Genomic DNA, 115,343 nt, shown 5'->3' with positions numbered 1-115,343 from the left:
CGATTCAACATCTACGATATGGTCGCCGCTACGATCTTCGGCATCTTCGGCTTCGTGATGATTATCTACGGGATTTCTCGCATCGCGTTGATTATTGGCCTCGTGTTAGGCCCAATTGCAGAAGAATCGTTTCACCAAGCATTACAGATTGGACGTGGTTCGTACTCGATATTTTACACACGCCCGATAGCAATGGCCATATTTGGACTGGCAATACTAATGTTAGTCTACCCGGTAATCAGGGAGCGGTTCCGTCCCGCATAGCGCCCATGCGACCTACGTTTTCGCTGTATGATAATCCGATACTCATTTGCTGGCTGCATATCACATATCCAGTGCGCCAGCTGAGAACATCCTATCTCTCGAGGTGTATCTCAATTCCGTAAAAACCATGCGCTGTTCGGCATATACGCCAGTAACGAAACACCGCATTCCTCAAGCATGCGTGCCACTGTTAGGTAGTGGCGTCCGCTATTCAAATACGAGTCGACGTCAATCGACTCCAGTGTACTCGATGGGGCATCGGAGCAGCGACGTGGAGTCAATTTGGAGTGAAACGCTCAGCTTGGAATTCTCGTCATTCAGAGTAATAACCAGTAGTCCACCGTTGTTGGCGCGATCAAGTTGCCTACAAATACAAACGAACTGTTGATCCAGAGTACGGCTTGATGGCAACGAGCGCTCATCACGGTGCCAATATCGGCGTTCACATTTGCACCTACATCTCATGATTGCCAGAAACCGCACCTCGAACAATACTGGGTCCAGACTTCCGAGGCCCCTAATCGTTGACTGATTCATCAATTATGTGATTAATACCTACAAGAGCGAGTCGCCACCAGTTGCGAAATATCGCTGGACTGATCGATATCCCCGTCGTGGTACTACGTTGAAAGTGTGGTACTGATCGGCTATCCTGCGATATTCGCCAATTTTGAGATGAGGGGCCAACAATGCTGAAACGTTCCTCAATACGATGGGTGTGATCAGAGCGAATCCAAATTCGGGCGATTTGTTGACACGGTCCCATGTTTAGTGACGATCAAAAACGAAGCTGGCACCACTGAAACAGTGTTGAAATGAGTGGTTATACTTTGTGACTACCGTGGTAGGTGTTCGGCGCGAACAGCTCCTCAACGTCGAGTTTCTCTTCCATCAGTCCTTGCTCGACGGCATACTGGGTCATCGCCTCGAGTTCGTTTCGGTTGTTTTCGACGCCGAACTGCCAGTAATCCCATCCCATCAGCTCACGGGTCTGGTGGAGTTCGGAGTGAACCCATGGCAGTGCAGTTTTCAATACGCCAGTGTCTCCTATCTGCTTTAAACAAATATTCTTCGATTCAGTGAACGCCTCGAGTAGCTCCTGTGCGACCCATGGCACCTCATCGTACACCTCTTTTCGGATAACAATAACATGCATAATTGGGAAGAGTTCGGTGCGCTCGTAGTAGTCCATCTCAACTTCCTTGAAGTTTGGAAAAAGTCGCTCGACGGAGTCCGTTTCGAACGATGACGGCGACCTGGCAGTTACGAGCGCGTCAAGTTCACCCGTCCCAAGCAGGTCACTCAGCGTTTCATCTTCTGGGATAGTATCGAACTGAATATCTTCTGGCAAGTCGAGATCAGCCATCTGTTCTCGACCGCCTTCTTCCAATCCACCCTGGAACCAGTGCATGTCGCTGGCGTGCACGCCGTAATCGTGTTGTAACATGCCACGTATCCAGAGCGCAGCCGTCATCTGGTATTCCGGAATTCCAACTGTTCTTCCCGCCAAATCTTCTGGTTGTTCGATACCGGCGTCGGCGTTGACGAACAGACAAGAGTGTCTAAAGTACCGGGACGGGAACACGGGAATCGCAACGAAATCATCGATACCTTGTCCGCGGTAGGTAAGGTACGTCGACATCGACATCTCGGACACATCGAAGTCTTTATTTTGGGACATCCGCCAGAAGATGTGCTCGATCTGGAGTGGGAGACACGTTAGATCAATCCCTGTCGGAGTTACAGTTTCATCGAAAAGTGCTCGTGTACGATCATTTAGATCACACGCCAATGTCAATGATACGTTTGCCATATGTGATCAAGCATCGCATAGTAGTTAAAACTACTTCATTGGATTTCGGGTATATAGAAATAGTAATATTTGAAGAGAAAAGGATAAAACATTTCGAGAATATCTCTAACGATAGTAGCCGTGAACCGCACCGATTCGATGACGCATCAGAAGCATAGTTCGTGGCTACCCAATTAGGAGAAAGGATGGAAGCGTTAGCAGGTCCTCGAATACAACTCCTTGGTAGACACGCATATTGAGCAGTTCGACGAAGAGAATGTACAGGAGACCGAAAACAAGTGCAGTGATCCCAATGGAGTGAGTGACTGGTGCGTCGTAGTGGATCACCAAAAATACTAGGAGTAAAATCGGAATCGGATAGATAATTCCGAACAGATAGAATACCATGCTGAAAAGTAATACCCAGATGATCGAAACTAGCGCTATACGTATATTTAGAGACTTATTCTCGCTCTCCATGAGATCATTGGCGATGTCAGTATTAGACTTAGCGATTCCGCCAAATGCGTCCGGAATTAAATCATGAATTTGATCGTTTCCGGTGTACGCAGCAATGAGAAAGGCAGCTTTCAACAGTAACAACAGAACGAACGCAACGAGGGTGATAAGTGGAATAATTCTCGCGTTGTGTCTGTACGAGAACGCATCGTTGATCAGGATCGCAGCCCCGAGTAAGAGAAATGCGTACAGCAGTAACTCGTCATACTCTTTGAGGCGATCCCATCCCGTCTTCAGTATGCTCATTCTAGAATGGTTCGCTTACTCAAGCAGTTCTCGGAGCAAGTCTGCTTGTTCTTGCCACGTCTCTAACATTGCTTCAGTGGTCTGCTGTGCTTGCTCCATGTCACCCGGTGCAATCGCCCGCTCGGCCTCTTCTGCACGGCTTGCGAACTCGTCGGAGGTTAATACATCGTAGATTGCGGTGGACAGCACCTCAGCACGATCGTCTGGAAGGTCTGGCGGCGCGCACATAATCCGCGGTCCGCGGAACGCATCGGTTGGGCCTTCTGCGTTCGGTGCGTCCATTTCGATTAATGTCGGCGTGTCTTCCCAGATGTCCTCGTCTTCGTAAGCGAAATTGACAACCGGTTCGGTTACGCCGTCCTCAATGTACGGCCGGTTAGAACCGACGCCGGGGGCGAACAGGTCGATCTCACCGCGGTCCATCGCGGCCATCGCATCGCCGGACCCATCATAGTGAACGTAATCAACATCGTCGGCCGACCATGATCCCGTCATCTCGCCGAGCATCATTGCGAAGATATGGCCCGAAACGCCAGCACCGGGGGTCCCCCACAAATCGTTCGTCGCCGATTCGACAATGTCATCCCAGGTTTCGAGGTTTCGGTCAAGATCCGGTCGCTTTACCAATCCGTACGTAGACGTAGCGATCTCTGCGAGGTTGGTGAACTCGGTAACGTTGAATTCAACGTCGTCTTCAAATCCGATCTGTTGGTGAACCGACGAGAGGCCATGGCGAATTGCAATCGTGTACCCGTCGGGTTCGGCTCCCCAAACTTCATTCGTCCCGACCATTCCACCACCGCCCTCAACATTCTCGGCGACGACCTCCGGGCCGTTTGGGAGATATTCGGGAAGAAGGTCCGCAATCTGCCGCGAAAACCAATCGTACCCACCACCTGGTGAGAATGGAATGATAAGAGAGATCGAATCACCCTCTTCTGGCCATTCACCCTCATTTCCGTTTCCATTTCCGTTGCCGTTGCCGTTGCCGTTGCCGTTTCCATTTCCGTCGCCGTTTCCATTTCCGTCGCCGTTTCCATTTCCGTTGCCGTCATCGTCGTTACCGCCCATACACCCTGCAAGCCCGATGGCACCGAGACTACCACCAGTGACTTGTAGGAATCTACGTCGGCTTGAGTGTGATCTATCTCGCATCATTTCGTTTTGGGTATTCATTCACCCCGTTATAAACTTTTTTATCAAAAAATGACAAAATCAGACTCGTGCTGGTGTAGTCGTGTGATCAACATTTTATCCATGAACGAAGATTTATGAGCCCTGGCGGATAGCGTTCGTTCATGGAGACAAAGCTAATCACGACAGTATCCGGCCGTGAAGTATCACTCCAAATAGAAGACCGAATGTATATCGACGGCTCCTTCGTCACAGCAGACGACACGTTCCTCGCGGAAAATCCATCGACAAACGAGACGCTCGCTGAATTGCCGATTGCATCGCGCGAACAAGTCGACCGTGCGGTCCAATCTGCACAAAGGGCGAGTAAGCAATGGCGGGAACTAGGCGTAATGGAGCGACGTGATCGAGTCGAGCAACTGGCGGATGCGATTGTCGAAGCCAAAGATGAAATCACGAATCTCGATGTCGCCGACAACGGGAGTTGTATCTCCAAAATGCAGGATGACGCCGAGAAAGGGGCGAAGATGCTCGATTACTTCGCTGGCATTGCGACGGAGCTGAAAGGAGAAACAATTCCAACCGAAGGGGAGAATATCGATTTCACGAAACGGGAGCCGTACGGTGTTATCGCCGGAATTATCCCGTTCAACCACCCCGCAGCATTCGTCGTTCGAAAGATCGGGCCAGCAATCGTCGCTGGAAACGGGATCGTCATCAAACCATCGGAGTTTACGTCGCTCTCTGCACTCTACCTTGCCCGCGTAATCGATTCTGTCGATGCGATTCCGGACGGATTGGTCAATATCGTCACCGGGCCGGGCAACGTCGGTGCGGAGCTCGTCGAGCACGGCGACGTCGGTATGGTGACGATGATTGGAAGCGTCGAAACCGGGAAGAAAGTCATGCAGGGGGCGTCGAAACACCTCGCCCCCGTTGTTCTCGAGCTCGGTGGTAAAAACCCGACAGTCGTCTTCCCCGATAAAGATCCGGAAGAGGCCGCTGAGGGGGCCGCCGGTGCTATGAATCTCGCCTGGCAGGGCCAATCCTGCGGCAGCGGTTCGAGACTCCTTGTTCACGAGGATATCTACGACGATGTCGTCTCAAGCGTTGTAGAACGGTTCGAAGCGATTGAGGTCGGTGACCCATTCGACCACGAGTCGTCAATGGGATCGATCGTCTCCGAACCACAGTTCGAAAAAGTTGTCTCCTACGTCGAGACCGCAAAAGAAGAGGGTGCAACCCTTCTTACTGGAGGTGACGTCGTCGAGAAGTACGACACCGGCTACTTCTTCCAACCAACGGTATTCGAAGTGGATCCCAACATGACGATCGCAAACGAGGAGATCTTCGGCCCGGTCCTCTCGGTGATGTCCTGGAACGACTACGACGAAATGATCGAAATCGCCAACGGCGTTGACTACGGACTGACCGCGAGTGTCTGGACCGACGATCTCCGAACTGCCTACCGAACGGTCGACGACCTCGAAGCGGGCTATATCTGGGTCAACCAGCACGGCTCACATTTTATCGGCGCACCCTTTGGCGGATACAAGCAAAGCGGAATCGGAACGAACGAATCGGTCGAAGAACTGCTTGATCACACGCGCATCAAAAACGTCAACGTGAATCTCGAGGGTGAACTGACAGCTCTCAGTACCGACGACTGAACGTTCTCATAACCCACCGAATCGCAATTTTCAGACGATATCTTTGCGAAGCGAGTGACCAATCGTAGTGTAGGGTGTGAAAGTGTTTCGAGCAGAGATCCACGTCGAGCTACACGGACACGGCGTTTTCAGTGACGTCACTCAGTTGACTGACAGTCCGCTCGAAATCTGCGGGAAACACAACCACTCCGACGAGACGGTTACCTTTCACTGGGTCGAAAACGTGACGAGATGGGATTTGCAAACGACTATAAACATTCAGTTAAGTGACTTATATCGAGGAGATCGGGAGTCGAAGCTCTTGATTAAAAGACGCGGTGGGGACACTCTCCATTATTCGAGCGAACCACGGGAAGGATAAACCGCCACGGAAAGCAATACCTGGTTTGGAGCCGATGACCCACAAACTGAAACTTCACACTGTAGTGATGATAAATGCCAATCCATATTCGAGCCGTTCGATTCAGCTCGGTTTTGGTGGTGAGCGTCAATTGCTGTTCGGAGAAGAACGGACAAAATCGGAGCTAGCAAACTTCTGGCTCAGGATGATCTCGATCCAACAGAACTGACTGTGAGCATATTCTCGAGTTGCTCGCGGAACACAGCTACTGTTATTCGATACAAGCAATGTCACTGGCTGAACGCACACTCCAATAACCGAGTATTACTCCTCTTCGCCTAGTCTGTGCACTAGGTACCCCCATGCCCGCCCGATCGTTCTCGGCTTCATTACCGTGTCATTCGCCGTCGCCTCAAGCGTCTCTTTCGGTTCGGTGAAATATCTCGGATCGCCAAGTCCCTCCGCAGCGAGCTGGTGTTCGGCGTTCTGGACGAGATGCATGGCTAGTACGGTCGCCTCGCGCACGTTCTTTCCGACAATGTTGATGCCGTGTCCCTCGAGAAGCTGTGCCTGCTTGTCGCCGAGTACGTCTGCCATTCGAGCGCCTTCTGCTTCGGTGACAACCATCCGTCCCCGTTCGTCATCGTAGTCGTCGAACGTCGGAACGCCTTCGTGGAAGGGTGATGCCTGATGAGTCACTGGTTTGATCTCTGCGTCAGTCACTGTAAATGGGATCAACGGCGGTGCGTGACAGTGGATGACCGCGCCGACGTCATCTCGACTCTGGTAGATCGCTCTGTGAATGACGTTCTCGCTGTAAATTTCGTCGACTCCCTTGGTCAGCACATCACCGTCGAGAGACATCTCGATCAGATCCTCGACCTGGACAAGGCCCGGAGACTGATACGAAGAGACGAGCATCTTGTCGCCGTCCGGATGGCGAGCGGAGACATGACCGAATCCGTCTAAGATTTCTTCGTTTGAGAGGATACGGTTGGCTCTCGCGAGATCTTCTTTCATCTGGTTCACTTCCATGACTTCTACAATGAACCAGTCCATGATAAACATTCTGAATGGTATAGAATGAACCCGAGGCTAATCCGTAGGTTTTTGTCTCCTTATGCGAGTATACCCCTATGGTTTCACAACGATTTGAAGACGCGTACATCCCAGAGCGTATTCCAATTAGCGATCTCGAGTATTTCGACCGAGGTGGTCACGGCGTACGAATCGGCTGGGGAGAGTCTCCTGCCGTCGTAGTCGTAGACATGACCGACGAGTTCACCGGCGAGCGATCGACCGAAGGCGAGCGCTCCGTCGAAGCAACGACAGCACTGCTGAAGGCAGCCAGAGCTGCAGATATTCCAGTCGTCTTCACGAGACCGGATGCGAATCTTCCCGACGGCTACCGCGGAACGACCAAGCCGAAGGCGGAAGATTCACCGGGGCGAACCGGGATCAATGAGGTAGATAAGCGACTCAATCGCAGGGACGATGAGTACCTGCTCGATAAACCGCGGGCAAGTGCCTTCTTCGACACACACCTTGCGTCAATACTGATGGGATGGGGTGTCGATACGATTCTCCTAACGGGGCTTACCACGAGCGGCTGTGTCCGTGCGACTGCTGTTGACGGTCACTCGAGCAACTTTAATGTAATCATTGTTGAAGAGGGTGTCGCCGATCGTTCACAAATTTCTCACGAGATCTCACTGTTCGACATGGATATGAAATACGCTGACGTGACGCCAGTCAAACTGGCTATCGAACGGATCAGACGTTAGTTCAAATAGGGTACATGGGAGAAGTAGTTTCGAAATCGATTCAACATTTGTGTGTAATTGTGTAACCGAGCGATGGCGCTTTAGACATCGACAGAGGGCGTTTGCCACCAGGGGTTGATGCCAGCGTCTTCGACGATTATACCTGCACAATTGTAGCCGGGGCCACAAGTGATGCTCCCACCGGGGTGCGTTGGCGCCCCCGACAAATACAATCCGTCGATTGGACCGCTGTACGATGGCCGGTTTTCCATGAGCTGATGAGGACCGTAGTTGCCGCCGCTCCGACTTCCCTGAATCATATTCCGATGCGTCCGTGAGATATCGAGTGGCGAGAACGCGTACTGATCGATGATAATGTCGTTCGCTCGTACGTTCGGGGCGTATTCAGACAGTTTGTCGATACACGTCTCCATGAACGCGCCCTCTACCTCGTCCCAGTGTTCGGGACCCTCATCCTCAACATCCCACGGCGACGGTGCCCACAGATACGCCGTGTGTTTTCCCGGCGGTGCCTGCGATGGATCGAGTACTGTGAGCGAGCCAGCACTCATGACCGGTTCCTCGGGGAGCGCGTTCGCGTTCGCCGATTCGCCGACTCGTTGAATATCGGAGGGCGATTCGATTCCGAGCGCATATTTCACGACTCGCTGTATATCAGGATTGAATTCGGCCGAAGCGAACTCCAGCGGCTCGTCCAGTGCGAGGTGGACACCGAAAAGCGGCCCTTCCATCAATTCGTAGTCGTTTTCGATTTCCGAGACGAACTGTTCTGGCAGGTGTTCCGCTCCAACAAGGTCAAGGTACGTCTGTGGGAAGTGTACGTTCGAGACGACCCGGTCGGACCTGATAGTGGTTCCGTCAGCGAGAGTAATTCCAGTTGCCGTCGCGTCTTCGATGTTAACAGAATCGACCAGACTGTCCAAGTGGAGCTCCCCGCCAAAGTGCTGGAAGCAGTTGAGAAGCGCTTTCGCATATTCCTTCGAGCCACCGCGGGCTATTTGCAGATTATGCCAACCATCGAAAGCATGGATTAGCGATCCGTCGAGACCCGTCTCAAATGGATGTGGCCCGACGGCCTGATCCATGATCGTCAACAATCCCTGTACGTATTCGTTTTCAAAGTGTTCGGTGATGACATCTACCGGTGAGCGCGTGATGATATCAAGATACTGCTCGCCCTTTTCTGATCCTGAAAACTGTGCTCTGCGCTCCTCGAGTGTTCGTGGTGGATTGTACCACTCGGGCCGCTGGATGTCGTTTGCTAGTTGCATCCACTCGTAGTACAACTGCTCATATGTTTCAGCGTCCTGTTCGGAGAACCTGGAGATCTCCTGTTTCGTCGTTGCAGGATCTGAGTACAGAACTAGCGCTCGACCATCCATCGTTGGGAGGCCCATTTTGGCGACCGGTTCGATGAGTTGGGCACCAAATCTCTCAAGCGTAAGATCGCGATGAACCGGTGATTCCCGAACGTTGAGAAAGTTGATCGCGTGGTTGTTTCGGAGGAATTGCGGGTTGTCCTCAAACGCTTCAGTGAACATTCCTCCACCGGGTTCTGAGCGCTCTTCGAATATGCCGACGTTCAGCCCAGCTTTCGCAAGGTAGCAACCAGCTGTCAGTCCATTATGGCCAGATCCAATAATAACGACATCGTATTCGTTTACCATCTCGCTAGAAGAGTTCTCAGCAGTCTATTTAAATCAACCGGGAATAATACCCATGGTAACGCCATAATAGTTCTCACATGTATTAAAATTTATGGAAGATAATGTTGACAATCGAGTAATCATCTTGGTGGAACCAGCATATGGAACCCGATCGCTATGGGTCGGATAGACGGGTTACAGCAATGGTAAGATTTTCGGCACCGGAAGTCATCTCCCTTTTGTTATTTCCAGTGATTGAGCGACGGAATCGGTACGAAATCGCACCAACCGCTGCATTTTATCTTCCGGTGCACTGATACAGGTGTATGGAACTCGAGCAGTATTATCAGCGAATCGGTTTCAATCCCGATCGAGCACTGGATGCGAATCTCGAGACCATCGCCGGGCTCCAGCAAGCACACGTCACTAGCGTCCCGTTCGACAATCTCTCGATTGTCGGCAGTCCGTTTAATGACTGGGTCGGAGAGGGGCTCTCGATGAGGTTGTCAGATATCTACGATAAGCTTGTCGACCATCGACGCGGAGGGCTTTGTTATGATCACAATGGCCTCTTCGGGTGGGCTCTCTCCGAACTCGGCATGGATGTAACACGCATTGCCGGACGAGTATACGACAGGGATACAGGTGAGCTTTACTCTCGGGAGAGTCACCTCAGCCTACTCGTTGCGCTTGAGCAGCCGTTCGTCGTTGATGTCGGGTTCGGCGATGTCATCCGTCAGCCGCTTCCGATCGATGGCACACCGATCTCGACGGTAGACGGTTCGTGGCGGGTTATCGAAAGCGAACGCGCGGATGCCGACTTCGTCGTGCAGTCTCAAGCACATGCAGAGCCCTCTTGGACCAGCCGGTATCTCTTTCGGACGACTCCACAGTCGATGACGGACTTCGAATTGGACGGTGTATATCACGAAACCCATCCCGACGCTCCGTTCAACGACGATCCGGTCGTTTCAGTTGCAACCGAAGCGGGACGAAAAACGCTCTCGACCGCAACCCTGACCATCGACAAAGGTGGTACAATTGAAAGATTTCCGGTCTCTCGAAAGGAGTGGAGCGATGTGCTCGAACGAGAGTTCGACATTCATCTCGGTAAGACACACCGTACGAGCTCAAGTGACGATCGGTAAAACGAGGAGTTCCCACAACTGAAAATTCGGTCGATGATGCTTGAGTCCCGAGCTAACTGGTGACTACGGCTTCCCGGGAAAATTGACATACCGTTCGATTTGTTCGCTTGCGTTCTCGAGTACCGACGAACCGTGAAAGAGGAGCGCCGCTTCGAATTCGTACTCGAGCAACGTCTCGAGATTTCGCTCTGCGGCGGCGAGATCGTCAGAGTATACTTCGGGGGGTAGAACAAGCGTCCCCTCAGGAAGGCCGCGAAGGTCGCCGCCGACGACGACATCACCGAATACGGCAAATGATGCGTCTTCGTCGACGAGTACGTAAGAGTCGACGGCGTGACCTGGCACGTGAACCGCCTCGAACTGACCGACGGTGTCGCCATTGCTAAAAACGGTGTCGGCGTATAGTTCCGACTGCTCAGGCACAACTGTCTCGAGGTCGTACTCGGCAACAATCTCGTCGTAGGCACCTACGTGATCGGGGTCACCGTGGGTGATAACGAGCCGTTCAGGGGCCACACCAGTTTGGTTGATTTCGTCGACGAGCCTGTCCGCGCTATCAGCCAGGCACGTGTCAATTACCGTCGGTATGTTACCGTCGAGGACGTATGACCGCCATCGTCGACCAGGCGTTTCTTTCCATGTAACGTCGTAGACGCTATCGAGTATTTCGGTTGGCATATGTTCAACGTTCTCTCGGATAGGGTAAATAGATTGTTCTCTGGACTAGGTTCTCAGCACGCTTAGTGCTGTCATCACTCACAGAATTATTGTCATATCCAATTTTTGTGATGGGGTTATAGGTGCGTTCTGGCTGCGGTCTCCCAGGCACATTTGACGATAAAGACAAGGTGTGTGCTGCAGTTCATAAGATTCGGAGTGACCGAACGACCTTGCGAATGTGATTTTTTCCCATGTGTGTGTGAAACATCCTCATTCGGCATCTATAGATCATATTCGTAAGATTGTTACAAGCTTATGTTTGTAACGGTTTCAGTGACATCGCGTTTCGTAATTCCGAATTGTCTACAAGCAGACTTGTATAACAAATGAATTGGGCGGTTTCAGCAGGCGTGACACCGATTACGCCTCCTCGGACGGTATGCTTCCCCGGTCTTTCATTAACGACGTTCCGTACTTGATCCAGTTGCGCCGATAGTAAACATACCCGAGATAGACTGCCCGCCAGCTGTAGTCCAAAACCACCCCGAAATACACCGCAATTAAGCCGTAGCCAAGATACACACCACCGACGTACGACGTTCCGAGCAAGAATACAAACATTCCGACCAGAGTCGCAAAGAACGGATTTCGCGTGTCACTTCCTCCTCGGAGTCCGCCTTCGAATCCTCTGTAACTCACATAAAATACGCCAGCAATCGCAAACGTTCGAACAAAACCAACAGTGAGAGTAGCTGTCTCCGGATCTGACGTAAATAGTGCAGTAAGTGGTGTGGCAGCAATGAATAGCAACGCACTGAGGACAGCCCCAAGGACAATGGCGAGAGCGGTCGTCACTAATCCGGATACGTACGCTGTCTCTGGATCATTCCCTAGCGACTGGCCAGCGAGAATATTTGCTGCGATATTGAAGCCGCTCGCGACAGGGTGGCCGACCTGTCGATATACTCGTCTTCCAATGTGGTACGCTGCGTTTGCTTCTGTTCCGATGAAGAAAAGCACGGCGTTGAAAGGTAGTTCGGCTATCATCACAACCACGCCTTCTGCGAACCGAGGAGCACTGACGGCCACAAGCTGTTTCGTGATTGTTAAATTAGTTGGATATCGAAACTGTAGGTTGCTTGATGGTCGATACATCACCCAGAGGAACAACACCACTGAGACGGTCTCCCCCACGACTGTTGCCAGTGCAATTCCCAAGACCGAGAGGCGGGGAAATGGACCGAGACCAAACGCGAGCACCACTGTGCCAACGAGATTGAGGATGTTGGTCCCACCTCTGATGTACATCGGTGTCTGCGTATCACCGGTTCCCTGCAGTGCTCGCACACAGATGCGTGATAAATGAATGAGCGGTGCGACGATCATAATTATCATCAGATACTGCCCACCCATCTGAACGACCTCGCGTTCTGCGCCGAGGACAGCGATTGCAGTGTAACTGAACGCCAAGCCGAAGAACACAAATGGAATGCCCACTAGAATGCCGAGAATAAGGGCCTGTGATATCGCTTCTCCTCGATTTTCGATCGCATCCGAGCCAGTGTCCTGGCTGGAGAGGGCAATTGTCGCGTCACCAAGCCCGTTTCCGATTCGAGTTATAATTTGACTGAAAGCGTCACCGGTGCCGACAGCAGCCACCGCCACTGGTGAAAGCAGTCCCGCAACCACAACATCGGTCGTCCGCATTGATGTCCGAAACACCTTTTCAACCATCACCGGCGCAGCCAGTAAAGCCGCTTTCTGACAAATCGACCAGATTGAATATCGGGCATTGAACACGTTATCTACAGTCGTCTGTAAAGCAGGTTAACCATTCATATTGAGGCCAGCATCATTGACTGTATTACCCTCTGCGAGCATCAGCTCATTCGCGTTAAAACGTCATCCGACCTACTGAGTCATCAATGTTTTTACCACATCCCACACAATGTGAGTTAATGAAAGAAGTTACCGCGAGAGCTAACGTCGTTTCGTCGCCAGCGGCGGTTTGTGATCGTCTTACGCCGGAAGCGATCATCGACTACATGGATAGCTATAGCGTCGGGTCGTTCGATAAAACGGACCAAGTATTTACCGTGGCAAACGAGAAGATTGAAATGGTGCTCGAGTTTGAGCGGATCGAAGACGGTTATCGATACGAACAACGCAAGGGTCAGGGGCCCTTCGAGGAGATGCTGACGGAGATCACAGTAGATACCGATGAGGAGATGATTGTCACTCGCTCAAGGTTCACGTTCGGCGGCATTTTCTCGTTCATTATCGACTGGTTGGCGATGGGACAACGACAGCACGAACTCGAAAAGATGCTGATAAACCTCGTCACTGACGAAGCGGGAGGTGAAAAGTCCGTGGCTCCCTCGAATAGTTCAGAAACGGACAGCTATAAAGTCTGACGCTCATTTCGTAATTTGCTCTAGGCGATCGCCGAGAACCGTTCTCGTCGCGCTCATTTCGTCTCCGACACGAAGGACCTGGTACCCATCGTTGATCGCCGTGCGAGCGGCATTGGGATCGTTCGCAATCCGACCGATCGGCACCTCATTCTCGAGTGCACGAGTACGGATCGTCTCGATGGCCTCCTGTACCGCCGAATGCTCCTTTTTGAGCGGATGTCCCAGTGAGACTGAGAGGTCGCCCGGGCCGACGAAGATGAATCCGAGTTTGGGAACCGCCAGTATCTCGTCTATGTTATTGAGGGCAGTCTGGTTCTCGATCATGACACCGACACAGACGCTACGATCTTCACGAGCAGGATAGTCGGCCGGTGACCCCCATATCGACGATCTCCCAGATGCAGAGCCTCGTTCACCGCCCCCACCGTTGTAGTAGAAGCGAGATGCTTTAACTGCCCTGCGGACGTCGGTAGCAGTCTCGACGCGAGGGATAAGAAGGGTTCGGATACCAGCATCAAGTGCCTTACGAACAAGATTAGGTTCCCCAGATGGCAGTCGAAGTAGCAAGTCGATGTCGGCGACTTCACCTGCCCGCGAGAGGTTCTCGAGAACTGGACTGTCTGTCGCACTCGGGCCCGAATGTTCGAAATCGAGCCACACGAAGTCGAAGCCGATTGATCCGTACACTTCAATCAGGGGTGGTGAGATTGTGGTGGCTCGAGCACCAAGTACTGCTTCATCCTGCTCTATCGTCTGGCGGAAGTCATTTTGCCACTGCATAGCCTATCTATTTCGGGGGTACTGGCATAGCTTTTTAGGACTGGCTTGATAGAGTGAACCGTACTGACTCATCTCGGATTCATATCACAGTGAAAATATATTCTAACAATATAATGTTTCTCGATTAGTAAATCCGAACGGCACTTCCTTTGATTCGCTGTTCAGAAGTCTCGTACTCTCCAATATGGATGTCCCATTCTCAAAGATGACAGAGACAGGAAACCGTCGCCTTCTCCGAACTGATGCTTCCACGTGTGTCGTTATAATAATCGTCCCGTGTTGCTCTTTTCATTACCTATATTGCTGCAAATGAATAGCAAACGTGTTCGAATGGATTGTTTAATAGGCCCCACATACATTAATTATAAATATAGATATTATAGAACAATTATAAATATTTAGGCGAACGGTTATATATATTGAAGGTATATCTGTATTGACCATGCAAAATAACCGGTCAAACGTACGTAGACGGCAGTTTCTCATAGCGACTGGGTGCACAGCCACGACCGTAGGTATAGCCGGCTGTCTGGGGGGAGATGACAATAATTCAGACGATGATGCTGACGGCAATGCAAATGGCAGCACCGATGACAATCAGGACAGTAACTCCAGCGCAGACTGGCCAGCTGAAGATGACACGCTTAGGATGGTTATCCCGTTCTCACCAGGTGGTGGATACGATTGGTACGGACGCCAAATTGCAGAAATAATGTCAAGTCATCTACCGAATGAGCCGGAAATCGTCGCCGAGAACGTTGAGGGCGCAGGGAGTCTTGTCGGAACGAACGAAGTCTGGAACGCAGAGCCCGATGGGCATACGCTAATGATTCGACACGGTCTTTCAACCGTTCACCAACAAATCGGCCAACCTAACGATGTCGAGTTTCAAGTGTCAGAGTTTACTAACCTGGCTCAAGTGTCAGTCTCAACTTACGGTATCGTCCAACGTGCAGGGATGGATCCGGTCGAAACCTGGGACGATCTTGTCAATTTGGTAACGACCGGCCTTTGGGGTTCGCCGGGTGTCGGCGTTACAGGTCATGTGTTCCCGCTCGTCCTTGGGAATATCACTGGCGGGTGGGAGATAGACGACCTTGACTTCGTCCACTACGATGGCGTCGGCGACGCGATGGCCGCGATGGATAGAGACGAAATTGACCTCTATTGCCCCGGGATTGCTTCTAACCTTCCGTACATCGAAGATGGGGTAAGCGAACCCGTCGTCACGTTTGTCAATGACGACGAACCAGGTTGGGATGATACACCAAGTACGACCGATCTTGATGCGCCAGACGGGCAGGCCGCTATCGATGCGTTCAGAGCCCCACGAATCATCTGTGCACCGCCTGACGTGCCCGAAGACCGCGCTCAGGTTCTCGAGCAAGCGCTGCTCGAGACGTTCGACGATCAACGCTATCTTGATGCGATCGAGGAAGCCGAACGCGATTACCAACCCGGCGGCATGGACCTTGCGACTACTGCTACAAACCAGATGTTCGAAATCTGGGAGAGCGAAGCGGACCTGTTACAAGAACTGATGGAGTAGCTCCTGAATCGAGTTATCACTTGTTTACAGTCGAATCATATGGATTTTGTACTTTAATGGAAGAGAATGTAGCAGACTATCATTCTAAGCGAAAGATTAAGTCGCCAACCTCAGCAGTCCCCCTAATATATCTCGTATCTCATAGTTAATCGACAATTCGTTCCGGCGAATCAGGCAATGTCTACTTTAGCGTTTTTAACGTAGATCAACGTCTCAGCGGCTGTCGTAGCATCTTGATGAAAGATGAGATAATCACTTATTGTGAGAAGTGTTTGAGGTAGTCGAATGCTCTCTGCTCGTCGCTTGAGGCCCATTGTACAGTACTATATAATGGCGTCATAGGGTCCGCAACATATAGAATGGGCCTTGCCTTGTGGTTATTCTCACCTAGACAGTGCTGGACAGTGATCGTAACGAATAGGGACAAACTCACTTTGGACTATGTGATTAGAAAATGTCATAATCTATTTGAGTGGTGGCGATAAGGGTACAGACATGGCTGAAAAAAACGGGTCACCCCCTGCAAGAGAGACTAAAGCAGTAGACGTTTCGGAACAACGATGGGGTTCCGACTTTGTTGCTGATCTCGTGAAAGGATATGGATTCGAGTACGTTACGTACAACCCCGGAGCATCGTTCAGGGGGATCGAAGAATCGCTCATCAACTACAATAACAACGTTCCACAAACAATCGAGACGCCGCACGAGGGCGTATCCGTGTCTATCGCACACGGGTACGCGAAGGCAACTGGCGAGCCCAGCCTTTGTATTCTGCACAACGTCGTCGGGACGTTGAACGCCGCTATGAGTATCTACAATGCGTACATCGACCGGGTACCGATTGTAATGCTTTCCGGAACTGGTCCACTGCGGAAATCTCACCGTCGGCCGTGGATCGACTGGATCCATTCCGCGAACATTCAGGGAAACCTCGTCCGAGATTACGTGAAATGGGATGACCAGCCGCTCCATAGTGACGGTGTTGCAGAGTCGTTTCTTCGAGCAGCCGAAATCTCACAGACGAAGCCGATGGGACCAACATATATCACGATAGATCACAGTTTACAGGAGAACGAACTTGAGGAACCACTCGAGTTGCCTGATTTTTCAAAATTTGATCCACCTTCGCGGATGGCCCCCGACAGCCGCGCAATTGAGGAGGCAGCAGCCCACCTCACAGATGCGGAGATGCCGCTGATCTTGGTTGATACAGTTGGAGATACCCAGGAGGCTGTCGACGGACTTGTTGACCTAGCCGAAACCCTGGCAGCACCAGTAATGGATATTGCATGGCGTCGGTTCAACTTCCCGACGACACATCCGCTATACTTCTCAGGAAGTGACATTTATGAGAAGGCTGATGTCGTCCTCGGGCTTGACGTCTGGGATATTGATCGCGTAACGCCGGATAGTTCCGAGAAGCTGACGGACGCAATCGACAGGGAGTTTACCTACATCGAAATCGGAACGCACGAACTCGAAGCGTCGGGAGTGTTTCCAAACACGTATCCTGCACGCGAGACAGATATCTCGATCCTCGCGGATACCACGCTTGCTAACCCCAAACTCGCAGAAGCTGTTCGAAAAGAACTTGAGGACGACACGCGGGCACAAGAGCGCGTTGCAAATCGATACGATCTCCTCACAGAGGAGAATGAGGCACTTCGAACCGCGTTCCAAGAGGAAGCCGAAGAAGTCTGGGATGATTCACCGATCTCGACAGCACGATTGGCTGGAGAGACATGGAATGTCATTCAAGACGATGACTGGGTCCTCGTCAACAACATGTTTCCCCGATGGGCTGAGAAGCTCTGGGAGTTTACGGAATTCGATCAGTATATCGGCGGATATGGTGGCGGCGCTGGGGTCGGATACGGTATCGGTGCGTCGATTGGGGCTGCACTCGCTTACAAAGGTACAGGGCGTATACCGGTTAGTCTACAACCTGACGGCGACCTCATGCAGTACGTGAACGCGTTGTGGGTGCTTGGGCATTATGACATCCCCCTTATGGCAGTTATGCACAACAATCGGCAGATGTACAACTCGACTAATCACCGGATGAATCTCGCCGAAAGCCGTGGCCGCGATTCAACTCACGAAAGCGCACTTATTGGCACGGGCTACCGCGATCCGTCACCGGACTTCGCCTCGATCGCCGAAGCAATGGGTGTCGTTGGATACGGGCCCGTTAAAGATCCTGCAGAGCTCAATAAGGTACTGACAGCAGCCTGGGAGGACGCGAAGAACGGTTCACCGGTACTCGTTGACGTCGTCTGTCAGTCCGAGTAACATCGTGTTTAGTTTAGCGAATTCCACCAGACGGCGAAGGCTTGCAGCCATGTTTCGGCAGTCGCTAAATCGACGTGGCTAAAATTATTGCTAAACGAAGAAATACGTCGTTTTATCTCTCTAAAGACACGTCCTACAGTGTTCCGATTTCCGTGGCGTTCGGGTCGAAATCGAAGCTCAGCTCGTTGCAATGCAGCCGATAGATGATGTGCTCGATCGACGAGAAACACGGCGTCATCGACGTCGTGTTTCTCACGAAGCTCTCGCAGAAACCGTTGCGTCAATGCCGTCGTGGTCGTTGTAAAGAGGCTTAAATGCAGGAATTCGTTCGTCTCGGGATCGACAGCGGCGTACAGCCAGAACTGGTGACCATTGATTCGGATCACCGTCTCGTCAAGCGCGACTTGACCCGGACTCGCGTTACTGGCGGGCTGTAACTCTGCCTTCTGCACCCAGCCGTGGACGGCTTTCTGCGACCGTTCGACACCGAACTTCTCAAGTTCTGAAATAGTATTCGAAAGCGACAACCCTGCAAGATGGAGCCGAATACCGAGCTTCATCAGCTGACGCAGTGTCCGTTCTCGCTCCACAACGTCTAATTCGATCCAGTCGCTACGACCACTGAGGCAAGCGATTTTCGCCATAGGCCATCTGAAAATCACCTCGCCTCATCCTTCAGCCTTAACTAAACACGACCCTGCTCACGGCAGTGTTTAGTTAGGTCAATTTGAGAAGCGAGCGAATTCTAGCGACAGAATTTGAGGAATCATAGAAGCGTGAACGGACCCGAGTCCGCTCACTCAGCGTATATTTAACGACTTGATTCTTCGCAGGCTGCGATAATTACGTCTGGGTCGTCGACGAGACGGTTTTCCATGTAGTTCCCTTTTCCTTTCCCAGCCCACTTACGTTCCTGTTCGATAATAGAGAGAAACTCGAGTTCCGAGAGGATATCGCGAACACGCCGGAGTTTCAAATGTGAGGAGTCATCGCGTTCACACAGACGTTTGTACAGATCGTAGACTTCCGTCGTCTGCACCGTGTCGCCAGTTCGATCAGGTTGTTTGACGAGCAAAGCCATCGCCTCGAGGACGAGCTTGGCATGACTAGGCGATTTTGAAATCAACTCTGCTAGTCGACTCGTCTCCTCTCGTTCGTGTGCGAGGTTTACACAGGTTTCAGAAACGATTTCGAGGTCCTGTTCCTCAGCTATTTCCCCCGCAAATCGGAGGATGTCGATCGCTTTACGTGCGTCACCATGTTCTCGTGCAGCTAACGCAGCAACTCGAGGAACAACACCCTCTTCCAGGACGCCGTCATGGAACGCATCCGATCGTGAATGGAGGATCTCCTGGATCTGGGTCGCGTCGTATGGAGGGAAGACGTACTCGCGTTCACAGAGACTCGATTTGATGCGTTCATCGAGCGATTCTTTGTATCGGATCTTGTTCGAGATACCGATCGTCCCGATGGTACTGGAGGAGAGCTTTCCGGATTCAACCGCTCGAGAGAGCTGCATGAGAATGTCGTCCGATTCCATTTTGTCGACTTCGTCGAGGATGACGAGTGCGGCATCGAACTGTTGGTCGATTATCTGCCACAGACGGCGGTAGTATTCCGATGTGCTCAAGCCAGAGTGTGGGATCGAGATACCCGTCGTATCTTTGTCGTTGAGCTGATGACCGAGTGATTGGACAGCCTGTGTCTCGGTCGACTCCTGGAGGCAGTCAACGTAGGCTACACCGATTGTAACACCATTGTCCGCTGCTCGAGAGATTGCCTGGTTCGTGATGAACTTCGAACAGAGGGACTTTCCAGTACCTGTTTTTCCGTATACGAGCACGTTATTCGGCGTATTTCCGGTAAGTGCGGGCTGAATTGCGCCGGCAAGATTCGTGAGTTCCTGTTCCCGACCGATGATTCGGTCGCCATCGGGTAGGTGGGACACCTGTAAGAGATCTTTGTTTCGAAAGATCTCGTTTTCTCGAGTGAAGTAGTCGCGGGAATCGGGCATTTTCTTGATGATGTATTCTCAGAAAGAGACTTAACTCTTTCCACCAGATTGCCGCTGTATGGGTGGGATATCGACCACACAGGGGCTCAGAAAGGCGATGCTCACACCAGAATGCCGCTGTAAGCAACGATACGCACCCCTCATTTCCGCTGTATAGCTCAGTAAATTGAATGAGATTGTCATGGCTGGTAGAAGGTAACTCACATACCGATTTAATGAAACACCCCTCATTGCCGCTGTATGCCAGATGTCAGACGACCCCTCTGCGCGCGGTTCTTAGGACCTCATTGCTGCTGTATAGAGGAAAAAGCCCTGAGAGAAAGGGAGAGAAGTAAGATAATGACCCCGGAGTGCCGCTGTAACAGAACACGCAGACCCCACGTTGCCGCTGTATAGACCTCAAAAGGACTCCACGAGAAATGAGAGAAGAACGTTGTTCACAGCAAGCTATCACCACGAAACTCATACCAGGACTATCTGGTAAAGACCTAGCGATGAGAAGGGAAAAGAGATCCAGAGGCTGTTTTCCCCTGGAAAGAAAACCTGTTGTTCAAGACGTCTTGAACGTGTTGTTCAATATACTTAGTGAACTGTACACACCTAGGACACTTATAGTTAACTATGCCAGGGATTGCAGTATTGAATGGATCGGTGATATTATCAACAAAATATCTGGAATCGCTCGCAGCTATTTCCTCAGCTACCTTCTGCATCTTATACAGCGGCAATGAGGGGTGTGTCTCTTAGGAACTTCTCCTGAAAGGTCCCAATTATGAGACTGTTAAATTATCCAATCATTCAATCTCGAGGGTGAACCAATTCCTCTCTTAGCATCCTCAGTAGTGAGCTAAAAGGCCTCAAGAGACTTCGTGGAATTAGCTTGTTACGTTAAACTCAAACAAACCCTCCAGGGGTTTTCATACTGATGATTTATAAAAGTGCAACGTGTTAAACAATGTATTATGAACTCACCACAAATATCTGCGGGACCACGTGTTTCCGTCGAGAATATCGGTGGAATCGATTCCACGTCGATTGAGTTGAATACTGGAGTGAATATCCTTACTGGAGAAAACGCAACAAACCGGACGTCCTTCCTTCGCTCAATCATGGCAGCCCTTGGAAGCGATCACGCCTCGCTGAAAGCCGATGCAGATCATGGATCGGTCACGCTCACTATCGGCGATGAGACATACGAACGGCGGTTCGATCGCCAAAACGGTCATGTTGTGACCAACGGCGATCCCCTTCTCGAGGATGCTACGCTGGCTGATCTCTTTGCGTTCTTACTCGAATCGAATGCCGCTCGCCAGGCTGTCAGCCAGCGACAGGACCTTCGCGATGTTATCATGCGGCCCGTCGATACGGATGAGATTAAAGCTAACATCGAACAGGCCGAGGCCGAAAAACGTCGTCTCGACCAGGAAATCGAATCACTTGCCGAACGCAAGTCAGAGCTTCCTGCTCTCGAGGAACGACGCCAAACCCTTCGTGAAAAACTCCAGAATGCCGAATCTGAGCTTGAGGAACGGCAGGCTGAACTCGAAAAAGCTCGTGAAGCCGAGTCTGACACAACAGATGACGATCTTGATGAACAACTGGATGCTCTCCAAACGGCTCGGAACGACCTCGAGGAGACCACGTTCCAGCAGGAAACGGAAAAGGAGAGTATCGAGCGACTTGAAACCCAGATTGAAGGAATTCGCGAGGAACTCGAATCACTTCCTGACTCACTCGAGCATGATCCAGCGGCAGTCGAAGCCGACCTCGAAACCCTCCGTGAACAAAAATCATCCGTCGACTCGAGTATAACTCAACTCCAGAGCATTATCCAGTTCAACGAGGAGATGCTTGAGGGGACAAATCCTGAGATCACAGCAGCGCTTAATGAGTCAAGCACTGGTTCAGTGACCGACCAGCTTCTTGAGGATGGCAGCTCTGTCGTTTGTTGGACCTGTGGTTCCACAGTCGACAAAACCCAAATTGAGGACACGATTGATCGTCTTCGATCGCTTCGAGAAGCCAAGTCTACAGAGCGAAATGAGCTGCAGAGGAATATCAACGACCGAAAACAGACTCTCAAATCTGCGAAGGAGACAAAACAACGTCGTCAAACGCTCCTTCAGCGTCAGGAACAGAACGAATCTGAACTTGAACAGCGGAAAACACGTCTCGAGAATCTCGAAGAAAAGGAAGTTGAGCTCCGTGACCGTATCGATGATCTCGAGGAAACGGTGAACGAACTCGAGGAAGAAAGCGAGAGTGAAACGTTGGATCGACAGAAAGCCGTCAGTGAGGCTGAGTTCCGTGTTGAGCAGAAACGAACGGAACTCGAAGACGTGGAAGCGAATATCGAAGAATCGGAGTCTGCGATCGACCGTATTGATGATCTCCGGGATGAACGTGAGGCGGTTGCGAATCGATTGACTGATCTCCGGACACGTATTGACCAAATTGAGAACGAATCAGTTGAGGCATTCAACGAACACATGGAGTCCGTTCTGGAGGCACTCGAATACAAGAATATTGAACGTATCTGGATCGAAAAGGCCGAGAAAACGGTGAAAGAAGGCCGGCGAAGCGTTGCACAATCAACGTTCACCCTTCATATTATTCGCCAAAACGAGGCCGGACGAACATACGAGGATACCGTCGATCACCTCAGTGAGAGCGAGCGTGAGGTAACAGGGCTGGTGTTCGCCCTAGCAGGATATCTCGCCCATGACGTTCATAAGGAGGTTCCGTTTATGCTATTAGACTCACTCGAAGCGATTGATTCAGACCGTATTTCGAAATTAGTTGATTACTTTAGTGAGTACGCTGAGACGGTTGTCGTCGCGTTGCTACCTGAAGATGCCGCCGCTCTTAATGACAACTATAGAAGGGTGACATCGATTTAAACAAGGACCTAGTTCCCCGAGTCGACTGGAACCTTGTACCTAGAACGCACCTTTTTTCCATCCCGCCATTGCCAGTAGTAGCGGTTATCGTCGATTTCTTTCACCGTGACGTCGCCTTCGACAGGACGTCACAATAGAACTCTTGACGGAATCTCCGTCGAGGATCTTCAGAGCGCGCTCAGCAACGTCGAAGGAAAGAAGCCGACACAACGGTTGTTAGCCGCAATTGCGTCCAAAAACGGCATTCCGCAGATTGAGCTTCCGAGTGGTACGAGGCTGAACGGAAAACGAACTACAATTGGATCACGTGACTCGATACTGACGAGTCGCTCGAACAGGCCGTGACTGATAGTCATCAATCTGGGAGGAAACGAAAAATCTCAGAAATTGAGTAAGAACGGTTCGAAGAAACTGTCCACGAACCATCCGAGGAAGTTGGGCTCGGCGCGCCGGCGTGGACGCCGGCGCTCGTCCAGCAGTATCTCGACGAGACGTACGATGTCGAGTACTCACTCCCGAGTTGTCGGCGGTTGCTGAAAGAAGCGGGATTGTCCTACCAGAAACCGCGACGTTCGCCGTCAAAGCTGACGAAAACGAGCAAGAAATGTTCCACGAGGAGCTCAAAAAATGCGGCGGGAAGTAGACGCCACCGTGGCCTGTCTCGATCAAACCAAGAAATCCGTACACGTCGAGCCACCTAGCGAGAGAAAACCACGTGGTAAGCGGCCAGTTGACGGACTCTCTGGACAACGCGACTGGACGTGTCTGTTGAGCGCGAACACCGAAAACGGTGATCACTTTTTCTCCCGATTCGAAGCGTCCGTCACCGCTGAACACGCAAAACATTTCATTCTAGAATTATGCAAAGCAATCGAAGATGATTTGCTCGTTATGCTCGATGGAGCGCCGTATTTCCAGGCGTCAACCGTCACGGACCTGGCGGCCCGTGATGACCTCGCCTTCGTCACGTTACCAGCGTATTCGTAGGATCTCAATCCAGTCGAAGCGTGCTGGAGACAGCTGAATCAACGCTGAGCAACCGATTCTTCGACTCACTTGCTGAGTTGACAACAGCGATCGACACCGCCCTCGACCAACTTTCGATTCCAATCGTGAGTAATCATCTCTAATGTCTACTATAGCCAGTTCCATTGGATAGAATCAGCCAATCAGACGGACACTTCAAAATAGAAGTCGCTACAGCATTCGGAGGCTACCATTAAGACTTTTAACTGTTACCGGATTATTGGTAACCATCAGATGTACGAAGTGCTCGACGACACGGCGGCCCAAGTCATCCTCGCCATCGAGAGTGGCGATTCCATCCGTCGTGTCGCACAGCACCTTCACACACCTTACGAAACGGTTAGACAGGCGGCTAACAGACTCGAAGACGCAGGCTATGTCCACTACCACGATGGCCTCTCCGTTGTCGATGATCGTGTACGCGACGCAGCACGTGAACTAGTCGCAGCGAGCGCCGGCGTTAGTCCGCCATCGATCGAGGAGGCGTACGTCATCCCGCAGTTCGGTGACTGGCCGTTCGCGTTTACGCGAATCGACGCCGTTTATGTCTGGACTCAGGGCGGTTACCAAGTCAGCCGTGATCCCGACGACTACCCGCTGTTCATCGCTGTTCGCGAACAGGATGTCGACGCCTGGGAGGCGTTCTTCGAATCGTTCGGGCTGCCAACCGCCCTCGAGCGTCAGCCCAGAGACGAACTGGCTGGTCCACTGCAGGTCGTCCTTGATCCGTACCCGGCACTCGAGATCGAGGATGTGGAAGGCTATCCAGTCATTCCCCGCGAGGACACGATCGAGTATATGTACGAACACTACGTGCAGTTCCAGTCGGCGCTCGCGATGCTCGACCGCATGTACGAGGATCTCGACCTCGGTGTCGCCTACCGAGAGACTGAACGGGTCCAGTCATGAGTTTCGGCAATCGGAGTGATGCACTTATCGAACTTCTCGAGGAACTCACCGAGAGCGGCAATCAGTACGTCCTCGTCGGTGGCTATGCCGTCTCGGTATTCAATGCGCGCTTCTCGACCGATCTCGATATCGTCGTCGCCCCGGACTCCAAAGAGGAGTTCGTCGCGTTTCTCGAAGCGCATGGATTCGAGGAGACGGACAGCCACGCTAAGCAGTGGTTCTACGATACGGAGGTTATCGAGTACGAAAAACGACTCGCTCCCCAGCAACCGATCGGCTTCGATTTGCTGGTGAACGGCCTCGGCTGTCGCCAGACTGAGGCGCAGTGGTCGTTCGACTACCTGTACGATCACAGCCACCAACAGGAGGTGAGCGGTGGGACAGTGACGACGACCGCCCGAGTCATCGATGGAGCGGTACTCGTGGCGGCGAAGCTCCACAGCGGCCGCGAGACGGATCTCCGAGACGTCCTGGCGGTCGCAGAAGAGATCGACCTAGAGACTGTCACACCTCACTTGCATCGGGGAGACGAAGATGACCTGTGTGCGCAACTCGAACGTGGATTAGAGATTTTAGAGACCGAGGATCTCAAGCATGGCTATCGGAGTGATTTCGGAGCATCAGCTGTCTCGACGGAGACAATCACAGCTCTCCAGCAGTATCTATCTGAGGAAGTAGAGCAGCTCCGTTAAAACCAGGTGTAACACACTCACCCTGGAGACGCTCAAATTCTGGGTCCGTCTCATCAGGAATATCTTTTTTTAGCAAGTACGAACTTACTTGTCGGGATTAACTGGTCCTTTGTACTTGGAGCGGATTTTGTCGCCATCCCGCCACTGCCAGTAGTAGTAGCGGTTGTCGTTGATCTCCTTGATCGTGAGCGTCGCTTTCGAGGGGACGCCATCGGGAAGATCGTCGGGACGCTCATCGAGTTCGACTTTCTCGTCCGCTTCGGCAAGGCGGGCCTCGCGCTCACGATACTCGGCGAGTTCCTCGGCATAGCGGGCAACGCACCGGAGTTGCTCGAGGGAGTAGTCGTCGAGTGTGCCGATGACGTCGGTGGGGAGGTCCGCTGGGGGCGTCGGTGGCTCGTAGGACATGAGCTGATCGATGTTAACCAACACAGACGCAAAAAGCATAGTTTTGTTGGTTAATCCACGGAGACGGTGTCTTCAGTCCTCGGCGACCGTCTCAATAATCTCCTGGGCGGTCGAACTGATCCGCCCGAGTCGATCCTGGATTACCTCAGGGTCGTCGCCGAGCCACGCAGCGAGATAGAACGCCGACCCGCTCGTATCCAATCCAAAATACCGACCAACGATGTATGCGACGGCTTCCGCTTCGACCTCGCGTTTCGACCGTTCGTTCTCGTCGTCGACGTCGAAATGGAGCAGTGCGTGAGCGAACTCGTGAATGAGCGTGACCGCGAGGTCGGCCTGGTTCGGACGGGCTTTCGCCTCCACGATCGGCGTGAAATCGTGGATATCCCGCTGTTTGCAGACGCCTTTCGCGTCGCCGTGCGACCACTCGTCAGCGTCGACGATGCGAACCGTCACGCCGAGTTCGTCTGCTGCCTCTCTGAGTACAGGGACGAGGTCCTCGGCGTCGCCCGTCGCCTCTGTTTCTAACTCGGGGAGCGGTTCTCCCTCGGTCTGTGAGATATCGAAGACAGCGGCCGGCTTGAATCCCACGACCCTTTCGACCACTCCTCGGCTGGTCTCTCGTCGTAGTCACAGTCGCTGTCCTCGTGGTAGTTGGGCGAGTTCTCGCATTCTGGGCATTGCTTGGTGATGATCGGCGCCCAGATCCAGATCGCCTGTTCCTCTCCTGGACATGCCGATCGAACTCGTTCCGCCAGGTGGTGAAGCCGGCGACCTTCGTCGCCTCGGGACACTGGAGGTTGATGAGCAGTGTGTTCCAATGGGAGTAGTCGTGGAAACGACTCTGGACCTCGACCACTCCTAGAACTCCGCTCTGGCCTGCACCGCATCAATGTCGTCCTGTGGATCTTGTTCACTCTCTCGACCATCTTTCACTCTATATCAGGGGTGTGTGGGTTCTGTTTTTTCGTCTACCTCCCCGCTCAAAATCCGAACAGACAAACTCTTACTTAACCAACGAACCTTTGGAGTCTTCGGCTATGTTGGTTAATTTTCGACAGTTCGGTTCCCCGGTAGCGAATCACTCAGTGGTCAAAGTTCGAGTGGACAAACTCATGAAAATCGAGAAGGTCGTCGGCCACCAGTTCCGTCAAATTCGGATTGACCAGGCGACCCCGGCCGTATTCGGTGGCGAGTTGTACCCGGTTGAGGTTCGACAGTGTATCATCGGCGGTGAGCAACGATTTCATCTCCGACCCGTCGACAATTCGATCGTCGACGTGGAAATTTCGATCGGTGTAGAGGAGTTGTCGGTCGTTTTCGAGCAGAAATTCAGTGATCGTCCCCGCGTTTTCGATGAGGGCTGCCCGCACCTCCGGATGCCCTTTTGGACTTACCGAGTAGCCAACGCGTATGAGTGGCGTCTCGCCGTCTTCGACACAGAACGCGACGAATAGATAGTGGTGCTCCTTGTTCGTGATCTCGGTACCGGGCTCCCCGTAGGCGACCCACAGGTGTGATGAGACGAACCGCAATTCCGCCGGGAAGCGGTTGAAATCCTGTGAAATGCCGTCACGCCACACGTTTTTCGCTTGCAGACCCTGCTCGACGAGCTTCCCCTCGAGAGCCCGGTACAATCGGGCGACGTGGGCGTAGTACTGGGTCGACAGTTCCCAGATGTCGGGCAGTTCCTCGAGCAACTCTTCCGAGAAACCGGCAAACGGCATGTACCCCTCTTCCTCGAGTTTACGCTGGAGGAGGTCGAGCAGTCGTCGTTGGGAATGCGACAGCGTCGAGCGATCGGTGTTTGAAGTGCGAAGGGCGATGTCTCGCCAGCCAATCCACTCGACGTTATCGAGGTCGAGTTCGTCGACCGCCGTTGGTTTGGACTCGTGACCGGTCACGACCATCAGTTGCTGTCGCTCGTTTCCGTACTGATCGAGATCGGCGTGTTCCTCTCGTAACTGCTCGATGTCGATGGTGGTTCCTCGCTTCGCCTCGATGATCACCGTGGTCGCCCCATCCCTGATCACCACGTCGGGGATCCGGTGGGCTCGAGGGTCGATCCGGGTGTGGAACTTGATTTGAAGCTCTGTCGAGGCCCACTCCTCGGGAAGACCCAGAATCTCGGCTAAGAGCGTCGGACCGAGTACGTCCAACACTCCAAAGACGACCCGGGTCAAATCGTCCTCGCTCTCGATGGTGAGATATCGCGCGAGTGCGTCGGTCATGCCCCACTCTACCACGGCTGGCCACTTGAGCGTATCAACCAGATGAATCAAGGGCGGCCCGAGAACCGGTGTGTGACCGAATTCGATTTCGGCGTTCGGAGTTGCTACTCGAGAATCTCGTCGTTCAAGTACCGGAGTTGCCGCTCCAGTTCTGGTATTTTGGCCACGTTTGCACCGTAATTCGAGTAATGCCAGACGCGGTAGGCAGTAATCTCCACTTCGTTTGCCACTCCAGTGAAGGCGGTAATGTTGTGTTCGAGGTCGATCTCGTCGGCCTCAACGACCTCACGGAGGGCTTCGAACGCCTGTCCAGAGAAGCAAATCACATCGTACGCGCCGTGGCCGAGCGTCGCCAGCAACTCGAGAAAGCGGTCGGTGTCGGCTTCAGCGGGCGCGACGTTACTCGAATTGGGATCGACGACATCAGGAACGATGTCGGTCATGTACGCCCCGATAATATTCTCTAGAGCGTTCTCCTGGATGAACGACTTCAGTCGATCGTCGAAGTGGGTCGACGATGGGGAGTGAAAATTCTGGTAACCCGGCGGAACAACCGCTGAGGGGTTCAGCGACATCAAAATCACGTCACTGGTAAGTCGATCGCTGTTAGTGTGGACGAACGCCTCGAATTGTTCAGGATCCTCCTCGAGGCATCCTTCAGCCGGAAATGTGTCGCTCCAGATGGCCCAGCTGTGCCCGGGAAATCGGGACTGAAGATTCCGAAGTGCTTCCTGATCCATCTGACTCTTCAAACAACTTCGATCCACTTGACTCTCAACGAAACAAGAAAGGTGGAAACTGCATGAATGTGGATTGAAGAGTGCGCTATGATTTTGATGACTGTCGATCACTCCGGGTTGGCTTCGGGATGACTACCCGCAGCGAGTCCTCCTTATCATTTCGTCGCTCAACCACGCCGAGTTCCTTGGCGTGCTTTTCGAGGAACTCGGAGAGAAACGATAGTAGCCCCGATACGTCAACGCTGTCACGCGGTTTTTCTCTTAGCTAAAGACAGATGTGTTGGTTAACTTTCGCCAGACCGGAGAGGGCGGACAAGATCTTCACCGGATCCCAGCAATTATCCCTCGGATATCTCTCCAACACCAACCAAGCAGTGACAGCACGACTCAATGCTGTCGATTCCTTGTGAATCTCAACTCCCGGTCATACTCTGGTCAAAACTCTCGACGATACCCCCGAGGATATCCTCCTGGTCTGACTCACCATTCGGTTGTTCATTCTCAATGAAGGAAACGAGCCCATCTCTAGGAGTACTTGCAGACTCCCCGAACTCTGCCTCGAGTCGCTCGACACCCGCCCGTGCATATCGAGCAAGGACTTCGAGTTGGATCTTCGGGTCGACCAGTGCCTCGGGGTCGCTCGTATGCTGGTAGGCGATTGAGGCTGCAACCGCCCGATAGGTCGTCTTGTCCGAGAGGTGCATCCAGAGCATCTCTCCCTGAGTGTCTCCCTCCCCTGCATACTCGTTCGTGCTGTAGCCCGCCGCAGTCGTCCGGTCGATAGTCGCATACCCTACACATCCTGCGAAGACGAAGAAGTCGACGTAGGTGTTGAAGAGATCCCACTCCTCGACCATTTTGTCGTATAGCGAACTTCGGTAGTAGTTCTGTCGAATAGTTGATTCTGACATGGTTAGGCCTCCGTAACCGCAGTTTCGTCTTCGATCGTCGTCTGAGGGAAAGTCTCTGATCGGTCACCTGGGTCAAACTCGAGGCGATACTGCCGCCCTGCGATTTCGGAGAGTTCGCTCGCGACGGGCCCTCGCCACTGGGAGTCTGTCACGAGGACGACTACCTGCTCGGCCATCTCAGGGATAACCCGACTCACCTGACGGCGGTGGTCGTCGTCAAGTGCGCCGAACGGTGAATCCATCACAATGGGATAGATCCCACCGCTGAAGTACTCCGCGTCGTCGCTCGACTCGTAGCGCTCTCGTGCAATTTGGACGAGACTACTGATGAAGGTGAGACTCGCTATCTGGCGCTCGCCACGCGACTTCTCGACTTCGAGGTACTCGTCCTGGACCTGATCTTTGATACGGAGTTCGAACGCATCTGTGATCTCTGCGCGATACCCTTTGGTTGCGATCTCCTCGAAGGTTTCTTCGACAAGTTTGTTTGACCAATTGCGGACCCGCTTTTGAAGATCTTTGAACGACGCCTCAAGTTGACGGCGAACGTCTTCTGTGGCACGCATTCGCTTTCGCGCGAGTTCGGCCTCCTTTTTATCTTGGCGTGCTTCGTCGATCTCGGTGTTCACTGCCGACAGTTCTTGGTCTAACTCTTCGATCTTGATCTCGTGGCGGACGATGTCGCGTTCCGTCTCTTTGAGTTTGGCAGCCTTCGAATCTCGTGCTGTCTCCAGCTCGGCTGGGGACTCCCCGGTCTTGGGGTCGACGACGTCTATCTTTTCAAGCTGGGCGCTGATCTCACTCAGCTGTTCTGCGATCTCCTGTTCTCGGTCACGGAGTTCCGAGCGACGTTCGAGTAACTCCGATATGCGCTCGAAGTACTCGGTTCGCTCTGAATCCAGCTGGGTTAGGTGTGAGATGATACGTATCGCCGCCTGGTCGAACCCCTCGGTCACATCCTCTGATTTGTACGCTTCGACGTCGGAATACGGGTCAGTCCCTGGTTCGAGAGGGCGGCCACAGAGACACTCCTTGTCGGCTAGCAACCGGTCGATGAACTGGTTCGACACCTCAGAGGGGATTGCTCCCTGATCGCGGAGCTGGTCGAGATCCTTTGCCGTCGCCTCGACCGCCGGCATGGCAAAGGGAAGATGGCCTTTGGTACTGATTGTGTCTTCGATGTCGTCGTTGACGGCTGCGATATCCGATTCGACCTGTTCAAGTTCCGCTTCGAGTTCGGTGCGCTCTTCTTCTATCTCGGACGAATTGTCTATCTGTTCGAGTTTCCGCTTAATCTCGTTGATCTCCCCGTTCAACCGATCTTTCGTGTCCTCAGCTGCGTCCAGTGCCTGCTCGCGATCTGCCTTCTTTTCGCGAAGTGTCGCACGTTGATCCATCAGAGACTTGAGTTCTGTATTTGCGAACTCTTGGAGCTCGTCTTCGAAACGCCCTTCAACCGCTTCGAGGTGGCTGATCGAGCGCTCGATGATCTTTAGCCCCATGATGTTCTGAATAGCGTTTCTGATCTCGTCTTGGCTTCGAGTCTCTGAGAGGCGGGTGATATACTCACCATCAAAGAAAAACAGCGAGCTCAGCCGTGTAGGGAGTATCTGCTCAATGGTGTCTTGAGGATTGTTCCGTGTACCCCTGGTTCCATCGGGATTCGAGAACGTCAGTGAGAGGCCGTCATCAATGATTTCACCTTCATAATCGGTCGCCGACTGTTTCTGGTAGTCGACCCATCGAGTGAGCTCGTACTCGACATCTTTGTCTTCAAATTCGAGAACGGCCTCGACGTGGACGGTATCACCACTGTCGGCCTCGGCGAACGCCCCTTGACTGGCGAGTTTGGTGGGTCGGAGGGTGAAGTCTACCTCGTCGTACAACACCCACGTAAGCGCATTTTTCAGTGTCGTCTTGCCCGCGCCGTTCTGGCCATGGACGACAGTAACGTTCTTCTTGTCGCCCTGTGCGAACGCGATCGTTCCCGTCCGAAACTGCCGGAAGTTGGTGAGGTGGAGTCTGTGTAATCGCATGAGTCTATTACTCCGGGATCTCCTCCTCGACAATCTCCTTAATTTCGGGGATGATGTTGTGTGTCTTGCGCATATGTAGTTGTTTCTTCTCTGCGCGAAGCGTACGCTCACGAATGCGTGCGAGCGTCTCGGAACTGACCTCCTCTGCGGCATCGGGTTCACTCATCTGTTATCACCTGACAGTCTGTGGGCATTAATATGTCTATCACACAGTTCATATCTTCTATAGGGTCTGGTCATGAAGCGGTTCAGGGTAGTTGGGTAGGTACATTGGTTCATGGGTATCACATTTGGCGAAGGTTAAACTCACGTTTGAGTTCGCCAATGGCGCCAGCGTCGGTCGGAATGCCTGCGATCTCTGCGTCCGGGTGGTTTCGTGCCGATTCGGCGAACAGCGTAACCCGTTCAAGTTCACGTCTAACGAGGTTACGCTCGGTCGTAAACAGCGACTCGTCACGGGCGGCATGTTCGCGGATCTCTGGTGGTGGGGCGACGACGAAATCGTGGATCACAGCGTGATGTTTTCCAGGGTGGGTTCGCAGGATCCGCCCTCGTCTTTGGACGAACTGCCGGGGATTCGACGAACTTGCGAGCATGTAGGCCGTTCGCGTCGCCGGAACGTCCACCCCCTCATCAAGACACCGGATGGCGACGAGTGCCTGTATCTCTCCTTCGTCGAAGCGCGTTAGCAGTGTCTGGCGTTCGCTTCGGGACTCGTCAGCCGTAAAACGCTCTGCACGTAGGCCGAGTTGCCCCCGAAGTCTGGAGACGGCCGCGTCGACGTGGCGTCGTGTTCGGGAGGTGATCTCCCCTTCGACGGTTCCGTCTCCGCAGTAGACGAGTGTGTGTTTCGTCTGCTCGTCGTGTTCGAGCAATTCGACGAGGCGATCGAGTTTTCGCTCCGCGGTCCCAATCAGTCGAGCGCGCTTGAACAGTGCGAACTGGAGGTTCTTGTTCTCCTGGATGTCGGCGTCCTCGAGGCCACCACCTGATCGGCTGATGAGACGGGCTATCTTTCGTGACAGTGCGAGATACTTGTCGGCTTCGTCTTCAGTCAACTCGACGACGTGTGGGACGTAATAGTACTCACAGAGTGCGCCGCTTTTGATCGCTTCAGAGAGGCCGTATTCGTAAACAACTCCGCCGAAGTACTCCATGAGATCTTTGGTCCCTTCCTCGTCGTAGAAACGTTCTGGTGTCGCCGAGAGACCGAGTCTGAGGCGGATAGCCGTCGGCAATGACGTCTTGAGATGTGGGGCACCGAAGTGGTGGACCTCGTCGGCGATCAGCATGAAGCGCTCGCGGTTGACACGGCTCAACACCCGCTGAAACGTCTCGGAGGCGAAGGTGACGTGAGTAGTGATGACGACGAGGCTCTCACGCACGCCTAGGTCGAACTCTGCGAGTTCACCTTCGAGGTGCTCTTGCCACTGACGACGACTCTCGTACGCAAGGATCGGGGAGCTACCGAAGTCCCGGACATCCTCTGCCCATTGGTCGACGAGGTGTTGGTACGGGACGGCGATAATCAGCGCTAATCTGCCCTCCATCTGCTCGGCGACGTGTGCAGCCGTCAGTAGGGAAGTAACCGTTTTGCCGGTCCCTGTCGCCATCTGAAGGACGCCACAGCCGCCAGCCTCCGCCCAGGACTCCACCGCCTCATGTTGGTATTCGCGGGGCTCGACCCACTCCGGGCGCTCGAGACTCATGGCGATCCTCTCATCGGTTCTATATGTGCAGGTGGAGACTCTCCCAGAGCACCCTCGGACTCGTTCGTGAACAGGTCCACTCCTCGTACGTGCGGGGTCAAGTGCAAGCCTACCCCCACAGTCGGGGTGACGTTCACACTTGAGATTCGAGTCCCTGTCATTCGTTCTCGCCTCCAGCGTCATCGCTCGACGCCTCGGGATCATGGATCTCGGCCTCGATTTCGTGGAGGACCGACCCGAGAGGGCGGTCAGTGTCGTCGCCCTCCAGATGGGTGTTGAGTCTATCCGGAACTGCATCAACGTTGAGCGCCCGAACCCGTTCTGCGAACTGTTCGATATCGACGTCCAGTATCTCAACGACAGACTCGAAATCGACGTCGTCGCTGGTCGCGACTAGCGCGGCCGTCCGCTCAATATCCGCCATGAAGTACGCCGTAAGGACGCGTCGGATCGCCGCACTTCGACTCGGAAACACCTCGGCAGCGACTGCACCGTCTAACAGTCGTTTCTGGTCGTCAGAGATGGTGAGTGCCTCATGTTCCATCCGTGTTCACCTCTTTCTCGCCCTCGGCGTTACTTCGGAGGACCGCCTGCAGTTCTTCGGAGAACGCAGACGGTGGGTATCCAGTCAAGCGAACGGCATCGCTCAGGGTCAGCGCATGGCTGTCTGTGTCTTGTTCACTCGCGAGCGCACGAACGGCCGCCATCGCGATCTCCGGGTTCTGGTCGAAGTACGTGCGAAGCGCGGTTCGTGTCGTATCACTTTTTCCGCGAAAGAGCCCACCTTCGCCGCTCGCTTCGAGGAGCGTTGCGAGCTCTGTCGGAAGTTTTGCGTCTATTCGTGCCATCGGAAGTTATTTGGTCGTGTTGTCAGATACCGGTGGTCCGGCATTAGTGATGTTGGTTCACCGACCGTACGATCGAGGGCGATCGGGAGATGACGGTGCAATAGAAAGTCCTGATGGTGGGGGACGAGCACCCACAGCGATTGTAGCCGCAAGCGAACACGGTAACCCACTGGTAGACTGACTCATACATTACCGCCTACCTCTTCTAATTCTTCGGTAACGTTCGACGGACTCAGGTACGGAAAGCGCACGCCTGTTTCGTAACGCGGGTCGTCCCTACAGGCACCAGGCGCGCCGTCGATAACGGCAGCCATCGGCAAGGACACTGGCTCCAGTACCTCACGAAGAATTCCCTCGAGGTTAGTACCTGCTCGGACGATGAACGGCACGCTGACCGTGTCTGCACCTCCGAGCAAATTCCAGTCGACCGTCCAGAGAACGATCTCGGTCCGCCCGATCGTCTCGATCCGGGCATCTGAGCCGAACCCAGTTGGCGTTACGTGCTGCCATCGCGACTGTCTGAACGTGCGCTGGAGTGCCTGATAGAGCGCCGCATCGCTGGTAGCTCGCTCTCCCGTCACCGTCGAAGAGGGGAGAGAATACATCTCGTACGTCACTGGAACGGTCATCGGAGCCGGTTCCTCCGTGAAGTGTTCGTCGTCCGTGACCTCCTGTACTAAACCCCGATCTAGTGTCGGGAAGTTGAGGTGGTACTGGAAGTCGTCTCTCTCTGGACGGTCATTGGGATGGTGGCGCTTCGCGAACGCCCGGATGTCCTGCTTGCTCGCGTGGTAGTTGCCTGCCCCTTCCAGTTCGACGAGAAGGGGGACGAGTCGGCCCACGGCTAGCCCGCTCGGACGGAGCCAGAACACAGAGTCGGGTCGTCCCGGCTGCGGGTCGCGGCCGCGGCGCTCTGGCTCGACGACGACTGCCGCCGATTTCAGGCGACCACAAAGGTGCCGCGCGAGCTGGGACGCCATCAGCGCTTAGGCCCCTCTGCCGGGCTATCTGTGAGTTTGAGTACCAATATGTCGCCGAGTAGCTCCTCAAGCGTCTCGAATGCCTCGGGGGTGACATCGACGGCCGAGACATTCTCGCCGCGGACCAGTGCGAGCAAGTGATCGATGTCTGCCCCGCCCTCTCCGAGCGCCGAGCCCCGGAGAGTGTCGACCCACGCTTCGTAGTGTTGGTGGAACACCACAGCTGAAACGGGCCGTTCGGCCACCCGCTCGGCAGTAGGGTCTTCGTTCAACACCCATGTGTAGTCTGGTGTATTTGCTTCTACCGCTTTTGCTGTCTCGTCGTCTCCGTTTTCGACCACTGATGGACTGGTCGACTCCACCGCGTCGAAGGACGGCAGGTCGGTAAGGTACTCTTCGACCGCGTTGATAGCGACCACGTCGCGGGTGAGCTGCCGTGCGTAGATCGCCGCCCACTCACCGTACGCCTCGGCGAGCGAGCGGAGCTTGTTTGCGAGCTTCGTTACCATCTCGTCGCCGCGGTCGTCTTCGCCCACGTTGGTGATCGCTTCGAGTCGCTCGACGACCGCCTCGGCGTTGTGTGCAGCTGGGTTCTCTATGTTTTCCACGAGAGCGCCCGCGTACACGAACGTCTGTTCATGACTGGCACAGTCCGTGACGCCGCGAGAGAGCCGCTTGAAGAGATCGATGAGTTCAGTTGCTTCCGTGACGGGTAGCCCACTCTCCAGGTGGGTGTGGGCGAAATCTGCCAGATCGAGGGTGTTCGTTTCTGCGAGGCGGGCGTCGATCGTGTCGATGTACTCGACAATCCGATCGGCATCGACGCGGGCTTCGTCGGACCCGTAGTAGTCGGCTGTCTCTGCGAGCGCCGTCTCGAGGTCCCAGTCCAACCCGTCGAGAGCGTCGTCGACGGCCTCGAGCGCGTTGACCTGTCCTTCGACGGTCGTGACGAGTGAGTCGAGCTTCGAGTCAGTGTCCAACAGGTGGCCGTGGACATCCGTCGTGATTGCTTGACCCACGGCGGTCTGTGCTGCCGTTGGGCAGGTAGTTAGACGGTCGGTGAGATCGTCGAACGACGTCGCCATCTCCCGAAGCTCGTCCGGATCGCGACGCTGGAGTGCATCGTTCAGTGACTCGAGCGTCTCGTCGGTGATCTTCGTTTTAATGCCGACGGTCTCACACAGCGTCGACCGCGCTCGCTTGACGGCCTGGCGGCACGGCGCCGCGACGACCTCGGCGACGTGGTCTTTCGTCGCTTCGAGTTCCTTGATAGTGCTGACACTGGCGAAGTTGTGTTGGACCTCGCGCATCTCCTGTGCGACTGTCTCTCGACCCTCGGTGTCCAGTTCTGGGGCGTCCGCGTAGAGGCCATCCACTTCGTCAGACAGCTGTTCGAGGCGGCTGAGTTTGTTTTTCTGGCCACCGATCAACGACTCGAGGTCGTCGAGGGCGCTAGGTTCGTCGACACGATACTCCGTCTTATTGGTCGTGCTCATGCTGTTTCCTCCGTCTCCGTGTTTGCATCCGTCTCTGTGTCCTTGTTCGTCTTCGTGTTCGTCTGGTCAGTGTCGATCGCGTCTTGTTTCTCGCCAGTTCCTCCCAGGTTGTCTTGCCCGTCACTGAGCAGTTTCTTGGTCGGCGGTGAGTCGCCCTCAATATCGACGCCGGGCTTAGAGAGGTGTGTCACCAGCGCCTTCAACTCACGACGTGTCGCGGTCGTCTGCCTGTCGACACCCTCCTGCAGCTCGACGAGTTCATCGAGTTCGTCGGTCAGGTCTTCGACCTGCCCTGTCCGAATTCCTGCGGCTCGGTTGACCTCGGATATTGTGTCCATCGACTCGTCGTCTGGGTTGCCAACGGTGATCCGCCTGCCCGCGATAGGCTGGAAGTCGAGGAGGTTCTCGACGAACGCTTCAACGCCAGGACGTTCGTCGACTGACAGATCGATCTCATCCCTGTCGAGGGTTGCCTGTAACTTCCTGACTGCGCTCGAGAGGTTTTTGACCTGGCTCAGATTGCTGTCACTCGGCGTCGCCCGTTCGATCTCGTGGACGGCGTCACGGATGACATCTTCGTACCGTGCGGCGAGCACCGCGAGAGCGTAGCCTGTTGGCCTGAAGTTCGCCGCTGTTGACTTATGTTTGGCGTCACTGACGGCGTCGCGGACGGCGACGAGGTTCTTCCGGTAGGTCTCGATGTGAGTGGTATCGAGGGTGACTCTCAGTGCCAGCCGGTTTTCGACCGAATCGACGTCGGTGTCCGTATTAGCTTCGGTCCCAGCGTCGGCCGACTCGGTTCCCGACTGTCGCTCGAGTTCTTTCGAGAGGGTGTCAAACTCATTCTCGATGGTGGTGAGGGGGACGACTGTTTCATCATTTTCGTCTTCCTCTCCACCGAGCGCTAGGAGGCTCTGGGCCCGGCCGACGTCGTTCAGGTACCCATCGAGGGTCTGGACGTGGTCGTCGTACGTATCTTCGACCTCCGCGAGCATATCCCTGATGTACGTACTGTCTGTGCGGGCCAGACTCGCCGTCACCAACGCCCAGAGGACGTCATCGGTGGTCTCCCCCGTCTCAGTCGGGGAGAGCGATTTGACGAACTGCTGGACTTGGTCTGCATCTGTGTTCTCCCTGGTCGATTCCTGGTCGAACAGCCCCGAAAGGAGCGGCTTATGGTCGGATGTGCTCGCATCGATGACTGCCTCGAAGGCGTTCGTGACTCGCGTCACCTCCGCGATGGGCGTATCATCGCTGTCTCGGCACACCCGACGAATGTCGCGAATGGCCTTGCCGTACTCGCCCTCCGTGGTGAGGCTGTTCAGGAGTTCCTTGTAATCGAATCGACTCGCGGTTACGATGACGTCCTGCTCCATCCCGTCTTTGATGGCTTTCAGTAATCGCCCGTGCGGATCGTTCCAGTCGGGTTCACAACCGAGGGCGAGAAGTCCGAGGATGGAGTGGCGGCCGTTAGTCGGCCCACCACGTGGCGCGAGGAACGACGTGCCTGCGAGCTCTTGGTGTGCCCAGACGTAGTGTCCCCCGACCGTGAACTGCTGTTTGTGGGCCTCGACGGCGGTCGCCGCTGCCTCTCCCGCCACGCGGGTCGTGAGGTGGGTGTACAGCGTCTTAATCGTCGTCCGCTGCTCGCGTCGGAGGTCGGTCTCCAGCAGTGCCTCTATCTGATCTTCAGTCGCTGTGTAGGCGTCGTTCAATTCCTCCTCGAGGAGGGCCGACAGCTGGATGACGAACGTCCACACCCGCGCGGTCGGTACGGGAACGACTGATAGTGCGCTGTGTTCTTCGAGTGCCGCCGCCACTGGCATAGAGTCGACGACGGACTTCGCGTCGACGGTCTCGTCGACGAGCACCACGACTGGGTGAGTTGGATCCGGCGGCAGCCGTTCGAGTTGAGCCTGGAAGGAGATCTCGGTCGGACAGGCGTACACCGTCGCCGCGGCGTCAACCGACAGTTCGAGGCCGCCGGCTTCCCATGTCTCGATCAGTTCATCAGTCTGTTTGCCTGTGAGGCGGGAAGGTTCGGTCGCCAGCGGAGGGTACGTTTCTTCGAGCACCGACGGGAGGAGGGTCCATGCGCGCCCGCTTTCGGCGGCGACTGTGGCCACCCTCGTGTCGTATTGCTGCTTGAACCGCTCTTTAGTCTCCTCGAGTGCGTCGAACGCGATGTTCCGCGCCGGGCGCTCGGCCTCGAACGCCAGCAGGAGATCTTGAACGAGAGATAGAAACGCTCTGCTCTCAGAACGGTCGTCCTGCGGACCGGTCAGCCATCCAGTCGGAACGGCCCCGTCTGCGGGACCCACTCCCTGACCGACGGCGATGCCGTTAACGACGCGTTCGATACTCTCGCGGGCGATCTGCCGTGCCTCGTGAGTGGCGTCGGCTTCTCTATCCTTGGATGTGAACGTGTCTGTCTCGAGGATGATGTCCTCGACGACGTCGACGATTTCATCGTTGGGATACCACGTCTCGCTCTCGACGATCCAGTCGTCGTACCCTTCGGCGCCGAAGGCGACGGACGTAGCCGCAGCTTCCGTGTCGTCGACATCAGGGTGCTCCCATACCCGTCGCACTGTACGGAACTCGGTAGAGCGCTCGTCGGCGAGGCTAGCTAGCCACTGGGTGAGTGTCTCGCGATCCTCTAGGGAGACCTCGTTCCGCTCAGCGTCCCGCACGACCTGGTGGACATGGGCGGCCCGGCCACGCGTGAGCCAGAAAACGACCCGATCGAGTGCCGGATCGAGGCTGCGCTCTTCCAGTAGTGCGCGGATGTGACTGATGGTGACGGGCGGGATCGAGATCGGGTCCGTCCGCTTCATGTCTGCGAACCCGACGAACTGCATCGCCGAGATCTGCCCCATCGAGAGGACCGGGAAGAGCCGACTCTGGTCGAGGAGCTTCCTCAGCGGGTTATTGTCGTCGACTCCGGTCGCGCTAAGGAACTCGGTGTACTTCTGTTCTACCTCATCAACAAGAAGGATCACGCGCTCGGTTGTCGTCGACGCCGGGATGCTCTCGAACCACGCCTTCAGGTTAGTTGGAGTGTCGTTTGGTAGCCACTCGACAGCATCAAGGTCTCCTTCCAGCAGTGCCGCCACCTGTGCCTGTGCTCGCTCGTCGATCCAGTCGCCGAATGACTCGCACTCGGCTTGTTTGAACTGACTCAAGAGCGTGCTTGCCTCGACGTAGAGGGCGGGAACTTCTTGCTCCCACGCGTGAACGAACATGTGATACTGCAGAGCAGTCTTGCCCGAGCGCAGGGGGCCGCGGATTGACGGGGGAGCCGGTTCTCCACCGTTCACGATGGTCTCTACTGCTTTCTCAACAGCCTGCCGTGCGCGCCGGTGGGGCTTTGAGATGTCCTCGAATGGCCTCGTCACCGTCGGCTTCTGGCCGAGTTCCACTGGCGGCTCGTTGTGGTTGGTCACTGGAACCTCCGTTTGGCCCAGATGCGCTGTGCGCACTCGTCGCTGATCGGTCCCCGTGAGGGGGTTGTTAGTTTGTACATAGCGTCTTCTCCGCTCGCCAGAAGCTGCCGGCCGCATTGACACCTTCGGGTATCACACCAGTTGCCTCCCGGGGGATATAACTGCTTTGTATAATTTGTGGGGATATTATACAAGGTAGTGGGTGTGACAAATAATGACATTCTTATCGGAATATCTACCGTCGCTAAAGCCACACCTGATTTCCCAATTCAAATCGGTTTGGTGTGGATTTCGTTCGTACTGTGCAAGTATCGTCACATATTATGTGCCACTTCACGCGAGACCAGGCGTCACATATTATGTGCCAAGAACTCTTCCAGCCCAATTCAAAATACTAGAATTTATATGTAAGATAATGGTGACTGGTCAAAGCCTGCTCATTGGGCTCTATATGGGTAGAATTTGAGTATTTGAAATATGATTTATTTGTGTGGGTTAGTTCCCTCTTGGCGTGACACAGTCAGATTTCGGTAGTGGTCTGAGATTGTTGACGGAGGGGGGGGGGTCTACGATCTCAAGCCGATCATCCGCCAGTACAACACCCGGCCGGCCGTTCGTCGCCGATCGACTTCTCCGCGGTCCCGAAGCATCTCCAGCTTTCTTCGTGCCGAGTCCCGTGAAAGGACTGTCACCGACCCAAATGTACAGAGCCCGATCGGGCGCGCCGGTTGACAAAGTAATCACCGTGTCTAAGGACGTCACCAGGCCCCGGGAGCCGACATACACCCTCTTTGTGATCCAGGGCATCTCCCGCGAGGAGACCGTCGACCGCGTCGTCGAGGAGTTCGACGTCGCCCCGGTGACCGCCGCAGACGACCTCCGGGAGATGGACGACTGGGTCAACGACCTGATCCAGGCGGACTCGACCGGTGAATTCCGTCCGGGAGCTCCGCGAATCCCTGTTAAGCTAAATAGGTTCGATCTCTGTCCCCTCCGTGCCGATATGATACTGTGGATAAGACGACGGCCTACAACTCTTGAAACGCCTCGGTGACCGCGAGATCGCGTTCGATGCGCGGCTTGACGATGGGACTCCTGATATCGATCTCGAGTCGTTCTCGCTGCCACTCCAGGCCAGTCTTCCCCTCCCAGACACCATATAGCGTTACCTTTGGGAGTACGAGCACGCCGAACAAGATTGCCATGATGTATAGTGTGTTCGCGATATTCCTCCAGGAATCGGTCACACGACGTGGAAGGTCAACTGGGAACGCTACGTGTTGGGCCCAGATATCCTGCGATCGAGCGCTGTCGACGAACTCGTAGTCGTTGCTAAACAGGAGCACTCGTTTGCGATTGCCCTTGTCGTATCGCTCGTAGGCATCGACGATGTCAGCATCACCCGTTTCCGACGGAACGATATCGACCGCGCGGTTTGCCATCCGGCTGCGGAACTCGTAGAGTCCGAGAAAACCCATTCGATTCGCCCCCGCGGGCTGATCTTTCAATCGAGCGAACTCTTGACCGAACGCATCCTCGAGGCTCTTTGTCGAAAATCTGTTGTAGTACCAGTCCAGTTCCTCCTTGACGCCGCCTGATAGTGCGTATCCGTTCGTGGGTGGGCGGCCCCGTTCGTCCACTGATCCCGAGATAGGATCGATGTCGAGGATTTCTGGGATTCGGAAGCCAAAGAGGTTCGTATCGTAGGCGATCATGACAGGGTTGTGCCCCGCCGTCAGATCGGGATGGGTATGCCGGTCGAGAAACGTATTGATTTCGTCGACGTTCTCCGGGTCGACGAGTCCACCTGCGGTCGCTGCCTTGATGTAGTCGTTGTGTCCGGGAAGATCCTGATATGGTTCGTCACCGTACCGCTGACGGATCGTATCCCGACACTCACGGTAACTGATCGCTCCCTTTGTGAATCGGACATCGCTCCCTCGATGAGTTCCAAGTTCGATTCGAAACAGTTCGCCGATCTCATCGCATGGATGTTTTACTGGAATGCTTGTCTCATCGATGTCGAAGAGTGTATTGAGCACAATCGTAAGGTTGCGACGTGAAATTTCCATCAGACCACCTCCGTGAAGTCGATCAGGTCGACTGCCGGTCGCGGAATGTCTGGATACACTTGACCGTAGAAGGCACTTGAATCCAGCAGAAGGTAGAAGACGTGATCAGCCCCGTAGTGGATGCCAGCCTGGAACGCGATCGCGGACATGAACTTGCGCCCCGGAGTGATGTCGACGGCAACCAGTTCGTCAGTACTATGCTGGATTCCGTTTCGAAAAAATTCAACGATCTCTGCGAAGGCAGTTTCGTCCGTGAGGGTGTGGACGTCGATCGTCGCGTTGCCATCGTACTCCGTCACAGCTGTTTTCAGAAACGGGACGACGGGTTCGATGGCGTCTTCGACAGTGGGGTTCGAGACGATCTGAATCGAATCGGGGACGTACCCGCCTTCGCATGCGGCCAGAAGCGGATTGACCATTGCCTCAGTCGTAGGGCTAGCGATGGTCAGCCATTGTCGATCCATATGCACATCACGTCTACCGTTCTACAAGTAGCTATGCACCCTCTCTGCACTCGAATCGGAGTAACCGTTCACCACAATAGTTAGCATCCGGACGTGTGAGACTGGAGTATGGAAGATCAAAATCAATCACGGGCTCGCGGAACGCTCCTTGGACTCCGTGTGGTGACGCACTCGGACGGCCGGTCGAGTTCCGTCCACCCTACCAGATCGAACGAACGCACGGTCGGGTAACGGAGATGCTCGCTGACGGAACCCATGGTCAGCCTGCAGGGACGATTACCGACGATACGGAGATGGCACTATGTATCGCACGGAGTCTGGACGAACACGGGACGTTCGAGCCTGCAGATATCGCTGAACGCTTCGTCACGTGGAAAGCGTCGGGCCCGTTTGACATTGGGATGATGACCTCGAGTGCACTCCACCGAATCCAGAATGGTGTGTCGTGGGACGACGCCGGTCATCGTGAGTGGGAGTTATGTCGAGAGGGGAAAAACGCCGGCAACGGAAGTCTAATGCGGTGTGCGCCGTACGTTATCGCCTTCAGGAACGCTCCGGAACAGCTCGTCCGAGTCAGTCGCCGATCGTCGTCGATCACGCACGCCGATTCGCGCTGCCAATGGAGCTGTGCGCTGTTCAACCGAACGCTCGCAAATCTTCTGAACGGCATTGAACGACCGCTCGAGAGAGTGATAGCGGATCTCGAGACCGAACTTCCGGACGACGTTCGTGACGCTGTCGCCCCTGTCGTTGACTATCTCCGTGACGGGCGAACGAACTTTGAACTCGCAAATTCGGGATACGTCGTGACAACGTTACAAGCGGGTCTGTATCACGGGTTGACCGCAGATAGTGCCGAAGAAGCCATCGTTGATGCGGTGATGATGGGCGGCGACGCGGATACGATCGGCGCGGTTGCTGGCGCCATTCCAGGAGCACGATTCGGAGTCGAGGCACTGCCGGACAGATGGACAGAAACGCTGTCAGCCCGTTCCGAACTCGAGTCGCTCGGGTTACAACTCCTCGAAATCGATCCTCATTCGTCGGGTGAGTGAGAACAGTATTAGACAATTTTAGTAATCCTTATGGAACTTCTATGACAGCTAGAGGTATGCCTAAAAGCGTTATCGACGTCCATCGGAAACATCTTGACTCACACCGCTTTGTTCAAAAATACGACTCGGGATACGAATATCTCCACCATGAAATCGATATTCCTGAGTCTGAAATCCCAGACGGATACAGAGACATAGAGATTGAACATATGTACCGGATACATACCGAAAGCTCCCGCCAGTTCATGGTCATACAGAAGAATCCAAATCTAAAATCCAGCTGGGTGTCTGGGAGCGTTCACGGTCCACATACCCACCTTTCTGAATGGAACGGTGATACAGTGCAACGGAATATTAGGCACTCAAGGACAACAGTCTCCACGTATCTAAATAACAGTCGATTGGAAATCATCCTCCAAACCCTCGCCAATAAGCTTGGTGCAGAACACTTCGGCTTCGGATCTTCCATTGAAGAATACGGGCTGGCCAACTATCTTCGGACAGATATTAATGACAAGTACAATAATAGTGAAGACTCTCCTATCATCGGAGCAGACGAGGGGTTCTTCGGCGACTTCGCGTATTCGAATGTAATGAAATTCCAGGGTCCAACAAACAAGGTCAGCCCCCAACCTGAAGACGATGAGTGGCTTAAAAACGAGATCGCCGCAATCAGCCCCCGAATGATCTTATCCCTCGGGGTCCCTGCGAGAAAGTCGCTCCAACGGATCGGGTTTGAGCAAACCAACCACTCCGGTCCATTCAACAGAGACGAGGGGAAAATCTACGCTTATAATGGTTCTGATACACGCCTTCAGGATATTTTAGCTATCAACGTCTATCATCTCGGCGCTCGTGAGTCTCATGATAAATTAAAAGAGGCCCTCACTGAAGCTGTTCAAGCCGCGAAGCCTGCTCTTGATTTTGTGGAGCATAGCATGTAACCCAATACAATAAGCAGTTTTCCCCGTGATTGGAATCTCAACGGTATGTTCGCAGTAGCTTAAGAGAATAAGTGCCTATAGAAGAGGTTTCAACAGACCCGAATCATAGTACGTCGATTTGAATTAATCGCATCCGATCCTTTTACCCCCAGGCGTTCTCATATTCGCAAACTGATTGGAAGTAGCTTGGATCATCAACAACTGGACGAGGGATCGTTCCTTCATCAAAATCGCTCAGATGACCCAGATGAATCGGAAAGTGCCCTGTTGATGGGTCGTCGTCGTGACTGGTCGCGACGAGGCGACGATTGACGAGTCGAAGCGTCGCAGTATCATCCTCGCTCTCCGCGCGTCGTTTCCAAGTCGCAACGGCGTTCCGGACTGACTCCTCCTTACCTGGTGCGATGCCATTGTTAGGAACGTTGATCCAAATATGCTGATTTTCGGTAAGGTAAAACCGTCCAGCAGTCTCGCGGTACTGCTCGTATGTCTTGACAAGTTCTGGGTGGTCGAACGCTGATTTAAAGCGATAGTCGCGCCACGTCCAGATTAGTGAACTATCGTGGCCGACGCTCCAGCGTTCTCCGTGATTAAATGGGAAGCCACGCCAGACACGAATTTCCCCAGTTTCCGGTTGCAGGGGATCTGAATTGATGATCTCGAAATCGATTGTACCGTCGAGTTTCCCGACGTACGCAGGAATCCAACCACTGTTGACGGGGGCTTCGTCGATGTACTTGTAATCGTCGGCGGGAATTTTCGTGAGAACCTCATTTCCAGCTGTAACACGAATGCTACCGTAACCACCGCTTTTGCCCATGAGAACAAGCGCCCGTCGAAGACCATCTGGGACATCAGTATACACACTGAGATCGCGTTGTTCCCACTTGAGAACGACGTCGTCAAAGTCGTCATCTGAAACGAGACTATACTTCGAACCACGGTAGGCTGACGGCCAGGGCTGGCCGGGTTCGATGGTGACGGACGTGTTGTCGTCGAGCGGAACGGTCGTTGAAACTTCCTCGAGTGATGCGGCCATGGTATTAGAATCCCTCCAAATAATCGTCGAATGCCTCGTAGTCTCCGTCTTCGTCGGGGTCTGCATACAATACTCCTCTCTCACCATCGGGCGCTCGACCACCACCGAGAGGGTGATCTTTAGCCACCTTTTGGTTGACATCCCGCGAACTCGAGTCTGTATTATCAGCAGGTATATCGTCTTCATCGAATTCCAGCACAGTGACGTTGAACGCTCGGGCTCGGCTAACTTCGAACGGATCTATCTGCTGGCGCGGCGCAGGAATCGAAGGGATGTCGACGAGGTCGTCAAGCGGGCCGTCGTGGTTCTCTCCCTCCTCGAGAATCGTTCCGACGACGGGTGGTGAGAGTGCGACATGGCGGAACCACGTCTCGACGTGTCCTCCGTCGAACAAGAAGATGTTCTCCTCGGAAGCGAGCTCGGTTGCACGGTCACTGAACGTACCATTCGTGACCACAGCCAGTTCCGATGGTGAACGTGTATCCTCGACTCGTACTGTACCGTCAACGACTGCATTAATCTGTGTGAGACCGATAAGATCACCTGTTGTCGGAGCCATCCGCAGCCCGACTGTCTGTTGCTGGCGATGCCAGTAGAGATCGACTGCTACATCCTGATTCACTGCTGGTCGTACGGTATTCCCCTCAAATTGCTCGAGAGCGAGACCGATAACACGAGCAAATTCGCGACGTGAGAGATACTCGAGATCGTCGGCGCTGAGAACGCGAGCCTCAGGATCTCGTGGCACAGCATCGGTCGAGGGGGCTTGTGAGAGCGGTAAATCACCATTCCCTGTCCTTTGCTCGTTGGGCGTGGCATCGATGATTGACTTGATGCGAGCCTCTGGAACGCCCTCGAGTTCTTTTTGAGCGAGTATACTGACGAGTTTCTGTTGGCTCACTCCAGTCTGTCGTGCGTTTCGAATCAACGCACTAACGTTATTCGTGGCGTGCCAATCCGGTTGAGAGCGATTTCGACTCATCGCCACACCTCCATGATACGGCCGATGAAACCGACACCGTGCCGTTCCACGATGGTTTGGTCATTTTGATCGATCACTATGATCTCGTCGGACCTAAGCAGGCGCTTGCCGTGGATGACGATGAATTGTTTGTTTTTGCTGGTCCGAACGGATCTGAAGTTGGGGATATCCGCCCGGATACCCGATGGTACCTCTGACGTTTCGAGGCTATGGCACGTTTCACACTTGCCGTCCTCGAGCGCAACTGTCGCGACACTCTGTCGACAAAGTTGACATTTCTCAAGGTGATCGTCACAGACCTCTTTTCCCGAAACAGGGTCTATACTGGCATGTTCTGAGCACAGGCGTTTACCCCCAACGTAACACTTTCCGAGGTGTGCACGACAGCGAAGAACCTCCTCATCGGGTCGTTCTGCTGGTTCACAGCGGGAACAAACAGAGAGGTGGCGGGAACAGTGTAATTCCTCATCGTCGACACAGATATCTAGATGCTCTAGACACTGAACCGTGTCACAGGACGCGCATAGCTCGCGATGATCAGGACACAGGGTCTTGTGGCAATTGAGACATTGTTCGAGGTCTCTCTCGCAGATGGTCTCTCCACATAAATCACATGTCCCCATGTGGTCTTGACAAACGGCCGCCTCGCAAGCGGTACACTTCTCGAGGTGTGCGTGACAATGGTCGTGACCGTCGATCTGGCAGCTTGCACGATCGTCAACACATCGAATCGCATCACAGGTTGCACATTGCTCACAATGGTCCAGACAGAACGTGTCGTGACAGGCAGTACACTGTTTATGGTGGGCTCCACAGACAGCCTCGCCACAATCTTCGCATTTCGTCACGTGCTTCTCACAGAATTCCTCTCCACATTCGGTACAGGTCTGCGCATGGTCGAGACAGTGGTCGATGCCACACTCAGCACAGCTGACTGTGTACTCCGGACAGAATGGCTTGTCACAGTGATCACACGTGACGATATCGTCCTCGCAAACGGGTACTTCGTAGTGTGCGCTGATAACCGCGTGTTCCTTGCAGACATTCTCGTCACAGACGGTACATGCCTCGAAATGCGTGTGACAATGGACCTCTCCATCGATGCAACAGGTGGCGTGGTCATCGGCACAAAGGGGTACATCACACGTCCCACAGAACTCCCTATCATCTTTACAGACCGGCTTCCCGCAGCAGTCACAATCGGTGACGTAGCTGGGTGTATAATGGTCCGTACACATCCTACATTGCTCGACATGGTCGAAGCAGCGCGTTTCGTCCGTATCGATTGCCACAGTCCGATGCGACGGACAGAACCCACCGTCGCAGACGACACAGTGTTCGAGGTGATCGGCGCAAACGGTGTCTCCCTGATGATCACAGGTCGTCGCGTGAGAGCGACAGACGAATTCCTCACAGTGAACGCATTCGTCGCCTGCTTCAGTACAATAGACGTTCCCACACTGCGTACACACACGCTGATCCACTGGACAGAGTGTCTCGTCGTGGTCCGTGCAGGTCGATGCGTGTGACGAACACAGCGGATCTCCGCACTGATCACAGATCTTAGTATGTTCGTGACAGAGGTCGTCGCCGCATTCGGCGCACGCGATCGCATCATCCAGACAAACAGTCACTTCACAGACCGTACACGCAACACGGTCGTCTTCACAAACTGAACGACCACACGTCTCACAGGCCAACAGATGATCGTCGCCGAAGTGCGCTGCACAGATCCCACAAGAGGTGGTACTCTCGATACAGTGATATCCATCACAACCGTCGCAAGCGACGGCATCATCGAGACACCGTGTGGCACCACACGTCACACAGTTCACGCGGTCATCCGGACACAACTCGCACTGACATGCCGTACATTCCTCTAAGTGGTCATGGCAGACTTCGTTGAGACACGAATCGCACTGGTCAATGTGATCTTGGCAATACAGCGCTTCGTCGATACAACACTGTCCAAGATGCTCGTCACAGTGAAACGAATTACAGATACCACAGGATTGGCCGCATGCGAGGCAAGTTGCTTCATCGTCTGACGAACACGTTGTTGCGTGATGGCCACAGACCATCCGATCACAGTGGGTACAATCGTCACCACAGTCGTGGCATTCGACGCGGTCACAGAGGTCACAGACGTTTATTGGAGTCTCACAATTCGGGCATCCAGTCGTTCCGCACTCCTCACAAAAGTCAAGACAGCCACCACAGATGACGGTTCCACAGCTACACACCTGTGGTCGCGTTCGTGTAGTAAAACTCGTTCCACAGGTATCGCAATCGAACGCGATAACACCGTCTGTTGCTGGTGCATACTGGACTGTCGTGTCGCCCGTTCGCTCACCATCGCTTAGCTTGAGATGTAGATCGCCGAACTCGTGTGTGACAATCGTCACCCCCGCTATCGAGATATCTACATCAACGGTATGTCGCTCCGTCGTCGCAATGATTTCTTCAAGTTCTTTTTCTCGATAGCGCTCACGTTGCTCCTGAATTGTCTGCTTTATGTGCTTGTATTCGCGCTTGGCGTTCTGAAGATTATTTTGATAGCGGTTTCGTGTCGTATCCTTTCGAGCTTTTTGTTTCTTCGTCTGCCACTTGGAGATCTCTTCTTTCTGTGCCTCGAGTTGCGTACCGAGTTCGTCGCGGCGCTGTTCGTAGAGGTCCCCTATTTCGTCTATTCGTTTGTCGGTAGCCGCTTCCGCTTCGTTGGTCAGTTCTGTGACCTCGTCATCGATACGTTCGCAGACGGTGTCAACGGCGGACTCGTAGTAGCGCTCGACAGCGCTCTCATCGACGGTGAGATTGCTCGTTTCGTGTCTCCGAGCGAGTGGTCCAGTATGTGCGAGTAGACGCTCAGTCAGGCTCGGAAGATGACTGCCGCTCTCGAGGTCGACTGTCACGGTCTCGAACCGCTCACGGTGGAACGTACTTACACTCTCGATTTCAACAACGAAATGAAACGAAACTGCGTTGGCAGTCTGTTGGGGTTTGAAATCCTCGATGGTGACAGAGAGTTCGGAAACATCTAACACTGACGGGAGTTGAACCTGCAGATCGGCTGCAGTGAGAGAGAGGTGACTGATTGAGAGATCTTGTTTTGCGAGGTCGACCAACGCGTTGAACGCTCGAGAGCCTGGTTGAACCAGCAAGTCTTCTCGTCCTGGCTGTCTATCTTTTGGATCGAAGACAATGGTGACATCTTGCTCTTCGGTGAGATCGCTGAGGGAGTTCGGAAGTTCTACCCGCCAGCATTCTGCATTACGTCGATCGACAGTTCCGCCATGAGCCTCGATAGTTGTCGCGGTAAATCGTCTGATACCCAGTCGGTTTAGAACACCCACATTATCGACACTCATTCGTCCCCTCCAAACTCGAACCCATCAAAAACTCCGCGATTGAAATCGTTCATTTGTTCCGCTGCTTCTGTATTCTCTTCGAGGTCGACTGCCATCTCCTCGAAATTATTCTCGAGTTCGATCTTCGAATCGGCATCGCGCAAGCGATCGAATACCTCACGTTCGAAGTCTGTCCCTGACTGTTCCATACGTGAGAGGATGTCCCGCAACCCTCCGATTGACTGATTGAACAGGTCTATCTTCCCGAATAACTTGTCCAAGACGTGCTCCTCGATCGTCCCCTCTAGCGCCATATTGAACACATGGACCACGCGTTCCTGGCCGATGCGGTCAACACGCCCAATACGTTGTTCGACCTTCATCGGATTCCAAGGAAGGTCATAATTGACGAGAACATTACAGAACTGCATGTTTCGACCTTCACTGATAGAATCTGTTGCGACCATGATGCCGCCCTCCACCTCGAAATCGGCGACCTTGCGGTCTTTGGCCTTGCTAGAGAGGTCGCCGTTCACGACGTGAACGGGGAGGTCGAGGTCACGGGCACTACTAGCGATGGCATCTTGCGTTGGCCGAAATTGCGTAAAAACGATAGCTCGTGTCGTTCCGAGCTGGTTGTTGATCGTCTCGATGATGTTCTGAAGACGGCGTTGCTTCGTCGTCTGATCGATATTTTCGATAACCGACTGAATGTCCGACAGAGACTTGCGTTCGTTCGACGTCAGGATCTTGTCCTCGTCCTCGAGCCATTTTCGAATCGTGCCGTCAACAGCATATGGACTTGAGACGACCTCTTTCTGGAGAGTGAATAGGACCAGATGACGTGCTCCGGCACTCGAATAATGTGATCGAACGTGATCGGTTACGGCATTGTATAACTCCATCTCCGCTGAAGAGGGTTTGAAAACGTTCGTGTGGACTTCGCGATTTGTAAAGTCGATTTTAGTCTCCTCTCGCCGGTTCCGGATCATCACGCGATTAAGTTTGTGCTGGAGTTCCTCGCTACGCTTAATCTGAGCATCGTCGCTATCCGCGACGTAACGCTTGTTGAACTGCTTTCTAGTGCCGAGCATTCCTGGTCGGATGAGATTGATAATGTTGTACAGATCTGTGATATCGTTTTGAATTGGCGTTGCCGTCGCGAAAAAGCCCTCTCCGTAATCAATTGCTTCGATCAAATCGTATCGCTTCGTATCCTCGTTCCGAACATAGTGGGCCTCGTCCAAGACTAGAACGTCCCATCGTCGTGAGAGGACATCGTTTCGATGTATCTGCGTCTTCGCTGTATCAACACTCGCGATAATTTTGTCGTGGGCATCAAACCCTTCGAATTCATCGTCATAGTTACAGACGAAATCTAGCCCAAATTTCTCCTGTAATTCAGTCTGCCACTGGAGTGCTAACTGTGCGGGCGTCAATACGAGAAAGCTGTCTCTCGTGTCGCGAAAGTCCATCTCCTTCAGGACCATCCCGATTTCAATCGTCTTCCCCAGACCTACCTCGTCGGCGAACAATGCGCCGCCACTCATTTGGAACAGCGCTCGATGTGCTGCCTGAAGTTGATGATCGAGGAGTTTGATCTTGTCTTTGATCTCCTCAATAGAGAGCAATTCTTGCTGTCCTTGCGCAATTGAAAACTGTCGCGCCTGAAGGTTTAGAAGATGTTCTATCGAATTATTATCATTGTTTCTCTCGAGTATGGATACCACTGGCGAGCTGTCGTCAACAGAATATGACGCACCCGGTGATTTACCGGACTGCGACGCGTCATTGGCCATCTATACCACCTTATTAGCCAATTAGCTAATAAGACTTGTTGCCGTACATCTTGCGCTCATTCTAATTCAGACATCATATAGGATAAATGAATGTATGCACGAGCCAATTTCACTCAAAAGGAAACAGCGAGAGTTCTACGGGTCAGGTGACTCGTGGTACTTTACGATAATTCACCCTCTGATCTGATCATTTCCGAATAGTGGCTTACCGGTTGTCCAAATAGTGTTATTGAAGTCATTTCCCAAAACCGATTGTCTACATTTGTTCCCGTCAGCGGAATGTCTGCTTGGTCACAAGTTACTTTTACTATAACTCCCTAGGTATATCCTACCATATGGGGAATAAATCTTCTCTTGCACTAGGGGATGAGTGGCCCGAACACTACCGGGGTTTTCAACTCCAAATTAGTCCGAACGGTAGTGTCTGGTGGCAACTTTATAATGGGACTGACCGTCTCCAGCTATCTCCAGAGCCTACCGATATTGTGGATAGGTTGCTCGAGCAGAAGCGTCTCGGAGGAAGAATCCATATTACAGAGAATGGGGATGTACTGACACGGTTGGAAGATGCCGATTCAGGAGAATACAAAAACATCTACATTGGTGAGTTCGATCTCGATGGAGAATTAGTTCCTGAAGATGCTCCAGAGTACAGTATTCCTATCCGGCCCACAGATTTAGAAGAAGGAGACCTCTGGCCAAGTGTCTATGATGGTGCTCGATACTCGTTCGTTGGGAATAGGGCTTGGTGGCAAAATGGGGCAACGAACCGTCGCCATCGGGTCGAGGGTGGATTACCACAGCGAATCCTACAACCAATAAAGCAGTACAAACCTGAGGGTGGCTCATTTCGCATTACACCATGGGGTGATGTGATTACCCTGGTTCCGAGCCACCCAGCGCCAGGGACTGTTAGAGAACAGTTCTCCGACATTCCCCGTGTCGTGCAGAATATCATCAAACTACGCAAAGAACGTGGTGTAGAGATGCTGCCGATCTACGTTGGGAATATCGGGGACTATACCATTGAGGTGAATGAGCCACGATCGCTTACCGACGAGCTATCCGCTGAGGAACGTGAATCCCTGTCGTCATGGGCGAGTGGGCTCGGCCAGACTTCGAGTACATCATCTAAGGAGCACAAAACCACTCCTACTGAATCTACTAAACCGAACAGCGATACCAACCAGAAAGACGATAGTAGTGAATCGGATGAATCTGGGTCTGATGCCCCGGAATTTTTCGATGATCCGGTCGATTGGATACGTGAAGATATAGAATCAAAGGAGTAAGGATGTTTGCAACTATAACTAGTGATTCGACTACCGTGCCAATAGCTGGCAACAAGGATGTCACACTTGAGCCAGGGATGCCCTGGCCATCAGCCTATAGGGGATCACAGTATAGTATCGTCGAGTCAAGGCGACATCATCAGACCGTCCTACAGTGGAAGTATAACGATCTCGTTGTTATGGTCGAACCACCAGCGAATCTCACTAAAACCCTCCGAGACCTAGGAAAATCCGATGGAACTGGAAAAGGGAGTATCCGAATTACCGCTGGTGGAGAAGTACTCACTAAAATCTACAGCGATCAGTACGTCTACGCGAATCGGGCACCAGTTGATAGTGGATGGATACCAGTCTATGTAGGAATGTATGACGGTGACAACGGGTTTGACATCGAATTAGATCCTGACCTTCCAACCAGTGAGGTCGACGTCTGGGGCGGGTTCCCGTTCAATCATGGTGAGCGTTGGGCGGTCAGTTACGACGACAAACTCATTTGGAAGTGGCGTGACTATCGATTCGAGTCAGCATTTGATCATCCTGAACTTATCGCCGCCTATCAGGAGTATCGGAGTACTGCAGGCCGACTCTATATCAATGAGTTTGGACACATCTACGCAAACGTTCCTCGTGAAGAAGTTCCGGACGACAAAGCGACCGAATTGGATGATCTCTATACCCAATGGGAGCAGAAAGTTGACGAACAAAATAATATCGCGGCACAACGCTTGGTGAATCGTAGACTCGAAGTTACGGGTGATGGAGAACCTGAGAAGGGGCATTTACCGCTCTATCTTGGCCATCTCTCTCAATTTGACGATGGTGTAATTCCACGACCCGTTATCGATGACGAGACGTACTACGTTAAAACTGCTCGAGGCGAAGAACTGGGCGATTACTAACAGATGGGACGACGCTTTCCAACGCCGATCATTGGCGTTCCAACGGACCCAGACCGCTATCAGACAGTTGTCAAAATTGCTGCTAATTCCGAATTAGGAATGGATTGGAGTGCCTTCCAAGATCGGTGCCATGAAGAGTTGCGAAAGCCAGGGACCAACGAACAATACTCGGAATCGTACATTAGCCGTATCCTCTCTACATACGCAGAGATAGGCGTTGTTGATCGTGATGATGATACTGTCCATCCGTCTCCGTTCGCAACGGACTACCTGACAGGTGATCTAACGTTCTCTGAGTTCCTCTGGAAATCACTGAAGCGTAGCTGGGTTGCTATGGGGACGAAACCTGAAGGTATCGAGGGGTTAGAGCGGATTCTACGTGTCTTGGAGGACAATGCTGAGGGTATATCACAAGGTACGATCCGGTCAATACTTGCAGAGGATTACGGCTATGAATTCAACGATCAGGGGATCCGTGGCTATCTACCTCTCTTGGTATTGCTCAGAGTAGCTGAAAAGAACGGCGAGACGTATACGATAACATCGGAAGAGACAGTAAATCGCTACAAACGACGATTCAGAAACACGGATATCTTCGACACGTTAGAAACGCGTCTCAAGCGTGAGGGATCTACTGTCGAGCCACCAAATCAGGCAGCCAAGCGGGACATGATGAAGTACTATATGTACCGTGAGTCTGGCGGCTGGAACAAACGCCGACAGTGGTACAAGACCTTTTGGTCGGATTATCTTGATCCGGATACGAGAGAGGGGACTACTGGCAGTGAACTTCGGCGAAAGCAAAAGTATCGGGATGCACACAGCCGTCGCAGCGATCTCCGTGATCAAATCATCGAATCCTATCCATCATTTGATTCACAGGCGCTGCGAGGACTCTCAGCGGGTGTCCTGAAGCGAATGTTAAACGCTGACGATGAGCAGGAGGCTCATCGGATACGGATTTCTGCTGGAAGCGGCATGTCACGTGCGGATCTTGAACTATTACAAGATGAAGACCGGGCATCGTACACGTTCCCTTCAGAGTTCGCTCTATACAATTGGCAACATGAGGCGGCCAACCAGTGGTTTGGACAAGATAAGGACCGAAGACCGGAAACCGGCATTGCACAGGTTGTCACGGGTGCTGGAAAGACGGTCATGGCACTAGAGATTATACGACAGTGGATCCAGAAGGATTCAGACGATCGAGTGACTACCATCGTCGTTCCGACGAAGGTGCTGATGCACCAGTGGCTCACCGAGTTAGTCTCAAAACTAAACGTCCCGATAGATGAGCTCGGCTGGGCAGGTGGTGGTCACAAAGACGACTTCGAGGATTGTCGTATTATTGTTAGTATTGTGAATAGTGCAGTTAAAAATGACTATCTGGACCGTGTATTGGATGATGCTGAGAGACCGAACCATCTAATGGTTGCTGACGAGTGCCACCGTTACACAGGCGACAAATTCTCAAATATATTCGACTATCATCGAACAGCATCGCTTGGCCTCTCAGCAACGCCTGTCTCGAGAGAAGACGAATTAACCGAATCGGATAAACTCCTATTAGAACAGCTTGGGGAGATATACTATAAACTCACATATGATGAGGGTATCCAGCAAGGTCTCATTCCAGAGTTCACTATCGAGTACGTCGGTTTCGATCTTGCCCAACCAGAACAACGTGAGTATGACGAACTCTCACGGAAAGTCTCGAATGCCGTCAAAGAGATCCACCAGATGTACGAGCGTCAACTCTACGAGCTATCTGGGAGTTTTTCACAGAAACTCCATGTAATCCGGAATAACGCTGATGGTCCAACTGGTGCAATTGCCGACTACTTCCAGTACACTCAAGAACGACGAGAGCTGGTTGCGAATGCCGTCGCTCGGCAGGCTATTACCCTCCATTTATTACGAGATGCCGTCGATACTGATCAGAAAACGATCGTCTTTCAAGAGAGAATTAGACAGCTTGAACAACTCATTTCACCGTGGGAACATCGGGGAGTAAACGCACGAACGAAGGAAGTATCAGCTGACGATTCGGGATATCGACAACGCCTCTATGAGACATTCGACGGGCTAGAGACAGTCGATAGAAAGATCGAGGAGTTGTTTGAGCGACCGGATTACTGGCCGGTGATGTATCATTCGGGACATTCACGAAACGTCTGGAACGACATTGCGATGGACTGGTTCCGAGAAGACGACATGGCGAACGTGATGTTAAGCGTGAAGGCACTCGTTGAGGGGGTTGACGTCCCGAGCGCGGACGTGGGTATCGTACGGGTCTCGAGTAGTAGCATCCGCCAACGGATTCAGACACTAGGACGGATCTTACGAACTGGAGAAGATGCAACCCAAGAGTCGACGCTCTATGTTCTCTATGCGAGGGATACGGTTGATGAACGCATCTTCGAAGAGTATGACTGGCAAGATGAACTCGCAAGTGCGAAAGTCAACCACAAGGTGTGGGAACGCGATGGGGAGAGCTACGCAACTGGGACGATTCGCCCAGCTACTCCTGAGGAATATCCACCGCGCCCAGAACCGGAGATTGTCCCGGATGCAGACGAACTTGATCTGGGTGATCAATACGAAGGGACTCGCGAACCGGTTAAGCAGGTGAGCGTCGATAGTCAGGGACGATTATTCAGGAAGACACGAGACGGCCGGCAGTACATTTCCACAGATGAATTCAAAGAGGAGATCGCATTTGTCCGTCGAGAGAAGGGTGGTGGGACGATCATTATCAACGAACACGACCATATGTTAACCGTTCTCGAAGATGGGCCAGTCTTTCTCGGAGTAGTAGACGATCCGAACGTCTTCGAACCGGATGCGAGTCCAGATCCGTTGAACGAAACAGAGACTCAGATTGTATCCAACGGAACTGGAAGCCTGACAGAGGACCCAGATGATTTTGACGATATATTTGGGTGAAAGTGAGGGCAGTTACGCTGGAGAGTGGATCATTTATCGGTCCATGCTGAGCAAATGCTCGTAAATGGACAGCTTCCACACCGCGTCTCTAGATCGAGTTCGTCCGCATTGTTGTGAGCTGGATCGGGGTCGGGACGTGTTGGAAGGCCTTCCTCGGACTCCACAAATAGTCGGTCCGGAAGCTCGCGCAGGTGAGCCGAGAATTCACTCCAGTTGGGACTCACCTCATGGGACTTGCCGCTTTGCACGTAGTATATCTCCAACTTGCTCGCTTCAATATCGTATTCTTCGTTCAATAGCCAGGCATACGTTGCCAATTGCCATCGATATTGATTGGCGAGATACGAGCCAGAAGCTGGCGGGGTACCGGTCTTGAAGTCGATAACCTCCCATCCATCGGCAGTCTGTACGAGGAGATCGACGAACCCACTTAGATGAACATGAGGCTTAGCAGGATGTATTGCCGAAAGTTCGTACTCGGGGAGGACCGTCTTTGCATCCCTAACCGTGTCCCAGATGGGGGTTTCCTGATATTGGTCAACGACAGCCTGAAGCTCGTCGGAAATTTCGGGATGTTGATCAAGGAACTTAGTCAGGGCAGTTTCCTCCTCTCCCGATTCGCTGGCTCGCTTGTCGCGGTGGAGTGCTTCCAGCGCGTTGTGAGTCAGAGTGCCCCAATAGCTAGGTGAATATCCAGATGGTGCATTCGAACCGGGCGGGGATTCTCCTCGGGCTTCGCTAATCTCCTCTAACGCTCGGTATTGATACCGGCGCGGACATGCTACGAGGTCATGGAGTGTCGAAGGATTCAGCTCTCGAGGTGTAAACGGCTGTTGCTCCGGCTCATCAGGCGAGTTGTCGGGTTCTGGATCTTCAGCATTTGTTGTAGATGTTAGTGGTGGTAAGCCGATTGGCTCTGTATCGATGGGATCCGCTCTGTCGATCAGTCCGATACCAAGAGGGATTGAATCGGGAGGATCGTCATCCTGCTGCATCGACGAGTGGTCGAGGCTGAACTCCTCTGGTTTTCCGTCATTCGGGATTGTCCATTCGTCTCCCTCTCTGAAGACATTTAGTAGTGGATGGGCCCACGACGACCAATGATGATGGTGTGTAATTGAGTCCCCTAACGGGAGGATCAGATGATCTTCGGCGCGTGTGAAGGCGACATAAAGGAGGCGCCAGAACTCAGCAAAGTCATTCTCGACGGCTGGATTAAATGGGTGCTGATATCTGAATTCGCCTGTGTTAGAATCTCTGTCCGGCGCAAGCCAGAGCGTGCATCGGTAGTCGCTTCGAATCCAGGTCCGTCCCGGCCCATTATCAAACCCTATTGGATCACTAGACGCCCGAGGATGGACTGCGGCTCGATACTCGCCATTGGTGGGATCACGAAAGTAGAGTTGATCTCGGCCCTGAACACGGCCTCCAGGCCCAGCAAGGAGGTCGGGAAGGACGACTACACCAAATTCTAACCCCTTTGCGCTGTGGACCGTTCGTAGCTTTACTGTCTGATCGGCACTTGCGTCAGCGATCTGAGCCACTTCGAAGGTCTCGTCATTTGATCGCGCCATCTGGCGATAGCGTAGAAGCCGGTCAACAAATTCCCGGTAGGGCAGTAGCTCTTCGTCTTCCCAATCCCGAACTTGTTCTACTAGCACCCACAGGTTGCCATATTTCTGCATCGCATCGTTGCCCGTCAATAGAATCGTCTCCAGACCGGTATGTTGGATGATCTTCTGGACGAGTTTGGCCTTCGATCCTTCTCTGTCCCAGCGGAGATCACTCCGGAGGTCGACTAACCCGGTCAACCGGTCAAAGTCACTGGCCGGGAGTTCACTATCTGGCCACTCTTCGAGCGCTTGGGGGAGGTTCCAGTCAAACCGAGCTAGATACCGGAGTGTGCGGTCTGAGAGTGCGGTAACAGGTGAGCGAAGAATGCGCAATAACGAATCCTTCGAATGTGGGTTGGCAAACCAATCAAGGACGTCTACAACGAACCCGACTTCGTCGGATTTGAACAACCCTCGCTCAGCGACAATCGAGTTATCAAGGCCATATTCATCCAGCGCGTCTCTAAACTGACGCATATACGTCCCTCGCCTGAACAGGAGGGTTACGTCGCCGGCTTTGACCGGCCGCTCCTTGTCGCCATCCCCGATAGAGTAGCTATCGTCGTCCACCATCGTTCGAATAGTTCCCGCTGTGCGAATCGGGTCACGCGTCCGCCAACCATCAGCATTCGTGTCCCCAAGTGGTAGGATATGGAGATGGGCGTCATCATCGTTCGTTGGCGGTCGATGGGGGCGAAGCGCCTGCGATGAGATGGGGAAATTGCCAATCCCACCCAACCCACCGTCTCTGAATACCCGATCGAACAAATGGTTCCCTGCTCGGACTAAGTGAGGATGGCTGCGGAAGTTCGTCACCAAGTTTGCTTGCGTCCAACCCGTCACCCCAAGATACTCGTCGGCCTCTTCACTTGCTGTCTCTGCATGCTCTAAGATACGAGCAAATATCTCGGGATCGGCAGACCGCCAACCGTAAATTGACTGCTTGACGTCCCCGATTACCAGAACATCGCCCCCATCGTCATCGTTTGTAATTAGATGGCGTAGGATCCGACACTGGGCATAACTGGTGTCCTGAAATTCATCAATAAAGACCTTCGTGAACCGATTGGAGAGACCACTTCGGAACTCCTGGCTCTCCTCTTGCTCCAAGTATTCCCAAACAATGTAGACAATATCTTGATACGAGAGTTGTCCCGAGTTACGGGTTCGTTGATCATACTCTGCTTCGAAGCCATCGAGGAGGTCGTCTAGGGCCTCAGCGAAGGCGACATTGTGGCGATAATCCTGCTCAATTGCCTCTCTTGTTTCCGCAGTTCCACTATCAATTTCGGTCTGCGGGATGCCAGTCACATGCGAGACAATATCCCGGATATCGGCCTCGTCAAATGGGGGTTCCCGACCGTGATGTAACTCATCGCGCATCTGGTCCGCGAAGAGCGTTGTTCCGGGAGAAGCACTCGGGTCTGGGAATTCATAACAAAACTCGCGAAGCTTCTGCTGGATGTCGAAGAGATACTGTCGTGGAGTCGTGTTTTCTAGGACATCATCCAGAAGCGTCAGTGCCTCGGCGTAGTCTTCGTCGTCTTGAAGTTCGCGAATGACCTCCTGCAGGAGTTCTTCTGTTTCGATTTTGTCTCGCACCTCAAAGTCTGGTGCGACATACACTTCGGTAGCGATTTCACGAAGTAGATCGCCCACGAAGGAGTCAATCGTTGAGATAGTGCTATCCGTCTCGAGCCATCGCCAGAGGTCTGGATCGAACTCTGCCCCACCGTTGGCCTCATGTTCGCGAAGAATTTGCTTGATTTTCGTTTTCAACTGACCGGCTGCGTCTCGAGTAAACGTCGTGACGAGAATTTCGTCGAATGGGTTGGCGTTTAAATTACTGGGCGTTGGTTCCGCCATTCTAGTAACGGTTTCTGCGACGACCCGCGTCAGTGTCGTCGTTTTCCCGGTCCCGGCGCCAGATCCCACGGCAACACGGCCGCTTCCTTCATGAAACGCGTGCATGACATCGGCTTGATCATTGGTGAACCGGAATCCTGGTGGAAGCTCCAGCGCCAAGTGATCCGTCAATTCATCATGCTCCATTAGAGGTCCACCTCCGAGTTCGGGATCATGCAAAGATCCTTATATACACAGTTCAGGCAGGTATCCTGATTAACGACTGTTGGATTCGCTCGTAACGTGACTGTGGTATCAGGATCGAGCGTTGCTGCCAATTCGGTGAAGTTAGCTTCCCAATCGGCAACTTTCTGCTCCCAGTTTTGGGGATAGCCTCGCCCCACAAGTTGTTCGAAGCCGTTTTCGCTCGCTTCGACTTTCTGCATATAGTTGTTCTGTATTGCAATGATACGTTTTCCGTTCGTGGGATCAGCATACTGCTCTTGCATTCCGATACCCACGACCTTGTTATCGTACTCCTCTGACTCCAAGCGTTGTGCTGCGAGCATTCGATGGTCTATAACGTATTTCGAGTGGAAGGTGCAGTCTTCACTTCGGCCACAGTCCAAACAGAGTTCGCCGGTGCGCTCATCAGCTTCCCAAATCGCTCCTTGGAAACAGGATTTCAATGCACTCTCGGCCCGATTCGAAAAGCGGGTAAAGAAGATCGGGATGGTGTACTCGCTGCCGTCCTCGATGACCGTATCCAGTCGATAGGGTGGGACTGCAAGCTGATGCCCATTGATACTCACGACACCACCGGACCGCCAGTCCCACGTGCGAGTGATACCTGCTGTTTCCTCCGCTTCGACGAGGCGTCGCTCACCACGCAAGTTTGCATATATCGTGTTGAAATCATACGAGTCGAATCGGTCTTCTTGTTCAACCCATTCCCGTAGTTCCTCGCTGGTGTCGAACTGAGCCAGACCGGTCGTCGCACTCTGTCGGTCAGGCAAGAGACGGGTGACAATGGCTTCCCACTTATCGATATACCGGGGATCTGCGTAGTTCTCACGAACGATATACGGTAGCTCTCCTAATCTGTAATGGGAATTTGCTGAATAGTATTTGGGAATCTCTTCTCGTGGCGGATCACCACCTGTGAAGTTGTAGAGGAACTGGTAGTAGTAGTACTTCAGCTCACACTGAGCCTGAAGATCTAGTTCGTGTGGGTGATGGGGTTCACCAGATACTGTCGCCAGATCCGTCTCCGCAAAGGCGGGTTCACTGGCTTCGATTTCAACTTCGATTGGTGGCTGTCGATGGCGTTCGATACGTGGGAGGATAAGATCAATGAGTGGCTCGATCTCGAGTTGGTCAAGCATCGACTGGATATCTGCTGCCGTAATCGTCGGCTCTGTATTCGGCGTATTCCGATGGGCGTTGTAGAGGATTGTCCGCAGTCGCTCCCGGGGTGCAATCCGTTCTGTGAGGTCCGTCCAGCTTTCTTCCTTTGTATCCTGGCTAGGGATCCAGTCACCAACAGATACCCGAGACACCGGCCGTTCTGCTTCGTCCTCCGGGTCGAGATCGAACAAGTCAACGAACGGCGACCACGCGACCTCGTTGCTTCGTTCGTCTTTGTATGTGTGCATGAGAGTGATGTCTGCCGATGCTGTCGCAGCTGACAGGGCCGCCTGATAGAAGTCCAAGGCTTCGTTGTAATTTGAGGCTCGACTATCCAGGTGGTGATACGGATACTTTCCCTCGAAGGCTCTTTCATAGGCATGTTTCCTGACGTCGTTGTGGAGGAAGGTCGGTGTACCAGGGTCGCTTGGGAATTCCCCCGCATCCATGCCGAGGATAAACAGGTGATCGGCACTTCTGAAGTAGGCGTTACCAGCGTCTACAACAGGAACGGCGTATTGGTCCAAGTGTGACTTTCCGTATGATTGGCCGCCAAGGGTTGCCGAGAAGGCCCGTCCAACTTCACGCCAGCTGATAGGCACATCGAAGAGATTTCGAATTCGATCGTAATGGGTCCCGACGTCCTGAAGAGCGTTCCGCACCTGCTCTGCTTGACTCGTTGGGTGGGTCTCTGTCAGCGATATCCGGGTCGTGTCGATGGCCGGCCCTTTGTAGAGCGTCCGCTCATGATCCACGGTCTGGTAGACATAGGTCCCGAAGTAGCTGCCAAAGAGGTCGATTAACGCCTCACCGCTTTTTGGCGGGTCTTGAGCTAACGCTTCGATGTCATCCAAGTAGTCCTCAACAGCGTACCAAGGCCCGGTCCACCGTGGGATGTCACTGATCTGATCCCGCCAGGTGCTGAAGCCGAGCCCTTGATCCTCATACCGATCCGGATCTCGATTGTAGAATTGCTGCTTACGATGGAGTTCCTGCTCGACCTTGATGAACGCCCGGTCTTCAATCGGCCACGACCGTCCTCGACTCCCTCGGGGTGTGTATCCCAGGCGAATCGGGTCCACAAGGTCATCATATGTAAGTGGGATATCTCGTGTAACTGCATCCACCACGTCGACGAACGTCCTGAAACACCGGTAGACAGGGATATTAGCATACGGACGCCGAGTTTCAACGTGGGTTGGGATGTCGACTGTCTCAAATGCTTGTTCGATAAGGGATTGATACGAGCCCGCATCGGGAGCGACGATCAGAATATTCCGAGGGTGAGTACCATTTTGGACTAACTCCCGGACCTTGGCAGCAATTTTTTCAATGGCTCGCTGGTCGGTTGGTGCTTCTGCGAACGTCACTCGATCAGGTACCTCTGCTGGCAAGTCTTGTGTAGCCTGTAGCAGCTCCGTGGCTGCGTCTGAGCGAAACTCTGGAAGCGTGTCTCTGGTCGATTCCGTGATTACTTCCGTGTCCACTGCTTCTAACCGTGCCGTGTTATATTCCTCACTTCCGACACCCGCAAAAATCTCTACATCGGGAGCGATCTCGCTATCGGCTATTTTCTCGAGGAAGCGAAGCGTTGGGTTGTCAAAGACGTTAATGCCAACAACTGCAACCCAATCCAAATGGTCGAATCCACGGCCCCATTGCTCGGTGACATGGTCGCGAGCGGTACTGATGAGATGGCTTCGGGATTGCTGGTAGGCCAGAGAGTTGGCGTCTAAGTACTCCTGAACCAGGCGCTCGACACCCCGAAACGCATTCACTGACCGATTGGTCTGAAGTTGTGCAAATCGATTCTCGACTTCTACAAGTTCACGGGTTGCAACCGCGACATCTGTGTTGGCATCCGTCCATCGAAAGTAGTCATCAAGCTCAGCAAGAAACGTTTCTCGGGTTGATTCCTCTTCGTACGGGAGACGTTGCGCAAGGTCTGTGAGCGCCCCCTCCTCGTTCGATTTGAGGATGTCCGTTCTCTCGAGTGGCGTCTCAGCTGTGTTGGGATCGAGTGTGCGGAAAATTTCCTCAACCAGTCGATCTCGAACCCCGTCCGAAAGTATGCTCGTTGGGCCGTCCGTCGGTCCCAGTAAGTTGCTTGCCAGTTCTTCAATTGTTGTGAACTCAGCGAGTGCTGCGGTTGGGATGTTCTCTCGGTTTAAGTGATGTTTGAGATTGCGACGCAGTAGTTGCCCGGAGAGGATGACAATTCCCGTTGGCTCTGCCGCCGGCACCCGTGCTGTTTCCTCAGACCGGTCACGGAGATACTCAAGAAAGGAGCCCATCCGGACGCGAAATCCCATACTGGATTAATAGAACGACCCTACATTAATACTACCTAATGACGGCAAACCGAGATATGATAACGAGACAATCTGGACGAGGGTCTGATGCGTTGCATAAAGTTATTCAGGTGCCGAGAATCAAGTGATATGAAATGGAGACACGGAAAGCCTCATTAGAAAAGGAGTGGGAGCCGCTTACTGAAACCCACAAACGGGAATTGTCGAGGGCTGAAGAGAGCTTCGACGATTTCGAGGCAGGTGAGGCTGTTGACCCACTGGCCCTGGTTGGTGCCTACCGGTCAGGAAAAACTCAATTGATTTACCACCTGTTCAATCAGTCCTGGAAACGGAGTATTCCCGCATTCTATATCGGAGATCCAGGATCAATGCTCAGACAGTTCGGCGAGAGTGACGCCGACGACCTCAACGACTGGATTGAAGAGCGGATTGCAGCCCAACTTGAGGCCTATGCGAATGGAGAGGCTGACGGAATTGATTGGTTTCCCAATATCGATAGTGAGTCGAAGCGGGAGTATGTCAAGCAGGTAGCTGATGTCGTCGATGGGGACGACACTCCTCAGACTGCGTTGTTTTTTGATGAAGTGGAGCAGTCCTATCGAGCCTTTATTCAGGCGATGGACAAGGACGATGACAATCCACTCCGCAAAATCAACGATGGGCTTCAAGATTCGATCAAAATCTGGAGCTTTGGGATGATTTCTGCGTTCGAATTCATCGGAGAGGCTGATTGGGGCCGGATGAAGGAGATTCGGATCCCACCGCTCGAAGTCAGTGACGTCCGGGGGCTTCTCCAGAATCGCCGGCCAGATGCAACCGACTTAGCGAATACTATCTGGTGGCTGGCACGCGGTCGAACTGGTATCATTATCAAGCTCATTGATGAACTGCCGGCAGATCCACAGGCAGATGCCACTGAGTGGATAGAAGACCTTGCAGATGCGGATTTCAGGGATACACGCCTTATCAATAACCTGTGGACAGAGCTTAGCCGTGAGGACTGGGATGCAGCGATTACGGCCCTCATGTTTCGGGAAAGTGGTTTCGAGCCGTGGACTATCTCCGGCGACAAAGCCTTGACTGCAAAACAGGCCCAGGAGATTGCGGTTGATATTATCAAAGAAGAATTTGGGTTCGAACAAACTGACACACAACGTGATGCTATAGCCATCCTTGATCGGAATATCGAAAGGGTATGTTATGGTCTCTCAATCGGCGAAGAGGAACTCATTCCCCAGTATGGGTTCTCGGATGAGCGAGAGGGGCATGCCTTCCTCAATCTCGTGAGTAACATGACCGTTTCATTCGAACCAGCGAGTGATGCCCGGAAGAGCGCTTTGGAAGCGTTAGAAGTGGTTGAAGGAGCGTTCCATACCCAATGGATGTACAAGGCTCCCGACAAGGAACTCACCGACCAAGCAGTTGTCATTGCCTCGCCAAAATGCGTGCACGATGCCTTTCCGCCAATTGCGGTTAACCCTGCCCGGGTGTCAGAGTCATCAAAAGACGAGTTAGAAGAGCAAATGGAACGCGGGCTAACGCTCCGCACCGGAACTCCTGATAATGAATTGGTAGATGTCAAGTTCTGCCCCACGAAGGAAACTTTCCGATCGGAGCTATCCGAGTTGACTAACGGCTACGACATTTCGGAACCGATGGTCCTCGTTATCCCCGACAAGCTCTCTATTGAAGCCCTGATAACTGACGACGTCCAAACCTACCAACGCCATCGACTCCTGAATATTGAAGAGTATCAGTCCAACCGGTTCTGGACGTTCGTCGTCAATCTATTCGGCCGGCTTCAGTCAGAGGAAATCGGCGATGCATATGGGATTGATGAGCAGGTGAAAGACGAACTGCTTAGGGTGGTCAGTGAACGCGAAGTCCGGAACACAATCGAAACCCTCTATGATCAACTGCATCAAGTCGCCAACGAGGAGATTCGAACCTTTGCTGGAAAATATCAGGAGGCATACTCATTAGCTAATACTGACACCCTTCTCTGGAAGGAAGAGCGGGTTCAGGGTGACCGACCCTATTGGTCGAATGGCAAATTTGCTGAATCAACTATCGCCTTGTCCTATCTCCCTGTCTTCGGACCCGACTATGAATCTGGCCGGCAATACAGTAACCTCCATTCTTATCTTGAAACAGCAATATCGGATGATCTGGTTTCAGGTGGCCAAAACGGATTTGCCTTTACCGACTATCTCGATGACCTCTTCACCCAGAGTGGCTACAGCGGAAATGTCACAACCGAACGAAAACATTACCGTGATGGAAGCGGGTTGGCGCCGGCAGTCAAACATACCCAGAATAGCCTGACAGCACTAGCCAATCTCACGGATGCCTCGAGTATTATCCAAGCGATAGATAACCCCGATGTCAAAGCTGCCGACGGAAACGTTCCCGTCCTTGGGTTGTCAAATCTCTCCCATTTGGCGTACGGGCTTCTCCGGGCATTGCTCATTTGTGGCCTGACAACTGGGTCAGACCCGGATATCGATGTCCCTTCACGCCTTGAAACCGTTATTGACAATCTCGAACAGGAGAAAGAGACTGTTAGCGAGTATATCGAAGACGTTGAACAACTCAACGAGACACTATCAACCCCGGATTGTGCAAACGTCGGATCCTGGATTCAGATCCAGGCCAATCGCCTCGAGCAGTATGAGTCGAACCTCAACTCTGTCATCAACGGAAGCCGAGACCTCAAAGAGAAATGCGAAGCTGATTCGGCAGCGGCACCAATCGGCTATCATTATTGGTTCCTCCTCAAAATCTATCACAAAGACATCTCTGACGAGATCGACGACCTCCAATCCGCAGTCAATCAAGCCGATGTCGACGAAATCGAGGATGCAATCGCACTCTTCGAACGGGTGTATAACTCAGTTGAAGAATCGGAAGCTATTGAAATGCATTTCAGCTCTCGAGAAGCATTCCTCAGTAAACTCGAAGATTATGGCAATACAGTGTTCGCCCTAGAGAATATGCTTGGAGCAACCTCGTTGAGTATCCCGGAAGACCAGGACAACCTAGCCGACCTCGACGAGGCCGTCGGGGAGCATATATCCCATCTCACACAGCTACAACAGGATATCGAATCGATTGAATCCAAATCAGAGTCGATACGGTCCGGCTCTGATGCCACCAAGGAGAAGCTCAGATCGCTGTTCGAGCGATCGGAGGTGGTTGCAAATGAGTAGTGAACAGCCAGTGATTGTTAGCGAGGTTAATAAAAAGGCCACCTCACTTGACCAGAAAGTCGACGACCTGGAGGCATTCCAAGAAGATATTGACGCCTATATCGAACAGCTCGAAAGCATGGAGTCCACGGAGCGGGAGGCATTCTATAACCAGACGGACTCCCTCCATCAAGAAATCGATAACGCCGAAACCGTCGATGACCTCCTCGAACTTAAGGAATGGGTCGAAGAAGCGATTCGAGCCCCGCTTCAACAGGTTGCACTGCAAACGTTAGATGAGTTCCTTGAGGTCCTTGATCCCGATCTTCGTGAGTCTACTCGGGAAGAGATACGAAATAACCTCGGCCAGCGCTTACCGCAAGACTTAGAGAGTGCAGCGGAGACTTACCAGGAAATAACACCTATCGTTCGCGACCTACCGAGTACGGCACAGAAACTGATTGCCACCAGCATCGAAAGAAGTCCCTCTGACCTTTTGTCACCGAATACAGACGTCAAACCACTGGTCAATGCAACCAATCAGCGAGTGAGTGACCTCAAGGAACTCGAGACAATTTTTGAGAAGGCTGGAGACTGGACTCCTCGGTTGGACTTTGTTGATACGGAGATCTACTATCAAGGCCTTGAATCATCCATACCGATAGATTCTATCACCGAGCGGTTGGACCAAATCAATGAAGCACTCATCGACTTATCTGGCGCACCATTTTCCATCTCAACAGTTGTTGAGTCAGAACTCTCTGAGTGCCTCGCCACGTCTGAGCCCTCGACCATCGCTACCCAGATTCAGGATATCCGGGAAGAGATGACCTCTATCCAAGATTCGTACCAGAATATTCATCTCCACCTCGAAGCCCTCGAGACGTTCGGAACGGACCAAGAGGTGTTTGAGGAGGAAATTGACGACATGCTGGTCGAGAAGTCTCAGCTTGGACTACAAGACTATTCTACGCTTGCGGCGATCCAGAACAATCTTGATGACCTTGACGATTCCCTCAGTAGGTTCATAGGTGATGTTCACCAGCGGTTGAAAGCTCAACGTGATATGATTGAGGTTCTGGATGAAGGAGAATCGTCCGACACTCCCGAGATTCATTTGGGAAGTGGCTCGACATTCGGGCTGTCTCATGTTCAGGATAATCTCCTCCAGGCGCTACAGGACTGTCGGACCCACCATGAGTGGATTCTCGACCAGCTTCAAGTCGGCGATGAAGGTGTCGAACAAGAGCAACTGGTCGGTATTTGGCAGCGGCTCAGTCAAGGAGAAGAGATTCCGCTTACTGGAGACGTTCAAGACGCCGTCTTGAGCCTGTCAGAACAGCTGTCGCTCAGCGTGGTGCTAAGTAGTGAATGAGACGGTGTTGGAAGAACTGACCGAGGCCCTTCGGGGACCCGTCAATATGGTTGCCGAGCGACGAGGATTTGCAAAACGACGTGGTGTCCCTGATTCAGTGTTTTGGCTCTCCCCAGCGGACGATCGGTTCCCTGACCATCTCCTGCCAATATTAATTGAGCTTGAGGGGAGCTTCACCGGTGCAGCTGCGGATTTTGAGAAATTTGCAGCACGATATAGCGACGCTGACTACCAATACCATCTTGAGTGTCCCGTTGTGGGCGCCGAAAGCCTAGCCCCAATCAGAAAATCGTTATGCTATGATATTATTGGAATTCGAACGAATAGCCTCACTGACGCCAACTCAATCGGGGAGCAGCGAATGCATGGCGAATGTCAGGCCTGGTTTGAACGCTTTCTTCCGTTCTTTGAGACGGACGTCACTGTGCAGTCGTTTAGAGACCCGACTATTGTGATTTGGTCAGTTGAGTTTACGATGTTCTCCCACCGCTATGAAACTATGATCCCGTTCATCGTTACTGATGGAGAGGAGCATTCAGACGATTTTCTTAACCGTTTGCCCAAGCCAACGGTGCCATGCATCGTCGTTGTCAATGGGAAGTATGACCAACACGAACACACCACCTCATATCACCGGACAACAATTGAATTCCCGTCCCAGCACCCGATTCGGTTCGACAGTTACTGAGTAGTCCCTATCGACGCCACTACAGCGACTTACAGAAATAACCGGAGAAAGCCCACGGCTTTAGCCGTGTGGAGGAGGTCAACGATAATCATTGAAGGTCTTTTGCTCAATAAACGGAGAGAAATTTGTGACAATAATGTCCGTATCTCCAATATTATGGCGTTTTGTTTCGTCACTATTGATTTGTCGTTCTCCCTGTATCCGTACGATCCGGAATACTTCGTCAAAATCTTCGTGTTCTTTGTAATACTTCTCTGCCTCGAGATTGTTTGTAATCATCACGTTCGCCCCTCGTCGATCGAGTTCGAGTGCGAGTTCCCGGAGTTTAATCTGATCGTCGTCGTCGAACCCGCTTGGATCATATTGATTAAATTGAGCCGTTTTACTTTCCCCTGGGTATGGTGGATCAAAGAAGACAAGATCATCTTCTCCTACATGCTGTTTCACATACTCAAAGTCTTTCGAGGTTATGGTGGTGTTTTGAAGGACCTGATATCCTTTACGTAGTTGGCGTTCGATGCCCTCTACCCGAGTCCATTTTGAACCCATCGGGACATTGAACTCTCCCTTCTTATTTGTTCTGTAGAGACCATTCCAACAGGTTCGGTTCAGGAATAACATCAGGACCGCTTCTCGAAATCGATCCTTGCAGTTGCCATTCTGATTGCGGAGGGAGTTAAATTCATCTCGCAACTCATAGTAGATCTCTTCTTGTCCCTCACGGTCCTTATCTAGTAGCTCAGAATCGAGTTGCTTGTTTTCACCAATTATCTGTTCGGGCTTTTCTCTAAACTCCTTATAGAAGTTGATGAGCCGCGTATTAATATCATTGATATATCCATTCTCTGGCTCGAGGTCAAAGAATACTGCACCGCCACCAACGAAGGGTTCATAGTACGTATCGAATTTACCCTTTGGTGGCAGCCGCCTCGTAATATCATCTAACATATGGCGCTTGCCACCAGCCCATGTCAGAATTGGCTCTGCCATCTGTTAGTTCTAATTTAGCTAAACCATCTAAAACACTCCGGTGTCGTTCGGCTTCGACCTTCTCTGACGGTCAGGCTATCGCTCTTCCAATATTGAATTCAACTGCATCTCTAGCTCTTCCCAGATCACTTCATCTACAACATTGGTCTCTAAACCTAATTTTTCGCAAATATCTTGACGTGAGATGTCTAAAACTTTGGCGACCCGTTCGTCATCGGAATCTCCACCAAGAACCAAGAACAACTCAGCTGCTTCCTGCTGGATAGATTCATCATCTACTCGTTTAGCAGTATGGACCCGATTCTGGGTCCGTTTCTCATCCTGCGCAGTAGTTACGCTCTTGTTGCTGAGGTCCGCTGGTGTAGTCGGTAAAGTCTTTGGCACAGCATCTTGGTTTGAATAGGTCTGTTCGTCGTGCCGCTCGATGTATTCTTGATACCGAGGGATTTGCCACTCCGCTAAGTCATCCGGATAGTAAATGTTATTCTCGAGATGAACACGTGCGAGTTCGTTAATTTTCCCTGCGATTTGATGTGGTTCGTCCTCAACTTCAGCTGGTGGGAGTTCAGATACAGGCGTGAGATTCTCGATATTGCGATCGCTTTCCTGACGTAATTGAATTCGATAAGCAGGGGCCTTCCACCTGTCTAGGATGTCTTCACACGAAATCCAAAGCGTCGCATGGGCCGCTGCCTTCTTCTGAAGCGCTGAGAGTTCGGGTAGGTCGGTATCCGGTCGATGACTGTTCACAATCCGTTTCCGGTCACTATAATCGAGGCGAACAGGTTGCCCATCGTTGACTGCAAATTCGTGATCCGAATCATAAGGTTCAACGAAAGCTTGCGGAACTTTGTCAGCATCAAGCTGGAAGTAATCTTTGACACATCGACGCAACCAATTGTAGACTCCTTTCGAATCCTCTGTACCGCGCATGATGGGATTGTGTTTGTCGATCGAGGATTTTTGCGTGTCCCAAGGAAGCAATTGGCCGTCTCCTCGAGTCTCAAGTTCGACGATCACTTTGAGACGTCCATGGCGGGCATTGAAATTACCCATTTGATCTTTCCCAGTGCCAAAACCACCATCTTCATTGCGTAGTGTCGACGCTACCTTGCGCTTCTGACAGTATATGTCTGTCCCGGCGTTTTGTGAGTCTTTCTTGGTGAGGAGTCCAACTGTAATATGGAGTATAACTGGCTCCTCCATCTCTGGTGTTGTAATTTGTATATTTTCGTATCGACGAGGATGGAGGCCATCAAAGGGCGAAAATGACCACTCTTCCACACCTTTGGGTTCAACCGGGACACCATCAACACGAATAGTTAGGTCATATCTGGTATCATGTAGCTGTTCCAGTTCATTACTTAGAAAGAGATTATATGTCTCTCCTAGCCTGTCTCGGAGGATTTGTGCTGTTTCACTATCCCATTCGTAATTCAGTTCTTCGATACGGATTTCGGTAACCCCCTGATCGATGTCGGAGTTTTGGTGAATATCGACAGTCCAATCTTGATCATCCTCAAACCACTCGTCGGTAATTCGGTATGACCATCCAACTGTAGCATTTGTCGTTCGTGAAGATATTTGAAAAGGAACTCCAAGATTGACGAGACTTTTCTTTGCCCCAACACCGTATGTTCCGATGGATCCCGAAATCTCCTTCTTTGCTGTCTGCCCAAGCCCAAAAAGCATAGCCGCGTCCTCTCGAGGAATACCGCCAGCATCATCACGTATTACGAGTTCTGTCTTATCTTGAGATTGTTGGACAAAGATATCGATAGTCATGCTCTCTGCCCGGTTACTCGTCCTTTTCCAAGCATCTAGCGCATTGTCGCATAACTCTAGACACGCAGATTCGAGATTGACGTCCGACTTAAGAGCCGTGAGCGTGTCCTTTGTCGGAAGCAATTGCGCTTGTTGAAGAATGGAATCACTGGAGCTCTGGGCCATTACTACTCTATCTCGAGATCGTAATCAGGATAAAGGTTGTCCTTTACTAGTTAAATAGGGTTTGAAATTACTAAATCTAATATGGGCGATTATGGTGGAAAAATAGGCGGTTTCGATGAACTATAATAACGGAGATGGGTGGCTAATAAATACGTGTATCGCACTCAATTGTCGGTCCGAGACTTTCAAAGTGATCTACCAATTCTTGTGGATATCCCCCAAAGATAGAGATAACATTCGGGAAGTTAGCTGTACTTTGTTCTCCAACGAACTTGATACGACCGCCATCTCGGTTACTAGATGGAAAACAAATTAAGTCGGCTTCAGACCAGATATATCGGTCGAACCACATTGTGCTTGGATCTGCCTTTGAAAGTGTAACAACAGTATCAGAGCCTGCTCTCGATGCTTTCCTTAGCCACTGTGTCGGTTCACCTCTACCATATGGATGATTCACCCAGACCGTATCGTAGTTTGACCAATCGACTTGAAGTCCGCCAGAGAGCCTAATGTTCCGTTTCGCAAGTTTCGAATCCTGAGATGCACACGGATCCAGATCAAACCCACCAAGTATCTGATGAATTGGTTTCACCCACTCAATCGGTGTATTGTATTTCCCTGTTCCTTGTCGAAGTGGCTCATCGAGTGAAGTAGAGGAACCAGCCATCATAATTCACCTCCTCTAAAACTCGGAGGAATGCCGTGATTTATATGCTGAACCTCTTGTACTTGACCAATATCTTGGCGATCTATTTTTCTTATCATCGTTGAATCAACGGAACTCTTTATAGTGAGCCCCGCACCCTTTAGGGGGCTCAAAAACCCACTCTCGATATGGACAAATGTATGTAAATTAACGATCTATCAATCCATAGATTATAATGCAATCTACCAATACGAGCCAAATCAGACACTAATACATTGGAGCCCCGATCTCGAGACTAGCCTTCACTGATCAGGCAAGTTCTTTGTCTTAGAGGACGAGACAGAATAGGTTTCAGTTGATTATCCTTGAACGACACAAATCACAATGTCGGAATGAATGGGAGCTTCTTCACGAGGTTTGCCTCTTGATGAGTGTAAGAATAAGCACCGAGGTTTCGCTCTGTTTCTGCATCAAGATCGTGTGTTGAACGTCCTCCGCAGTGTAGAGGACAGTCACAAAATCACTCTCTGAGGAATATTCATTCACAAGCTGGCATCTATCGGATTATGATTGCTATTCTCGTACTTTCCTTGCTATCAAAAATCATGAATACCATTATATCCTGCCGACAACTGATAATAGCCATGTACCGATACCTACTATTCCTGGGCGAGGCCGAAGCATGAGTTCCTTTGACGACATCAATTCAGAGCTTGACGACCTGCTCCCGGCGTCGGATGACGCCGATACGGCGCCTGAGTCGAAACTTGAGGGAAAGTTTCAGGACTTATCATCGTTGGGTGGGTATCTTGGTGTCTATGAGGATCTCACCAATCCAAGTAAGGCCGAGCTCGTCGAGGCCTTGACTGAGCGTGGGGTGCGGAACGCTACGGAGGACTTAGTCTATGACTTCCTGCAAGTCGGCGGCGAGACGACCAGGGGATTCATCCGGTCGAAAAATGGTGATTGGATGGAGCAAGACGTCGATGAGTATCCAGACCACGATATCTCGGGGAATTATCCCGTATTCACGAAATTGGCCAGTTTCCTTGGGCTGTACGAGATGTATGGTCTAGACCGGCCGAGTGCGAACAAACTCCGGCAGGCGCTCGTCAATTATGGCGTTCAAGACGCGCCAGGCGAAGAAAATCGATACCTAGCACCATTCGAGAGCGATAAGGGAACCGATCACCTGATCGGTATCGAACCAGGTGATGTCACAGTCGCATATCGCGTGAATTCGGAGGGATATCGTGTCGGTGACGAGGAGTATACGCGGGATTTGCTCCCAAAACTGGCAGAGCGGCTCGACGATGATAGTGATGCCCACACCGGGGACGTAGAAGACTTTGTGCCTCCGCTCCCTGACGAAGTTGAGAACTTGCTCGAGAACGAGCAGGTCGCTGAGAACTACCAACTCATTATGCAGCGGTTAGCGGAGAAAGCAGCTGGCAATGGTGTATCAGATACTGTCCGTGCGAAAAAGCTGGCAGAAGCTCGGTTCATCACCGAGGTATTAACAGGGGAACGGACTTGGGAATAGGTCAACAACCCGACCTCAAGAGTCGAGACTTGTCAGTGAAACCCCACTCTACCGCTATACTGCGGGGGCGTTAACCCGCCGTTCGCGTTCACAGTTCCTGACTTCAGGGCCAGTTGACTGGTGGCCCGTCCAAACCCAGACTTCCATCACGCATCGGCCATCTCCTCCTCGACGACGTCGATGATTTCCTGCGCAGTCGAACTAATGCGTCCGAGTCGCTCGAAAATCGCTTCCAGGTCATCACCTTCCCACGCAGCGAGGTAGAACGCTGATCCACTCGTGTCGAGACCGAAATACCGACCGACAATGTACGCGACGGCTTCTGCTTCCACCTCGCGTTTTGCCCGTTCGGGTTCATCCTTAATATCGAAGTGGAGCAGCGCGTGGGCATACTCATGGATCAGCGTGACAGCGAGATCTGCCTGGTTTGTTCGGGCTTTCGCTTCGACAATTGGCTGGAGGTTGTGTAGGCTCCGGCACTTACAAACTCCCTTCGCGCCACCATGATTCCAGTCGTCAGATCCGACGATACGTACCGTCACACCGAGTTCAGCAGCTGCCCCTCTGAGTGCTGGCACCAATTCGCCGGCGTCCCCAAATGCTGCTGTCTCCAGTTCTGGAAGTGGTTCTCCTTCTGTTTGAGATACGTCGAAGACTGATGCTGGTTTGAACCCTACAAGGCCTTTTGACCACTCCTCGGGTGGCGTCTCGTCGTACTCACAGTCGCTGCCCTCATGATAGCTCGGCGAGTTCTCGCATTCCGGGCACTGCTTGGTGATGATCGGTGCCCAGATCCAGATGGCCGATTCGCCCTCCTGGACGTGCCGATCGAAATCGTTCCGCCAGGTGTTGTAGCCGGCGACCTTCGTCGCCTCAGGGCATTGGAGGTTGATGAGCAGCGTGTTGCGGTGCGAGTAGTCGTGGAAGCGACTCTGGACGTCGAGCCACTTCTGGAACTGCTGACTGGCTCTCGCCTCGTCGGTGAGAGCGACGAGGTCGTCGGTCCACGCTTCAATCGTACTGTGCATCTCGTCGTGGCGAGTCTCAGAGTCTCCGAAGGCGACTCGCGAATAGGTACTTGATGACATGGGTACTCGAGCGGAGACGCCAACGAACGCCAAGCGCCCCGCACCCCTCAGGGGGTCGAAAAAACGCTTCTGAGGCTGTGAAGTTGCCGATTAGAGATTCTTGCGCTCTGCTGTCGTAAGTTAGCGGACGAAACATATCGACAACAAATGCGGCCACAACAGTGGATGTCTTTTAGTGAGATGAATACTTAGCTACTGACGACTACGGTATGTCGGCATTCCTTATACAGGTCAGCGGTCATGCTATTCATGAGAAGGCTGACCCTCGATACGTTGCCGGTGCAAAGGGGCCCCGATTCTGTGATGAACCACTCACGCACGGCGAGTATTTCAATGCAAGTCCGTTCTGGCAACGAGAGGGATACGGGCGACGGGATGCCTGGCGGAGTATCTCGCCGGGGGACGACGTCCTCCTCTACTGTTCCGGGAGCGTCGACGAACACGGGGCGTGTCTCAGCCATCTGCTGACCGTAGGCGACGTATCTTGTGGCGAGGCGGACGGTGCACGACTTGATTTCTCAGACGTGCAGGAACTCGATCCAAAAATATCGCACAATGAGATTCAGGAGGAGATCAAGGCGGACCGTTTCTCGGATCAGATGAACTACTGCGGCCAGGAAGGCTTCAACATTGCGCAGGTTGCGGATTCAGATCTCGTACGTGTATTGGAACTCACTCAACCACTGAGTGCAGGTGAACCGTCAACAGAATCACATCCAGATGATTCGCTGGCACGCATCGCAGATGACTACTTTGGAGAATAGTCCTCGGTGTCGCGTCTCGATGATTCGGTCACGCTGAGGCGTATGAAACGAGGCATTCGGGGAGAATACAGCCGCTGCTTCCTGACGTCTTCTCCGATAACTCATGTCGAAACCAGTCGAGACGGCTCGATTTCAGTCGTTCCTACCGTCTCGGAGTGTTTCTCGATCCGAAGCGAAGCCGACCGTTACGAGATACTCAAGGAAGGCATCGTAGTGCTGCATATCACCGGGTATATCGGTTGCGAGATGCCGTGTCCAATCTAGCGCCCACTGAAAGACCGGATCATCGACGCCGCGACCGTGCAGATACCACCAGCGGGCGGCTTTCAGCACGACGATAGGATTCGTCGGCGGCGAGCGGCCGGCAAGTGCCCGAGTAATGTCGGCGATATCGTCGGGGACATTCAATACGTCGATCTGGCTGGTGCGTGCGTTTGCGGGCTTAACAGCGATACCGTCGACGTCAGCTGTCGCTGACTTATTGTGTTCACTCACGTTTTTTCACCAATCAATGAAGATTCGAACCGAGCCCTCGCCTCTCTTGGGGTCGAAAAACTGCATATGGCGTGCGTAGACGAGTTCTTAGATATCGATCTTAAAGGGCCGACGTCTTGTCTATGTACTCCTCGAGAAGAGTAAGGAATGCAGGGTCATATCTTTCATCTACGTGGTTTACGTTCCATAGCCCGGACTCACGGATCTTCTCGCTTCGGCTGTGATTGCCGAGCCATCCGTGTGAACGCCGGTCGACAGGGTCTTGTTGATAATTACTGAGGAGTGCAATGGTGTTCTGTTCGATATACGCTCGATGGCTGTCGGCGCTAGGTTCGTCATTGATATCTACCCAGAGGAAAGGGAGGTTACGCAGATAATCGCTCACCCGCTGTTCCATTTCGAGTTCGCGAAGGCGGAGTTCTCGCTTTGCACTTGACCCCTCTCCCCAGTGCGGATACGCATCATATAATTCCTCCCGCTCTATGAAGGCTTCACCGACCCGCTTCCGAAACACTGAGCCTCAATGGTTCCACCGCCTTCGTACGTTCCTCGCTTAGCACCTCGATGCGTTCGGAGACGGTCCCAGAGTGAGGTACTACTTCCCTCGGATACAGCGTGAGTTCCGATGCGAGTAACACGAAGCTGATTACCTGACTCTCGGTATTCGTCTGGAGCAAAGAAGATGTAAATGCCTCGGTCGGGCCAGTCCATGTAGCCTGTGCAATCTTTGAGTTTCTGTTTCCCGCCGATTGTTTCATCTAATTCCCTGAGAAGACCGTACAGCCGATCAACATCGTGTTCACGTGTCATCTTTGTCTACTACTCTTTCTCCGGCACCTGAAATTTGTTTATATGTGTTCGTTGTACCAGACCACCGTTTCACCGAACATGAGGCCTTCAGTTGGAATTTCGATGCCAACTGGATGCTCCGTAAGCAAGGGGAGGAGTTCGCCGGAATATGCTTTCCTGGCATGGATTACGGAGGTCGTTTTTGTTGTGAGCAGGCCCGAATTATCGGGCTGAGAGATCAGTTAGTGTTAGTCGAATACCTTTTTCGATCGTCGAACAGGATTTGCGGGAAGATCCCCCTCCAGAAGAGCCTTGCAAGGAATTAAACACGGACTGAGGGATATCATACTCGGTAAGACCTGTAGTAACTGTGACTCCCTCTCCAGGGGCGTGTTTCGAGTACTGAGGAGAATCGACGGGCAGCTTGCTACCCCCTATCTAAAGCGCCTTTCGTCTCTGAAGCTCCGAATCTTTCCGGGATTGGGCGTTTTTACCCCATGGCCGTATTTGGTGTCGTCTTTCTGGTGACCAAACCCGTGGCGCCGGGTGGACTGATACTCCTCAATTTCAGTGTCGAGGTCTCGATCTCGAGCGCGTTCGACCACGCTTATATTGTCACACTTTAGCCCCTTTTCACCCCGGATGACATCGAAGCGAAGTCGGTCACCTTCTTCCACTCGAGTCGAGTCAACATCAGAAATATGGAAGAAAATCTCCTCGGCGGTGATCTCGTTGTTCGATTGCTTCCGTGCAACGTCGGCAGTCACGGCAAATCCGTACCCCCGATCTTCATTGTAATGTTCGACGATTCCTTCCGCTCTCGTTGCAATCGGTCCTCTCTGTGGAGAGACTGATTTTTCACGCTGCGATGAATCAGTGGATTTCGAAGACGTCTCTGAGTCAGCTTTTTTCTCACAGTTGGCGAAGTCAAGATGGTATTCGATATTCATCTTGCTATTGAAAATCTCCCCACAACGTTTGCACCGAAGGTTTGGCATGTGACCACACTCTACTGAGAATTAATATAATTACCCTAACCTCTCTGTGTCACTTGCCTGCTCGTTCCCGGAACCGTCTTGACGTGCTCGAGGCCAAGCTTCGAACTATAGAGCTACGTCATCGAGGAAGCACAAAATTTAGTTTAGACATCGGCTCTCCAGTGACGGTCCCTCCGGACCCCGGGGTCTATACCTGACCACGGTCTCAGGGGTTATGAACCAGGCTGAAACACAGAAATACGGTGACTACGTGGTTGCGAGTCGCCGCCCAACACCCAAAACTGAGAGACAAATGTTCTCGCAGAATCAGTCCACGTCGCGTTGTTCGATCGGTTACTTCGTGTCCTCCTCGTCATCTCCGCTTATCGGCCCCCGCGTGAATTTCTTATCGTCCTTGTCGCGGTATCGCTCAGATTCCCGGTTGTACTCTTCGTTTGTGATTTTCCGAAGGAGTTTGTCCGCTCCCTTTTTCACCTTGTTCGAAGTCTTCTCCGGCATACCCTTTACATGAGATTCCACATACATATATTTTCCTTACTTATTAGCAGGACAATCAATCTTCGGCGTTACACAGATTCGAGGAGAAAACCCACGACTTCAGTCGTGGGAGTGGTCACGGATCACTACATCGATCTCTTGCGATTCACTGAACTCGTGTTGCGAAGTGTCTATATCGAAGTCCTCCGCGCTGGCAGCCGAACATCATTCGCGTTGCTCGTAAACATGAATACCATATTCGAACTCGTTGTTGAGCGAGCAGTCCGTGAGACAATCGATAAGTAGTCTGGTTGGACTGTGAAGACCCAAGCCAGCTCACAATCGCTTGTAACGGGCGGTTCGAGATCCGTTACTATTCAACCTGACATCCTCGTCCGGGATGCAAAGTGGAAACTCGATGAACCCGAGAGAAATAGTCGCGCGCCTTCTAACAAGGACATATACCAGCTCATCGCGTATGAACTTGCTCACGATGTTCCTGGGGTGTTATTCTACCCGTCTCAGGAGGGGCGAGTCGCCTCGGAGTACACCGTACACAACCTTCATCCACTTCGTACGGTCGAAGTCCCGATTAGACGCCGAGATCCCTACCGCGGCTCGTTTGCAGAGCAGGTCAAGGAAGCCGTTGCCAGAGAGATCAATGCCATTAGTGATCAATAACCCAATACGGGTCTTAACAATTTGATCTGTCTTCTCTCTAGCTAGAGCTTTTGGGCTAGATTTAACCCGACGGCCTGTAAGAGCCCGAATATGAGTTCATCTACTCCAGGACTTTCAAGACTTCTTCAACAAGTTCTCACACAGTACCCAGTCGATCAAATTGGCGAAGGCCTGACCGCTAATGAAGCTCGGACTGTCGTAGAAACTGAGATCCCGAATAAACTGTACGACCTCCTTGAGGGCAACAATCTTGAAATCGAAGGATCCGTAGGAAAAGGACGCTGGACATCGATCCCATGGGTCGCCATCATGGACCCTCAAGAGACTACAAATACACAGGATGGCTTATACGTCGTCTATCTTTTCGAACCACAGGAAGAACGCGTCCGGTTATCGTTGGGTCTAGGAATAACGAAGTTGCTCAACGAGCTTGGCAAGTCGGAAGCTCGAGCTCAGCTCCGAGACCAGACTACGCAGCTCAGGAAAAAATTGGATTTGCCTGGGTTCTCCCCTGGCCCGATTGATTTCCCACATGCGTCGGGTCGAAACGACCTGTACGGACCAGGGACGGTCTACTATACCGAGTATCGTCTAGACGACTTCCCAGTCGATGAGACTGCTGTGGAGGATCTACGTACGATGGTAGAGACGTATCAAACCCAAGTTTCCGCCTCAGGTGGTGAGTTGAGCCGAACACAGTATTTCTGGATCAACTCTGCCGACACTAGCTGGTATGAAGATGGTGGGGAGCAATTCTATAAGGCTGCCCAGAGTGACGGAACGGAACGCCGTAATTTGGAAGCGTATAAGCGAGCCCAAACTGGCGACCAGGTTCTAGTTTATCAAAATGCTCCGAGGCAGGCGATCGTCGGGAAGGCACATGTCAAGGAAAGTCTTCACGAGGAGTACGTCGATTCATACGAAGGCCCAGTCGAGGGGATCACGTTCGCTTGGGACCGTTCGCTTGAAGGGGTTGAATTGAATGACATCAAACAACTCCCGCAACTTGAAGGAAACCCAGTCGTCGAATCGAATAACCCCTACGTCGTCACAGAACTCTCGCCAGCAGCCTACGAGGCGCTGTTGAGGTTGGCTGAGGCAGGCGGCCCAAACTACTACTGGGTGACTGCAAATCCGCGACAATGGGATGTCCAGTCGATGAATGAGGGCGAAGAGGTCTTCTATACTGCCACCAACGAGGAGGGACGTACTCGAAACCGGCAGGAGGCCTTCGATGCAGCCAATCCAGGTGACCGGGTGCTATTCTACGCGTCATCGCCAGCGAGCGCAGTGGTGGGAGAGGGCACTGTCATTGAGGGACTTCACTCGGAACAACCTGATTATCGGGACGAATCAGTTGAGGGAATTACGATTCGATACGATGGATCAGTCGGCCCTCTCGATTGGAGCACCGTTACGTCAATGCCAGAATTAGCGGATACGTTGGTCGTTCGAACGAACGGTCGGGGAGCGATATTCCCGCTTCCCGCTGCTGCGTTCGAGGCCATCCGCTCAGAAAACCCGCTTGAGGACCGAATTGAAGCCCTGAAGACCCGTCTGTCTCAACTATCGGTCTCCATCAGTCTTCCCAGCAAACTCTACTACGAGGAGGAAACGGAACTCAAGCGGCAGATTCAGGCTACGCTCAACTCGGGGAAACACATAATCTTCACTGGACCACCCGGAACGGGGAAGACGAAATTGGCGAAGCACGTCTGCGAGCAGGTCGTGGAGTCCCAGGGCGATATTGTAGACGGCTACCGGTTTACAACGGCAACGGCTGAGTGGACAACCTTCGACACGATCGGCGGGTATGTACCGAACCGGTCGGCCGATGGGGACGAACTGGTGTTCCAACCACGGATCTTTCTGGACTGCTTCCGTCGAAATGACGATATCAGAAACGAATGGCTGGTAGTCGACGAAATAAACCGCTCTGACATCGATAAGGCATTCGGTCAATTGTTCTCGGTACTCTCCGGGGACTCGGTACAGCTTCCATACGAGCGGGATGAGCCAGTCGAAGTCGCGTCGCTCGATGAAGGTGATTCATATGAGCGACTAAGATCAGTTGTCACGAACCAAGACATCTTTCCGGTTACTCCCACCTGGCGGCTTCTCGCCACGATGAATACCTACGACAAGACATCGCTCTACGAGCTCTCGTATGCTTTCATGCGGCGGTTCAACTTTATCCACGTCGGAGTTCCTCAGCTCGAGGAGAACGGTCGAGTCCGAACTTCGCTGTTAGATCCTAACGGAGAGGAAAACTATGCAACAGCGTGGCTCAACGACGACGAATCACTACGAGATGCTTTGGAGGCGGCGTACGAACAGGTCGCTGTCGTTTGGCATAAGGTAAACCAACACCAGGCTATTGGACCTTCCATTGTTCGAGATATCCTCGGGTACCTCGCTGCGGCGGGTCCGGAAGTGACCGAAGATCCCGGTCCTGCTCTCACTGATGCAGTCATCGCGTTGGTATTCCCCCAACTTGAAGGAATGGCCCCACAAGAGCAGCGAAGTCTCGTCGGATCTCTGACTTCGACCAACGTGCAGACAGAGACGGGCACGGTCGATCTCACGCTTGAAGGGGATCGACTTGAACGGAAAGCCCAGGATTTCTTCGATCTTCCGCCACGCACCGATGAGTAGGTTGGGCCGCACAGCGCTAGTAGATAGCGTTCAGGAAGAGTTAATCACGTATCTTCGGAACGGTACAATCAACCAGCAAGCAGTCACTCAGTGTCTCGACATCACCGACCTGAACATTGAGAACCTCGACCGCCTCAAGCGAATCCATTTTTGCCTCAGCGACGAAGTTGTCGGGTTCGTCAAAGCGCTTCAGGGGAGACTCCGACGTATCAAGACCGCCAACCAGCGTGAACGTGAGGTCACACGAGGAGAAGTCCGTGGTGGGATAGATTGGCCGGCGACGACACGGCTACGATACGGTGACCAATCTGGTGACAGAACCAGGTTTGCCTGTAAGACGCCATACACGGAATACAATATCGACGAGAACCTTGTTCTAAAGAAGCTGATCTGGACAATCCACTCGACAGTCAATGAGGACATTGCTACGATCGACTATGATTGGCGGACGAGTGCGTGGCCGGATGACCGTATCGCGATGCTTGACCGGGTATATGCTAGGAACGTTCACCTAAATCGAATTCAGGACGGTGCAGATATTCGAGCTACGCGCCGAATGCTCAACACTGCTCGGCGTTCACGACAAGCACTCTATACGGAGGCCTTCACGTTGTACGACCGCTACCAACGTTTGATATCTGGGGCGTATGATGATGAAGACATCTCTAAGCTATTGACAGACACACTCGTGGTTCCCGAACGGCTCCCACGGCTGTTCGAACTATTCTGTATATTTCGGTTACTGCATGGACTCCGCTCACAGACGTTCCATCTTCAACCAATCGAATCAGGGGTCAGGCAGTTAGCCGTCCTGGAAGATGACCAGTACACCATTAATGTCTATCATGACCGGCGTGGAAACCTCTCATTCCACGTTCCGCTGTCTGAACTGGATGGCGTGGAGGCGGACTACATTAAGCGTGTCAGGACTGTCCAACGCCGACACCGGGAATTAACGGAGGCGTTCCTCGGGAACCGTACGGAGGCATCGTTGTTCCACGGGCGTCCGGATCTCGTCATCGAGGTCTACAATTCTAAAGACAAGGACATACCCACTGCGGTCGTACTCGGCGAAATCAAGTATAGTGACAATCCGCGGACGTTCACTCACGGACTTGAGGAGTTGCTAAAGTATATTGAGTTCGCTCAAAAGAACAGCTATCTCTCTGATCGGGGTGTAGATATCCGTGGACTCATCATAACGGATGATGTCGATGTGAATGAGAGCTCTCCGTTGGATGGTCGAATTACGCACATCTCAGCACCGAATCTCCTTTCAGGTGATCTTTCAACCAAGTGGGTTCCAGAGGAAATGCGATAGCGCCCATATATTTGAGGAACAATAATCGCCCGATAACACGGTGAATATCGGTCGATCGGGCGGGTTTGTTGCTTTGTTCGATGGGCGACCAAGCCAGGTGGTGTCACGGGGATCCGCATACATCCAAACCGGTCGGTAAAAAGAATATCAATCGCCGATTGGCGGCCGATCAGCGTTAGATATCACCTCCACCAAGGAAAAACGCTGCAACAAGTTCCCTGAGATAGCGCATCAGACCATCAAATAAGAATAATCCACGAAAATCCTGTACCACCAGTCAGTGACATTTCTTCGCAAAACCGATTTTCAAGACGAGATAGCGTGGAACATTCGCCAAACGTATATTGTCTTGGTCTTTGATGCTCGTGCATGGATGCAGAAACGTTTGGTCCACGACGCACTGCCATTCTTGAGCAGTGGGCCACCCACGTCGCCACAACAGAATCAGGACCGAACTTCGATTTTACTGAGCAAAACCGTACGACGATAACACAACAACGGGTAACCGCATTCCTTGACAATCCGACCGAAGACCGATTCGAAGATGTGTGGAGCCGTGACGCAATCGCCGACTCAGTTATGGGCGGCGCTGCCGGCGTGCTCAACTGTAATGACTCCATTGACGCCCTCGCAGAGACTGTTCGTGAGATCAAACAAGCCTCGGAATACGACCCATCGTGGGAGTCGGACTTTCTGACAGATACGTCCGTCTGGGAGCTCTACGGCCGGTTACACCCAGAAACTGCACCAATCATCAACTCCGAAATTACGAGAGCGCTCACCGATCTCGGATTTTCCTCGCTTGGAACCCACGCGGAAGCGAGAGATACGTGGGAGTCTTTCAGCACCGTGTACCAATCGCTTTCCGGTCACGCGACCCAAGGCACAACTCACGCGGCCCCGTTGAATCACGAGATCGGTGAGTTCCTCTGGTTCCTCGCTATGAACGACACAGAGACCATCGCCGACGTACTCCAGAAGGGGTCCGAGGAGTACGTGCCGATAACCCGGTGGAAAGACGAAGCACCGCTTGAGCAGGATCTACGGCTCAACGGTCACTTGCAGCACGTCGAAGGATATGTCGATGCCGAGAGATCCGGTGGATTCGAAGAGAACGGTGCTGAGGACCTATGGAACAACGGATACTGGGAAGACTGGAAAGATGCGTACCTTGAGCATTTAGACACCAACATCAGGCCCAAATATAATCTCACAAACCTCGCTGCGAGCGACGTTGAACCCTTCTTAGACGATCTCAACGTTCAAACCACGCTCAACACGAAGGTTCCAACCTATCTCCTTGGGGGTCGATCTGGGGGGATTATCTGGGGTCAGTTCAAAACCCGATCCCTCAACGACCCAAAGAAAGCCGCAACCACCCTTTCGTCCCTGTTCAACGAAGATGAAGAACTAACCCTTCGACTCGATCGATTCGTCGAATACTACGGAACGTTAGATGGGGCGACGGGCGGCCCGCTCATGACTCTCGCAACAATGCTGTTGAGTTTCGCTTACCCTACAAAGTACGTAACCTACAAGTACGGTCTCATGCACGGCTTCTTCGACGAATACGCCCATTTCAGCGTGGACAAAGGGTTCAACCCCAGACAGTACTGGAAGCTCAACCTCGCTTGTAAAACCCAACTCCTCAACGAACTCCAAACACGACTGGACGAGAAAGCCGTGACAATGCTGGACGTCTACACGCTACTGTACGTCTGGGATCGCAACCACAAACCGGATTCATAATCACGATGGGGTGATTCTTTTGTGACGTGCGACCCAGTGGTAGCACCTCACATCACATCGGAGTAGGCGAACGCGTTCTCGAGACTGTTGATTTCCCTGGCTCGTTGTCCTTCTTTTCTCCTCGCCTCGTCTACGGACTTGTATCCCTGTACTTCAACTAGGGCTGTAGGCGGCAAGACTTGAGTGAAATCAACACCGCTTACAGCAGTTCCTATACAGTGTTCCTGGATCCGTTTCCCAAGGTCGGTTGTAGAGCCAATGTAGTAGATACGATTATCCTTGTTAAGCGCCTCAGCGGCTTGCCCAGTAGGCTCTAACTCCGACTGTTTAATTCCATGCTCGAGTTTTGTGGTGACCGTACTCCGAAGCGACCGGATCCTGTCGTCCTCTTGGTCGCCTACGGGGGGCGTACAGTCAAGTACATACACAGCGCACGACCCGTCAGCACGGTCGGGATGATTCTTCATCCATTGTGAGAGCCGGCTTTGATAGTCCTCATCCAGTTCGACAATTGTTTCAAACGGAGAGTCAGTAACGACAGTCCGAGTGGGCGGTTCGGTCTGGAATCCCTCAGCAGTCATTGGAAGCGTTGTTGGGACATGAATCCCTGGGCCTCGTTCGTGTCCATCGTCGTATGCGTCTACGGCAACGATACACTCTGCAAAGTCTTGCTTTTTCAAAGTCAGCACCCGTTCGGAGCGTGGACGTCCTACTTGCTCGTGAAGCAGATGTTTGAGAGCCGTTGCATTTTTCGCCACTGGTTTTAGGTTTTCAGAGTAGTTCTCGCTTTTTCGAGTGTACATGATCGGCTGTGTTCCTGGGGCAATACGCTCAAACATTGCTTCCGTGACGGGGTTCACGCTCGTTGCGCGTTCTCCTAGCCGGTCTGCGAGTTTGTCTACGAGGTCAGCTTTCGAATACTCATCTTGTAATCTATTTATTTCGGGACGGAAATCACTCATGGACTTTCTCCTTCGTTATAGGTGGTGCACCAGGGACAGTCGCGGTCACCATTGGTTGGTTGAAACTGTAGATGACAGTCTGTACATCGGACTAAGTGGTCTGCACGGTATTCTAGGTACGAGGCACGAAGTACGGTTACTAATTGGCTATCTCGTTCCAGAAGCACCGTCCTGGTCGGTGGATGGAGCCGTGCTTTCCCACGGTGATTTGGAACACCTACACTATATCCGTCACGCCATGCCTCAGTAGGGCATACGTCTGTTCCACCGACTCGCTGTTGCCAACGCAGTTTTGCGTGCTCAGTTGCTCGTACAGGCGTCGAAGTCTGCGTGTTTGTACTCATGATAGTTAATTAATCCGCTTAGTCTGAAATGCGATCAACGTCCGTGCCAACTCTAGAACCAGATCCTCGGCTAGTTCGCCGTCCTCGACCAGGGGCTGTGGATCGTTGTTGAGGAAGATATTGTATCGCCCTTCGTTCTTCCCTGAAGTTGGCGTAACCTCGCCGTCTAACCCGGCTTGAACGACACGAGCCCGACACTCATCTAGGTCTAAGTAGGTCCACTGTTTGTCTGAGTTGCGTGGAACCCCTCTGTTCTTCACGAACAAGCTGCCTGCGTAGCGGTACTCGTCCCCGATTTTCACATGACTGTATACGTTTTTTGTCTTCACTCCAGTCTCGAGGTCGGCTCGAACAACATACGCGATCTCGTCGTGGTCTGGTGTAAACCAGATCTGGAATCGATCTGGCTTGAACGCCTCTTCGTGACTCTGGCTTCCTTCCACAGCGACTGGACGACTGCCTAAGCCATCGATTTTTGCGGTGATGTACTGTTCATAGGGGATTGCCTCTTGACTTCCGGTGTATGGTGCCGGCGGGTCTTCCTTGAGTTCCCACTCGATTATTTCTCCAACGTAGGGTTCGTACAACGGTTTCTCATCCGCTTGATTACGAAGTTCATCGGGATACACGATCACCCGCTTTTCCTTACACTGCGGACAGACCGCGGTGAGAGAGTCGTATGTAGAACGGTCTGTAGGCTCTACAACTGCGAAGCGTTCTCCGTCTGTTGGACAGGTAACGTTTATAGTGTTCATCTGGTTCCTTACTCACCCAACCATTTCAATAGAGTTGTAATAACTCTTTCCAAAGAATGTCCAACTATCCACTAACTATCGTGCCAGTGTTACTCTATACGGTTAGTAATGCACACTCACTAACTGAGGAATGTGTACAACTCTCTATTCATGCCTACCAGTAGAATATTATACATGCTAAAGAAGTTCTCGGTCCCCCAGTAAATGCCAGGAAGTTCATCTCACTAATGCAACCACAGGCGTATGACGACCTACCTCGAGGCCGCGTTAATCAAACGAGGGCATGTCTGGCGCTCCAAGTTCCTCCGCATCAAAAAATTCCATCTCCTTTCCACACGCCGAGCAATCAGGTGTTTCGGATTTGAGATAGTCTCGATCCATTTGGAGAGTGGTTTTCTCACAGTCCCAGCAGACGTAGCTCTCATTCAGCATTCCCATACGCTACTCCACTCTCAATCCATCATACATATTCCGGTCAACTAAAGACGTGGTCACTGTACTTTCTCCATTTCGCCAGTTTTCAACTTCTCAAGATGCTCCTCGCCGTACTGCTTGTCTGCAGTCTGATAGTGCTGGTGAGCCGCTGACAGTACGTCGTCATCACGAACCTGATAGCGCGCGTTTCTACCTCGCTGGATTGCTGGGCGAGTTTGTAGAACTTGCGGGTGTAGTCGTCGATGCGGTCGTACACCCGACGTGTCTCGTCCGTGAGGTCGATCTCTCGTTGCTCAGGGTTGCGGTCGGGAACTGTGGCATCGAGTAGTCCCACCTGTTCGTACTTCCGAAGGGTATCACGGGTGTTCCGGTGGATGAGCGCATCTACTGGTGTGGACGCTGACAATACCTCTTTGACGACCCGCCATCCACCGGATGAGAGTTCGTCTATCACGTCAAGTTGCTCGTTCCGTGAGAAGTTTAACCAGTCCTCCTCGGCCTTCCATTCGGGGTAGAACAGTGCTTTGAGCTTCTCGTCCTCGGCTTCGAACTCGTCGATATCGTATTCATCGATGGCGGTCTGGAAGGGCTCGATGTAGCCATCGTACCACTCACCGTATTTGGCCGCGAGTCGACAGGCATTCATAACGCGCTGTTTCGCAATCGCTCGGGGCTGGCTGTCCCTGCTGATATCGAGTTCGGCCGCGACCGTATCGAGTATCCGGTCGAGGTCGGGATTCCGAAAATCGTTATCGAGCATGCCGACCGGACACTCGAGGGTATCGAATTTCGACTGCTGGTACGTACAGTCCTCCCGAAACTCAGGCAGGAAGCCGAGGGTCAGCGCATCGATCGCGAACGGGGCCCGATGAAGGAACGCCACGTACGCCGCCTGTCGGGCGTCAGTGTGTGTCTCATTGGAGCTGTTGCTAACTGGTTTGCGCTGTCGTGAATGGCCATGAGGTGTCTCCTGCGGAGCTCCGTCGCCCCCCAGTGCTCCACGGGGCACGACAAAACTCTCCAAAATTAACCAACAAGAATAGAGACGGAGAGCGGTTGTTGGTTAATCCTCGAACAGGCACTGCATTGCTGCTTCGTCACCTGTGAGCGTCTGCTGGTCGGCGTCCGTATCTGCGAAGAGCGTGGACTGATCTTTCTCGGATACTTGCTCTACTTCCGGCCGGTCATCGACGCCGAACTCACTGGCTTCGGGGCGATCGAGTCTTGAATCCCGATCGCGATGATCGACATCTACGCCGAAGTCCTCGAGCGAGGTCTCGACGCTCGTCTCGGTTACCTCGAGATGGCCATCGTCTCCGAACGCGGTCTGTCGCTGAATCTTGATCTCGGGTCGATTACTCATTCCATTGGGCCTCCACCCATGGCGGCGCCGACAAACAGCCCGCGAGCATCCATTCAGGTATCTTCTGAGCGGATCTCGCTAGCCTGATTTTCGAGCTGACGGAGAATCTGGACGCGCTGCTGGTTTGCGTTTTCGTAGGCGACGCACGCCCGTAGCGTCTTCATGTCGTGAATCGTCGCGATACAAGCGTTGATGAGTCGGGTGTTTGGCGGTTCGAGACGCTGTTCCGGTGTGAGAGTACCTGATTCGATGGATGAATCTGACGAGTTAGCCACTTGTGTTCGCCTCCGCTCTCTGGAGGCGACGATAAACAGCGGCCAGGTTACTTCTTGTGCAGTTCGATTTCAGTGACGGCTACCTATAGCGTCGAAGCTTCACTTGTTCTCATTCGATTCTAACAACTGGTTCTTCCTCAAACTCTGCAATAATAGTGTGATCTGCGTATGGGAATTCTACTCGGCCAACTCGGGTATTCCCACCAACGGTTGGTGAAAAAATCGACTCCAGTGCGTCAGGTTCGACGGCGTCATAGAGTGGAGGAAGCTCTAGCGGGTCCCTATCCTCAAGAGCTGCTACTTCGTCTATGATCTGTTCGTGTATCTCATTGCTCTCGCTCGCAAGAGACTGAGTCATTGGCACTCTATGACACACCATCTTGGTAATACTTTTCGATCATATTGTTACCAGCAATCATTGGTCTTGGAGTAAATCACTTTGAGTGGTGTTGGTACGTGATCTTCGAAAGTGATCCGCTATCTCGATTTGTTCAGTTGTTGCTTTTTCTCCGATGGACGATAGTCTCATAATCTGCTGACGGTTCTGTCGATCGTTCAGTCGTAGATGGACTCCAGGGATGTGATCTCGTGAAGTACACAACCTACTATGAGGTGTCCGTCAGCTAATCGACGTACTGTGATTCCCACTCTCGTCTTTCATCAATTGCTCGCTCTCCGGGTTCCGTGATCGCGTAGTAATTCGTCCTCCGGTCTAGCTTACCCTTTTCGACTAACTCCTTGTTGACTATCGTATCGAGGTTAGGGTACAGCCGTCCATGGTTGATGTCGGCGCTGTAGTACTGCTCCACCCCTTCTTTGACATCTTGGCCGGACGGTTGATCGGCACCGGCAATGACGTATAGGAGGTCTCGTTGGAACCCTGTGAGGTCGTCCATGTCAAGGGACAGTCCAACAGATGACATGATTGTTATATCCGGCGTATGAATTAGTAGGGGGAACTGGTTGCCGCTCTCAGTATGTGTTCGGTAGGCTTACCTGTACATCACACTCCCATCACTTCACTGCGTATTCACCGGCTGCGATATCACAATGTAGGCATTAGCTTCAAAACTCATCCTTTAAAGGGAATTCGGCTCTGGTTATGTCGATCGATTCTGCCTGTCTTCAGAGGGCTCTATTTCGCAGTCCTCGCCGCAAGAGCAAGCAGTGCTTCTAACAGTTCTCATCGTTCGGTTTGGTCGTGTACTGTTGTTCGATTATAGCGTCTCGTGGTTGCTTCGCCGCGACGCAGTCGGGGTCTTGATGTGTCTCGTGGGTCATTATGCATGCTCTCGTCGACTAGCGCAGAATAACGAAACGGATACGCTGATGTCTCCCGCCAAAGCCCTGCACCTGACTTAACCAACAGCTTCTGTGTCTGCGTTGGTTAATATGATGTTCAGCTGAGTGTCCTACTGGGGATTTGATCCGTGGCGAGGTGACTGACATCCCTGGCACTCCCATATCGGCTGGCCAGACCACGTCTCATCTGGGAAAGATTCGAACTCCTGAAACTGATGCACAGTCTTTCGACCGCACGTGCGACATTCAAGACGTGTTCTCGAGGGAACGCTGGGGTGGCGATCCACGGAGTGCTCGTCGACGGAACGCTGGAGTGCAATCGCTGGTACTAACCAGACATCGTTCTCGGCACTGTCAAGTAGGGCTGTAAGTCGAGCTTCGCCACGAACGCCGTGTCCTTCCTCGTCGTACAGATACGTTGCGTGTGCTTCCCTACTTGACGCCGGCGTCATCTCAGCCCAGGTTGTCCGCTTCCGAGCTACCGAAAGCAGCTGCTCACCACGTTCGGAGGTAGTTCGTACAGCTTCGGGAAGGGAAGGCCACTGGTCGATCAGCTGCGCCGCAGGCGCGTCGTCGAAATCGTAGATCAGCTGGCAGTCGTCGACGGCTGGATCCCTGTCGGGCTTCGCAAGGAGGGCGGCTGCCGCAGCACCCTTCGCGAGGGCGTGATAGTCGGTCGAGGCCTCGACGAGCAGATGGACGACGTGAAGGAGTGTCCACTCGAGGTCTGCGGGCTGCTTGTCGGTGGACCCTCCAAGATGATTACTGAGACAGAACCGGCACTTGGTCTGGCTGGCAGGGCTCGACGCGCCACAGGAAGCACACTCACTCGCTGGTGGGACTGGGTCGTTTGGATACCCCACGAGTGTCTCCTCAGTTTGGTCTCGAAAGGGCTCGCAACGACCGTCTCTAGCGAGTTCATCGTCGGGAATCTGCGTCGCCTCGCCAAGCGGTCGGAGTTCCTCGAGGTCAGCGTAACGGTCGGGCATAGGGACGTCTACCAGCATGTTCGTTCGTCTTCACTTTTAAACATCAGCCCCACACCTGAGGCGGATTGGGCGTTTCGAGTCAGACGCTTCAGAGGACCAGTTCAGTCAGTGTGTCTTGATGCGACCGGATGGTCGGAGTCGTGACGTTCGCAGACTCCGCGACCTCCGTCTGTGTCAGCCACCGGCCTTCGTCGCGTCCGGCTTTGTAGAGACAGGCCGCTGCAAATCCTGATGGCTGGACGCCCGTTGTGGCACCTGTCGATTCAGCTTCTTCGGCCAACCGTCGAGCTCGCTGTCGAATGGATTCAGAGACGTCGAGTTCCGACGCAAGTCGGGGAACGAATTTGCTCGGACGAACGGGCTGGGCCGGGAGTCCGAGTTCTCTGTTCACCGTCTTGTAGGCATTCTTGACTCTCGACTGTTTGACTCGTGCCGCATCAGCGATGTCCTCGAGTGTTCGTAAGAGACCGTTACAGCGGCAGATTCCGTAAACGCTCGCTGCCGCCATCGCCTCGATTGATCGGCCTCGAAGCAGGTCTTCAGTTTGAGCGCTCCGGAATAGGTGACACGCCTGGTTGCGAACCGACTCTGTGAACTCGAGAGTGCTCGCGATTCGTCGGACTTCACCCAGGCCCTGTGCGAGATTTCGCTCGGCTTTCGACTGGAACCGCCCACGAGACTGCTCACGCCGCATTCGGGCTAGCCGCTGGCGCTTTTTCCCGGAGAGCTCGTTCCCGTTCGCATCAATCCTGCGACCGATTTCCGTCGACAGTCCGCGGTCATGACGTGCCGCAGTCAGCGGAGCACCCGTCCGCTTTCGCTGGTCCTGATCGTGAGTTCTCCATTCAGGACCGTGGTCAATTCGTTGTTCGTCAATAACGAGTCCACAGTCTTCACAGATAGTTTCGACCGAGTTGGTAGTGACCCGGCCATCGCACTCCGGACATAGGTTCGTGCTGGAGTTTGTCTGGACGTCCTCGTCGAAGCCCGTTTCGTAGATGTCTCTGGTTGCCATTGTTCTCATCGTGTTACGGGGAACCCACCAGTACGGTGAGCCCCTCACCCATTGAGGGGACGAAAGACTCTGTGCAGGACTGCCGCATCTACTGAGGGATTTGGCGGGATTGAATTACGGTGTCGTAGTCCTCGAAAACGTAATGAAGGGCACCATGAGCGCCGAGGCCGTTTCTCCTATGCATGCCCATACGGGCATCAACTTTTCAGATATGTTGCTCAACCGGCTCCAAGGCGTAGGACTCCTCCAGCTTGTCCCGGCCGGTCAGGTTTGAATCCGCCATCGCCACAATCAGTTGGTAGCTTTCCAGAATTTCAGGAAGCTCCAACAAGAAGTCCGTAACGTCTGCTGCGTTCTCATCGTCCGGACCATTCCCGTACGGCGAGTCAATCAGCAGCAGTTTGAGCGGAACCGTCTCGCGCTCCTCCTCTAACTCTGCCAAAACCGTAGTGTGGAAAAGCAGCATATGCAGAAGGAGCTCTGCATCAGTCTGTCCCAACAGTCCTGGCGATTTCTGTGTGTTGTCTGTCCGGTGGATCGTGTAGCTGTACGAATCGCCTCTGTCGAAGCGGACACCGGTGGCATTGGCAAAGGTGCCGCGTGTGAAGACGTCCAAGAGGGATTCCATCCGTTCTTCCAGCCTGTTCTTCAACCGTCGACGGGCTTTCTTCCGCTCCTCGGATATAATGCTTTGATAGGACTCCAACGCATCCATCCGCTGCTCTTTCCTCTGTCTTTCCTCGTCAATTTGGCTCCACTCCCATACCTGCCGGGCAACACCATGCAACGTGCCCTTCTTTGCGTCAATACTGAGCTCAAGAGAAGTGTTCTTGTCCCGCAAATTTTCGATTTCCTGCTCTATCTTCTCCTTCTCACGCTTGTACTCTGCAAAGCCAGACTGCTCCTCCCGCAATTTTAGGGTTTCAAGCTGGTCTCTCTTCTCCTCCAGTTCCTCTTCCAAGAACTCGATCTCACCCTCCAGTGTCCTCTGCCGGCTCTCCAATTCTTCCAGCTCTTCCTGCCTTTTCTCCCGCTCCATTACCTCGCCTTCCTCGTCAACCTCAGACACCGTTTCGTAACGGTCGTCCGGAACATCCTTTCCACAGAGTGGACAGTCGCCGTGGTCGTTGAAACGTTGCTGCTGCTCCGGATCAACATCCCGGGTGCAGACCGGACACCGGTTCGGCAGCGAGATCAGCTGCTGAATTTCCTGTAAAGCAGGGGCAATCTCGTCGGTTGCGGTCTCATCCTTCAACTTAGAGATCTCCTGCTTCACACTCCGGAACTCGTCCTCCTTCTCTTGGAGACGAGACTGAGTATCCGATATCTCATCCTTCAAATCGATTTTCTCGGAGAGAGCTGAGTCTGCCTCGCTCTTATCGAGAAGCCGGTCAAGTTCCTCCCGTCTTTCTACCTTCTCGGAAAGCTGGTCCTCTACCTGTTCCTGCTCCTGCCGCAGTTCCTGGATTTCGTCATTGATCCGTTTAGCCCGCTGCTTGTACTCCAGCAACCGGGTCTTCGCTTCCTGTTCCTCGTCCTCCAACTTGCACTCCTCAAGTTCACTGCGTATCGCCCTATCCACCTTGGTGAGCTTGATACCGAACAGCAGATCAATCAGATCCGTGGCCTCGTCCCAACCATAGAAGCTGCGGAGATCGCCGGAGATAATGCTGAACAAGGAGAATATGTTGAACCGGTCGAAACCCTGCTCATACAGTGGTGTGATTCCGATTAGGTCGTCGACTTCTGACTGGGTGCGCTGTTCCGCCTCGCTGTGTTCACTGTCCTCCGGATTTTCGATGACGTTGGGCTTATTGTGGCCTTCATAGCTCTGATTCCGCTCCATCTCCCGGTGGACTAGGTAGTTGCGGCGGCCCTTCCGCCAGTACCCGTCGGTTTTCAGCTTCTTGTAGTTCCGGTTGATCGGTCTCGTGATCAATGGATCGTCATTGTCTCTGCCGAAAAGGTTGAACCGGGTGGCCTCAATGAAGCTGCTCTTCCCTTTCGAGTTTCGTCCGTGAATGATGGTGGCCCGGTCAGAAATGGAAACGTCCAACTCATCGATGACTTTGAACCCTTCAATATCCATCCGTGTCAAGGAGACCAGCTCATCGTCAAACTCGAGGTCCCGGTACTTGGCGTCCAATAGGCCGATGAACTCGTCTACGTACTCGTCGTCGATTCCCTCATCTTCCCGTATCGACTGTCGGACTTCTTCCTTAATTCTGGGTTCAGACATGGCCTATCTCTCCTCCAGCAGAAATCGTGATCCAGGGTTCAGAATCATACTTCACTCGTCTTCCTCTTAGCAGCAGGTCCCGGTCCTCTGCTTCCTTGACCGGGTCCAAGTCCATGATGTATTCGTGGAGTTCTTCCACGGTCATGTGACCGAACTGGAGGACGACGTGGTCAATTGCATCCTCCCAGTCCGACAAGACCTCTGTCTCCAATAATTCAAGCTGGGAAGCGAAACGGTCCATCACCACTTCACCCGACCGTCCCAGTGTGATCCGGTACCGGCAGTTCTCCTCGTTTATCTCCGGTGTCTCCACCTTCGCCATCACCTCCTCATCAATTAGATTGGAGGCGTAGAGCCGGCGTTTATCCTCTTCCAATGTCTTGGCGAAAGGTCCGGAGCTCCGCATCCGGTATGTGTAGCGGAATCCGGTTTTCTCCAACTTGCCGTGATCGTATGGCGCAGTGTCACGGTCCATCCGGTTCTGGTCTGCGAGCTCTTGGTTCACTAGGTAGACCAGTTTCTGGAACTTGTACCGGCTGTCAATCCCTTGAGAAAGGGTTTCCGGGTTTTCCGAGCAAGAGTGAACCAGTTTAAGCAGCATCGTTAGATCCAGAATCTCGTTAACCGAGTACCGAATCTCATTCCAGCTCTGGTAGACCTCGTCGAAAGGAATCTCTCCGGAACTGAAGTCCTGGACGACGTCTTCCCCGATGCCAACCTCCTCCAGGTAGCTGAGTACCTCCTCGTGAGTGAAGACATCCTGCTTCAGGTGCTCTAAATACTCCTCATCGTACTGGCTGAACGCAGCTTCCTGCCGAGATGAAATCCTCTGAGCGGTATCAACGAACTCCTGCCGCTCCGAACGCGAAAGATTCAACCACTGCGACACTCTGAGCAAGGCTTTTTCGTGGCGAGCCATGCTAATTCTCCACCCTGTGGTAGGCACCTTCGCACCATTTGAAAACCCAGGAACGAGCAGGTAGGCCGCTGCACTCCGGGCAGATCGTCCTGAAGTAGTCCCTGGCCTCATCCATGATTTCTTCCTTCGATGAAGCTCTTTCAATAGGACGCTGAATCATATCGAGTTTTTGTCCCGGGTTCGAGTGCTCTGAATCGTCTACAATGGCTACTATGCGGGAGGCTTTAGGAATTGTTGTTCCATTGAGATAGTCCTCCATCTTAGTTCCAATAACCAGGTCACAGTGAACCAGGATCAAGCTGTTAGGGATGATTTCCTTGTCTCTCTCGATACTGGCTTTGGGCAACCGTTGAGTGTCGGCCGAGAGGTCATTATCGATGTGTCGACCTTCGCCGTTTACGTGCTCACAATCTATGACCTCTTCCATGATGTCGCCTACCGGTTCGCCAAAGCAGGTATCTGAGTCTACCAAAAACAGAACCATCTCCGTATGAGGCCAGACAAACTCGACATCCACAGGTTCATCCATAATTGGCTATCCTCTTAACTCGTTTAACTACTGACTGGAACTCCTGTCTCCGATCTTTTAATTCTTGCTGCTCTGGGGATTCCGAACTCCCGGCGATCAGATGCTTCGATGGCTCTGGTCGACCACGGAAATCATCCAAACAAGCCTCAACATCCTGAGCCAACCTTGCCCCGTCCCGGGTCTCCGCCTTCTTCAACACGTCCGCAGTCTCTTGCATCGAGTTTTCCAGTGCTTTGTATCTCCCGGTCAAGTCGATAGGTGGTAGCTCGGTTTTCTCCAGGAACTCCTTGGCCTCTATTAGATCCTCAGAGGCCTTCTCAAGCTGGTAGTAGTCATCTGGAGCGTCGATCTCGTAACGGTCGAAGTAGAACAGAATCGAGAATCCGAAGATAACACCGATGCAAAGACCGACCCAGATCTCCTGGTTGGTCGGGGGTAGCGGCGTCTGGTAAACCCAGGTATGGAGCAAAAACCCGATCCCAGTCGCCAATTCACCGAGGAACAGATAGCCTGCTGCGATAAGACCAGGGACAAAATCCGTGTGTAGAATGGAGGAGAACGAGTCCTTGGCAGCACTCCGTGATATGAGATACGCGCCGAGACCGGTTACGACGGCGGCAACAGTGAGTACCTCCGTAAACCGTGGCACGACACTGGTATCCAGTAATCCCTCCGAGGTGAAGCTGAAAAGGCCGAGAAGAAACACACCTTCTAAGATAACAGCGTAGAAGATACGTCGAGGCGGACCGCCAAATGTGAAGCAGTCCAGAAAAAGAGAAAACCGGTTATCAGACATTTTTCAGCAGTAGATGATGTACCCGCCTGTCATTAACCCGTTGGAAAGAATAGCTATGACTGATTCCTCCGTCAGTTTGTTTAAATATCAGGTTCTTGTATATGCTGGAAAGAGGGTTCTCTGTAGCCGTGTTCGGTCAAATTCAGTCTGAGTTGACTCACTACTACGCGAAAATTCGTGGCGGAGTAACTAACACAAGCGAATACACCGCGGGAGGAATCACACGGACAGTATACTGGTTCCGCAACGACAGCAAGCGAATGGGGGACTACACTCCCCTTGGAACCCTGTTGATGAACGAACAAGCAAAAGACGATTTCTCAAAAGATGTCGTTGACTACGTCTTCCTCCACGAGGTCGGACACGACCAAGTGGGTTCAATAGGAAGAACCCTGTTTTGGGCGATCTACCTGAGCTCGGGACTACTCCTCATCGCAGGTATGATAGCATCACCGAGCATCCTGCTGGAAGCAGTCGAATCTGCACCGTCCATTGTGATGATTCCTGTCTACACAGCAGTCGCACTCGGGGTCTCTCTGGGAGCCATCATCCCCTTCACTTTGGTTTGCTGGATCGACGAAACCCTAGCTGAGCTATTCGCTATCTCTAAAATCGAAATCTCACAATACAGGTCTGTTCTGGAGGAAGTCAAAGAAGAATCCGAAGTCGGACTCCTCCGCAAGATCCGTATCCGAATCCAGTATCCGCCGGAAGCACTTATCTTCTGGATCGCACGGAAGCGAGGACTCGGCGGCACATAGAGTGGAGATGTGACTCAAGCAGTTGCCCCGAGAGAAGGCGTCCGCATCATGATAACGCTGAATGCGAACAGCGCCACGATGATAACCGCCATCGTGGGTGCGGAAGTCGTCAGAACTGTACCTGCGATAATCGACGCGAGGGCGTTTGTTCCTGTCATGGTCAGAATCTTGGTTACCGGGTCGGGTCCTCGGGTACTGCCATGTGTGGCATACGCCTCTGAGGAGTCGAACCTCAGCCCTGCCACGCGACCCTGCTGACCATTTCGTGACTTCCGATACTTCTGACTAATTGACTGTACCCCATAATACCTTCGAGCACCGTTCCTGACTTGTACCGTCTTCGGCAAGCTCGCATTTAGAAAATAAGGAGTCGGGCTGTGGTAACAGACGAACTCGCCATGTTATACCTATATCAGGCGGTCAATCCGTGGACTTTCTTATGCCTCAACCCATCGTCACTGCAATCGGGCTTGGCTTTGACATCCTTGGAGCCGGTCTAATTGCCATACCTGACGCACGAACACTGTTCTCTAAACTCTCTCCTGGCGCATTAAGAGAGGCCCGCGAACGGATGATACTGATAGGAACGCAAGAAGGCGACACCGGATTTGAAGCACTACAGGGAATCCTATCCGACATCAACCCGGTAGCCGAGTTTGGCGCGAACAATGACGGCCAAGAATACGCCGAAATCCAGGTCAATTCCCTCAGCGGAAACCAGTCGGTGGAAACATACGAACATGAAGAGTTCAGCTGGGGGAAACGGTACGTCGAAGCCCGATATCAAGAGGACGGGGGCTGGGAAGAAACTGACTTCTACGACGTCGAGGAGGTCTTCGATGCAATCTCCGCAAGAGAACGGCCCCAAACCGCTCAGCTTCGTCTCTATGGACTTCTGATTCTCCTCTGCGGTTTCTCTTTCCAGCTACTGGCAACCCTTGAGGCTGATTCTATCTACCCCCTATCAGTAGCCATCTTCACCCTTGGAACAGGAATCGGAGTCTACGTGTACCGAGATCGCCTTGAATAGCACTCCTGGGATTTTCTATCGTCGGCTAAAACCACGATTTCCGGCCCCACCGAGACTAGAGAAGAAACTGTAGACTGCCCACAGGATAACTACGACGGCAACCCAGGTCTCGATGCTTGACGCTAACTGAATAAGACTGTAGCTGGCAGACAACGAGGCACCGAGAGCGTTGTAGGCACCTGCGAAAGGACCACTCGCTCCCATCGGCTTTAGGATTAGATAGATCTGCGCCACCATGTAGAACAGGGCGCCAATACACAGTGCTATGAACGGACCGAAAACCAGGGTTTCGATCGCGTCACCTACGTCCTGGTTCATTATCGTGATATTCTCTGTCTGTGACCAAAAGCCCTCTGCCGCCCCCGGGAACCAGTTGCTACCAGTAGTCTGGGATAGGCTCTTCCAGCCTCAAGTCGTTGATGAGCGATATTTTGTGGTCGTACAGCCAGCGTGCCTCAGTTGCCTTCTTACAGGAGAAGATGATCCGCTTGTCTTCTGGTGGTATCGTATTTTGATGTGGACGCTGGTGTGACTTCTGAATACCCTGCCTCTGCGCCTGTTGGATACGCTTCGTGCTCCACCTGTGGCCCCGAATGTAGTCCTCGTCGGGGAAATGTCGACACATGACCTCAATCATCTGCTGTAGCTTTTTGCCCGCACCGACTGGACCGAAGATCTCTTGGAAGGCGCCTATTCCTTGGAGCAGGTTGTATTTCCAGACTTCCCGGCGGTCCTTCACCCCAACCGTGTCGATCTCTGTCTCCGGGTACTGGGGGTCCACTTTGAACATACTCGGGTCCAACAATACCAACAGCTTGTCCGGGGTAATCGGGCAGAAAATCTGCTTACCATCAAATTGGAAACCTTCCCCCTCGTCTTCCGGGAACTCGTTCTGATAAACAAAGACTGGTACGTCGGAGGTGAAGAACGGTAGCTGGGTCTGATTCTCAACAACCTTCCAACCTAGGTGCTGGAATCCGGTATAACGCTCGTTCCCATCCATATGCATGACGCCTTCCCAGTAGTCCTCCACCTCGTAGTTCACCGCCCTGAATAGTTCCTCCAACATTCTGTGGTGCATTTTCGACGCCGGGGATCGATCCCGCTGGAATGAGACGAATTGGGAGAGGTTGGCGATATCTTCCTTCGACAAACTTTGGTTGTCATCCACTTTCCGGAACGTGTTGATGATCGCCTTCTCAGCCTTACTCGTCACTCCACCTTCCAGCAGCTCGTCAGCGTAGCCTTCCGTGGAAGCTGCGTTCTCGATCGAGTACCGTTCTATCGGGTCGAAGTAGCCGCCCCCGCCGTGTTTCTCCACCAATGAATACCTGGAAACCACACCCTCATTCTCTGGGGCAAATAACCGCAGATAGGACTGCTGCACGTAGTGTTCATTCACCATTGCTGTTCTAAGTAGAGAAAAGATGCCATCTATACGGCAAAAAGACTTCGAGCGAGAGACTAGCATACTCGGCTCGTGCTCGCCACCGCTAATGTACACTTGCGATTCTTGAGGTTGTGGCTGCGCGCGCAGCGAAGCGAGCACGGAGCGGAGGGTGGGGAGGAGGGGCTTGGGTCGGTCCGGCACGTAGCAAAAAAGAAGGGTGCGACGACTGCCTATTCCCACCACCGACCGCGTTCTGGGAAGTGCAGGGTCGACCAGCCAGTGTCGGCTACCGAGACGCGCCCGTTATACCAGTTCTTCGCCGCCCCGTGAATCCGCACGCGCTCGCCCTCTTCGATCCACGGAGCATCCGATGCCTTCCAGCTCGTCAGTTTTGTACGACCGCTCTCGTCCTCGATGAGCCCCACTTGAGCGATGCTCGGACTGGAAGGTTCCCACAACTGCGTCACAGTACCTTCGATGCTCACCTCTTTGCGATTGACGTCCTCGAGCATCCCGATGGGAACTACCTGTCCCGGCGCCGTCTGCAACTCCTTGAACACCCCGACGACTGCACTCGTCAGGTCTTTCCCACTGACTACGGCTTCACCCAGCCGCCGACTGATCGCTGCTCGCGACCAGCCATCCAGCTTCTCCGCCAGCCGCATCGATTCCTTGTTCACCGCCGCCAACTGCTCCTGCCTGAGTTCTGCACGAGGATCGTTTCTCTCCGGGTCTGCCCACGGGTCCACGCTTGCCGCCCGCTTCTGGAACTCTGCACGCCGCTCAGCGCTCCGTTTCGCTGCGATATCTCGCGTCCGCTTTTCCCGACCTTCTTGCGTCCCCATCTCTGCCTTGGCACTGATGCGCTCCAGTTCAGCCTCCCGCGCCCGAATGCGCTCTTCCTGTTCGAGGGTCGCACCGTAGATCCGCTCTTCACTGGTGTCGACCATCCCGTCCGGGTGATTTGCATCGACCTTTGCCTGCACCTCCATCTGCACCGTCGCCTGGAACTCCGGGGTCTCATCGACGACCTCGAAGCCCTCTTCATCGACCGCCGCTTCGTCCGCCTTTTTGAAAGCCTGTTCATCGACCGAAACTACTTGACTGGTAACGTTCTTACTTGACATTGGAGTTCACTAGCTCCTGAAGGCGCTCACGCGCCCGACACCGCGATGCTGCAACATCGCGGTTCTCCGACGACAACGCCCGACAGAACCATCTACGCGCTCTCGCTCGCGCCTTCGTGAGCGCCCCCTGGGGCGCGAGCGAGAGCGCCAAAGGAAGGTCACCCAACCAGCACCGCGCGCCGACCCGCCCGGAGCGAGCGGCCAGCTTTAAGCCGTTTCTCGCGTCCGGCCCGGACTGCGGGTCCGTGTCCAGGGCGACGGTCGTGAGCACGGCGAGTCGCAGTGTGGCTCGCCGCGCGGAACGGCCCAAAGCGCTGGAACGCGAAAGCCCGCGAGGGGCGCAACCGAAAACGCGCTTAATGCTGGCGTCGAGACCAGATTCATTTTAGCCCGGCAGCCCGCCCGCTACTGCAGGCAGGCAGCCCGGAATGGTCGGTCGCGAGCGACGCGGAGGGCGGCAGCGGCGAGCGGGGCGGGCCGGTACGTACACTGGTCAATCGGCTTCATCGCTCGGCGAACCAACCACCGCCCTGGTGGACTCAGAAAGGGCGAGGCCGTCTCGGTCGTCCCCCGACCCCGTAAGTACCACAGGCACGAGGCGCGCAGCGTGGGTCGCGGGATGCCGAGCGGCCGAGGGCTTTCGAAATGATGACGACTATCGCTTGTGGGCTGATATCGAATCATAGGCCCAGAGCGTCCAGTGTACGCACTCACCGGGGATCGGGCTACTCGAGTAGATCGTCGATGAGGTGGAGGATATAACGCTCATCCCCTGGAATAGGACATTGCTCGCCGAATTCTGGGCCAGTACAAATGAGTACTGGGACACAGTCGATGGCGGTCCAATTCGACCCTACTGAGACACAATCAGCATCCCATATCATAACCACGCTACACAGTACGGTCGGCAATCGAGAACAGCTTCGTAAGTACATGCTGCAGTTCGTCGCGGATACAGAAGATGGAGTTACAAAAGAAGGTAATGAGTGATCCTCCAGTTTGGAACCTATGATAATCTCGTTGCGAACCTCACACCGCTTCGTCTCGGATTGATTCAGGCTATCGCAGAACAGAATTTGACGAGTATGCGCGAGGCTGCCCGACTCGTTGCTTGAAGTCAAAATCTGAAAAACTCCGAGATCGGACGATCGATAGGAGCAGGGGGCCTGCAATCACCCGGTACTACCGAGAGAACTATCTAAAGAAAGTGAGAGTCTATCAAGACATTCATGAATTAATTGGCGTAAATACGCTGTTATGTCGGGTCACTGGTTCCGTGCTCTCCGAAATTGAGGACAAATTCTTTCACAGTGTTCATGGTCTACCCCCTGGAAAGGTCCATGTCAAACGATAACAGAGACGATGACGCTAAGGAAGATGGAGGAGTCAACAATTGGAACAATAATCCAATTCACGGCTCTAATATGGGGGCTACCGACGACATTGCAAACCAGGCACTATTAGAATTGGCCTACGTAGAGACGGAACTCAGGAGAGTAATCGCGACGCTCCAAGCCATTAATCAAATTTCTACAATTGAGGATCACAAACCGACGGTCGATCATCTATCTTCGGCAGAACAACACTTGCACGAGGCGAGGCGTGTGGCTCACAAACGTCGAGAAAACTCGATAGGGGGCATCAATCACCTTGATACCGGCGAAGACGATGCCGTTACAACTACAGATGAGAATACTGAGACCAAGGACAGCGCCGCTACCGAATTGTTTGACGAACCAGTCACAGTGGAAGCCGATGTCGAGGGCACCAATCTTGATGAAATATCAATCACTAATTTAGAGGATTTGATGATGATAGCTCGTGAAATCGTAGAGTCAACACCAAATATAAATAGAGTCAATGAATTGAAATACTACGTGTACTCAACGGGTGCACAAGTCTATCATACTAACCCAGAATGTCATGCCATTCACGGCTCCGTCGTTCCTTCTCGCCATCCAATTAAGATCGCTCATGAAAGTGATCGGATTACACGGCGTAGTTCAAATGTAGTCCTTGACGATGAGTGTCAATTCTGTCGGCGCCACCGCCGTGAGCGGGATTGAAGCTAAATCAATGCGCAAGAGAAGCCGTAGATTCGTGTGGTTCACCCTACGTACCCTCTCCTCCTTTGGCTAGTTATTGAGATGTGAATTCTGATTTAACCGATACAGAGTTGCATAGGGTATCATGGAGGTGATTTGAGGACGTCATCGGTCGAGTACTTCGACGTCGGGATTCGCCTCGGCAGGCCCAGCGACCGCTTTCGCCCGCTCGAGTTCGCGGCGTTCTCGCTGGGCCTGTCGTTCGAGGGCAGCTGCCCGCCAACGGCGTTCGATTACTCGTTCGTCGTCAACGTCGTCGTCTTCGATCGTGAAGCGTTTGCCACGGTGGTCGATTTGCTCGAGCATCAGTACGCGTCCTCCCGAACTGCGTCTCGAGCGTCTGCCCGCAGATGCTCGTACCGGACTTCACAGCTGTCCGAACAGAACCAGCCGGCGTATCCGGCCTGATCACGGGTGCGTCTCGTACAGGTTGGTACTCGACACTCGGTACACCTGGTCATCTGGCGATCCCTCGCTTGAGGAACCGGGTCGTCGCAGCGTCTGGCGATGCTGGTGCTACGTTGCTTGCTCGCATGGATGTCAGCGGGCGACTTCAGTCGAGCCCCCGCACCCTTTCCGGGGGCGATAAACTGTCTCGAGCGAACGACCAGGTCACCTCACAGTCATCGATTGAACGTCCCATCCGGAGCTGGGGAGATCCCAGTCCGAATCTCGAGGTCGACACGGCGGAGATGCTTACAGCCATCGACGGGCTGGCGCTGTTCACGGTCCGGACAAGTACACGTCTCCGACTCGACGTCGACTGTATAGGTGTTCCCGCTCTCGCTGACGACCTCGTAGGTTGCGCCCACGCTGGCGAAACGAACGTCCATCTCCTCGCTCAATGCGCGACGGGTTCGCGGTTCGTCGATCGAGTAGCCACCTGCCTCGAGTGGAGTCGGTGGCTGTGGGTCCGCACAGGGGCGAGTGAATTCGTCTCGACGGTTGCGTTCTTGCCCGCATTTTCTGCACCGCCAGTAGCGTGTGCGGTATTCGGACCCCTCTGTGAGGTCGATCTCATATGGAGAAGGTTCGGCGCCGGGAAGCCACTCGTCAATAGCGACGAGTTCGTGTCCATTGATACGGGCAACGTCACCTGGGTAGCTGCGATCTCGATCACTCGTCTGGGATTGGTCGTCTCGATGCGATTCGCTCTGGAGTGGCTGATCTGTACTCATTAGTGATCTCGAGGCACACTGAGTTGCGCCTCACCCTTCAGGCGCAAAAAACGAGTTCCGGACCGGTGATCGATAGGGAGAACAAGGGCTGACTGGAACGGAAGTCACTCATTCGAAAGCGCTCTTCGAGTCCGTCAGTTGCCCGTGAAGCCGGTTCTATTCACTCAAGGAGATATCCTTAAGCGACTCGATACGAAAAAGACAGATACAAAGACGAGATGAACGACAGTACCGATCCACGATCGCCACTTTCGGAGTGGATTCTTGATGTGTACGACGTCCTTTGTACGCACAGTCTCAATTCGGACGATCAGGAAGACGTACAGTCGATCCCTCGAGAACAAGCACTTGAGGTCCTTCTGAGAACCGATGAACTGGCCCTTGAACCTGAAGACGCGAACTATGCGCTCAGCCGGCTACTCGAACGAGGCTACTTCTACGAGGTTGACGATGAACTCCGTGTGACAGAGCCGGAAAACTAACTTCTGGTTGCGGTCTGGGATTTACTGCTCACTACACTTACTAACATAGCGATGGACTGATACGGCTGGTAAGTCCAAAGGTCGCACAATGGAAAACATCCCCCAACCGCCGAATGATCCGTACTCTGTCGGAGATAACGTCCAAATTTATCTCAGTCCTGACGATCCTGATGATCGGTATCATGGTACCAGATGTGAAGTCGTTGGAGTTGTAGTTGACAGTCTTGGTGAGGAAACTGGTCGAACTACAGATGCATACTCATATACGCTTTGTAACGTAGCAACAAACGAAGAACTCCCTCTCTCGTTTCGTCATCACGATTTAGTCCCAGTTGAGGGCGATCAGTAGTTTCCTGGACCTATCCTCCACTCATTCAGTATTGAGGCGACTCTGCTAATCAGTAGCGTCAGTCATCAGCTTTGGGAAGTGGTTCGCAGTTGTCAGATGGGTTTTACCCAGAACGTGTTCTTCAACAGGAGCGGCATGACTTCGGTTTGTTGCCGGTGACATGGGTGGTGAGAGATGATCGACCTCGACATGGCCGCAACTGAGTTCCAGACGGCGATACCTCCGTGCAGGAGTTGAGTAGGTTGAGGATGTTCCGTGCCGCATCATCGGTGCGAACAACAGATTCGTGGACCCGTCCCTGTGTTCTAGCTCTGCAGATAGATTAACATTAGACTCGAAGAATGCGCCGTCTCAATGGACTCGTCAATTGTTCGCCACTCCTGTCGCACTGTCGGTCAACACCCCAACTACTCGGTGGGAATCTCTAGTTTTCTTCCTGGATTCATACGTAGTCTGAAATACCAGATCACGCTGAACAGGTCTTCAATTGCCACTGGGCATTCCTCATCTGACTGCGTATCTCCAGCTCGTAAATCTTCACCTGCCTCCCTCTAACTCACCACCCGATTACGCCGTTCCCTGTATTATCCACAGCTGATAGTTCTCTAATTTCCTTCTGTGCTCTGCCCCTCCATAAATCCCTCCTCACAACACCCTGGATTCACACCTCGTACCCCACCCTTTCTTTGGACGATTTTCGAGGTGTGAATTCCGATTTAACGGATACAGAATTGCATAGGATAGCTAAGGGCTGGTTTGAGAGCGCTATTTGTTATATGAAAGCGAGTCTTAGACCTCGAGTTGATATATGCAACGCGTGACGGCCGTTACCAGCTAAATCCTGGCAAATAGAGGAAGTAGGCGAATAAAGTTACTTATCCTACATGAAAGTGGTTCCTCCGATAAATGAATAACGAGGGATCGGAACCGCTAAGACTGCCCAATTACTCACGGAGAAGCTCTCATTCGTATTTGCAAACCGCAGTGCTGAATGTTCTCGAAAGATCGGGAGATGAATACATACTCGAATTGCCAATAATGACCGTGTTTGCTCGTCTAGGTCCGCTACTGGGTCGGGTACTCTCCGTGGTCATCGATCTGTTCGTACATCTGGTCGGGGAAGGGAAGACTTCCATAGATCGAGTAGGGACACTGGTCACGCCCGATGCAGTACCGTTGCATATCATCATTCATACAGTTCATCGGGAGGGGGATTTCGCCGCCGATATCGTTGTCGAGTTCGTACCGAATCTGGTACTCGGTCACCTCGTCGTCGTACCAGGTCCACCGCGAGAACAAGTTTTTCACGTCGCTGATGAATTCCGCCATACTCGCGTCCCGGTACTGGGGGAGCCACCACGCCATCCGCACCAGATTGAACAGATCCTTCCGGACGGGTTTCTTCTCCTGGAGGCGCTCGTCCATCGCTGCCATACAGGGCAACTCGAATAGGTCTTCGAGCTTATCGATGTGGAGCAGTTGAGCACCGTCGCTGTAGTCGGTAAGCGTATACCGATTCAAGCGTGCGTTCTCGACGGTGACGCTCGCGTGATCGCGGTTCCGCGAGAGAACCGCACCGAGACTTCGCGCTGAGGAAATGGATTCACAGACCTGTCGCTCCCACGTTCGGTCCGGGTCGTACGCGTCAACCGCCTTGTAGAGGTCGCGTGCAGTTTGTGTCTCACCGAGTTCGACAACGTTGTCGTCTGCAGCGGTCACTGCGTTGATGATCGTCAAGAGGTCACGCTTTTGTCGGCTCCAGTTCTCCCACACGCGGTGGGTTTGTCCGGCTTGGAATAAGCGGTCGATGCGCTCACTGATTGCGGACTCGTTCGCAGTGAGCCAGCTTCGCTGTTCCGCTGTTAACGTCTCCTCTTGAACTGCGAGTAGACGTCCAAACGCGTCTTTGGCGTACTCGCGGTACTTCGCCATGAGATCCGAGACGGGAACATACAGATTGTTGTCCGCGACGTGGGCCTGAATCTCGCCTTGTTCCCCCTCGTCGCCATCCGTACGGGCCAGACACTTTCGTGAGGCGGCGACAAGCGGTATTTCGAGATAGTATCCTTCGCCGAACTTGGGGTTGGTTGTGATATCTGTACAGACTCGGCCCGGATGGACGCCGTCTTCGCCGGGTGCTTTCGCGTAGAGGGTTTCGGCGATCTCCTGGTGGAGCGACCAGTCCTCGTACTCGCGAACGAGCGATCCGATATTGTTGACGTAGAGTTCGCGAAGGTCACTGAGGAGCGCGAGATGACGGGGCGGCGTATCCTCAAGTTTCGGATGGTCCATGATGCAGACCGCCCCGAGCGTCGTAAGAACAGCCAGCACTCCCGGATCGTCTACGTAGGGACGCTCGGCTGCCTCCTCTCGCGTGCTCGGCGTGAACGCACCGGTGGTGAATCGCTCGATGTCGGCAAGCAGCTTCTCCGTCTGTTGCTCGCCATCGACCATCCACCGCTGATACCCACGCTCGAACAACTGCGTGAGCTGGGACTCGCCCTCGTCTCGTGGGAGGGCCGCGACTCGATAGGCCGTGTATTCGTCGTCCACTGGTGTCTCTCGGCTCATAGTTGAAGGAAATTAGGCGTCGCCTCGGTTCGGAAATCGAATCCCGGATCGTTGATAGGCTGGACGACACGCGAGATATCGGCATGTAGCGAGTACGGCAGCCGCATCACCCGGCGCCGGTCAGCCGTGACCACTGGATCGATAGGGATCCCGTACTCGTCGAGGAGCAGGTCGTTGATGACTTCGCGGCTTTGCTCGTCGTAGCGATGATCGTGGTCCGCATCGAGCAGGTAGACGTGACAGCCCTGTCCCGAGTAGACGACCATCGTCTCCTCAGCCGCGAAGTCGTCCTCGAAGATATCCTGGACTGCAAAGCCGTACTCGAGAGCTTGCTCGATATCCTCGAACGCGTATGGATAGCCCACAGGTGGACTGTCGAGGACACCCGCAGCTCGAAGCTGTTCAGTCTCGGCACCACCAGTCTCACCAGTGGTTTCATGGGAAGCGCGCTGTGATGCGATGTCTTTTGCGTCGATATCGACCGCGAGTACCCACGGCCGCTCCCAGTGATCGAGTGCGTAATAGACGGCATCGGGGCGTGGCTCCGGTTGCTCTACCAGGTCAGGATCAGCGAGTGCGTAGTCGCTGCCCTGCGCGGGGTCGTAGCGGGCGGGGTACTGGATGAATTTGACGAGGTTCGCTCGTGAATCGAACTGCTGGCTGGTTCGATCACCGGACCTGCTGGTTTGCCAGGTATCGCGGCGGATAAAGGTTCGATCGGGAGCGTTCTGCTTTTGGGTCGGGTATGCCTCGCGGAAGGCGATAGCGTACTGCTTCGGGCCACTGGCTGTCAGGAACGAGGGGAGTGAGTCGAGTTGGTCCGGAAACGTCTCTGTGTAGTAAGTGTGGAGTTCCTCGCGGGTCGCTTCTCGCCATTCTTCAGTCATGGTCCCTAGTCGACCTCCGTTTTTAGGCTCCGGAACGTGTGGAGGGAGTCCATTCCCGGCAGATCGGGATCGGTGATTGCGGCGCGAAGCGAGCTAATCGTCCGGGTTTGGGTTGACGTCAGCGAGATGTCGACTGCGTCGGTGTCTGTGAGCGTCTCGATGACCTCCAGAAGGAGTTCCTTATCTTCACACGCCCAGGCAGCAGCTGCGTCGACGCTCGCCAGCTTCTCGTAATCGGTGAGCAGAGCGCCAGTATTGTTACTCGGTGTTTCGACTTCCCCTACCCAGACAAGTTCATCCTCGGTGTCGAACCCTGCAACGTCAAACACGATATCTTCCGTGTGGTGATAGTAAATGGCCGTTCGAGCAACGTCCTCCTGTTGTGTGAGCCACGCCTCGAGGAAAGCGACGCCAGCCTTGTGGGGCGTTTTCTCACCGAGATCGCCGATACCTGGGCTGGTATCAAGCGACCGATCGAGGAACTGACGCCCGGCGGGGAGGACCGTATAGTACGTCTGCCAAAACGAGCGGTGTTCTTCGATGAACTCCTTCTCTTTGAGCGCCTCAACATCGAGATTGGAGAAGGGCTCTTCGAGCACAGTCATGCTCTCCAGCAGTGAATACTCCTCGAGTTGGCGGTTCATCGCATCCAGTACGAGCCCGAGAAAGGCGGCCTCATCGCGTGTGATGCCTTCTTCGCGGAGTGTCTCATCCGGGATGGTCGTCGTTGCATCCTTGAATCGGGTCGAGTGTGACGTATCTGAACTCTGGCTCTCCTCCGGTTCTGGTGGGTTCTCTGACTCACTGCTGAGAGCAGTAACAGACTCGTCCGGAGATTCATCGAGGGACGCGAAGTCCTGGATCGTCACTTCGATGCCGTACGATTCAGCGTGTTCAGTGATGGCCCCAAGTCGAGTGAAGAGTTCACTGGATGTCGAAGCGGTAGAACGAGCGCGTTTGGCGGCAACGAACACGTCGTCTTTGGACGCGAATTGGCAACATGCGCTGGCCTTCCGCTCCTCGGACGCGGTATACTCGGATCCACAGACATCACAGATGTAACCCTCTGTGTCCGCATCGTAGCTCACGTTCTCGAGCAGTGAATTGCCACCTATCGTTTCCGACGAATCCGTTGTCTCTTCGTCGTTGTCCGTGGCCTGGTGGTCCGAAGAGCCGTTTCGACTCTCCTGATGTTTTGACGCTTCTCTTTCCCCAGCCGAGGGCTGTGGGCTTCCCTTGGCTTCCTTTGACTCTTCTGTAGTAACACCGAACGTGGGTGCGCTCCCAATAGCTCGCTCGCTACCCGATGAAGTGTCGGATTCGTCCGCTGTGCTCGCTGTCTCACCGTCCACAAAAGTGTCTGTGGCGCCGCTCACGCTACTAGCGCCGAAGAACGGTGCATCCGGTGGATTAGTACCGTCGGTGGCTTCAGCGGACGCTTTGCTCCCGCTCGAGAGTGCTACATCCCCTGCGGCGTCCTCGCCAACTTCGTTGAGGGTCTCTCGAACCTCCTCGTGAGTAAACTGACTCGTCCGGCCCGGTAGACTGCACTCTTCCTGGGTTCGCCACATCACTCGAGGGATCTGCTGTTCCTCGAAGAGATGCCGGTCGTCACCCGACAGCGATGCATCGCTCTCTGGGTGCCCCTCTGGAATCGGCAGCGACGCGAGCGAGAACGGTACTGGGCCTGTCTGTCCAAATCGGGGACTCGGTAGTTGGGCGATCCACTCACCGGCTGGCAGACGACTCACGCGATTGCGGAACTCGGATGGACTGAGATTCTCGTGGGCCATCGATTCGGCGAGCTTCGCATCGGTCGCGATATTCCCGATGAGCTTCGTCTTGACGTTGTTCAAGATCTCCGTGTACGGCCGATCCGACGTACTGTACTGCGCCACCTGTTCGGGATACTGGAGAACCAGGCCGAGACTTACGCCGAACGCTCGCCCCTGTGGGATGAACTGCTCGTAGACCAGCGAGGACGTCGCGATCGCTGCGGCCTCCTCGATGATCATATTCACAATCGTATCGTCGCCACCTCCGCGCTGACGACCACCACCGTTCAACGATCGCCCGCCACCACGACGACCTTGCACGGCGTCCCAGAGATTGCTCAACAGGATCATCGTTAGGGCGTGCTGGGATTCAGCCCGGAACTCCCCCAGATCGAGCAGAATGACGGCATCCTCGTCGAGGAATTCACGAAAGTCGAATGCGTTCCCGACGTACGCCTCGGTGTCGGAGTCCCACCGAGGGACGTGAGTAAACATCTGATAGAGGTGCTCGTGCTCGACGAGTTTGTCGAGGCGATTCGCCGCCGCGCCCATGGTCTGCTGGAACTGGCGCTCGTCCACCTGGCACTTCTGGATCAGCGACTGTTCGATGTGTGCGTTCGCTTCACAGAGCTCGGGCACCGTCTTATCCCGGCTCATCCGGAAGACCGCCTGGATCAGGTCCTCGAGGCTGAACGCGTCCTGGCCGTACTCCTGGTCGAACAGCGCCTTGATGAGGAACGTGAGGATCTCGTTGGCGACGTACGCGTTCTCATGACGTTCCTCGCCAAGAATGAGTCGCATGATCTCGTGGAAGTGCTCGACCTTATCCTGGACGGCGTCCTCACGAGTTCGCCCCATCGCGAGCGCCGGTCGAATATCGAAAAACGAGACGGCCGGCAGCATCTCTGGCGCGTTGAAGTAGTAGACATCGTCCAGACGCCCGTATTTCGCGTAGTGGATGCGAAGATAGTTCTCGGCCATCCCGTCACCCTTTCCGTCGAGAAGAACAGTGGGGCCGTCGACGTACTCGTGAAGGGAGAGCATCTCGGCCTGTACGGCTGTCGACTTCCCGCTCCCTGTCGACGCTGCCCGAATGTAGCTCGTCGTCAGCAGGTCTGACGGAATACGAATCGGCTCGTCCAGGGTTTCACCCCGATTCCGGAGGGGCTTCCCAACTGCCATACCTGGACCGGTGAACTCCTCGAGGTGATCCGGATCTGGTAATGGAAGCGGTTGCCGCAGTCTTTCCTTGCCACGGGCACCACGTGATCCCTCAGTGGTCAGCGTCTGGCCGCTCGGAACCGCCACAAAATTTGCGAGTTCGTCCGCGTTCAATACGAGCTGGGGGCGGCGCTTCCCCATCCAGGACTGGTTGAACGATCGGTTCAGCAGTCGGCTCAACTCCTTTTGAGCGGGATCCCAAATGTTCGTCAGGCTCTTCGAGACACGGCTGCCGTCGAGGTGGTAGAAGTAGCCGTCGAGATGGTTGAACGCGTTCGCGAGCGTTTCAACGTTGTTTGCCGTCTGCGCTCTCGTTGCGTCCTCCGGGTCCTCAGGGAGGACGGTGACAGCCCGGAGGTTCACGAGGAACGTCTGGGAAGGCCCTTTCTGGTCGATGAGCGCCTGTCTGGATGCGACCTCCCCGCTGGCCGCACTCGACGTCTGTCGAGTACTCTCACCGACGTGAGGCGGGTCACGACCACGTCGACGATCGCGTATTCGCTCCTGATCGGCGCCGTACACCATATCGGCGAGACTCGTTCGAGCAGACTGGAGGGCACCATCGTGTTTGGTCTCGATCTGCTTTTTCCGGGCTTCAGCCGCTCGCTGCCAGCTGCTATATCGGGTAAACAAGACTTGCAACGCGGTGGGTGCCGTGGCTTCCGTGAGCCGTTCGACGGCCGCCGCAAGTGGTGCTCGTGCCGGGTTGCCCGACTGAGTGGCCTCCTCTTGGGCGTGGGAATACTGCTTGATCGGTGTCATCCAGTCGCGACTTCGCTCACCGACGCCGCTCCAGTGGGCAGCGAGCGGCGTCCAATCGGAGAGTGAGACGTCGCCCCCATCGCCGATAGCCGTCTCTCCTCCCTCAGCACTTTCGTCCGGGTCGTTCCCAGCACCGCGACCCCCGTAGTTGGCGAGTTCGGTTCGGAGATCGACGGCTTCCTCGTAGATATCGTAGCTCGCTGGATAGGCAGTCTGCAGCTCGGACTCGAGCGTGGGGAGCAGTTCCTCGTCTTCGACGCCGAGATAGAACCGGACCGGCGCGTCGTTCCCCTGCGTGAGCACCAGAAATTCGAACGCCGGTGGACTCTTCCGGGGGTCGTATTTGATTTTCCATCCCGTACGGAGTTTTCGCAAGCCTGCCAGCCGAGAGACGATATCAGATGGGTCGACACGTTCCCGCGACGGCTCAATGCGAATATAGCGACGTTGCTCAGTCATCGGCCTCTTGTGGTGCTGTTGATATACCGGCTTCCTCGAGCAACGAGTCCGGGATCTCGTAGTCGTCGACACGCCCTTCCTGGGCGAGATACTGGACGTCGCCGGCGTCGATGTACCGCTGACCGACGAGATACTCCCACGGGTCGAGGTCGTCGTCGAGGACGTGGATCTCGTAGTCGTTCACGTGGAGGGCGAGTGATTTCGTCCAGTCGTTGACAGCGAGCAAACACTCCGAGTAGCCGCCATCCTCGCCGGTCTGCGCAGTAGCGATGAAGTTCTGTTCGGAGGGCGTAAGGCCGTGGAAGTCGATCATCGCGTCGCTAACCGACTCGTGGTGGAAGATCTGCTTGATATCACAGAGGTTGTAGACGTTTCGCGCCTTCTCGACGGCTTCCTCGGACTTCTTGTCCGACTTCGCGATGAACTCATCGACCGTCTGTGAGATGAGCGTGATCGCCGTGTTGAAGTGACGACTGTGGCGGATGAACAGGTCGATCATGTCCGTCGTCGCGGCCCGCCGCAGTAGATAGTGAGCCTCGTCAATGGTGACCTGCGTTCGTCGGTCGCTGCTCTGGGCGCGTTGATAGATCCAGTCGAACATCACATGCATGAACAGCGGCGCCTGCCCGGTGTCGGCGAACATCGACATGTCGATGACGACCAGCCGATTGTCGAGTTCGACGTTCGTGCGACCGTTCAAATTGTCGTTCTCGCCGCCGTGCTGGAACGCCTCGAGTCCGAGGAGGAGCTGGTAGGCGTACTTCTCGTCGGCTTCTCTGAACCGCGTCTCGAACTGTTCGATCTCCGGCCGAACGCGCTCCTCGTCCGCATCCTCGTGAAGCTCGAGAAACTCCGACGGCTGGTCACCGTCTGTGAGTGCGTGCAGGATCTCGAGGACGTCCTGTATCGTCGGACTCGTATTCTCGTGGGTCGCCGGGTTGGGGGTAATTCCGTATTTGAGATAGGCAAGCCGAACAGCCCGGCGAAGAATCCCCTCCTGTTCCTTGCTCAGCGATTGATCGGCGACTGCCGAGAAGTGGGTACGGAATAGCTCCATCACCGAACGGAACTTCTTCTTGAACGGGTCGTCCGCGACGTCGTCGATGCCGCGCCGGATTTCGAGGGGATTGACCGTATTCTGGCCACCAAAACGGATGACCTGCCCGCCGAGGTCGTTCGCAAAGTCGACGAAGTCCCCCAGCGGATCGAGGACGAGCATTTCGATCTCGGGATCCATCATCAGGCGATGGTACATCTCGTGCTTCTCCGCGAACGTCTTCCCCGATCCCATCTTCCCCGCAATCGCTTTCGAATACGACGAGAGCC

General features: G+C 53.3%; 93 protein-coding genes and 3 pseudogenes (1 of these 96 running past the window's edge). 34 read left to right on the top strand and 62 right to left on the bottom strand.

The features are described from left to right. Positions 1–264: the 3' end of a tripartite tricarboxylate transporter permease gene (locus ACFQO4_RS18620; RefSeq protein WP_500262353.1), read on the top strand. The gene continues 1,278 nt to the left of window position 1, outside the view; 264 of the gene's 1,542 nt are visible here — the last part of the coding sequence; its start codon lies off the left edge, out of view; it ends in the stop codon at positions 262–264. 823 nt (positions 265–1,087) lie between these two features. Here ACFQO4_RS18620 and ACFQO4_RS18615 read toward each other — a convergent pair. From ACFQO4_RS18615 to ACFQO4_RS18605, 3 genes are all read right to left on the bottom strand, one after another. Then, on the bottom strand, positions 1,088–1,906 hold the full coding sequence (locus ACFQO4_RS18615; RefSeq protein WP_500262352.1) for a substrate-binding domain-containing protein: 819 nt from the start codon (positions 1,904–1,906) through the stop codon (positions 1,088–1,090). 336 nt (positions 1,907–2,242) lie between these two features. Then, positions 2,243–2,821 (bottom strand): hypothetical protein, encoded by a 579-nt coding sequence (locus tag ACFQO4_RS18610; RefSeq protein WP_500262351.1) that lies wholly within the window; start codon positions 2,819–2,821, stop codon positions 2,243–2,245. A gap of 15 nt (positions 2,822–2,836) precedes the next feature. Continuing rightward, the gene (locus ACFQO4_RS18605; protein ID WP_500262350.1) at positions 2,837–3,892 is read right to left on the bottom strand and encodes a Bug family tripartite tricarboxylate transporter substrate binding protein; all 1,056 of its coding nucleotides are present in this window, start codon (positions 3,890–3,892) and stop codon (positions 2,837–2,839) included. Between the two features lie 227 nt (positions 3,893–4,119). Between ACFQO4_RS18605 and ACFQO4_RS18600 the strand changes: the two genes are divergently transcribed. Beyond that, complete coding sequence (locus ACFQO4_RS18600) at positions 4,120–5,625, top strand: aldehyde dehydrogenase family protein (RefSeq protein ID WP_500262349.1); 1,506 nt, start codon at positions 4,120–4,122, stop codon at positions 5,623–5,625. Between the two features lie 664 nt (positions 5,626–6,289). On the opposite strand, the gene ACFQO4_RS18595 is transcribed toward ACFQO4_RS18600, so the two are convergent. Then, entirely contained in the window at positions 6,290–7,024 is a 735-nt protein-coding gene (locus ACFQO4_RS18595; RefSeq protein ID WP_500262348.1) for a class II aldolase/adducin family protein, read from the bottom strand. Between the two features lie 77 nt (positions 7,025–7,101). Between ACFQO4_RS18595 and ACFQO4_RS18590 the strand changes: the two genes are divergently transcribed. Next, the gene (locus tag ACFQO4_RS18590) at positions 7,102–7,749 is read left to right on the top strand and encodes an isochorismatase family protein (RefSeq protein ID WP_500262347.1); all 648 of its coding nucleotides are present in this window, start codon (positions 7,102–7,104) and stop codon (positions 7,747–7,749) included. Positions 7,750–7,829: 80 nt separating this feature from the next. On the opposite strand, the gene ACFQO4_RS18585 is transcribed toward ACFQO4_RS18590, so the two are convergent. Then, positions 7,830–9,416, bottom strand: coding sequence for a phytoene desaturase family protein (locus tag ACFQO4_RS18585; RefSeq protein WP_500262346.1), 1,587 nt, complete (start codon positions 9,414–9,416; stop codon positions 7,830–7,832). 305 nt (positions 9,417–9,721) lie between these two features. Here ACFQO4_RS18585 and ACFQO4_RS18580 point away from each other — a divergent pair, with 305 nt between their 5' ends. Next, entirely contained in the window at positions 9,722–10,543 is an 822-nt protein-coding gene (locus ACFQO4_RS18580) for an arylamine N-acetyltransferase family protein (RefSeq protein WP_500262345.1), read from the top strand. Between the two features lie 63 nt (positions 10,544–10,606). Here ACFQO4_RS18580 and ACFQO4_RS18575 read toward each other — a convergent pair whose 3' ends face one another. Further along, positions 10,607–11,221 carry an MBL fold metallo-hydrolase gene (locus ACFQO4_RS18575; protein WP_500262344.1) on the bottom strand — a complete coding sequence of 205 codons (615 nt, stop codon included), beginning with the start codon at positions 11,219–11,221 and terminating at the stop codon, positions 10,607–10,609. A 402-nt stretch (positions 11,222–11,623) separates the two neighbouring features. Next, positions 11,624–12,937, bottom strand: coding sequence for an MATE family efflux transporter (locus ACFQO4_RS18570; protein ID WP_500262343.1), 1,314 nt, complete (start codon positions 12,935–12,937; stop codon positions 11,624–11,626). Positions 12,938–13,161: 224 nt separating this feature from the next. Between ACFQO4_RS18570 and ACFQO4_RS18565 the strand changes: the two genes are divergently transcribed. Continuing rightward, complete coding sequence (locus ACFQO4_RS18565) at positions 13,162–13,617, top strand: hypothetical protein (RefSeq protein ID WP_500262342.1); 456 nt, start codon at positions 13,162–13,164, stop codon at positions 13,615–13,617. Between the two features lie 3 nt (positions 13,618–13,620). Here ACFQO4_RS18565 and ACFQO4_RS18560 read toward each other — a convergent pair whose 3' ends face one another. Next, a complete protein-coding gene (locus tag ACFQO4_RS18560) occupies positions 13,621–14,397 on the bottom strand; it encodes an HpcH/HpaI aldolase family protein (protein WP_500262341.1) in 777 nt (258 codons plus the stop codon). Between the two features lie 442 nt (positions 14,398–14,839). On the opposite strand from ACFQO4_RS18560, the gene ACFQO4_RS18555 reads away from it, so the two are divergent. Next, positions 14,840–15,946: a Bug family tripartite tricarboxylate transporter substrate binding protein gene (locus tag ACFQO4_RS18555; protein ID WP_500262340.1), complete on the top strand. Its 1,107-nt coding sequence runs from the start codon at positions 14,840–14,842 to the stop codon at positions 15,944–15,946. 495 nt (positions 15,947–16,441) lie between these two features. Next, positions 16,442–18,238, top strand: a complete 1,797-nt coding sequence (locus ACFQO4_RS18550; protein ID WP_500262339.1) for a thiamine pyrophosphate-dependent enzyme — start codon at positions 16,442–16,444, stop codon at positions 18,236–18,238. A gap of 8 nt (positions 18,239–18,246) precedes the next feature. On the opposite strand, the gene ACFQO4_RS18545 is transcribed toward ACFQO4_RS18550, so the two are convergent. Together ACFQO4_RS18545 and ACFQO4_RS18540 are read right to left on the bottom strand one after the other, a co-directional pair. After that, entirely contained in the window at positions 18,247–18,882 is a 636-nt protein-coding gene (locus tag ACFQO4_RS18545) for an IS6 family transposase (RefSeq protein WP_500262338.1), read from the bottom strand. A 167-nt stretch (positions 18,883–19,049) separates the two neighbouring features. Continuing rightward, on the bottom strand, positions 19,050–20,252 hold the full coding sequence (locus ACFQO4_RS18540) for a Cdc6/Cdc18 family protein (protein ID WP_500262337.1): 1,203 nt from the start codon (positions 20,250–20,252) through the stop codon (positions 19,050–19,052). 962 nt (positions 20,253–21,214) lie between these two features. On the opposite strand from ACFQO4_RS18540, the gene ACFQO4_RS18535 reads away from it, so the two are divergent. The 4 genes and pseudogenes from ACFQO4_RS18535 (at position 21,215) to ACFQO4_RS18520 (ending at position 25,779) form a co-directional block, all read left to right on the top strand. Next, complete coding sequence (locus ACFQO4_RS18535; RefSeq protein ID WP_500262336.1) at positions 21,215–23,152, top strand: archaea-specific SMC-related protein; 1,938 nt, start codon at positions 21,215–21,217, stop codon at positions 23,150–23,152. A 105-nt stretch (positions 23,153–23,257) separates the two neighbouring features. Then, positions 23,258–24,282 (top strand): annotated as a pseudogene (locus ACFQO4_RS18530) (IS630 family transposase). 130 nt (positions 24,283–24,412) lie between these two features. Continuing rightward, complete coding sequence (locus ACFQO4_RS18525; RefSeq protein WP_500262335.1) at positions 24,413–25,087, top strand: helix-turn-helix domain-containing protein; 675 nt, start codon at positions 24,413–24,415, stop codon at positions 25,085–25,087. Continuing rightward, a complete protein-coding gene (locus ACFQO4_RS18520; protein WP_500262334.1) occupies positions 25,084–25,779 on the top strand; it encodes a nucleotidyltransferase domain-containing protein in 696 nt (231 codons plus the stop codon). Before ACFQO4_RS18525 ends, ACFQO4_RS18520 begins: the two co-directional genes overlap by 4 nt. Positions 25,780–25,863: 84 nt before the next feature. Here the strand turns inward: ACFQO4_RS18520 and ACFQO4_RS18515 are convergent, their stop codons facing one another. The 13 genes and pseudogenes from ACFQO4_RS18515 to ACFQO4_RS18455 form a co-directional block, all read right to left on the bottom strand. After that, positions 25,864–26,187, bottom strand: coding sequence for a DUF6788 family protein (locus ACFQO4_RS18515; protein WP_500262333.1), 324 nt, complete (start codon positions 26,185–26,187; stop codon positions 25,864–25,866). A gap of 72 nt (positions 26,188–26,259) precedes the next feature. Next, positions 26,260–27,081: pseudogene (locus tag ACFQO4_RS18510) on the bottom strand (DUF955 domain-containing protein). Between the two features lie 191 nt (positions 27,082–27,272). Continuing rightward, the gene (locus ACFQO4_RS18505) at positions 27,273–28,418 is read right to left on the bottom strand and encodes a hypothetical protein (RefSeq protein WP_500262332.1); all 1,146 of its coding nucleotides are present in this window, start codon (positions 28,416–28,418) and stop codon (positions 27,273–27,275) included. 104 nt (positions 28,419–28,522) lie between these two features. Then, positions 28,523–28,993: a hypothetical protein gene (locus ACFQO4_RS18500; protein WP_500262331.1), complete on the bottom strand. Its 471-nt coding sequence runs from the start codon at positions 28,991–28,993 to the stop codon at positions 28,523–28,525. 578 nt (positions 28,994–29,571) lie between these two features. Next, complete coding sequence (locus ACFQO4_RS18495; protein WP_500262330.1) at positions 29,572–30,069, bottom strand: DNA phosphorothioation-associated 4-like protein; 498 nt, start codon at positions 30,067–30,069, stop codon at positions 29,572–29,574. Positions 30,070–30,071: 2 nt separating this feature from the next. Next, positions 30,072–32,138, bottom strand: a complete 2,067-nt coding sequence (locus ACFQO4_RS18490) for an AAA family ATPase (protein ID WP_500262329.1) — start codon at positions 32,136–32,138, stop codon at positions 30,072–30,074. After that, positions 32,113–32,271, bottom strand: a complete 159-nt coding sequence (locus ACFQO4_RS18485) for a hypothetical protein (protein WP_500262328.1) — start codon at positions 32,269–32,271, stop codon at positions 32,113–32,115. Before ACFQO4_RS18485 ends, ACFQO4_RS18490 begins: the two co-directional genes overlap by 26 nt. A gap of 118 nt (positions 32,272–32,389) precedes the next feature. Further along, positions 32,390–33,814, bottom strand: coding sequence for a DEAD/DEAH box helicase family protein (locus ACFQO4_RS18480; RefSeq protein WP_500262327.1), 1,425 nt, complete (start codon positions 33,812–33,814; stop codon positions 32,390–32,392). A 157-nt stretch (positions 33,815–33,971) separates the two neighbouring features. Continuing rightward, on the bottom strand, positions 33,972–34,358 hold the full coding sequence (locus ACFQO4_RS18475; RefSeq protein ID WP_500262326.1) for a hypothetical protein: 387 nt from the start codon (positions 34,356–34,358) through the stop codon (positions 33,972–33,974). Beyond that, entirely contained in the window at positions 34,348–34,662 is a 315-nt protein-coding gene (locus ACFQO4_RS18470) for a hypothetical protein (RefSeq protein ID WP_500262325.1), read from the bottom strand. Before ACFQO4_RS18470 ends, ACFQO4_RS18475 begins: the two co-directional genes overlap by 11 nt. A gap of 182 nt (positions 34,663–34,844) precedes the next feature. Further along, positions 34,845–35,642, bottom strand: coding sequence for a hypothetical protein (locus ACFQO4_RS18465; protein ID WP_500262324.1), 798 nt, complete (start codon positions 35,640–35,642; stop codon positions 34,845–34,847). Then, complete coding sequence (locus ACFQO4_RS18460) at positions 35,642–37,138, bottom strand: hypothetical protein (RefSeq protein ID WP_500262323.1); 1,497 nt, start codon at positions 37,136–37,138, stop codon at positions 35,642–35,644. Before ACFQO4_RS18460 ends, ACFQO4_RS18465 begins: the two co-directional genes overlap by 1 nt. Further along, positions 37,135–40,584: a hypothetical protein gene (locus tag ACFQO4_RS18455; RefSeq protein WP_500262322.1), complete on the bottom strand. Its 3,450-nt coding sequence runs from the start codon at positions 40,582–40,584 to the stop codon at positions 37,135–37,137. The genes ACFQO4_RS18460 and ACFQO4_RS18455 overlap by 4 nt, the downstream gene beginning before the upstream one ends. A gap of 745 nt (positions 40,585–41,329) precedes the next feature. On the opposite strand from ACFQO4_RS18455, the gene ACFQO4_RS18450 reads away from it, so the two are divergent. Then, a complete protein-coding gene (locus tag ACFQO4_RS18450) occupies positions 41,330–41,638 on the top strand; it encodes a hypothetical protein (protein WP_500262321.1) in 309 nt (102 codons plus the stop codon). On the opposite strand, the gene ACFQO4_RS18445 is transcribed toward ACFQO4_RS18450, so the two are convergent. Both ACFQO4_RS18445 and ACFQO4_RS18440 read right to left on the bottom strand, forming a co-directional pair. After that, complete coding sequence (locus ACFQO4_RS18445; protein WP_500262320.1) at positions 41,613–42,656, bottom strand: hypothetical protein; 1,044 nt, start codon at positions 42,654–42,656, stop codon at positions 41,613–41,615. The two genes, ACFQO4_RS18450 and ACFQO4_RS18445, sit on opposite strands and share 26 nt — an antisense overlap. Next, positions 42,656–43,120: a hypothetical protein gene (locus ACFQO4_RS18440; RefSeq protein WP_500262319.1), complete on the bottom strand. Its 465-nt coding sequence runs from the start codon at positions 43,118–43,120 to the stop codon at positions 42,656–42,658. The genes ACFQO4_RS18445 and ACFQO4_RS18440 overlap by 1 nt, the downstream gene beginning before the upstream one ends. Before the next feature lie 95 nt (positions 43,121–43,215). Between ACFQO4_RS18440 and ACFQO4_RS18435 the strand changes: the two genes are divergently transcribed. Beyond that, a complete protein-coding gene (locus tag ACFQO4_RS18435) occupies positions 43,216–44,175 on the top strand; it encodes an ADP-ribosylglycohydrolase family protein (RefSeq protein ID WP_500262318.1) in 960 nt (319 codons plus the stop codon). A 56-nt stretch (positions 44,176–44,231) separates the two neighbouring features. Further along, positions 44,232–45,119, top strand: coding sequence for a hypothetical protein (locus ACFQO4_RS18430; protein ID WP_500262317.1), 888 nt, complete (start codon positions 44,232–44,234; stop codon positions 45,117–45,119). Between the two features lie 142 nt (positions 45,120–45,261). On the opposite strand, the gene ACFQO4_RS18425 is transcribed toward ACFQO4_RS18430, so the two are convergent. Both ACFQO4_RS18425 and ACFQO4_RS18420 read right to left on the bottom strand, forming a co-directional pair. Next, positions 45,262–46,158 (bottom strand): hypothetical protein, encoded by an 897-nt coding sequence (locus ACFQO4_RS18425; RefSeq protein WP_500262316.1) that lies wholly within the window; start codon positions 46,156–46,158, stop codon positions 45,262–45,264. A 4-nt stretch (positions 46,159–46,162) separates the two neighbouring features. Further along, a complete protein-coding gene (locus ACFQO4_RS18420; protein WP_500262315.1) occupies positions 46,163–47,059 on the bottom strand; it encodes a hypothetical protein in 897 nt (298 codons plus the stop codon). Between the two features lie 761 nt (positions 47,060–47,820). Here ACFQO4_RS18420 and ACFQO4_RS18415 point away from each other — a divergent pair. Together ACFQO4_RS18415 and ACFQO4_RS18410 are read left to right on the top strand one after the other, a co-directional pair. Beyond that, the gene (locus ACFQO4_RS18415) at positions 47,821–48,669 is read left to right on the top strand and encodes a hypothetical protein (protein ID WP_500262314.1); all 849 of its coding nucleotides are present in this window, start codon (positions 47,821–47,823) and stop codon (positions 48,667–48,669) included. 858 nt (positions 48,670–49,527) lie between these two features. After that, positions 49,528–50,001 (top strand): hypothetical protein, encoded by a 474-nt coding sequence (locus tag ACFQO4_RS18410; RefSeq protein WP_500262313.1) that lies wholly within the window; start codon positions 49,528–49,530, stop codon positions 49,999–50,001. Positions 50,002–50,504: 503 nt separating this feature from the next. Here the strand turns inward: ACFQO4_RS18410 and ACFQO4_RS18405 are convergent. Next, positions 50,505–52,286, bottom strand: coding sequence for a DEAD/DEAH box helicase (locus ACFQO4_RS18405; protein WP_500262312.1), 1,782 nt, complete (start codon positions 52,284–52,286; stop codon positions 50,505–50,507). A 335-nt stretch (positions 52,287–52,621) separates the two neighbouring features. Between ACFQO4_RS18405 and ACFQO4_RS18400 the strand changes: the two genes are divergently transcribed. The 3 genes from ACFQO4_RS18400 to ACFQO4_RS18390 all read left to right on the top strand — a co-directional run bounded on the left by ACFQO4_RS18400 (position 52,622) and on the right by ACFQO4_RS18390 (position 57,423). Then, on the top strand, positions 52,622–53,578 hold the full coding sequence (locus tag ACFQO4_RS18400) for a hypothetical protein (RefSeq protein WP_500262311.1): 957 nt from the start codon (positions 52,622–52,624) through the stop codon (positions 53,576–53,578). Positions 53,579–53,757: 179 nt separating this feature from the next. Next, positions 53,758–54,477, top strand: coding sequence for a hypothetical protein (locus tag ACFQO4_RS18395; protein ID WP_500262310.1), 720 nt, complete (start codon positions 53,758–53,760; stop codon positions 54,475–54,477). Positions 54,478–54,480: 3 nt separating this feature from the next. Further along, complete coding sequence (locus ACFQO4_RS18390) at positions 54,481–57,423, top strand: DEAD/DEAH box helicase (protein WP_500262309.1); 2,943 nt, start codon at positions 54,481–54,483, stop codon at positions 57,421–57,423. 29 nt (positions 57,424–57,452) lie between these two features. Here ACFQO4_RS18390 and ACFQO4_RS18385 read toward each other — a convergent pair whose 3' ends face one another. Next, positions 57,453–61,088 carry a UvrD-helicase domain-containing protein gene (locus tag ACFQO4_RS18385; protein WP_500262308.1) on the bottom strand — a complete coding sequence of 1,212 codons (3,636 nt, stop codon included), beginning with the start codon at positions 61,086–61,088 and terminating at the stop codon, positions 57,453–57,455. Next, positions 61,088–64,600: a PD-(D/E)XK nuclease family protein gene (locus ACFQO4_RS18380; RefSeq protein WP_500262307.1), complete on the bottom strand. Its 3,513-nt coding sequence runs from the start codon at positions 64,598–64,600 to the stop codon at positions 61,088–61,090. Before ACFQO4_RS18380 ends, ACFQO4_RS18385 begins: the two co-directional genes overlap by 1 nt. A 134-nt stretch (positions 64,601–64,734) precedes the next feature. On the opposite strand from ACFQO4_RS18380, the gene ACFQO4_RS18375 reads away from it, so the two are divergent. From ACFQO4_RS18375 to ACFQO4_RS18365, 3 genes are read left to right on the top strand one after another with little or no spacing between them, the layout of a single operon-like run. After that, positions 64,735–67,809, top strand: a complete 3,075-nt coding sequence (locus tag ACFQO4_RS18375) for a hypothetical protein (protein ID WP_500262306.1) — start codon at positions 64,735–64,737, stop codon at positions 67,807–67,809. Then, positions 67,802–69,163 (top strand): hypothetical protein, encoded by a 1,362-nt coding sequence (locus ACFQO4_RS18370; RefSeq protein ID WP_500262305.1) that lies wholly within the window; start codon positions 67,802–67,804, stop codon positions 69,161–69,163. Before ACFQO4_RS18375 ends, ACFQO4_RS18370 begins: the two co-directional genes overlap by 8 nt. Further along, complete coding sequence (locus ACFQO4_RS18365) at positions 69,156–69,851, top strand: hypothetical protein (RefSeq protein WP_500262304.1); 696 nt, start codon at positions 69,156–69,158, stop codon at positions 69,849–69,851. The genes ACFQO4_RS18370 and ACFQO4_RS18365 overlap by 8 nt, the downstream gene beginning before the upstream one ends. A gap of 78 nt (positions 69,852–69,929) precedes the next feature. On the opposite strand, the gene ACFQO4_RS18360 is transcribed toward ACFQO4_RS18365, so the two are convergent. The 3 genes from ACFQO4_RS18360 to ACFQO4_RS18350 all read right to left on the bottom strand — a co-directional run bounded on the left by ACFQO4_RS18360 (position 69,930) and on the right by ACFQO4_RS18350 (position 73,461). Next, positions 69,930–70,841, bottom strand: coding sequence for a DNA adenine methylase (locus ACFQO4_RS18360; protein WP_500262303.1), 912 nt, complete (start codon positions 70,839–70,841; stop codon positions 69,930–69,932). A 75-nt stretch (positions 70,842–70,916) separates the two neighbouring features. Next, positions 70,917–72,791 carry an ATP-binding protein gene (locus tag ACFQO4_RS18355; protein ID WP_500262302.1) on the bottom strand — a complete coding sequence of 625 codons (1,875 nt, stop codon included), beginning with the start codon at positions 72,789–72,791 and terminating at the stop codon, positions 70,917–70,919. A 142-nt stretch (positions 72,792–72,933) separates the two neighbouring features. Next, positions 72,934–73,461 carry a DNA N-6-adenine-methyltransferase gene (locus ACFQO4_RS18350; RefSeq protein WP_500262301.1) on the bottom strand — a complete coding sequence of 176 codons (528 nt, stop codon included), beginning with the start codon at positions 73,459–73,461 and terminating at the stop codon, positions 72,934–72,936. A 658-nt stretch (positions 73,462–74,119) separates the two neighbouring features. Here ACFQO4_RS18350 and ACFQO4_RS18345 point away from each other — a divergent pair. Continuing rightward, complete coding sequence (locus ACFQO4_RS18345; protein WP_500262300.1) at positions 74,120–74,980, top strand: hypothetical protein; 861 nt, start codon at positions 74,120–74,122, stop codon at positions 74,978–74,980. Positions 74,981–75,126: 146 nt separating this feature from the next. On the opposite strand, the gene ACFQO4_RS18340 is transcribed toward ACFQO4_RS18345, so the two are convergent. Beyond that, positions 75,127–76,068, bottom strand: coding sequence for a DUF955 domain-containing protein (locus ACFQO4_RS18340; RefSeq protein ID WP_500262432.1), 942 nt, complete (start codon positions 76,066–76,068; stop codon positions 75,127–75,129). A gap of 209 nt (positions 76,069–76,277) precedes the next feature. Between ACFQO4_RS18340 and ACFQO4_RS18335 the strand changes: the two genes are divergently transcribed. Continuing rightward, positions 76,278–76,832 (top strand): hypothetical protein, encoded by a 555-nt coding sequence (locus ACFQO4_RS18335; RefSeq protein WP_500262299.1) that lies wholly within the window; start codon positions 76,278–76,280, stop codon positions 76,830–76,832. Positions 76,833–76,964: 132 nt separating this feature from the next. Here the strand turns inward: ACFQO4_RS18335 and ACFQO4_RS18330 are convergent, their stop codons facing one another. The 5 genes from ACFQO4_RS18330 to ACFQO4_RS18310 all read right to left on the bottom strand — a co-directional run bounded on the left by ACFQO4_RS18330 (position 76,965) and on the right by ACFQO4_RS18310 (position 79,612). After that, the gene (locus ACFQO4_RS18330) at positions 76,965–77,327 is read right to left on the bottom strand and encodes a DUF8013 domain-containing protein (RefSeq protein ID WP_500262298.1); all 363 of its coding nucleotides are present in this window, start codon (positions 77,325–77,327) and stop codon (positions 76,965–76,967) included. A gap of 100 nt (positions 77,328–77,427) precedes the next feature. Further along, on the bottom strand, positions 77,428–77,841 hold the full coding sequence (locus ACFQO4_RS18325; protein ID WP_500262297.1) for a GIY-YIG domain-containing protein: 414 nt from the start codon (positions 77,839–77,841) through the stop codon (positions 77,428–77,430). Beyond that, complete coding sequence (locus ACFQO4_RS18320; RefSeq protein ID WP_500262296.1) at positions 77,808–78,137, bottom strand: GIY-YIG domain-containing protein; 330 nt, start codon at positions 78,135–78,137, stop codon at positions 77,808–77,810. The genes ACFQO4_RS18325 and ACFQO4_RS18320 overlap by 34 nt, the downstream gene beginning before the upstream one ends. A 413-nt stretch (positions 78,138–78,550) precedes the next feature. After that, positions 78,551–79,066 carry a cold-shock protein gene (locus ACFQO4_RS18315; RefSeq protein ID WP_500262295.1) on the bottom strand — a complete coding sequence of 172 codons (516 nt, stop codon included), beginning with the start codon at positions 79,064–79,066 and terminating at the stop codon, positions 78,551–78,553. A 381-nt stretch (positions 79,067–79,447) separates the two neighbouring features. Then, entirely contained in the window at positions 79,448–79,612 is a 165-nt protein-coding gene (locus ACFQO4_RS18310) for a hypothetical protein (protein WP_500262294.1), read from the bottom strand. A gap of 297 nt (positions 79,613–79,909) precedes the next feature. Here ACFQO4_RS18310 and ACFQO4_RS18305 point away from each other — a divergent pair, with 297 nt between their 5' ends. The 4 genes from ACFQO4_RS18305 to ACFQO4_RS18290 all read left to right on the top strand — a co-directional run bounded on the left by ACFQO4_RS18305 (position 79,910) and on the right by ACFQO4_RS18290 (position 85,997). Continuing rightward, the gene (locus tag ACFQO4_RS18305; protein ID WP_500262293.1) at positions 79,910–80,272 is read left to right on the top strand and encodes a 5-methylcytosine restriction system specificity protein McrC; all 363 of its coding nucleotides are present in this window, start codon (positions 79,910–79,912) and stop codon (positions 80,270–80,272) included. Between the two features lie 90 nt (positions 80,273–80,362). Next, complete coding sequence (locus ACFQO4_RS18300; RefSeq protein WP_500262292.1) at positions 80,363–82,927, top strand: MrcB family domain-containing protein; 2,565 nt, start codon at positions 80,363–80,365, stop codon at positions 82,925–82,927. Next, complete coding sequence (locus tag ACFQO4_RS18295) at positions 82,860–84,248, top strand: hypothetical protein (RefSeq protein ID WP_500262291.1); 1,389 nt, start codon at positions 82,860–82,862, stop codon at positions 84,246–84,248. The genes ACFQO4_RS18300 and ACFQO4_RS18295 overlap by 68 nt, the downstream gene beginning before the upstream one ends. 369 nt (positions 84,249–84,617) lie before the next feature. Next, complete coding sequence (locus tag ACFQO4_RS18290; protein ID WP_500262290.1) at positions 84,618–85,997, top strand: hypothetical protein; 1,380 nt, start codon at positions 84,618–84,620, stop codon at positions 85,995–85,997. A gap of 47 nt (positions 85,998–86,044) precedes the next feature. On the opposite strand, the gene ACFQO4_RS18285 is transcribed toward ACFQO4_RS18290, so the two are convergent. From ACFQO4_RS18285 to ACFQO4_RS18215, 15 genes are all read right to left on the bottom strand, one after another. Next, complete coding sequence (locus ACFQO4_RS18285; protein WP_500262289.1) at positions 86,045–86,959, bottom strand: GIY-YIG nuclease family protein; 915 nt, start codon at positions 86,957–86,959, stop codon at positions 86,045–86,047. Beyond that, positions 86,956–87,303, bottom strand: coding sequence for a hypothetical protein (locus ACFQO4_RS18280; protein ID WP_500262288.1), 348 nt, complete (start codon positions 87,301–87,303; stop codon positions 86,956–86,958). Before ACFQO4_RS18280 ends, ACFQO4_RS18285 begins: the two co-directional genes overlap by 4 nt. A gap of 5 nt (positions 87,304–87,308) precedes the next feature. After that, positions 87,309–88,058, bottom strand: a complete 750-nt coding sequence (locus tag ACFQO4_RS18275; RefSeq protein WP_500262287.1) for a hypothetical protein — start codon at positions 88,056–88,058, stop codon at positions 87,309–87,311. Between the two features lie 267 nt (positions 88,059–88,325). Next, the gene (locus ACFQO4_RS18270) at positions 88,326–88,496 is read right to left on the bottom strand and encodes a hypothetical protein (protein ID WP_500262286.1); all 171 of its coding nucleotides are present in this window, start codon (positions 88,494–88,496) and stop codon (positions 88,326–88,328) included. Positions 88,497–88,578: 82 nt separating this feature from the next. After that, entirely contained in the window at positions 88,579–89,376 is a 798-nt protein-coding gene (locus ACFQO4_RS18265; protein ID WP_500262431.1) for a DUF6610 family protein, read from the bottom strand. A 180-nt stretch (positions 89,377–89,556) separates the two neighbouring features. Next, positions 89,557–89,856, bottom strand: a complete 300-nt coding sequence (locus ACFQO4_RS18260; protein ID WP_500262285.1) for a hypothetical protein — start codon at positions 89,854–89,856, stop codon at positions 89,557–89,559. 53 nt (positions 89,857–89,909) lie between these two features. Continuing rightward, on the bottom strand, positions 89,910–90,131 hold the full coding sequence (locus ACFQO4_RS18255) for a DUF8129 domain-containing protein (RefSeq protein WP_500262284.1): 222 nt from the start codon (positions 90,129–90,131) through the stop codon (positions 89,910–89,912). Positions 90,132–90,240: 109 nt separating this feature from the next. Next, positions 90,241–90,489 (bottom strand): HalOD1 output domain-containing protein, encoded by a 249-nt coding sequence (locus ACFQO4_RS18250; RefSeq protein ID WP_500262283.1) that lies wholly within the window; start codon positions 90,487–90,489, stop codon positions 90,241–90,243. A gap of 265 nt (positions 90,490–90,754) precedes the next feature. Then, the gene (locus ACFQO4_RS18245) at positions 90,755–91,027 is read right to left on the bottom strand and encodes a PadR family transcriptional regulator (RefSeq protein WP_500262282.1); all 273 of its coding nucleotides are present in this window, start codon (positions 91,025–91,027) and stop codon (positions 90,755–90,757) included. A gap of 516 nt (positions 91,028–91,543) precedes the next feature. Next, positions 91,544–92,422, bottom strand: a complete 879-nt coding sequence (locus ACFQO4_RS18240; protein ID WP_500262430.1) for a biosurfactant protein 1 — start codon at positions 92,420–92,422, stop codon at positions 91,544–91,546. An 88-nt stretch (positions 92,423–92,510) separates the two neighbouring features. Further along, complete coding sequence (locus tag ACFQO4_RS18235) at positions 92,511–93,437, bottom strand: transcription initiation factor IIB (RefSeq protein WP_500262281.1); 927 nt, start codon at positions 93,435–93,437, stop codon at positions 92,511–92,513. Positions 93,438–93,642: 205 nt separating this feature from the next. Further along, positions 93,643–95,676: an ATP-binding protein gene (locus ACFQO4_RS18230; RefSeq protein ID WP_500262280.1), complete on the bottom strand. Its 2,034-nt coding sequence runs from the start codon at positions 95,674–95,676 to the stop codon at positions 93,643–93,645. Beyond that, a complete protein-coding gene (locus ACFQO4_RS18225; RefSeq protein ID WP_500262279.1) occupies positions 95,669–96,595 on the bottom strand; it encodes a hypothetical protein in 927 nt (308 codons plus the stop codon). Before ACFQO4_RS18225 ends, ACFQO4_RS18230 begins: the two co-directional genes overlap by 8 nt. A 1-nt stretch (position 96,596) precedes the next feature. After that, complete coding sequence (locus tag ACFQO4_RS18220; protein WP_500262278.1) at positions 96,597–97,124, bottom strand: hypothetical protein; 528 nt, start codon at positions 97,122–97,124, stop codon at positions 96,597–96,599. Beyond that, positions 97,117–97,920, bottom strand: coding sequence for a hypothetical protein (locus ACFQO4_RS18215; RefSeq protein ID WP_500262277.1), 804 nt, complete (start codon positions 97,918–97,920; stop codon positions 97,117–97,119). Before ACFQO4_RS18215 ends, ACFQO4_RS18220 begins: the two co-directional genes overlap by 8 nt. 260 nt (positions 97,921–98,180) lie before the next feature. Here ACFQO4_RS18215 and ACFQO4_RS18210 point away from each other — a divergent pair, with 260 nt between their 5' ends. Further along, a complete protein-coding gene (locus ACFQO4_RS18210) occupies positions 98,181–98,681 on the top strand; it encodes a hypothetical protein (protein WP_500262276.1) in 501 nt (166 codons plus the stop codon). A gap of 439 nt (positions 98,682–99,120) precedes the next feature. Next, complete coding sequence (locus ACFQO4_RS18205; protein ID WP_500262275.1) at positions 99,121–99,711, top strand: hypothetical protein; 591 nt, start codon at positions 99,121–99,123, stop codon at positions 99,709–99,711. A gap of 376 nt (positions 99,712–100,087) precedes the next feature. Here the strand turns inward: ACFQO4_RS18205 and ACFQO4_RS18200 are convergent, their stop codons facing one another. Further along, positions 100,088–101,182, bottom strand: coding sequence for a DUF4238 domain-containing protein (locus ACFQO4_RS18200; protein WP_500262274.1), 1,095 nt, complete (start codon positions 101,180–101,182; stop codon positions 100,088–100,090). Positions 101,183–101,331: 149 nt separating this feature from the next. Beyond that, the gene (locus ACFQO4_RS18195; RefSeq protein ID WP_500262273.1) at positions 101,332–102,228 is read right to left on the bottom strand and encodes a DNA-binding protein; all 897 of its coding nucleotides are present in this window, start codon (positions 102,226–102,228) and stop codon (positions 101,332–101,334) included. 882 nt (positions 102,229–103,110) lie between these two features. Here ACFQO4_RS18195 and ACFQO4_RS18190 point away from each other — a divergent pair. Continuing rightward, positions 103,111–103,337 (top strand): annotated as a pseudogene (locus ACFQO4_RS18190) (HVO_A0114 family putative DNA-binding protein); the annotation flags it as partial. Positions 103,338–103,568: 231 nt separating this feature from the next. Beyond that, the gene (locus ACFQO4_RS18185) at positions 103,569–104,294 is read left to right on the top strand and encodes a hypothetical protein (protein WP_500262272.1); all 726 of its coding nucleotides are present in this window, start codon (positions 103,569–103,571) and stop codon (positions 104,292–104,294) included. Positions 104,295–104,438: 144 nt separating this feature from the next. Here ACFQO4_RS18185 and ACFQO4_RS18180 read toward each other — a convergent pair whose 3' ends face one another. Next, positions 104,439–104,639, bottom strand: coding sequence for a hypothetical protein (locus tag ACFQO4_RS18180; RefSeq protein WP_500262271.1), 201 nt, complete (start codon positions 104,637–104,639; stop codon positions 104,439–104,441). A gap of 317 nt (positions 104,640–104,956) precedes the next feature. Then, positions 104,957–105,511 (bottom strand): hypothetical protein, encoded by a 555-nt coding sequence (locus ACFQO4_RS18175; RefSeq protein WP_500262270.1) that lies wholly within the window; start codon positions 105,509–105,511, stop codon positions 104,957–104,959. A gap of 218 nt (positions 105,512–105,729) precedes the next feature. On the opposite strand from ACFQO4_RS18175, the gene ACFQO4_RS18170 reads away from it, so the two are divergent. Next, the gene (locus tag ACFQO4_RS18170; RefSeq protein ID WP_500262269.1) at positions 105,730–105,993 is read left to right on the top strand and encodes a hypothetical protein; all 264 of its coding nucleotides are present in this window, start codon (positions 105,730–105,732) and stop codon (positions 105,991–105,993) included. A gap of 88 nt (positions 105,994–106,081) precedes the next feature. Further along, entirely contained in the window at positions 106,082–106,342 is a 261-nt protein-coding gene (locus ACFQO4_RS18165) for a DUF8139 family protein (RefSeq protein WP_500262268.1), read from the top strand. A 1,065-nt stretch (positions 106,343–107,407) separates the two neighbouring features. On the opposite strand, the gene ACFQO4_RS18160 is transcribed toward ACFQO4_RS18165, so the two are convergent. The 4 genes from ACFQO4_RS18160 to ACFQO4_RS18145 all read right to left on the bottom strand — a co-directional run. After that, on the bottom strand, positions 107,408–108,913 hold the full coding sequence (locus ACFQO4_RS18160; RefSeq protein ID WP_500262267.1) for a primase-associated protein: 1,506 nt from the start codon (positions 108,911–108,913) through the stop codon (positions 107,408–107,410). After that, complete coding sequence (locus tag ACFQO4_RS18155; protein WP_500262266.1) at positions 108,910–109,800, bottom strand: bifunctional DNA primase/polymerase; 891 nt, start codon at positions 109,798–109,800, stop codon at positions 108,910–108,912. Before ACFQO4_RS18155 ends, ACFQO4_RS18160 begins: the two co-directional genes overlap by 4 nt. A 5-nt stretch (positions 109,801–109,805) precedes the next feature. After that, positions 109,806–114,017 carry an ATP-binding protein gene (locus ACFQO4_RS18150; RefSeq protein WP_500262265.1) on the bottom strand — a complete coding sequence of 1,404 codons (4,212 nt, stop codon included), beginning with the start codon at positions 114,015–114,017 and terminating at the stop codon, positions 109,806–109,808. Then, on the bottom strand, positions 114,010–115,343 hold a 1,334-nt coding region (locus ACFQO4_RS18145; protein WP_500262264.1), incomplete at its 5' end, for a VirB4 family type IV secretion system protein. The genes ACFQO4_RS18150 and ACFQO4_RS18145, both read right to left, overlap by 8 nt.

Origin of the sequence: Saliphagus sp. GCM10025334 (assembly GCF_042663485.1) — an archaeon.
GTDB lineage: Archaea > Halobacteriota > Halobacteria > Halobacteriales > Natrialbaceae > Natronosalvus.
The sequence above is the reverse complement of the archived record's forward strand: the minus strand, read 5'-3'. Positions and strand labels throughout refer to the sequence as shown.

Excerpts from the sequence above, each read along its gene's own strand:
- ACFQO4_RS18615 (WP_500262352.1), bottom strand. The coding sequence starts at position 1,906 with ATGTCGACGTACCTTACCTACCGCGGACAAGGTATCGATGATTTCGTT.
- ACFQO4_RS18610 (WP_500262351.1), bottom strand. The coding sequence starts at position 2,821 with ATGAGCATACTGAAGACGGGATGGGATCGCCTCAAAGAGTATGACGAG.
- ACFQO4_RS18605 (WP_500262350.1), bottom strand. The coding sequence starts at position 3,892 with ATGGGCGGTAACGACGATGACGGCAACGGAAATGGAAACGGCGACGGA.
- ACFQO4_RS18600 (WP_500262349.1), top strand. The coding sequence starts at position 4,120 with ATGGAGACAAAGCTAATCACGACAGTATCCGGCCGTGAAGTATCACTC.
- ACFQO4_RS18595 (WP_500262348.1), bottom strand. The coding sequence starts at position 7,024 with ATGGACTGGTTCATTGTAGAAGTCATGGAAGTGAACCAGATGAAAGAA.
- ACFQO4_RS18590 (WP_500262347.1), top strand. The coding sequence starts at position 7,102 with ATGGTTTCACAACGATTTGAAGACGCGTACATCCCAGAGCGTATTCCA.
- ACFQO4_RS18585 (WP_500262346.1), bottom strand. The coding sequence starts at position 9,416 with ATGGTAAACGAATACGATGTCGTTATTATTGGATCTGGCCATAATGGA.
- ACFQO4_RS18580 (WP_500262345.1), top strand. The coding sequence starts at position 9,722 with ATGGAACTCGAGCAGTATTATCAGCGAATCGGTTTCAATCCCGATCGA.
- ACFQO4_RS18575 (WP_500262344.1), bottom strand. The coding sequence starts at position 11,221 with ATGCCAACCGAAATACTCGATAGCGTCTACGACGTTACATGGAAAGAA.
- ACFQO4_RS18570 (WP_500262343.1), bottom strand. The coding sequence starts at position 12,937 with ATGGTTGAAAAGGTGTTTCGGACATCAATGCGGACGACCGATGTTGTG.
- ACFQO4_RS18565 (WP_500262342.1), top strand. The coding sequence starts at position 13,162 with ATGAAAGAAGTTACCGCGAGAGCTAACGTCGTTTCGTCGCCAGCGGCG.
- ACFQO4_RS18560 (WP_500262341.1), bottom strand. The coding sequence starts at position 14,397 with ATGCAGTGGCAAAATGACTTCCGCCAGACGATAGAGCAGGATGAAGCA.
- ACFQO4_RS18555 (WP_500262340.1), top strand. The coding sequence starts at position 14,840 with ATGCAAAATAACCGGTCAAACGTACGTAGACGGCAGTTTCTCATAGCG.
- ACFQO4_RS18550 (WP_500262339.1), top strand. The coding sequence starts at position 16,442 with ATGGCTGAAAAAAACGGGTCACCCCCTGCAAGAGAGACTAAAGCAGTA.
- ACFQO4_RS18545 (WP_500262338.1), bottom strand. The coding sequence starts at position 18,882 with ATGGCGAAAATCGCTTGCCTCAGTGGTCGTAGCGACTGGATCGAATTA.
- ACFQO4_RS18540 (WP_500262337.1), bottom strand. The coding sequence starts at position 20,252 with ATGCCCGATTCCCGCGACTACTTCACTCGAGAAAACGAGATCTTTCGA.
- ACFQO4_RS18535 (WP_500262336.1), top strand. The coding sequence starts at position 21,215 with ATGAACTCACCACAAATATCTGCGGGACCACGTGTTTCCGTCGAGAAT.
- ACFQO4_RS18525 (WP_500262335.1), top strand. The coding sequence starts at position 24,413 with ATGTACGAAGTGCTCGACGACACGGCGGCCCAAGTCATCCTCGCCATC.
- ACFQO4_RS18520 (WP_500262334.1), top strand. The coding sequence starts at position 25,084 with ATGAGTTTCGGCAATCGGAGTGATGCACTTATCGAACTTCTCGAGGAA.
- ACFQO4_RS18515 (WP_500262333.1), bottom strand. The coding sequence starts at position 26,187 with ATGTCCTACGAGCCACCGACGCCCCCAGCGGACCTCCCCACCGACGTC.
- ACFQO4_RS18505 (WP_500262332.1), bottom strand. The coding sequence starts at position 28,418 with ATGACCGACGCACTCGCGCGATATCTCACCATCGAGAGCGAGGACGAT.
- ACFQO4_RS18500 (WP_500262331.1), bottom strand. The coding sequence starts at position 28,993 with ATGTCGCTGAACCCCTCAGCGGTTGTTCCGCCGGGTTACCAGAATTTT.
- ACFQO4_RS18495 (WP_500262330.1), bottom strand. The coding sequence starts at position 30,069 with ATGTCAGAATCAACTATTCGACAGAACTACTACCGAAGTTCGCTATAC.
- ACFQO4_RS18485 (WP_500262328.1), bottom strand. The coding sequence starts at position 32,271 with ATGAGTGAACCCGATGCCGCAGAGGAGGTCAGTTCCGAGACGCTCGCA.
- ACFQO4_RS18480 (WP_500262327.1), bottom strand. The coding sequence starts at position 33,814 with ATGAGTCTCGAGCGCCCGGAGTGGGTCGAGCCCCGCGAATACCAACAT.
- ACFQO4_RS18475 (WP_500262326.1), bottom strand. The coding sequence starts at position 34,358 with ATGGAACATGAGGCACTCACCATCTCTGACGACCAGAAACGACTGTTA.
- ACFQO4_RS18470 (WP_500262325.1), bottom strand. The coding sequence starts at position 34,662 with ATGGCACGAATAGACGCAAAACTTCCGACAGAGCTCGCAACGCTCCTC.
- ACFQO4_RS18465 (WP_500262324.1), bottom strand. The coding sequence starts at position 35,642 with ATGGCGTCCCAGCTCGCGCGGCACCTTTGTGGTCGCCTGAAATCGGCG.
- ACFQO4_RS18460 (WP_500262323.1), bottom strand. The coding sequence starts at position 37,138 with ATGAGCACGACCAATAAGACGGAGTATCGTGTCGACGAACCTAGCGCC.
- ACFQO4_RS18445 (WP_500262320.1), bottom strand. The coding sequence starts at position 42,656 with ATGGAAATTTCACGTCGCAACCTTACGATTGTGCTCAATACACTCTTC.
- ACFQO4_RS18440 (WP_500262319.1), bottom strand. The coding sequence starts at position 43,120 with ATGGATCGACAATGGCTGACCATCGCTAGCCCTACGACTGAGGCAATG.
- ACFQO4_RS18430 (WP_500262317.1), top strand. The coding sequence starts at position 44,232 with ATGCCTAAAAGCGTTATCGACGTCCATCGGAAACATCTTGACTCACAC.
- ACFQO4_RS18425 (WP_500262316.1), bottom strand. The coding sequence starts at position 46,158 with ATGGCCGCATCACTCGAGGAAGTTTCAACGACCGTTCCGCTCGACGAC.
- ACFQO4_RS18415 (WP_500262314.1), top strand. The coding sequence starts at position 47,821 with ATGGTCGTGACCGTCGATCTGGCAGCTTGCACGATCGTCAACACATCG.
- ACFQO4_RS18405 (WP_500262312.1), bottom strand. The coding sequence starts at position 52,286 with ATGGCCAATGACGCGTCGCAGTCCGGTAAATCACCGGGTGCGTCATAT.
- ACFQO4_RS18400 (WP_500262311.1), top strand. The coding sequence starts at position 52,622 with ATGGGGAATAAATCTTCTCTTGCACTAGGGGATGAGTGGCCCGAACAC.
- ACFQO4_RS18395 (WP_500262310.1), top strand. The coding sequence starts at position 53,758 with ATGGTCGAACCACCAGCGAATCTCACTAAAACCCTCCGAGACCTAGGA.
- ACFQO4_RS18390 (WP_500262309.1), top strand. The coding sequence starts at position 54,481 with ATGGGACGACGCTTTCCAACGCCGATCATTGGCGTTCCAACGGACCCA.
- ACFQO4_RS18385 (WP_500262308.1), bottom strand. The coding sequence starts at position 61,088 with ATGGAGCATGATGAATTGACGGATCACTTGGCGCTGGAGCTTCCACCA.
- ACFQO4_RS18380 (WP_500262307.1), bottom strand. The coding sequence starts at position 64,600 with ATGGGATTTCGCGTCCGGATGGGCTCCTTTCTTGAGTATCTCCGTGAC.
- ACFQO4_RS18375 (WP_500262306.1), top strand. The coding sequence starts at position 64,735 with ATGGAGACACGGAAAGCCTCATTAGAAAAGGAGTGGGAGCCGCTTACT.
- ACFQO4_RS18370 (WP_500262305.1), top strand. The coding sequence starts at position 67,802 with ATGAGTAGTGAACAGCCAGTGATTGTTAGCGAGGTTAATAAAAAGGCC.
- ACFQO4_RS18360 (WP_500262303.1), bottom strand. The coding sequence starts at position 70,841 with ATGGCAGAGCCAATTCTGACATGGGCTGGTGGCAAGCGCCATATGTTA.
- ACFQO4_RS18355 (WP_500262302.1), bottom strand. The coding sequence starts at position 72,791 with ATGGCCCAGAGCTCCAGTGATTCCATTCTTCAACAAGCGCAATTGCTT.
- ACFQO4_RS18350 (WP_500262301.1), bottom strand. The coding sequence starts at position 73,461 with ATGATGGCTGGTTCCTCTACTTCACTCGATGAGCCACTTCGACAAGGA.
- ACFQO4_RS18345 (WP_500262300.1), top strand. The coding sequence starts at position 74,120 with ATGAGTTCCTTTGACGACATCAATTCAGAGCTTGACGACCTGCTCCCG.
- ACFQO4_RS18340 (WP_500262432.1), bottom strand. The coding sequence starts at position 76,068 with ATGTCATCAAGTACCTATTCGCGAGTCGCCTTCGGAGACTCTGAGACT.
- ACFQO4_RS18335 (WP_500262299.1), top strand. The coding sequence starts at position 76,278 with ATGTCGGCATTCCTTATACAGGTCAGCGGTCATGCTATTCATGAGAAG.
- ACFQO4_RS18320 (WP_500262296.1), bottom strand. The coding sequence starts at position 78,137 with ATGACACGTGAACACGATGTTGATCGGCTGTACGGTCTTCTCAGGGAA.
- ACFQO4_RS18315 (WP_500262295.1), bottom strand. The coding sequence starts at position 79,066 with ATGAATATCGAATACCATCTTGACTTCGCCAACTGTGAGAAAAAAGCT.
- ACFQO4_RS18310 (WP_500262294.1), bottom strand. The coding sequence starts at position 79,612 with ATGCCGGAGAAGACTTCGAACAAGGTGAAAAAGGGAGCGGACAAACTC.
- ACFQO4_RS18300 (WP_500262292.1), top strand. The coding sequence starts at position 80,363 with ATGAGTTCATCTACTCCAGGACTTTCAAGACTTCTTCAACAAGTTCTC.
- ACFQO4_RS18290 (WP_500262290.1), top strand. The coding sequence starts at position 84,618 with ATGGATGCAGAAACGTTTGGTCCACGACGCACTGCCATTCTTGAGCAG.
- ACFQO4_RS18285 (WP_500262289.1), bottom strand. The coding sequence starts at position 86,959 with ATGAGTGATTTCCGTCCCGAAATAAATAGATTACAAGATGAGTATTCG.
- ACFQO4_RS18280 (WP_500262288.1), bottom strand. The coding sequence starts at position 87,303 with ATGAGTACAAACACGCAGACTTCGACGCCTGTACGAGCAACTGAGCAC.
- ACFQO4_RS18275 (WP_500262287.1), bottom strand. The coding sequence starts at position 88,058 with ATGAACACTATAAACGTTACCTGTCCAACAGACGGAGAACGCTTCGCA.
- ACFQO4_RS18270 (WP_500262286.1), bottom strand. The coding sequence starts at position 88,496 with ATGGGAATGCTGAATGAGAGCTACGTCTGCTGGGACTGTGAGAAAACC.
- ACFQO4_RS18260 (WP_500262285.1), bottom strand. The coding sequence starts at position 89,856 with ATGAGTAATCGACCCGAGATCAAGATTCAGCGACAGACCGCGTTCGGA.
- ACFQO4_RS18250 (WP_500262283.1), bottom strand. The coding sequence starts at position 90,489 with ATGACTCAGTCTCTTGCGAGCGAGAGCAATGAGATACACGAACAGATC.
- ACFQO4_RS18245 (WP_500262282.1), bottom strand. The coding sequence starts at position 91,027 with ATGGACGACCTCACAGGGTTCCAACGAGACCTCCTATACGTCATTGCC.
- ACFQO4_RS18240 (WP_500262430.1), bottom strand. The coding sequence starts at position 92,422 with ATGCCCGACCGTTACGCTGACCTCGAGGAACTCCGACCGCTTGGCGAG.
- ACFQO4_RS18235 (WP_500262281.1), bottom strand. The coding sequence starts at position 93,437 with ATGGCAACCAGAGACATCTACGAAACGGGCTTCGACGAGGACGTCCAG.
- ACFQO4_RS18230 (WP_500262280.1), bottom strand. The coding sequence starts at position 95,676 with ATGTCTGAACCCAGAATTAAGGAAGAAGTCCGACAGTCGATACGGGAA.
- ACFQO4_RS18225 (WP_500262279.1), bottom strand. The coding sequence starts at position 96,595 with ATGGCTCGCCACGAAAAAGCCTTGCTCAGAGTGTCGCAGTGGTTGAAT.
- ACFQO4_RS18220 (WP_500262278.1), bottom strand. The coding sequence starts at position 97,124 with ATGGATGAACCTGTGGATGTCGAGTTTGTCTGGCCTCATACGGAGATG.
- ACFQO4_RS18215 (WP_500262277.1), bottom strand. The coding sequence starts at position 97,920 with ATGTCTGATAACCGGTTTTCTCTTTTTCTGGACTGCTTCACATTTGGC.
- ACFQO4_RS18210 (WP_500262276.1), top strand. The coding sequence starts at position 98,181 with ATGGGGGACTACACTCCCCTTGGAACCCTGTTGATGAACGAACAAGCA.
- ACFQO4_RS18205 (WP_500262275.1), top strand. The coding sequence starts at position 99,121 with ATGCCTCAACCCATCGTCACTGCAATCGGGCTTGGCTTTGACATCCTT.
- ACFQO4_RS18200 (WP_500262274.1), bottom strand. The coding sequence starts at position 101,182 with ATGCTAGTCTCTCGCTCGAAGTCTTTTTGCCGTATAGATGGCATCTTT.
- ACFQO4_RS18195 (WP_500262273.1), bottom strand. The coding sequence starts at position 102,228 with ATGTCAAGTAAGAACGTTACCAGTCAAGTAGTTTCGGTCGATGAACAG.
- ACFQO4_RS18185 (WP_500262272.1), top strand. The coding sequence starts at position 103,569 with ATGTCAAACGATAACAGAGACGATGACGCTAAGGAAGATGGAGGAGTC.
- ACFQO4_RS18180 (WP_500262271.1), bottom strand. The coding sequence starts at position 104,639 with ATGCTCGAGCAAATCGACCACCGTGGCAAACGCTTCACGATCGAAGAC.
- ACFQO4_RS18175 (WP_500262270.1), bottom strand. The coding sequence starts at position 105,511 with ATGAGTACAGATCAGCCACTCCAGAGCGAATCGCATCGAGACGACCAA.
- ACFQO4_RS18170 (WP_500262269.1), top strand. The coding sequence starts at position 105,730 with ATGAACGACAGTACCGATCCACGATCGCCACTTTCGGAGTGGATTCTT.
- ACFQO4_RS18165 (WP_500262268.1), top strand. The coding sequence starts at position 106,082 with ATGGAAAACATCCCCCAACCGCCGAATGATCCGTACTCTGTCGGAGAT.
- ACFQO4_RS18160 (WP_500262267.1), bottom strand. The coding sequence starts at position 108,913 with ATGAGCCGAGAGACACCAGTGGACGACGAATACACGGCCTATCGAGTC.
- ACFQO4_RS18155 (WP_500262266.1), bottom strand. The coding sequence starts at position 109,800 with ATGACTGAAGAATGGCGAGAAGCGACCCGCGAGGAACTCCACACTTAC.
- ACFQO4_RS18150 (WP_500262265.1), bottom strand. The coding sequence starts at position 114,017 with ATGACTGAGCAACGTCGCTATATTCGCATTGAGCCGTCGCGGGAACGT.